The organism is Caulobacter sp. DWR1-3-2b1, assembly GCF_049895765.1.
Lineage (GTDB): Bacteria > Pseudomonadota > Alphaproteobacteria > Caulobacterales > Caulobacteraceae > Caulobacter.
In genome coordinates this window covers 113422-220368 of record NZ_JAFCSZ010000003.1, presented here as the reverse complement: position 1 = coordinate 220368, position 106947 = coordinate 113422, and the positions used below count along the sequence as shown (strand labels likewise).

The following is a 106947-nucleotide window of genomic DNA, read 5'->3' as shown; positions in this document are numbered from 1 at the left end:
TCGAAGCGGCCATCACGCCCGAGACGAAAATGATCTGGGTGGAGACCCCCACCAATCCGATGCTGCGGCTGGCCGATCTGGCCGCCATCGCGGGCCTCGCCAAAAGGCGCGGCCTGATCACCGTGGCCGACAACACCTTCGCCAGCCCCTATGTGCAGCGGCCGCTGGAGCTGGGCTTCGACATCGTCATGCACTCGGCGACCAAATATCTGAACGGGCACTCCGACGTGGTGGCCGGCGTCGCCGTGGTGGGCGAAAACGCCGAACTGGCCGCCCAGATGAAGTTCCTGCAAAACGCGGTCGGCGCAGTGCTGGGTCCCTTCGACAGCTTTCTGGCCCTGCGCGGGGTCAAGACCCTGGCCCTGCGCATGGAGCGGGCCTGCCAGAGCGCCCTGACCATCGCTAGGTGGCTGGAGGCCCGGCCCGACATCGAACGGGTGATCTATCCGGGCCTGGAAAGTCATCCGCAGCATGAACTGGCCAAGCGCCAGATGCTCAATGGCTTCGGCGGCATCATCTCGGTGGACGTCAAGGGCGGCCTCGCGCCAGCCCGTCGGATGCTGGAGCGCACGCGGCTGTTCACCCTGGCCGAGAGCCTGGGCGGGGTCGAAAGCCTGATCGAACACCCGGCCATCATGACCCACGCCTCGATCCCGGCCGAGCAACGCGCAGCCCTGGGGATTTCCGACGGGCTGGTCAGGCTTTCGGTGGGGATTGAGTCTTGCTCGGACCTGATTTCCGACCTCGAAGCGGCTTTGGCAGCTTGAAGAGGTGATGCTCGCCTTCGCCGGGCATGGCCGGCGAGGGATCCACCGCCTTGGTCGGGCGCGGCGGCGGCAGGTCGTCGCGCGCCGCGTTCTCTGACAGCAGATGGGCGGTGAGCATCAGGTCGGTCTTGACCGAGGCGTGATCCTCCCTGGCCGTCCAGGCGCGAATGGCGGCCTGGGCGAAGGCTTCCGACAGGTCGGTGACCTCGATCTGGACGGCCGGCTCCTTGCGGATGCGCGGATCGCCCTCGGCCCGCTCGCGCAGGCGTTTCAGCACCGCGACCAGATCGGTCTTCAACGGCACCTTAAACAGCACGTCGACCCGCCGGGTACGGTGGGCCGAATAGTTCAGGATCACATCGCCGAACACCTTGCTGTTGGGGATCATCACCTTGACGTTGTCGAAGGTGGCGATCTCGGTGAACAACAGGTCCAGCGACTTCACCGTGCCGATCCGGGTGACCGTCTCGATGGTGTCGCCCACCCGATAGGGCCGAAACAACAGGATCATCACGCCGGCCGCCACGTTGGACAGGGCCCCCTGCAGGGCCAGGCCGATGGCCAGCGAGGCCGCGCCCAGCACCGCGATGATCGAGGTCGCCTGTACGCCCAGCTGCTGCAGCACCGCCACCAGACCAACAACCACGATGGCGTAGCGGACCAGTGAGGCGCCGAAGGTTTCCAGGATCTGGTCGGGATTGTTGCGGTGGACGCGGCCCAGGGTGCGCCGCACCACGCTCGCCGCCCAGCCGGCGATCCAGAAGGTCAGGCCCAGGATCAGGGCGGCGACCACCAGATTGACCGCCACCTGGCCCAGCCAGTCGAGCCCGTGGGCCAGCATGGCCTCGTCGGCCTTCACATTGGCGAGGTCGGGCAGCTTGGGAGCGGGCGGAATCAGGCTCGGCTTGGTCATGGCGCTCTCGATGGCGCCCCCGCCGCGGGCGGTCAACGACAGGCTGGCGGAGCCGTTTCTTCATGCCCTGCTTCGCCCTTGCGAAACAGTCGGTTACATCAATTGGCTCGAACTTGAGCTGAACCGTCTCTAAGAGCCGCGCCCATGAGCATGCCCTTCATCGACCTCGCCGCGCAGCAGCGCCGGATCCGTGCCAAGATCGACGTCGCCATCGCCGCCGTGCTCGACAGCGGCGCCTATGTGATGGGTCCGCAGGTCCGCGAGTTCGAGGCCAAGCTCGCCGCCTTTAGCCAAGCCAAGCTCGCGCTCTCCTGCGCCAACGGCACCGACGCCATCGCCCTGCCGCTGATGGCCTGGGGCGTGGGCAAGGGCGACGCGGTGTTCTGCCCGTCCTTCACCTTCGCCGCGACGCCGGAAGTCGTGCCATGGGTCGACGCGACGCCGGTCTTCGTCGACGTCCTCCCGGACACCTTCAACCTCGATCCCGCCAAGCTGGAGGCCGCCATCGCCGGGGTAAAGGCCGAGGGCAAGCTGACGCCCAGGGTGGTGATCGCGGTGGATCTGTTCGGCCAGCCCGCCGACTATCCGGCCATCAAGGCGATCTGCGACCGCGAGGGGATGAAGCTGATCTCCGACAGCGCCCAGGGCTTTGGCTGCACGCTGAACGGACATCACCCGCTGCACTGGGCCGACGTGGCCACCACCAGCTTCTTCCCGGCCAAGCCTTTGGGCTGCTACGGCGACGGCGGGGCGGTGCTGACCAACGACCAGGACCTGTGGGACCTGATGGACAGCTTCCGCGTCCACGGCAAGGCGGTGGCCCCGGACTTGGTGGGCCGCACCTTCGACCACGACACCAAGTACCTGAACACCCGCATCGGCATGAACTCGCGACTCGACACCATCCAGGCCGCGATCCTGATCGAGAAACTGGCCATATTCCAGGAAGAGATCGACCTGCGTCAGGTGGTCGCCGACCGCTACGCCGAAGGCTTGGCCGGCGCCGTGCTTGCGACGCCCAAGGTCATAGACGGCGGCGTCTCGGTCTGGGCTCAATATGTGATCGAGCACGAGAACCGCGATGGCCTGGCCGCCCAACTGAAGACGCAAGGGATCCCGACGGCGGTCTATTACCCCGTGCCGATGCACATCCAGGCGCCCTATGCAGCCTTCCCGCGCGGCTCCGGCGGCCTGCCGGTGACCGAGGCCAAGGCCGAAACGGTGCTGGCCCTGCCGATGCATCCGTATCTGGGCGAGGCCGACCAGCAGAAGATCATCGACGCGATCCGCGCCTTCAACGGCTGACACTGGCCCCCTCCGCGCCTGCGGCGCTCCTCCCCCGGAGCGGAAAGATGAAACGCGCCGACCTCATCTTCCCCCTACGGGGGGAGCGCGACCGCAGGGCGGTCAGGGGGGGCGAGTAACGGGCAGACCTAGTCCAGCATCCGCTCCAGCGTCTGAAGTTCATCCGCCTCGCGCGACGGCTTGTCCCAGCGGATGCGGTTGATGCGCGGAAAGCGCATGGCCACGCCGGACTTGTGCCGGGTCGAGCGCTGCAGCCCCTCGAAGGCCACCTCGAACACCAGGCCAAACTCCAGGTCGGCCCGCACCGAACGCACCGGGCCGAACCGCTCGACGGTGTTGTCACGCACGAACCTGTCGATCTGCTTCAGCTCCTCGTCTGTGAAGCCGAAATAGGCCTTGCCCACCGGGGTCAGGGTCCGGGCGCCCAGATCGTCCTCGCGCCAGACGCCGAAGGTATAGTCGGAATAGAAGCTGGATCGCTTGCCATGGCCGCGCTGGGCGTACATCAGCACCGCGTCGATCAACCGGGGATCGCGCTTCCACTTGAACCACGGCCCCTTGGGCCTCCCAGGCTCATAGAGGCTGTCGCGGCGTTTCAGCATCAGGCCTTCCGATAGCCGCGCGTCGCCCTCCGGCGGCTCGGCGCGCAGGGCGGTCAGTTCTTCCCAGGTGTTGAAGGGCTGTAGCGGCGAAAGGTCGATGCGGGGGCTGGCGATACGGGCCACGAAGGCCTCCAGCCGCGCCCGGCGCTCGACGAAGGGCAGCGACCGCACGTCGGTCTCGCCGTCCAGCAGCAGATCATAGGCCCGGATCGCCGCCGGGAAGGCCACCAGTTGCTTGGCGTCCACGCTCTTGCGGTTCAGCCGCTGCTGCAGGTCGCCAAATGGCGCCAAGGCTCCATCGCGGATCACCAGCAGCTCGCCGTCCAGCGCCCCGTCGAAATCCAGCGCCGCCAGCACATCAGGGAAGGTCGCCGAGATGTCGTCGCCGGTGCGGGTATAGAGCCGCCGCTCGCCGCGCTCGCTGACCGCCTGCACCCGGATGCCGTCCCACTTCCATTCGGCGACATAGGCGGCCGGATCGAGCTTGGCGAAATCGACGGCCTCGTCGATGGCCTGGGCCAGCATCACCGGCCGGAAGCGTCCCGGGGCGTCGGGCGAGGGTCGTTCAGAGCGGCCTTCCAGCCAGGCAAAGAGGTCGCCGTAAGGCGGCTCAAGCGCGTGCCAGACCTCCTCAATCTCACCGATCTCGACCTTGCCGAGATTGGCGCAGGCCTGCTTGGCCAGCCGCGCCGACACCCCCACCCGCAGACCGCCAGTCATCAGTTTCAGGAGAGCCCAGCGCCCGTCGGCGTCGAGGGCGTCGAGCCAGCCCTCGATCAGCCGCTGGACCTCCGATCGCGAAGCGCCGCGCAGGGCCTCGATCACTTCGGAAAGTTCCGGCTCGCGGTTGGCGCCGGGCCGCGAAGGCCAGGCCAGGGCGACGGTCTCGGCCAGATCGCCGACATAGTCGTAGGACCAGGCGAACAGCTGGGCGTCCATCCGCGCCTCGATGGCCTTGCGGATGAAGGCGGGCTTGGCGGCGGAGAACGACAGCGCTCCAGTCAGGGCCGCGAGAGCGAAACCCCGGTCCGGGTCCGGCTGGCCTCGCAGGAAATCCTCGATCAGGGTCAGCTTGGCGTTGCGCGAGCTGGTCAGGGACAGCCGGTCCAACAGGTGGGCGAAGGCGCGCATGGACATCGAACGCCTCGCCCCCGCTTCCGGTTCAGCTGCCGCGGGCTTCGTCGAGCTGGCCCAGGATCATGATCTTCTGCCAGATCTTGCGGCCCAGGTCCGAGGTCAGGGTCTCGATGTCATTGACCGCGGCGACGATGACCGGGTCGTCGGTCTCGCCGGCATAGAGCGCCGCCAGCTTGGCGGTCAGGGCCAGCATCTCGGCGCAATAGTCCAGATAGCGGGCCAGCTGGAAGCGGTTCATCTCGCGCACCGGCGAGGACGGCGTGCGCGGCCCCAGCACCAGGGTCGGATCCTTGGTCAACTGGTGCATGTCGATGACGTGGGCGAAGGAGCGCAGCTCGTGCAGGGCCTTTTGCACCCGGCCGCGCTTCCAGCGGGTCTCCAGCGAGACCAGGAACCAGGCGGCCGCGCCCGACAGCAGGATTAGATTGACCGCCGGCTCCAGGCCCTGGGCCAGTTTCAGGGCGTCGGCGCCGCGCAGGGTCGACAGCCAGTCCAGCCGGGCGATCAGCGCGATCTCGGCGACGATGGCGACCAGCACCACGACCAACACCAGAGACCGCAGGCCCAGATAGGGCCGCGACAGTCGCCGGGCCCTCTGGGCTGTGGTTCGGGCCGTGACGGTGAGCTGATCGCAGACCTGGGCCAGACCCGCGTTCGGAAAGCGCTCGGCCACCCGGACCCGCAGATGGTCCAGCGTCTCGACCACCTTGGCGGCGTCGAGTTTGCGCGCCCCGTTGTCCCTGGCCATCGGCGTCCCCCGTCTCGCCCCACATTCCCCGGGGGCGACGCTAACACGGCCATGGCGCTTGCCGTCAATTCAAACAGATGTTTAGATCGAGCATCGGAGACCGGCCATGACCTTCCAGCCGCCAGAGCCCTTCACGCTTCACACCCGCCACAGCCCTCTGACCACACCGTGGGAGCCGATCTATGCGGCCATAGGCGACGACCGCTGGAGGCTTGGCGTCGAGATCCGCGAGCCCCACACCAATTCCCGCGGCGCCCCCCACGGCGGCCTGATCGCCGCCCTGGCCGACAACGCCATGGGGTTGTCGTGCGGGGTGCTGCTGAAGAGCCTAGACATCGCCTCCAGCGGACTGGTCACCGTCTCCCTGGCCGTCGACTATCTGGGCGCGGCCAAGCTTGGCCAGTGGCTGGAATTCGACACCGACTTCATCAAGCCCGGCAAGAGCCTGTGCTTTGCCGAAGCGACGGTGCGGGCCGACGGCAAGCCGGTGGCGCGGGCCCATGCGACGTTCAAGGTGGTGGGGGCTTAGGGCGGGGTTCAGCTTTCGACCTGTAGCGGACGCTGAAGCAGTCAGTTGGTGGGGCCGCTGATAACTCCGGAGCCCTTTTAGGAGACTGACACTCCGCCTATGGTGGAGCTGCCGCGGGTCGGCCATTTTGCGTGGGCATCTGGCAGCTTAGGGGAGCGCAATGAACCTTTCCGCCGGCACAATCGGACTTCTCGCTGCCGCCCTTCTTGCGGGAGCGATATCCGGAATGCTCCCCAACAGTCTAGCTAAGATGGCGCTGCAGTTAGTGTTGGCGATATGCGCGGCCATCGTCGGATGGAGATTGATTCAAACGGCTAGTCACCGGGACGGCAACGAGCAAGTCGCAAAGGAGCGCCTTGCCTGGGATTTTTACGCTGCCCTCTATGTTATCGGTGGTCTCATCGTAGCCGCAGGACTGTTCAACGTTACACGGCCCGTGCTGCGTCGCGGCGGAGTCGAAGATCCTGGTTTTTGGATCACCAGTGGCATCGTGTTGGTGGCAATCGGCCTACCCCTCGTTCTGATTGGATGGGTGCGCGGAAAGCGGTGATGTCCGCCACCCATAACGGACATCTGGCGCGCCCTTGCGCCGAGCCAGCCTTAGATCTCTTGGAGGCTACAGCTTGCTGGTCTGGAAAGGTCAGTCAAGGACGGCTTCGCCGCCGCGAAGCGGCCGCCCGGAGGGCGCTGTCGGCGGAGTGACCTTTCCAGACCAGCGATCGTCTCGCCATGAGATTTAAGGATGGCTCCCTCTCGCGGGCGAAGGTAGGCGGGGCGCCTGACTGAGACCTTCTCCCAGAGGGAGAAGGAGCGGCCCGCCGCGTAGCGGTGGGAGGATGAGGGGTTTGCGAAGCCCTTCCGGACAAGGCAGGGGCTTTGGGTGCGAGGGCGGCTGGCGGTGTAACCCCTCACCCTCCCACGCAAGCGTGGGTCCCTCCTCTGCCTCTGGGAGAGGGCTGAGAGTATGGGGATAGGCTGTGCTGTATCCCCGCTCTTCTCAGAAAAAATCCCAACCTCATCAGTGTCTTGTAAAAATCTTCATCGCCCCGATCCTCGGCGCTGAAACGTCCCTTATTCTCAGTGCTGTCCCCGTCGCAGGGGGAGGGCGCTTGGTACCGGCCTGATGCGGCGACGGGTGATGAAGCTGAGCGGGGCCGCGACGCCCTGGAAGGCGGGTCGAGGTGTGCGGGCTGTCTCAGAAGGACGGCGCAAACGCTGAGTGGCTTGTCGGCCGGGCGAGCGCGGGTTGAAGAGGGCGGGGGTCAGAAGCCGCCTATCGCACATCGTCGGCGTCGAGACGGATAGCCGATCGACGAGATGCGCGCCCGTCTGGGGGTTAATTGGGAATCAGAGCTGAAACTCACGCTCGTGTGCCCCGATCCTCACGGTCAAGAACAGCTTGGCGAAGCGGACAGGTCGAACCGCAACGCAAAAAACACATCACGGTCATCCGGGTTCGCCCCGGCCGCTTCGCGCCTCCCCAACCCACTTGCAGCCAGTTTGGCGCGAGGCCGAAAAGCCGTGTCCGCCAAAGATCCTCTCCCTGCGGGAGAGGTGTCGGCCCCCGGATCCGGCCACTGGCAGGTCCAAGGATAAACTCAGCCGACGGAGAGGGGCTGCCATGAACAGAACAGACTTCCCCTCCGGCGCTTCGCGCCACCTCCCCCGACAGGGGGGAGGATACCTACTCCCCCTCCTCCTCGTCATAGCCGACCAGCCGCAGCGCCCGCGCCGGCAAGCCTTCAAGCTCGCACCAGCGCAGCAGGGCCTCTTCCCGGCCATGGGTAATCCATACCTCGCCCGGGCGAAGCTCCGACAGCGTGTCGGTAAGCTCGTCCCAGTCGGCATGGTCCGACAGGATCAGCGGCAGCTCGACACCCCGCTGCCGGGCCCTTGCCCTCACCCGCATCCAGCCGGATGCGAAACAGTCGACCGGATCGGCGAAGCGGCGCGACCAGCGGTCGGCGATGGCCGAGGGCGGGGCGATGACGATCTGGCCGGCGAATTCCTTTTTCGCCTGACCGGTGGTGGCCGGCAGCAGAGGCCCCAGGTCGACGCCATGGTCGCGATAGAGCGCGTTCAGCCGCTCCAGCGCGCCATGCACATAGATCGGCTGATCCCAGCCGCCCTCGCGCAGCAGCCTGATCACCCGCTGGGCCTTGCCCAGGGCATAGGCGCCGACCAGGTGGGTGCGTTCGGGGAATTGGGCGACGCTGGCCAGCAGGCTGGCGATCTCGCCCGTGTCACTGGGATGGCGAAACACCGGCAGGCCGAAGGTGGCCTCGGTGATGAACACGTCGCACGGGACAGGCTCGAACCGCGCGCAGGTCGGGTCGCGGCGGCGCTTGTAGTCGCCGGACACCACCATGGTCAGGCCCTTCCACTTCACCACCGCCTGGGCCGAGCCGAGGACGTGTCCCGCCGGGACCAGAGTCACCTCGACGCCATTGTGGGTGAAGCTGGAGCCATAGGGCACGGCGTCGCGGCGACCGGCGAAATCCTCGCCATAGCGGACGGCCATGATCGCCAGGGTCTCGGGCGTGGCCGCCACGACGCCATGGCCGGCCCTGGCATGGTCGGCATGGCCATGGGTGATCACCGCCCGGTCCACAGGGCGGACAGGGTCGATATAGAAGTCCCCCGGCGGGCAATACAGGCCATCGGGCCGGGGACAGAGGAGGTCTTCAGGCTTGATCACGGTGGATATCACAATGCGCGGGCTGCTAATCCTATCCCATGATGGACGATGAAACCCTGCGCCTGATGGCGAAGACCATGAACGAGGCCAGCCCGCAGTCGCGCGCTCTGGGCTTCACCCTCGTGGAGATCGGCGGCGGCGCCGCGACTCTGAAGGCGCCCTATCGCCCCGAAATGGTCGGCGATCCCGAGACGGGCGTGATCGCCGGCGGGGTGATGACCACCCTGCTCGACCACACCTGCGGCCAGGCCGTGCACGCGGCGATGGAGACCTGGAGCCCGATCGCCACCCTGGACCTCCGCATCGACTATATGCGGCCCGCCGAACCGGGACGCGACGTGCTGGCTCGCGCCCATTGCTACAAGCTGACCCGCTCCATCGCCTTCGTCCGCGCCGTCGCCTATGAGGACGATCCCGAAAATCCGGTGGCCACCGCTCAGGCGACCTTCATGATCGACACCGGCGCCGGCCGGGAGCCGGGCGCCAATCTGAAGCCGTCTCGCGCCGCAGACCCGGGCGCCAAGACCGGGGGAGACGCCGCATGAGCGACGCTGATGACATCCCCCTGGTCGCCGTGCTCGGCGCCATCCCCTATGCCCGGTTCCTCGGGATCTCCGCCGAACTGGCCGGCGACGAGATGACCGCCATCCTGCCGTTCTCGGACCACATCGTCGGCAATCCGATGTTGCCGGCTATCCATGGCGGAGTGCTGGGCGCCTTCATGGAGATGACCGCTCTGGCCCAGCTGACGGTGGCTGCGCCGCTGAAGCGTCAGCCGCGCACGGTGGATGTCTCGATCGAGTATCTGCGCTCGGGCCGGCCGGTGACCACCTATGCACGGGCCAGCATCAAGAAGCTGGGCCGGCGGGTCGCCAATGTTCACGTCGAGGCCTGGCAGGATACCCGGGCCGCGCCGATCGCCACGCTGCGGGGCATCTTCCTCGTCGCGCCCAGCGAGGGCTGAAAATGGCACGGGTTTCGCGCGGCGGACGGGGCGGCGGGAAGGCGGTCCGCAAGGGTGATCTGCCGTCGAAGACCTGTCTGACTTGCGGGCGACCGTTCACTTGGCGCAAGAAGTGGGAAGCTGTCTGGGAAGAAGTGAAATATTGCTCGGATCGGTGCCGAAACCAGAAGATTACACCGCCGTAATCCAGGTTATCGATGGCAATGTTTCTTAAAAAGCCTTCATGAAGCAAAGGTAACGGGTGTTCACCAAGGGCCGCGCCTATACCCCTTTTCACCGGACGCGAACAACCGCGCCGGACACCAAAAGGGATCAAGACCATGACCACCAACAGCAATTCTTTCGCCGGCTTCGCCACCTTGGTTCTCGCGGTTCTGCCGCTAGTCGTTATCGTCGGTTCGCTCGCCACGAGCTTCTGAATGATCGCCGCGTAACTCCACCGGGTCTATCGCCCCGAGGCCTCGAAGGCCTTACGGGCCGCCCGGTGGAGAATGGCGTGACGCTGCGCCAAACGATCGATGTCGGCGTCGTATCCGCCGCCGATTACCCCCGCCACGGGGACGCTTCTCTCCAGACAACAGCCCAGGACAAACGCCTCGCGCCGCGCGAGCCCCTCGTCGCTCAGGGACAGACGCCCCAGCTTGTCGTCCGCGTGCGGATCGACACCAGCGTTGAAGAACACCAGATCCGGCCTTTCCCGCTCCAGCAGCGCCGGCAGGATCTCCGCCAGCTTTGCCAGATAATCCGCATCGCCCGTTCCGTCGGCCAGATCGATATCCAGATCGCTGACCGCCTTGCGGGCCGGGAAGTTCTTCTCAGCGTGCATCGAGAACGTGAAGACGCTGGGATCGCCTTCGAAAATCCGCGCGGTGCCGTCGCCCTGATGGACGTCGAGATCCACCACCAGCGCCTTGCCGATCGCGCCCTCGGCCAACAGGCGCCGGGCCGCCACAGCGGCGTCGTTGAACACGCAGAACCCCGCCCCGCTTTCGGACGAGGCGTGATGGCTGCCACCGGCTGTGTTGCAGGCGATCCCGTGCTCCAGGGCCAGCCGCGCGGTCAGCAGAGTCCCGCCCGTCGCCGCCCGGGCCCGAATGCCGACGGATTCGCTGTTGGGCATGCCGATCCTGCGGACGATGTCGGCCGGCAAGGACAACTCCAGCACGCCGCGCACATACTCTTCGGTATGGACCAGCCGCAGGGTCTCAACGTCGACCAGTTCCGGACGATGGAATCCGTCCGGCCCTGGAAGGCCCTCGGCCAACAACAGCGCCGCGAGCCGCGAGAACTTGTCCATCGGAAACCGGTGCCCCGCCGGCATCTCGGCGCGGAAGGCGGGGTGGTGCACGATGGGCGCTGACATCGGCAAACGATGGCGATCGCGACGGGTTGACGCAAGGTCGCGTCTTGCCCCCGCGTCGCTTGGGGAATAACCCATCGTCATGCAGACGCCCGACAACCTCGCCGACATCCTCGCCCTCGAAGCCATCGAGGTGAACCTGTTCCGCGGCACCAGCCCCAACGAAGGGATGCCGCGCATCTTCGGCGGCCTGGTCATCGCCCAGGCCCTGTTGGCCGCCTACAAGACCGTACCCGAGCGGATCTGCCACTCGCTGCACGCCTATTTCATCCGGCCCGGCGACGTGACGGCGCCGGTTCTCTACGAAGTCGAGCGGGCCCGCGACGGCGGCACCTTCACGACCCGGCGGGTGGCGGCGATCCAGCACGGCGAGCAGATCTTCAACCTGGCCTGCTCGTTCCAGACACCCGAAGAGGGCTTCGAGCACCAGTCGACCATGCCCCCGGCGCCCGCGCCGGACGCCGTGCCGACCGAGGGCGAGTTCCTGCGCAGCCTGGGCGACCAGGTCCATCCCAAACTTCTCGCCTTCCTCGCAAAGCCGCGTCCGATCGAGATCCGCTGGATCGATCCGCAGAACCCGATGAAGCCCGAGAAGAAGTCCGGCACAAAGGAAGTCTGGCTACGAGCTCGCGCCCCGCTGGGCGACGACGTCAAGATGCAGCAGGCGGCTCTCGCCTACGCCTCAGACATGGCCTTCATGGAAAGCGCCCTGCGTCCGCATGGCCTGGTCTGGACCAGCCCCGGCCTGCAGGCCGCCAGCCTCGACCACGCCATGTGGTTCCACCATCCGTTCAATTTCAACGACTGGACCCTGTTCGCCCAGGACAGCCCCAGCGCCTCGCAGGGTCGCGGCCTGGTGCGTGGGCAGATGTTCAGCCAGGACGGCAAGCTGCTGGCCTCGGTAGCTCAGGAATGCCTGATGCGGATCAAAAAGTAGCTATTTGGCGAAGCTGATCGTCGCCACGCCGGCCCGGGCCAGGCCTCGTAGCAACGAAGCGACCTGCATGCCCACGGTCAATTCGCCCGCCAGGGCCATGCGCAACGCCTCGGCGGCCGGGACCCAGATGCGTTCGATCCGTTCGGTCGGGTCGTCCTTGGGCTCGGCAACCTTGGTCACCTGGCGCGCCAGGACAATATGAGTGCGATTAGAATGGGTGCCGGCGTTCGGTCGCGTCTCACCGACCAGGGTGAGAACCCCGGCGCATCCGGTCTCCTCCAGCAACTCCCGCTTGGCGGCATCCAGAGCATCAGCGTCGGTCGGCTCCATGCCGCCGGCGGGCAATTCGATGGAGATACCGCCCAGGCCGTGGCGGTACTGCTTGACCAGCAGCACGTTGTCTTCGGCGTCCAGAGCGATGACCTCGACCCAGCCTGGATAGTCGAGCACATAGTAGGGAGCGATCACCACGCCTTCATCGGTGACGCAGTCGTCGGCGCGAACGCTGATCCAGCGATCCTTGTGAACATAGCGCGAGGCGGTGACCCGCCACTTCCCGTCGGATGCCATGTCCTCGAACTCCCAAGCTCGTCGTTCGCCAGAGCCCTTTCCGACCTGATGGCCTCATCAGGGTCGGGCGAAAAGGGCTCTAAATCAAAAGTTTAGAGCATTTTTCGATCCGATAACCGTTTCACACTTATCGGAAAATGCTCTAGTCGTAATTTCGCTCGACGCCGTCGGTGTCATCCGCCTCTTCGCTCGGCCCCTCCGGTTCGCCCACCAGCGCGGGCGGGTCGGCGAGGATCAGGCGCTCGGCGATCTTCACCTCGGGCACGGCCTCACGGGTGAAGGGCAGAAACCAGGTCTGGCCGCCGAGGGCAGGCTGAATCTCGAGCAGGTCGCCGGCTCCGAAATTCTGCACGCTCTTGACCGAGCCCAGCAGGGCGTTGTCGCCGATGTGCCGGACGGGCAAGCCGACGAGATCGGTCAGGTAGAATTCATTCTCATCCGGCTCCGGAAGCGATTCCCGGGGGACGTAGAGGCGCAGGCCGCGCAGGGCGTCGGCGGCGTCCTTGGTCTCAATCCCCTTGCAGCGGGTGACGAGACCTTCCTTGGCCACGCGGGCCGAGACGATGGACAGAGCCAGCGAGCCGTCCTGGCGCATCAGCGCCTTGAAACCGGCCAGGCTCTTGGGGTCTTCGGTATAGGTCGTGATCTTCACCTCGCCGCGCACGCCAAAGGCGCCGGCGACGCGGCCGACAAGGATCAGGTTGGCGGAGGGCGATGGGCTCATGGATAGCGACATCATCGCCCCGATCCGAAGACCGGGGCGACAACATCAAAGGCCTTAGCCTTCGGTCTTTGCTTCTTCAGCGACCGGGGCTTCTTCAGCGACCGGGGCTTCTTCAGCGACCGGGGCTTCTTCAGCAGCGGCTTCAGCGGCCGGAGCCTCTTCGGCGGCGACTTCCTCGGCAGGCGCTTCTTCAGCAACCGGCTCCGGAGCGGGAGCAGCGGCAGCCTCGGCAGCAGCGGCGGCGGCTTCAGCGGCAGCGGCAGCGGCGGCTTCAGCAGCGACCTTGGCGTCTTCCTTGGCCTGGATGGCGGCGGCGGCGGCTTCTTCAGCGGCCTTCACGTCGGCGGCCTTGCGGTCTTCGTCGCGTTGGGCGCGTTCGGTGATGCGTTCCTGGGCCTTCTTGCCCGGCGCGCCCTTCTCGGGGTTGTTGCCGTGGGTCCACGAGCCGATGCCCTCAGCGGCCAGGAACCGGGCGACGCGGTCGGTCGGCTGGGCGCCCTTTGCGATCCAGGCCTGGATCGACTCGACCTTCAGGGTGACGCGAGCGGCGTCGTCCTTCTTGAGGAGCGGGTTGTAGGTGCCGACCTTTTCGATGAAACGACCATCGCGCGGCGAGTGGCTGTCGGCGACGACGATCGAGTAGTACGGGCGCTTCTTGGCGCCGCCACGGGCGAGACGGATCTTCAGCATATCGGTAGTCCTTGAGTTCGAGTTCTATTTCTTGAACGGGTTGAAACTGGGCGGCAGACCGCCGCCCAGGCCGGAAAGGAGGTTCGGCTTGGCGTCGCCGCCACCGCCGAGACCGGGAAGACCCGGCAGGCCTCCCGCGGAATTCTGTTCGGGCTGAGCGGCCTTGCCGCCGCCCATGGCCTTGAGGCGGGACATGTCGCCGCCGCCCATCATGCCGGCCATGCGCGCCAGGCTCTTGCCGCCGTCCTTGGACATGGCCTTGAACATGTCGGCCATCTGACGATGCTGCTTGAGCAGCCGGTTGACCTCGGCCACATCCACCCCGGAGCCGGCCGCGATGCGGCGCTTGCGCGAGGCGGCCAGGATGTCGGGCTTCTTGCGCTCCAGCTTGGTCATCGAGCTGATGATCGCCTGCTGGCGGCGGAAGATGCTGTCGTCGATGCCGCTCTCGGCGATCTGCTTCTTGACCTTCTGGACGCCCGGCAGGAGGCCCATAATGCCCGCCATGCCGCCCATCTTCTGCATCTGCGACAGCTGGGACGACAGGTCGTTGAGGTCGAACTGGCCCTTGGCCAGCTTCTTGGCCATGCGCTCGGCTTCGGCGTGGTCCAGATCCTGGGCGGCGCGCTCGACCAGGGCGACGACGTCGCCCTGTCCCAGGATGCGGCCGGCCACGCGGCGGGCGTCGAATACGTCCAGCGCATCGATCTTCTCGCCGGCGCCGAGGAACTTGATCGGCAGGCCCGTGACATGACGCATCGACAGCGCAGCCCCGCCCCGGCCGTCGCCGTCGGCGCGGGTCAGGATCAGGCCGGTGAGCGGCAGGCGTTCGTGGAAGGCCTTGGCGGTACGGACGGCGTCCTGACCGGTCAGGCTGTCGGCGACCAGCAGGGTTTCGGTCGGTTGGGCGATGCGGGCGATTTCCGCCGCTTCGCTCATCATCGCTTCGTCCAGCGTGGTCCGGCCGGCGGTGTCGAGGATCAGGACGTCATAACCACCCAGGCGTGCGGCGCTCATGGCGCGCTTGGCGATGTCGATAGCGCTCTGGCCGGCGACGATCGGCAGGCTTTCGACCTCGACCTGTTTGGCCAGCATGGCCAGCTGTTCCATGGCGGCCGGGCGGCGGGTGTCGAGCGAGGCGACCAGCACCTTCTTGCGCTCGTTCTTGGACAGACGCAGGGCCAACTTGCCGGTCGTGGTGGTCTTGCCCGACCCCTGCAGGCCGGTCATCAGGATCACCGACGGCGGGTTCAGGGCCAGGTTCAGACCGGTCGGCTCTTCGCCGCCCAGCATGTCGACCAGACCGTCATAGACGATCTTGACCACCTGATCGGCCGGCTTGACCGAGCGGATGACTGCCTCGCCCGAGGCCAGCTCCTTGGCCTTGCTGATGAAGTCCTTAACCACCGGGAGGGCGACATCGGCTTCCAGCAGGGCGACACGGACCTCGCGCAGCGCTTCGTCGATGTCCTTGTCGGACAGCACGCCGCGACCGCCGAGGCGGTCGAATACGCCGGAGAGCCGCTCTGTAAGGTCGTCGAACATCTCGAACCCTGATCAAACACAAGACCAAACGCGATCAGCCCCCATGGACGATCACGTCGATGGGGGTCCTCACCGTCCTCGTCCAGATGGATCCCGCGCTAGCGGGCTGGGGTCGTGACGGTAGAGGCGCTGCTGATGAAGCGCCGGAAGGGCGCGCTTATGCACAGAAAATGGCGCGGAGTCAAAGGCGTGCCGTTCAGCGACAGGTCTGGACAAGCCGGCACTCCGTCGTCCAGGCTCGCGCCACGATCCCGAACACGATGCGAGGCGTATGAATGGCCCAGCCCACCCGGCCCTATTATTCCAGCAAGGGCGTCTCGGCGGTTTATTACGACCTGCTGACCGCCGCCGACAAGAAGTTGTTGGGTGATCTGGAGGTCTATGCCGGGCTGGCCAACGGCCCCAGCCAGATCCTGGAACTTGGCGCGGGAACCGGCCGGATAGCGGTGGATCTCGCCCAGCGCGGACATTCCGTCTTAGGCCTCGACATCGCACCCGCAATGCTCGATCAGGCCGAGGCCAAGCGAAAGGCGCTGGACCCTAAAACGGCGGCCCGCCTTCGGTTCAAGCTGGGCGACATGGCCTCGCTCGCCTTGGGTGAAACCTTCGATCTGGTGCTGTGCACCTATTTCACCCTGGCCCACGTTCCCGCCGGCGCGGCCTGGAAGAACACCTTCAAGGGCGTGGCCAAGCACCTCAGGCCCGGCGGGCTGGCTGCGTTTCATCTGCCTGTGGAAGAGCGGATGCGAGAATCACCGCCGCCATCGGACAAGCCGGTGTTCATGCACCCCCTTGATGGTGGCGGGGCCGTCGCACTTTACATCCTGGAGCACAGCTTCAACCCGAAGCTTGGGCGCATGGATCTGGTGATGGACTTCGTGACCAGGCCCGCTTCTGGCGCGGTGGCAGTCCATAGCCACGAGCGGCTGACCTATTATCTCGCAGACCCCGTTCCGTTCGCCGATGCGGCCGGGCTGGAAGTCGCAATGGCCCCGATCGATGTCGGCGGAGTCGGGGCCATCCACGTTTTCCGGAAGCCCTAGACTGGGCCGAGATAGTCGCGCTTGCCGACTTCGACGCCGTTCTTGCGCAGGATCGCGTAGGCCGTCGTCAGGTGGAAGAAGAAGTTTGGCTGAGCCTGGGTCTGGAAATAGGCCAGGCCCTTGACCACGCTGGTCTCACCGCGGCGGGTCAGGCTGATGTCACGGACCTCGGCGCCTTCAAACTTGCTCGCGTCCAGGCCTTCGACATAGGCGACGGCGCGATCAATGCGGGCGATCAGGTCGTCGAAGCCGATCTCGACATCATCCCAGGCCGGAACTTCCTCGCCGGCCAGACGCGCAGCGCAGCCCTTGGCGAAGTCGGTGGCGATCTGGACCTGGCGGATCAGCGGGAACATGTCGGGATAAAGCCGAGCCTTCAGCAAGGCTTCCGGATCCAGTTTCTTGGCCTCGACGTGAGCGGCCGCCTTGGTCAGCACACCCTTCAGGCCCTTCAGGCCCTGGACGAAGACGGGAACGCTGGCCTGATGGATGGAAATGGACATGAAAGCTCCGCTTGAACGTATGGCGCACAGATAGGGCGGCCATCAACGAAGCGAAAGCACGGAACGCGAGGGGATCGGCGAGGGTTTAGGAACCTTAACTTCAAACCACGAGGTCTCCCCATGAAAGTCAGCGACGCCATGACCGGCCAGGTCTCGACCGCCGCCCCCACCGATACGGTCCGAAAGGTGGCCCAGATGATGGCCCATGTCGAAACCGGCGCGGTGCCAATCGTCGATGAAGGCAAGGTGGTGGGCCTGGTCACCGACCGCGACATCGTTCTGCGGGTGGTCGCCGAAGGCCGCAGCTTCGACTCGCCGATCTCCGAGGCCATGACCGAGGGCGAGGTCCATAGCGTCAAGGAAGATGATGTCCTGGCCGACGCCACCGCCAAGATGGCCAGCTACCAGATCCGCCGCCTCGTCGTCCTGAACGACGCCGGCGCCCTGACCGGCATCCTGTCGCTGGGCGACGTGGCCAAAGACTACGGCGCCAAACAGGTCGGCAAGACGCTGGAAGAAATCTCGGCCGAGCCGAGCGACGCGGCCCACTAACTCCGGGGCAGGCGACCAAGAAAAAGGGCGGCTCCGCGAGGAGCCGCCCTTCGTCGTTTCAGGCTGTCGCGAGCCCTAGACCAGCGACGGGTCGATGGTCTTGCAGGCTTCCATCAGGCCCTTAACCGAGGCGACCGAGGCGGCGAACATCGCCTTCTCTTCGTCATTGGTCTCGAACTCGATGATCTTTTCCGCGCCGCCGGCGCCGATGACGACAGGCACGCCCACATAGAGGCCGTCCAGGCCGTACTGGCCGGTCAGGAAGGTGGCGCACGGCAGGACGCGCTTCTTGTCCTTCAGATAGCTGGTGGCCATAGCGATGGCGCTTTCGGCCGGGGCGTAGAAGGCCGAACCGGTCTTCAGCAGCCCGACGATCTCGCCGCCGCCGCCGCGGGTGCGCTTGACGATGCCGTCCAGCTCTTCCTGGGTCATCCAGCCTTGCTTGACCAGTTCCGGCAGCGGCAGGCCGCCAACCGTCGAATGACGAACCATCGGGACCATGTCGTCGCCGTGGCCGCCCAGGGTCCAGGCGTGGATGTCCTCGACCGACACGCCGGTCTTTTCGGCCAGGAAGTAGGCGAAGCGCGCCGAGTCCAGGACGCCGGCCATGCCGATGACCTTTTCCTTTGGCAGGCCCGAGAACTGCTGCAGCGCCCATACCATCGCGTCGAGCGGGTTGGTGATGCAGATGACAAAGGCGTTAGGAGCGTGCTGCTTGATGCCTTCGCCGACGGCCTTCATGACCTTCAGATTGATGCCCAGCAGATCATCGCGGCTCATGCCCGGCTTGCGCGGCACGCCGGCGGTGACGATGCAGACGTCGGCGCCCGCAATGTCGGCATAGTCGTTGGCGCCCTTCAGGACGATGTCCTTGCCGAACACGGCCGAGGCTTCGGCGATGTCAAGGGCCTTGCCCTGCGGCGTGCCTTCGCTGATGTCGAACAGAACGATGTCGCCCAGCTCTTCGCGAGCCGCGATGTGAGCCAGGGTGCCGCCGATCATGCCGGCGCCGATAAGGGCGATCTTCGCGCGAGCCATAGGGTCTCCGTCAGGACTGTGGATGGAATTTCTCGCGGCGGTCTAGACCCATGAGGCTTAAGCCTCAAGCCCTCTTCCCCGTTTCGCTGCACTGCGGCAAAACACTCTGAACAACGATAAGGACGCGCAGGGATGAGCAAGACCGATCCGGGAAACTATTTCGAGGACTTCAGGCTGGGCCAAGTGCTGGTTCACGCCACGCCGCGCACCGTCACGGCTGGGGATGTGGCGCTTTACACTGCCTTTTACGGTCCGCGCTTTTCCCTGTTCTCGTCGGACGAATTCGCCCGGGCGATAGGCCTGCCCGCCGCGCCGGTCGATCCGCTGGTCGCCTTCCACGTCGTGTTCGGCAAGACGGTGCCCGATATCAGCCTGAACGCCGTGGCCAATCTGGGCTATGCGGAGGGCCGGTTTCTGTCCCCGGTCTATCCGGGGGACACGCTTTGCGCGACGTCCGAGGTGATCGGGCTGAAGGAAAACTCCAATCGCAAGACCGGCGTCGTCTATGTGCGGACCACTGGGACCAACCAGCGCGGCGAGGCGGTGCTGAGCTATGTGCGTTGGGTGATGGTGCGCAAGCGGACCGCCGAGGCGCAGGTTCCCGAGCAATCGACGCCGAAACTGGCTGAGGCAGTGGCCGCCACCAACCTGGTCGTGCCCAAGGGCCTCGATTTCGCGAACTACGATTACGCCCTGGCTGGAGCGCCGCACGCGTTCGAGGATTACGAGATCGGCGAGCGGATCGACCATGTCGACGGCATGGCCATCGAGGAGGCCGAGCACGCCATGGCCACGCGGCTCTGGCAGAACACCGCCAAGGTCCATTTCAACCAGTTCGAGCGCGCCAAGGACCCATCTGGCCGACGGCTGGTCTATGGCGGGGTGGTGATCTCCACCGCCAAGGCCCTGTCGTTCAACGGCCTGCAGAACGCCGGACTGATCCTGGCGATCAATGGCGGCCGCCATGTCAGTCCCTATTTCGCCGGAGCCACGGTGTTCGCCTGGAGCGAGGTGCTGGATAAGGCCGACCTCGGAGGCGGCGTCGGCGCCCTGCGCCTGCGGCTGGTCGCCACCAGGGATCGACCCTGCGACGACTTCCCGGGCAAGGACGAGGCGGGGGTCTATAACGAGCACGTCATCCTTGATTTCGACTATTGGGCGGCGGTCCCCCAAAGGGGCTCGGCGCGTGACTGAGTTCGTTCTGGACCCGGCCTTCGTGGCGACCTCGGCGGCATTGGGCGACCTGCCGCTATGCGAGGCCCGCCTGCAACTGGACGCTCGTTATCCTTGGATCGTGCTGATCCCGCGCCGGCCGGGTCTTCGCGAGATCGAGGACCTGTCGCCCGCGGACCGGATCGCGCTGATGGACGAGGTCGTCCTGGCCGGCGCGGCCGTGCGAGCCCTGGGCTTCCAGATCGACAAGCTCAACGTTGGGGCGCTCGGCAATGTCACGCCGCAACTCCACGTCCACGTCATCGGCCGCCGGGTCGGCGATCCGGCTTGGCCGGGACCGGTCTGGGGCCACAGTGCCGCCGAGCCGTTTGAGCCGGCCGCTCTTGAGGCGGCGGTCGCGGCGGCCAGGGCGGCGCTGAGCCTCTAGCGCAGGTTCGGCTTCTTCTTCGCCGACGCCTTCTTCTTGCTCGTCGTCGCCTTGCCCTTGCGGGCCGGAGCTGCCTTGGCCTTGGAGCCCTTCTTGCCCTTGGCCACGGCCTTGCCTTTCGAGCCGCCCTTCTTGGCGAGGGCGGCGCACTTGGCCTTGGCGGCCTTCAGCGCCTTGCCGGTCTTGCCCCTGGTCGAGCAGGCGACGGCACGGACCGGAGTCGCGCGGGCCGGCGCGGCGCGGGGCTGGCCCCAGATCACCGGGCCACGGCTCTGGATCACGTAGCCCGGCGGCAGGCTGGGCGGCGCCTCGCGGTCGGCGATCACCGTCCGGCTGGCGCCTTCCTCGTACAGGCTGCCGCTCCAGCGGGTCGCGCCAACGGGGCTGAGGGTCAGCACAGCCGACTGGTCGGGCCTGGGGCTGAAGCGCACGACGAGGTTCTGGCCCGTCTGGTCGACCGTCTCGATCAGACCCGTCGAGCCCACCGAACCCGGGCGACGCACATCGCGCCAAGCGCCTTCCACCGGTCCATAGCCCCCGGCCGGATCGACGATCTGCAAGGTGTAGAGGGTCGAGCCATCCGGGCCGGTGACTTTCCAGCCGCCATCCAGCGGACCTTGCAGGCCCTGGGCGGCGACGATCGAGCCCTTGACTCGCATCTCGTAGATCTGTTCAGCGGGCATATAGCCGCCCTGCGGAACAAGATGCTCGCCCGCCGCGATGGAGGGCGCCGGCGACTCCGGGACCGGGATCGGCAGTAGGGTCGGCTTGTGGGCCGGGGGCCGCGAGGACGGCGCGGCGGCCTCTTCCTCATCGGTGGTCTGCGGCCCGGTCTGCGAGATCAGGTCGCCCAGCGGATCGATGGCCGGGGGCACATAGGGCTGCTCGACAGGCGTCGACGGCTGAGCGACCGGCGGCGCGGTCGACACCGGCGCCTCCTGGGCCAGACCAACGCCCGGGATTGGCACCGCGATCAGCGCGAAAAGAAGAGCCAGAGCCCGCATCGAAACGTCCTAACCGGCCTTGGCGGCGATGGCGGCGGCGACCTGGACCAGACGCTCGGCCTGGGTCAGGTGCAGGCGTTCGGCCATCTTGCCGTCCACCCGGAGAGCTCCCTTGCCAGCGTTTTCGGGCGCCTTGAAGGCGGCGATCACCGCCTGGCTCCAGGCGATCTCGGCGTCCGTGGGCGAGAATACCCGGTTGCAGATTTCGAGGTGCTTGGGATGGATCAGGGTCTTGCCGTCGAAGCCGAAGTCGACGCCCTGGACGCAGACCGCCTGCAGCGCCTCCAGATCCTCGATGTCGTTGTGCACGCCGTCGAGAATAGACAGGCCGTGCGCCCGGGCGGCGGCGACCGACAGGGTCAGCAGCGGCAGGAAGGGCTCGCGGCCCGGCGTCTGGCGAGCCCGCATTTCCTTGGCGAAGTCGTTGACGCCCATCACCCAGGTCGACAGCCGGGTGTTCTTGCTGGCGGCGGCGATCTCCCAGAGGTGGAAGGCGGCCTTGCCGGTCTCGATCATGGTCCAGAGTTTGGTATGGATCGGGGCGGCGTGCAGGGCCGCGTCATAGGCGTGGACGTCGGCGGCGTCATTGACCTTGGGAACCAGCACCGCGTCGGGGCCGGCTTCGGCGGCCGCCTTCAGGTCGGCGGCGCCCCAGGGGGTGTCGAGGCCATTGGTGCGAATGACGATTTCACGCGATCCGAACCCGCCGGCCTTCACGGCCGCGACGGCGGCCTCGCGCGCGGCGCCCTTCATTTCCGGAGCCACGGCGTCTTCGAGGTCGAGGATGATCACGTCGGCGTCCAGGGTGCGCGCCTTCTCGACCGCCTTGGCGTTCGAGGCGGGCATATAGAGAGCGCTGCGGCGCGGCCGGGCGACGTCGGACATTCAAGCTTCCCTGCGGTTCTTAATCTCATAGAGCGCATTCCGCCGAAGGGGTCCCGGTTCGGCGATAAGAATGCGCGTCAACTCTAGAGCCTTCTTAAGCATCCCGGCGCTTCCACAAAAGCCCGGTCGTTCTTCAGGCGAAGAACGACCCGCTTAAAAACTAGCGCATGGCGGACGCCGAAACCGGCCTCCACTTTCGGCTGCCATGCGCGAAACGCGTCTCGCGGCGTATTCTTGGTCAAGGATCGCGCGAAGCGGGTTAAGATCGCGGCATGACCACGCGCTATGACGAGAACGCCCGCAACGTTCTGGGCGGCGAGCTGATCCCTTGCTCCCTGAACCCGGTGACGGGCTTTTACCGCAACGGCTGCTGCGAGACGGGCCCGCACGATCTGGGCCTGCATACCGTGTGCGCGGTGATGACCGACGAATTCCTGGCCTTCTCCAAGGCCGCCGGCAACGATCTCTCCACGCCCCGTCCCGAGTTCGCCTTCCGCGGCCTGAAGGCCGGCGACCGCTGGTGCCTGTGCGCCGGCCGCTGGAAAGACGCCCTCGACGCCGGCATGGCCCCGCCGGTGGTGCTGGAGGCGTCGCACGAAGAGATGCTGGCGATTGTGACGCTCGGGGTGTTGAAGGACCACGCGGTGGTTTAGGGGTTACCGGCCAGCGCTGGACGCCCCCTCCGTCACGTCGCCTCCCATTCTTTGCTTGAGGGCCGCGCCACCTCCCCCGCTTTGCAGGGGAGGAGAAGACCCCCTCTCCTCCCTCGTAGCGAAGCGTGCGGGGGAGGTGGCGCGCTGCAAATATGCAGCGTGACGGAGGGGGAAGTCCTGCTGAATCAATGAGGTCTTCCCCCTCCGTCCTTCGGCCGCCTTCCCCGCCAGGGGGAGGATCTGGGGGCTCGATGCCCGTGCGCATCGGGGGACGGCGCGATCACTATCCCCGTGGTCTCAGCCCAGCGGATATTCCCGTTCCAGCCGATAGGCCGAGCCCTCGGCGCCCAACCAGCTGGAATAGAGGCCGAAACGCACCACCCGGAACGGCGGCGAGTGCAACAGGTTGTGGGCCTGGACCCAGGCGCCGACCTCGGGCACGGCGGGGCGCTTCAGATAGGCCAGGGTGACATGCGGGGTGTAGAGCCGCGCCTCGGGCTTGAGACCCACCTCGCGGGCGGCCCGCTCGTTGGCCTTGGCCAGGCGGCGCAGGTCCGGGTTCTCGCCGACCCCCGCCCAGACCGCGTGGATCTCGGCGCCTTCGCCGAAATGGCCGACGCCGGCCAGCTCCAGGTCGAAGGCCGGAGCCTGGATCGCCGCCAGGGCCTCATCCAGTTCCGCCGCCACCGGCTCCTGGACGTCGCCGATGAACTTCAGGGTGATGTGGAAGGCCTCCTGCGGCCGCCAGCGCGCGTGCTCGATCCCGTGCTGGCGGGGTAGCAGGCCCTGGCCGATTTCAGGCGGCACGGCGATGGCGGTGAACAGACGAAGCATCGGCTCAAGGACAGGGATTGGGCTGGGCCGCGTGCAGGGCGTCGACGGCTTTTTCCAGCTCGTCGGTCCAGACAATGTCGAAGGCGTCGATATTGGTCCTCAGCTGCTCCATCGAGGTGGCGCCGATGATCGTCGAGGTCACGAACTGACGCGTGTCGCAGAACTTCAGGGCCAGATGGGCCGGGTCGAGGCCATGCTGCGCGGCCAGATCGACATAGGCGCGGATCGCCGCCTCGGCCCCGGGGCCTTCATAGCGCGCCATGCGGTTATAGAGCGCCTTGCGCGAGCCCTCCGGCACGGCGCCGTCGAGATATTTGCCGGTCAGGGCGCCCTGGGCCAGCGGTGAATAGGCCAGCAGGCCGACCTGTTCTCGCATGGCGATCTCGGCCAGGCCGTATTCGAAGGTGCGGTTGGCCAGGTGATAGGCGTTCTGGATCGAGGCGATGCGCGGCAGGCCCCGGCCTTCGCTTTCTGCCAGGAAGCGCATCACGCCCCACGGAAACTCGTTGGAAACCCCGATCGCGCGGAGGGTCCCTTTCTTCACATGGGCGTCGAGGGCCTCGAGGATATCGACGAAGGTCTCGTAGTCCTGGGCGTAGTCCTTGAAGGTCTGGCCGCCGAACACCCGCACCGGCCGGTCGGGCCAGTGCAGCTGGTAGAGGTCCAGGTAGTCGGTGTTCAGGCGCTTCAGCGAACCCTCGACCGCCTCGTCGATCTGGGCGCGGTTCTGGCGAGTGGCCGAGCCGTCGGCGCGCATCCAGGTCAGGCCGCCAAAGGCGCTGCCGCGGCCGGCGACCTTGGAGGCCAGGACGATCTGATCGCGCTTGCCGGTCTTCTTCAGCCACGAGCCGATATGGCGCTCGGTATTGCCCTGGGTCTTGGGATCGGGCGGGCTGGAATACATCTCGGCCGTGTCCCAGAAATTGACGCCGCGCTCGAGCGCGTAGTCCATCTGGGCGTGGGCCTCCTCTTCGCTGTTCTGCGATCCCCAGGTCATGGTGCCCAGGCAGCAGCGCGAGACCATCACGCCGGTTCGTCCCAGTTCCGAATAGTTCATTCGCGCCCCGCCCGTTCTTCTTGTGATCGCCCTATTTAGGCGGTCTCGCGCCCGGCTCAACAGGCATGCCTTGCGCGAAGGCTCGCAGATGCCGATATTCGTCAGGCGTCCATGTCGGGCGCGATGCAAATCAAAGGGTTTTCCCTCGATGAACGACCTCAACCGCGGCTACGCGCGCTCGATCCCGGCGGATCGCGCCGACATGTCGGTTGACGCCGGCCTGCGCAGCTTCATGCTCGGCGTCTACAACAAGGTGGCCCTGGGCCTCCTGCTGTCCGCCGGCCTTGCCTTCCTGACCAGCGCCTACCAGCCGGTGGCCAGCCTGCTGTATGTGCTGACCCCGGACGGCCGCCTGGCCGGCTTCACCATGGCTGGCACCATCGTGCGCTTCGCCCCCCTGGCCATGATGCTGGTGGCGATGTTCGCGATGAAGAACCCCACTGCCAAGTCGTCTGGCGCTCTCTACTGGGCGTTGGTCGCCTCGATCGGCGCGGGCGCGGGCGTTTGGCTGCTGGTCTATACCGGCGCCTCGGTGGCCTCGACCTTCCTGATCACCGCCATCGCTTTTGGCGGCCTCAGCCTGTTCGGCTACACCACCAAGAAGGACCTGACCGGTTTCGGCAGCTTTCTGATCATGGGCCTGATCGGCTTGGTCTTGGCCTCGCTGGCCCAGATGTTCTTCAGGCTCCCGGGCCTGAGCTTCATCATCAGCATCCTGGGCGTGCTCATCTTCGCGGGCCTGACGGCCTACGACACCCAAAAGCTGAAGATGACCTATTACGAACTGGGCGGCGACCAACAGTCGATGGCGGTGGCCACCAACTACGGCGCGTTGAACCTCTATCTGAACTTCATCAACCTGTTCCAGTTCCTGCTCAGCCTCCTCGGCGCTCGCCGCTAGAGCCCTTTCCGACCTGATGGCTTCATCAGGGTCGGGCGAAAAGGGCTCTAGATCAAATGTTTAGAGCATTTTTCGATCCGATAACCGTTTCACACTTATCGGAAAATGCTCTAGGTCCTGACCGGATCCAGACTGCAGAAGCCCCGGCGGGAAACCGCCGGGGCTTTTTGCTGGGCGGCTCTCGACGGGCCGGGCGCGACAGGCCATCCTGCGGGCGGGGACCAGACAGACCGTTTCGAGGACTTCATGACCCGCGCCCTGCCTGCCTCCCTCATTGGCCTGATGCTGACCGGCGCGGGAGGCGCGCACGCCCAGACCACCGGTCTCAAGCCCTTTGCGCTCATGACCAAAGCCCCTGCGATGTCGCTGACGCGCGATGCACCGATCCAGAGCGCCAAGCCGGGCCTGTTCCTGCCCGTCCGCTACGCCAACGCCCCCGTGCAATTACCGCGCGGAATCGCCAGGACCTCGGTGGAGAGCCGGCTGGCGGGCGATGGCCCGGTCGCCTCGGCGGGCGTGTTGTGCGGCCTCAAGCCCAGCGCCGACTACAGCGGCATGGGCGCGGCGCGAGGCTATGACAATGACGGCCGGTTCGTGGGCGCCAAGCTGGCCTTCACGTTCTAGGGACTGTCCTCAATCGACGACCGAGAACTTGCCCTTCTCGAACACCTTCAGCACCTGGGCCAGCTCGTGGCCGCGCTTGAGGATCATCCCACCCTGGCCGATCACGGCCCAGGCGCCCTGTTTGCGAGCCAGGGCCGGTCGCTTCTCGACGCGATAGAGCGGGGCCTCAGCGGCGTGGCGGAAGATCGAGAACACCGCATGGTCGGCCAGGCCCGCTATGCCGTAGTCGCGCCATTCGCCGGCCGCGACCATGCGGCCATAGAGGCGCATGAGCTGGTCAAGCTCGCGCCGCTCGAAGAAGGTCACGCCGGACGAGGGGGCGGACGGAAACTGTTGATCCAACGCCATCGGACGAATCTAAGCCCAAATCGGTAGACTTGGCGAGCGTGGCGTCGCCGGCACGCCACGGAAGAATGCGACAAACCCGCCACATGACGCCGCGAAAGGACCTTATTTCGGTCGTTCGAGCGCCTGTTTGGGCCGCAATAAATTCAGTGTCGGCTGATCGGACATCTCGCGGTCCTGGACCCTGAACAGCCCCCCCAGCCCCCCTGATTGCGGGCCGGTCAGCCGACAGATACATATCCCCTCTCCAAATGAGCCCGCGCGGTCCTTCCCCCACAGCGCGGGTTTTTGCTGTCTGGGCGTCAGGAAGCTTGGCCGATCGCCACGAAACGACCTTAGTTTGGTCCCGGTCGCGCCCGTTTAGGCCGCGATAAACCAGGGGTCAGCCGAACGATCTCGGGATCGGGGTCCTGAATAGCCCCTAGCCCTCTCCGGTTTCGAAACGGCCCGCTGACTAGGAATAGCCCTGTCCAAAAAGACCCCGCGTGGCCCCTCCCCTCTGGCCACGCGGGTTTTTTGTGCGTGTGGCTCTGGAGGAGGCCTGGCAGCCGAAAGTGGGTGCCGGTTTCGGCGCCCGTCACGCGACGACCTGAAAACAGCGCCAGAGCCCTTTCCGACCTGATGGCTTCATCAGGGTCGGGCGAAAAGGGCTCTAAATCAAAAGTTTAGAGCATTTTTCGATCCGATAACCGTTTCACACTCATCGGAAAATGCTCTAGCGCTCGGCGGTTTCGAGCACGCCGATGATCCGGCCGCCCTTGGCGCCCTGGACGATGATCACCGTCTCGAGTTCGGCGTCCGTGGTCGCTGGCAGGCGATAGAGCTTGGGCCGGCCGGACCAGGGGCCCAGACGGACCAGTTCGCGGACCACATTGCGGTGGACCAGGGTCTGGCCCTTGTTGTCGCCACGTTTGACGGCGATCTCCTGCTCGCGCGGATCGAACCGCACCAGCCAAACCTCGCCGCCGCCACGCGGGGCCGGGCCAGAGCCGACCGCGACGCGGGTCTTGCCGATAAATTCCATGTCCGGCGGATTGGACGGGGCCTTGGCGGCGGTCTTGACCAGATCCTCGACGGCCTCGGCCTTCGCGCCCGACGCCTGGACGCGGCCAGCGACCACCATCTGGGGCGTGGGCACGTCGCGCAGGGCGAATTTCTTGACATAGGCCCGCTGGCGCTCGGCGAAGCCGGGCTTGGCGAAGGTGTCCTTCCAGCCCAGATAGTCCCAGTAGTCGACCGAATAGGTCAGGGCTAGGACGCCGTCGCGCTGGGCCAGATCGGCGGCCAGCTGGTTGGCCTTGCCGCAGGACGAGCAGCCCTGGGCGGTGAACAGCTCCACGACCACCGGGGGCTTGGCGGCCCAGGCGGAGGTGGAGGCAAGGCCCGAGAGAGCCAGACAGAACAGGGAAAGGGCGGCCTTACGCATTGCGCGTCACTTAAGCCAAGATCGTGGGTCTAGGCCGTTCACGAGGCCGTGAAGCCAAGGTTCTTTTGCGAAAGTTCGCGCCGCAAACGAAAACGGCCCGCCGGATCGCTCCGGCGGGCCGTCTCCTTAACGCTGGATCGCTGCCTAGTCGGCGCGCGCCAGGTTGCGCAGCACGTAGTTCAGCACGCCGCCGTTCTTGAAATATTCAAGCTCGGTGGGCGTATCGATGCGGCAGCGGACCGGGAAGCGGGCGATGCGGCCGTCCGACGGGCGGTAGAGCTCGACGATCAGCTGCTTGCGCGGAGCCAGGTCCTGAAGGCCGCGGATCGAGACGATCTCCTCGCCGGTCAGTTCAAGCTTCTGCCAGCCGTCCTGGATGAACTGCAGCGGCAGAACGCCCATGCCGACTAGGTTGGAGCGGTGGATGCGCTCGAAGGTTTCGGTGATCACCGCGCGGACGCCCAGGAGCTTGGTGCCCTTTGCAGCCCAGTCGCGCGACGAGCCGGTGCCGTATTCCTTGCCCGCGAAGACCACCGAGGGGCGACCCTCTTGCTGATACTTCATGGCCGCGTCGTAGATCGACATCACCTGGCCCGACGGGAAGTGCTTGGTCACGCCCCCTTCGATTTCCGGCGTGATGCGGTTGCGGATGCGGATATTGGCGAAGGTGCCGCGCATCATGACCTGGTGGTTGCCGCGACGCGCGCCGTAACCATTGAAGTCGATGGGCTGCACGCCCTGGTCGACCAGGTACTGGCCGGCCGGGCTGGAGGTCTTGATCGAACCGGCCGGGCTGATGTGGTCGGTGGTGATCGAGTCGCCGAACACAGCCAGGACACGCGCCTCGATGATGTCGGTGACCGGCGTGGGGGTCATCGACATGTTCGGGAAGTAGGGCGGGTTCTGGACGTAGGTCGAGTCGCCTTCCCACGCGTAGGTTTGGCCGCCCGTGATCTTGATGCCTTGCCAGTTCTTGTCGCCCTTGAAGACGTCGCCATAGCGGGCGGCGAACATCTTCTCGGTGACCGACTTGCGCTGCAGGACGGCAATTTCTTCGTTCGAAGGCCAGATGTCCTTCAGGAAGACGTCATTGCCCTTCTTGTCCTGTCCCAGCGGCTGGGTGACGAGATCGATCTTCATCGAACCGGCCAAAGCATAGGCGACCACCAGCGGCGGCGAGGCTAGGTAGTTGGCGCGAACGTCGGGATTCACCCGGCCTTCGAAGTTGCGGTTGCCCGACAGCACCGAGCAGGCGACCAGGTCGTTGTCGTTGATCGTCTTGCTGATGGCTTCCGGCAGCGGGCCCGAATTGCCGATGCAGGTCGTGCAGCCATAACCCACCAGGTTGAAGCCCAAGGCGTCGAGGTGCTTGGTCAGGCCGGCCTTGGCCAGATAGTCGGTGACGACCTGCGAGCCGGGGGCCAGCGAGGTCTTCACCCACGGCTTGACCTTCAGACCCTTGGCGACCGCGTTCTTGGCCAGCAGGCCAGCGGCGATCAGCACCGAGGGGTTGGAGGTATTGGTGCACGAGGTGATGGCCGCGATGACCACGTCGCCGTGACCGACGTCGAAGTTTTCGCCTTCGACCGGAGCGCGCAGGCCGGGGTTTTCGGCCTTGCCGAATTCACCGGTCAGCGACTCGGCGAACTTGACTGCCGATTCCGACAGCAGCACGCGGTCCTGCGGACGCTTGGGGCCGGCCAGCGACGGCAGAACCGTCGACAGGTCCAGTTCCAGGCCGTCCGTGAAGGTCGGCTCGGGCACGCCGGGCTCCCACCACATGCCCTGTTCCTTGGCATAGGCTTCGACCAGGGCGACACGCGCCGCGTCGCGGCCGGTGCCCTTCAGATAGGCGATGGTCGCGGCGCTGACCGGGAAAAAGCCGCAGGTTGCGCCATATTCCGGGGCCATGTTGGCGATGGTCGCCTGGTCTTCCAGGGTCAGGGTGGCCAGGGCCTCGCCGTAGAACTCGACGAACTTGCCGACCACGCCCTTCTTGCGCAGCATCTGGGTGACGGTGAGCACCAGGTCGGTGGCCGTCGCGCCTTCCGGCATGACGCCGTTCAGCTTGAAGCCAATGACCTCGGGGATCAGCATTGGGATCGGCTGGCCCAGCATGGCGGCCTCGGCCTCGATGCCGCCCACGCCCCAGCCCAGCACGGCCATGCCGTTGACCATGGTGGTGTGGCTGTCGGTGCCGACCACGGTGTCGGGATAGGCGGTGGTCTCGCCGTCGACCTCGTTGGTCCAGACAGTCTGGGCCAGATATTCCAGGTTCACCTGGTGGCAGATGCCGGTGCCGGGGGGCACGACGCGGAAGTTGTTGAAGGCCGACGAGCCCCAGCGCAGGAAGCGATAGCGCTCGATATTGCGCTCGTACTCGCGCTTGACGTTGTCCTCATAGGCTTTCGGATTGCCGAAATTGTCGACCATCACCGAGTGATCGATCACCAGATCGACGGGGTTCAGCGGGTTGATCTTGGCCGGATCGGCGCCCAGGGCGACCATAGCGTCGCGCATGGCGGCCAGGTCGACGACGGCAGGAACGCCGGTGAAGTCCTGCATCAGCACCCGCGCCGGGCGGAAGCTGATTTCGTGCTCGACGGCGCCCTTGTTTTGCAGCCAGGCGGCGACGGCCTTCAGGTCCGGTTCGTCGACCGACACGCCGTCTTCGTTGCGCAGCAGGTTCTCGAGGAGCACCTTCATCGACACCGGCAACGACGAAACACCGGTCAGACCGGCTTCCTCGGCGGCGCGAAGGCTGTAATAGACGTAGGTCTTGCCGCCGACGACAAGCTCGCGGCGGGCTTTAAGGCTGTCCACAGACGCCATTCGGGAGATCCCTTCTCTGTCCACGGCCGCCCGAAAACCACTCCCGGGATCGCGCGATCGAGGCGGACCCACAGCGTCCATCCTCGCGCCGCGTCCCCTGACAAGCTGGAGGGGGACGGCCGAGGGCTTCTTAGCCTTGGTCGTGGCCAACGTCCATGCGCGGGGCAGGGTCTTGGAATGTTGAGAACTGTTCTCATTCAGGATTTGGCGATCTCTCGCGGAGAGCGTCGGCTGTTCTCTGACCTCTCGATGGCGCTGCGGGCCGGCGAGGCCGTGGCCCTGACCGGGCGAAACGGGGCCGGCAAGACCAGCCTTCTGCGCGCCGTGGCGGGGCTGCTGCGACCCGAGGCGGGCCAGATCGTCTTCCAGGATATGGAAGCCGACACCGCCCGCGCCGAGCATCTGCACATGGTCGGCCACCATGACGGCCTGAAATCCACCCGCACCGCCTGGGAGGAACTGCGCTTCCAGACCCTATGGAGCGGCGGGTCTCCGGCCACGGCGCGTCAGGCGGCCGAGCGCCTGGACCTGGTGCGCCTGCTCGATCTTGAGGTTCGCCGGCTCTCGGCCGGTCAACGTCGGCGTCTGGCCCTGGCGCGGCTGGTGGCCAGCCCGCGCACCCTGTGGCTGCTGGACGAGCCGATGGCTCCGCTGGACGCGATCCACCGGCAGGGCTTTGGCGAGCTGATGGCCGAGCATCTGGTCGGCGGAGGCATGATCCTGGCGGCCGTTCACGACCCCCTGCCCATCCCTACGCGCGTGGCCCAGATCGGTGGGGAGATCGGCGGATGAATGCGTTCCTGATCCTGCTGCGCCGCGAACTCTCCCTGGCTTGGGGCAAAGGCGGCGGGCCGCTGCTGGCCCTGGCCTTCTATGCCGGCGTTGTCACCCTGCTGCCGATGGCGACCGGCCGGGCGCCGGAAAAGCTGGCCGCCGTGGCGCCGGGCATCGCCTGGCTGGCCCTGGCCCTGGCGGCCCTGCTCTCGTTGGAGCGCCTGTTCGAACGCGACTTCGAGGATGGAGCCCTAGACCTGCTGGCTCTCGGCCCCGCCTCGCTGGAGGCCGTGGCAGTCGCCAAGTGCCTGGCCCAGTGGCTGGCCTCCGGCGCACCCCTGGCCTTGGCGGCGCCTGTCGCAGCCCTGGCTCTGGGCGCTGATCCGAAGATCATTCCGCTGCTAGTGGTGTGCGGCCTGTTCGGAGGTCTCGCCTTCGCCTTCCTTGGAGGTCTTGGCGCGAGCCTTGCCCTGGGCAGCCGGCGCGGCGGCCTGCTGGTGGCGGTGATCGTGCTGCCGCTCTATGTGCCGCCGGTGATCTTCGGGGCCGGGGCCCTCGACGCCCTGGCCAGCGGACTGCCCTGGACGCCGGGCCTCTATCTGATGCTGGCCTATTGCGCGGCGGCCGTGGCGCTCAGCCCGCTGGCCATGGCGGCGGCGTGCCGGAACGCGCTGGACTGAGGTCCCGCCCATCGACTTGTCATTCCGGAAGCCTCGCAGAGGCTATCCGGGACCGCGGCACGCTCTGAGCTTCCGGCGGCCCGGCTCTTCGCTTCGCTGCGGCCGGGATGACATGGTGTGAGCTGGGGGCCGCCCTCCACGAAAAACATGTAACATTGTTCATCCAACCTGACATTTTCGCGCCATAAGCTAATGGCCAAGCTCTCGCCAGATCTGGTTCTGAGGGAGAAAACATCATGCAAAGCACCACACGTCGCTTGGCCCTGGCTGCCAGCGCCGTTCTCGCCATCGCCAGCGGCGGGGCCGCCATGGCCCAGACGCCGCCGCCTCCGCCGCCGCCACCCGCGCCGCCGCTTCCCCCTCTTCCGCCGCTGCCACCCCTGCCGCCGATGGAAGCCATGATGATGGGCGGCCACGACATGTCGACGATGCACCATGGCAAGCACGGCGACCCCGAGGCCCACGCCGGGCATCTGCGCGACGTGCTGCAACTGCGCCCCGACCAGGACGGCGCCCTAAAAGCCTATCTCGACGCCGCCGCGCACAAGAAGATGGCCGAGGGCATGAAGTGGGAAAGCAAGGACGACGGCGACGACAAGCCGCTGACGACGCCCGAGCGCCTCGACAAGCAGGCCGCCCACATGACGAAAATGGCCGAGACCTTCCAGAAGCGCGCCTCGGCGACCAAGGCCTTCTATGCGGCCCTGTCGCCCAGCCAGCAGAAGGCCTTCGACGCCATCGGCCCACACGGCGGCGGCCCCCGCATGTTCGTCAAGCACATCGAGACCCGCCACGAGGGTCCGCCGATGGGCGAGGGCAAGGACGAGCGCAAGATCATCATGAAGCGCAAGGCCGGCTGATACAGGCTGATACGCATTGCGGGCGTTCGTGGACGGCTCTAATCAGCAATCCATGGACGCCCGACACCCGTTTGATTTCCTGACCAACCCCGAGCGGTTCATGGCCTTCTCGCGGTGGGCCGCGCCGATGTTCGGCGTCATCGCCGCCGTGCTGGCCTTGGTCGGGTTGTACCTGACCTTCACGGTCCCCGAGGACTATCAGCAGGGCGACACAGTACGGATGATGTTCATTCACGTGCCGGCGGCGATCATGAGCATGGTCGTCTATCTGTTCCTTGGTGTTTCCAGTCTGCTGGCTTTGATCTTCCGCCACGCCCTGGCCGACGCCGCCGCCCGCGCCTGCGCACCGCTGGGCGCGGTGTTCACCGCCCTGGCCCTGATCACCGGCTCGCTGTGGGGCAAGCCGATGTGGGGTACGTGGTGGCAGTGGGACGCGCGGATGACCTCCGTGCTGGTGCTGTTCCTGTTCTATCTCGGCTATCTGGCCCTGCGCGGCGCGCTGGAAGACGAGCAGAAGGCCGCCCGCGCCGCCGCCATCCTGGCCTTGGTCGGGTTGATCAACCTGCCGGTGATCAAGTTCTCGGTCGACTGGTGGAACACCCTGCATCAGGGCAGCTCGACCCTGTTCGCCCAGCCAGAAGACCGGCTGCCGGCCGTCTATCTGTGGCCTTGGGCCCTGATGACCCTGGCCTATCTGTCGGTGTTTGGTTCGCTGTGGCTGGTGCGTATCCGCGCCCTGGTCTGGCGGCGCAAGGCGCGCGCCCTGGCTTTGCGCATGGCGGAAGGTTGAGATGGATTTCGACGCTGGAAAATACGCGATCTATATCTGGCCGGCCTTCGGGATCACCATCAGCGCTTTCGCCTGGATGATCGTCGACAGCCTGGCCCAGGCCCGCCGCTGGAGGGCTGAGCTGGAGCGGCTGCAGGCCGAGCTGGACGCAAATCGGTGAAGCGTTGGCTGGCCTTTGCGCCGCTGATTGTGCTGGCGCTGCTGGGAGTGCTGTTCGCCGGCTACGCCCTGAAGCGCGACCCCAATGTTCAGCCCCAGGCCATGGTCGGCAAGCCGATGCCGGCCCTGACCCTGCCCGAGCTCTCGACCGGAGCGGCGACCTCGCTGGCGAGCGTTGCGCGCGGCGGCCCCGTGCTGGTTAATTTCTTCGCCTCCTGGTGCGCCCCCTGCGAGATCGAGCACCCGCAGCTGATGGCGCTGAACGCCCAGGGCATGAAGGTTATCGGCGTCGCTTACAAGGACGCCCCGCCCAACACCCAGGCCTTCCTGACCCGCCTGGGCGACCCCTTCGCGGCGCGGCTGGTGGATCGCGATGGGGCTGCGGGGCTGGAGTTCGGCGTCACGGGCGTTCCGGAGACCTATCTGGTCGGCTCGGACGGCGTGATCCTGGCCAAGCACACCGGTCCGCTGACGCCCGACGCGGCCGAGAATCTGTTGGCCAAGGCCCGCTAGGCCGCTACCTGCGCTGACACGTCGCGGCGCTTTCGCGTTAACCCGACGTTGACCATGCTCGCAGACTTTCAGTTAACCATGTTAGACTTCGAGTCATGAGCACCGTCCGTCCCGCCGGCTGGCCTTCAGCCCCCGCGCAAGCCGCCTCGACGTCACCGTCGGGCGGCGCAGCGACGCGTTCGGCTTTCTTTCAGGCGGCGATTGGCGACGCCGCGCCGACGCGACCGACTCAAGCTGCCGCAGCCGCGCAGATGCAGGCTCAAGCCCAGGCCCAGCCGCAACGTCAGGCCCCTGCCCGGCCGTTCGTGCAGCCGGAAACCCAGCCGCAGAAGGTTCTGCGCCCAGGCTCACTGCTGAACATCGTGGTTTAGAGAGCCGTCAAGCCGCCCTCTTGGTGGTCTTGTCCTTCTTGGGCTTCTTGTCTTTCTTCGGCTTGTCGGCCTTGAGCTTCTTGATCTTCGGCTCGGCCTCGGCCGACGGATGCAGATCCGCGCCGGCCATGTCGGCCAGCAGATCCAGGAAGCCTTCGCGCTTGCCGGGCTTCAGCAGGGCCATGATCCGCGCGTCGGCCATGGCGACCATGGGCGCGATCTCTTCCAGCATGGCTCGGCCGCTGACCGACAGGCGCACGCTGTTGGCGCGAGCGTCCTGGTCAGAACGCTGCCGCTCCAGGTGGCCCTTGGCGATCATCCGGGCGACCATGTCGGCCAGGGTCGAGCGATCGATGCCGGTGGCCTTGACCAAGGCAGTCTGGGTGACGCCCTCATTCTGGGCCACCGCCGACAGCACCGCGAACTGGCGTTGGGTGACCCCGGCCGCGCCGCACTCCTCAGCATAGATGTCCAAGGCCAGCTGCAGCACCCGGTGCAGCAGATGGCTCGGTGACCGCTCCAGCAGGCCGCCGCTTTTATCGCCCTTGGTCTTGGACATGATTTCGCTCTCGTCTTTTCAGCCGACGGACAACGAATATCATCGTTACACGTCGATTTGACGACAGGTGATCCGTGGACGGCGAATGCCGTCAAGTCCGCAGAAATCTCTGACGGCTGACGCTAGAAACCGGCGTCTGGCGGCTCGGGAGCGGACGGCTCTTCGCCCTTGGCCATGTGCTTCATCATGAAGGGCACCTGGGTCAGAGAGAAGATGATCGCCAGGGGCAACAGAGCGATGCGGAACTTCACCCAGTTATCCGTATCTTGGGTCAGGCGAACGATTTCATTGAGGATGGCGGCGGAGGCGAAATAGGCTCCGTAGCGCAGGGTCAGGGTGCGCCAGGCCGTGTCGGGCAACTGCATGGCCTCGCCCATCAGGGCCTTCAGCGGCGCGCGGTTCATCAGGGCGCCGCCGATCATGAAGGCGGCGAGCGCTCCGTTCACGACGGTCACCTTGATCTTCACGAACACATCGCTGTGGAAGACCAGGCCCAGGGCCCCGAAGATCAGGGCCATGACGCCGGAAAACAGCGGCAGCAGGGCCACGCGGCGCTCGACGGCGTAGCCGACGATCAGGGCGACAGCCGAGGCGGCGACCAGCACCCAGGTGGCGGTCTGGAAGTTCTTGGTCGTGAAATAGGCGATCGCAAAGGCGATCGGCGCGCCGTAGTCGACGGCGGTCCGCACCCAGGCAGCGGCTTTCTTCTTCTTTTGCGGCGCTTGATCGCTCACGGCCTAGTCCTCCAGCCCGACCAGCGAGCGCGAAAAGGCACGGGCGTCGAAGGGTTGCAGGTCCTCGACCCCCTCGCCCACGCCGATCAGCTTGATCGGACTGTCGCTGGCCCGGGCCACCGGCACCAGCACCCCGCCGCGCGCGGTGCCGTCCAGCTTGGTCATCACAATCCCCGACACGCCGACCTGGTTGCCAAAGATCTTCTCCTGAGCCAGGGCGTTACGGCCCACGGTGGCGTCCAACACCAGCAGCGTCTCGTGCGGATAGTCGGGATCGACCTTCTTGACCACGCGGATGACCTTCAGCAGCTCATCCATCAGGCCCTGCTTGTTCTGCAGCCGGCCGGCGGTGTCGATCAGCACCACGTCATAGTGCTCGGCCTTGGCGCGCTCGACGGCCTCGTAGGCCAGGGCGGCGGCGTCGGAGCCCGTGGGCTTGGACATGAAGTCGGCCCCGGCCCGGTCGGCCCAGACCTTGAGCTGCTCGACGGCTGCGGCGCGGAAGGTGTCGCCGGCGGCGATCAGGACGCGGGCGCCCTTCTCGGTCAGGTCGGCGGCGATCTTGCCCAGGGTGGTGGTCTTGCCCGAGCCGTTGACGCCAATGAACAGCACCACATAGGGGCGCGGCCCCGACAGCGGATCAAACCGGCCCTCGCGGTCGGCCAGCTCGGCGGCGACCAGCTCGGCCAGGGCTTCCTTGACCTCGATATCGGTCGACGACTTGCCAAATCGGGCCTTGCCGAAGGCGTCGGCGATACGCGCGGCGATCTGCGGGCCCAGATCGGCCTCGATCAGCATCTCTTCCAGGGCGTCCAGTTGTTCCTGATCGAGGGGCTTCTTGGTGAAGCTCCCCGTCACCTGCTCGGTCATCGCCTGGGACGACCGCGCCAGGCCGGTGGCCAGACGCTGAAACCAGCCTGTTTTCTGCTCGGGCTTGTCGTTCATCTTCGCTCCTTTAGGGGAACGGGCGAAAGTGTAAATCAGATATTACCCGGCAGCGGTTTCCGCCGCCGGCTTGGCCGTGGCATGAAACGCCATGGATCTACTGCCCGACCCAACGATCAACCCGCTGTCCGCCGCCCTGTTCTGGCTGGACTATGCCGCCGTCGCCGTGTTCGGGGCGACCGGGGCGCTGGCGGCCGCGCGGCGCAAGCACGACATCATCACCTTCGGCTTCTTTGCGGCCATCACCGGCGTGGGCGGCGGCACCCTGCGCGACCTGTTGATCGGCGCGCCGGTGTTCTGGGTGCAGCGACCCGGCTACATCCTGGCCTGCCTGGCTGCGGCCACGGTGGTCTGGCTGCTGGGCAAGCGCGGCTGGCGGTTCCGGGCTCTCCTGTGGCTGGACGCCCTGGGCATGGCCGCCTACGCAGTGGTCGGCACGGCCAAGGCTTTGAGCCTCGGCGTGCATCCGTTCACCGCCGTGGTCATGGGCGTGCTGACCACCGCCTTTGGCGGCGTGATCCGCGACGTGCTGGCCGAGGAACCCAACCTGCTGCTGCGCCGGGAGATCTACATCACGGCGGCGCTGCTGGGGGCGTCGGTCTTCGCGGCGCTGCAACTGATGGGCCTGGGGTTCTGGCCGGCAGGCATAGCGGGGTTTGCAGCGGCGTTCGGGCTAAGGGCGGCGGCGATCAAGCTAGGCTGGAGCCTGCCGGGGTTCGCGGGCGGCGAGGAACGGGCCCCTTCTCCCCCTGCGGGAGAAGGTGGCGACCGCAGGTCGACGGATGAGGGGTCGCGCTGAAACGCCACCGCATCCGTCGACCCCTCATCCGACCCGCGTCGCGGGCCAGCTTCTCCCGCAAGGGGGAGAAGGATCACTATCGTGATCCGGATGCTGCCGAGACGCGATCTCGCTCGGCGGTCCGGTCGAGGTCCGCGCGGGCAGATCGGCCACATGATCGATCCAAAGCGCGCGGCTTTCCCGCGCTAGCTGAACCACAGGCGCCACCGCCGACGGATCGTCGAAGGCGAAGACCGTCAGGTCGATGACCGTATCGCTGTAGTCGAAGGTCAGCGGCGTGCCGCAGGCGGCGCAAAAGCCGCGCTTGACCTGATCCGAGCTTTGGAAATTGGTCGGGGCGCCGCACGTCCAGGTCAGGTCGGCGAGGTTCACCGTCACCAGCGCCCCGAACGGTCCGGCGAAGGCCTTCTGGCACATGCGGCAATGGCAGATCGAGGCGCGGCCGGGTTCTCCTTCGACGCGGAAGCGGACGGCGCCGCACTGGCAGCCGCCGCTCAGGCTCATGCGGCGAACTCGGCGATCACCCGCGCGCCGTCATGGCCGGTAACGCGGAAGCCAAGGATCTGGCCGGAAGACGCTTCGCCCGCGAAGGCGATCTCGGTGAAGTCCTCGGCGCGGGCCACCCCGTCGCGCTCGACCAGGCCGGAGAGAACGCGGCCGACCTGGCGCTGCAGATGGCGTTCGAGACCCGCTTGGCCCGCCTCACGCAGACGACGCGCGCGATCCTTGATCACGGGACCCTTCACCGGCGGCATCCGCGCGGCAGGCGTGCCGGGGCGCGCGCTGTAGGGGAAGACGTGCAGGAAGGCCAGGCCCGCCTCCTCGACCAGCTTCAGGGTGTTTTCAAACGCCTCGTCGCTCTCGGTCGGGAAGCCGGCGATCAGGTCGGCGCCGAAGGCGGTGTCGGGGCGCACGGCGCGGACGCTGGCCACCAAATTGAGGGCGTCGGAGCGATTGTGCCGGCGCTTCATCCGCTTGAGGATCATGTCGTCGCCGGCCTGCAGGCTCAGATGCAGATAGGGCATCAGGCGCGGCTCAGTCTCGAGCAGCTTGAACAGGTCAGGATCGATCTCGGCCGCGTCGATCGACGACAGCCGCAGACGCGGCAGGTCCGGGACCAGCTTGAGGATCCGGCCCACCAGCTGGCCAAGTGTCGGCTGGCCCGGCAGGTCGGTTCCCCACGAGGTGACGTCGACGCCGGTCAGCACCACCTCATTATAGCCCTCGGCCGACAGGCGGCGGACCTGCTCGACAACATCGCCGGCCGGAGCCGAACGCGAATTGCCCCGTCCGAACGGGATGATGCAGAAGGTGCAGCGGTGGTCGCAGCCGTTCTGGACCTCGACATAGGCCCGGGCTCGGTCCTTGAGGCCGGCGATCAGATGACCGGCGGTCTCCTTGATCGACATGATGTCATTGACCCGCACGCGGGTTGAGGTGTCGAGCAACGCCCCCGGCGCGGCCTTTTCGGCGTTGCCGAGCACCAAGTCCACTTCGGGCATGGCGGCAAAGGCGGCGGGGTCGATCTGGGCGGCGCAACCGGTGACGATCAGTCGGGCGTCGGGCCGCTCGCGACGCGCCTTGCGGATCGCCTGACGGGCCTGGCGCACGGCCTCGTTGGTGACGGCGCAGGTGTTGAACACCACCGCGTCCTGCAAGCCGTCCGCCGAGGCGCGCGCCCGGATGGCTTCGGACTCATAGGCATTCAGCCGGCAGCCGAAGGTGACGACATCGACGCCGTTGGGACCCGACGACACCACCGCCGGTCCGCCTTCTTCGCCGATCGCCGGGGTGGGCTTTGGCCTTGACGCAATGACGGTGTAGGTGGTCACGGCTTTTCGACGAACGCCGCGAAGGCGTCCTTCCAATCGTCGTGCCAGCGCGACAGGGCCGGGCGGTTGTCGATGATGTCGCCCATGGCCCAGGCCATGCGCTTCTCGTCGACGGCTCGCGAGACGTCATTGTCGGGGCACAGGATGTAGAAGTCGCCGGCCATGATGCGGGCCAGCATGAAGTTGACCACCTGCTCGGGCGTCCAGGCCGCGTCGGGCTTGCCGCCCGGACCGCGCCGGGTCATGCCGGTGAAGGTGTAGCCGGGTATCAGCAGATGGGCGCTGACCTGGCAGGCCTCGGTCTGGCGCAGGGTGTGGGCCAGGCCCTCGGTCAAGGCCTTCACCGCCGACTTGGAGACATTATAGGCCGTGTCGCCCGGCGGCTGGGTGACACCCTGCTTGGAGCCGGTATTGATGATCAGACCGGGACGACCGGACAGGGCCATGTCCTCGCCGAACACCTGCACGCCGTTGATCACGCCCCACAGATTGACGTCGAGGATACGCTTCCAGGCGTCGTCGCCGGCAAAGGCGTCGCCGCCGCCGCCGACCCCGGCATTGTTCATCAGCACATCGACCGGACCGAAGGTCTCGATGGCGACAGCCTTCAGGGCCTCGACGGCGCTCCGATCGGCGACATCGGTCGGCACGGCGATCGCGCCGATGGCCTCAGCCTCCTGCTTCAGCTTGCGGCCGGTGATGTCGGCCATCACCACATTGAGACCAAGCTCACGGAAGGTTTTGGCGGCGGCCAGGCCGATGCCGTCGGCGGCGCCGGTGATGACGGCGGTCTTGCCGGGCGCCAATGCCGGATGGGAGAGGGCGGGATGCAGGCTCATGCGGCGACCCTCTCCGGCAGCTTGCCGGTATATTCCAGGGTGATGGGGCCGGTCATGATCACGTGGCCGTCGGCCTCGCGCCATTCGATGACCAGCGCGCCGCTCTCGAATTCGACGGTGGCCACGCGGTCGGTCAGGCCCCGGCGCACGGCGGCCACCTGGGCGGCGCAGGCGCCCGTGCCGCAGGCGAGCGTGAGGCCCGCGCCGCGTTCCCAGACCTTCAGATTGATGTGGTCTCGCGCCGCGATGTGGGCGAAGCCGACATTGACGCCCTGCGGAAACAGCGGGTGATGCTCGACCAGCGACCCGGTTCCCTTGGCGAAGGCGTCGGTCACCGGGGCCTCGACGAAGAACACCACATGCGGATTGCCCATCGAGACGCAGACCGGCGTGTGGACCAGCGGCGCGTCGATGGGGCCGACCTGCAGCTCGACCCGCTCGGTGTTGATCTCTTCGGACAGAGGGATCTGGGTCCAGTCCAGACCCGGTTGGCCCATATCGACCGTGACGCGCTTGTCGCCGGCCATCTTGCCCGACAGACGGCCGCCGTCGGTGTCAAAAGCCACGAAGTCCTTGCCGGCCGACTGCATCAGCAGCCACGCCACGCAGCGCGTGCCGTTGCCGCAGGCGCCGACAGCCTCGCCGTCAGAGTTCCAGAACCGCACATAGGCGCTGGCGCCCTCGGCCCGAGGCGGATCAATGGCGATCACCTGGTCGCAGCCGATACCGCCCTCGCCCCGTTTGGCGATGGCGCGAATGTCCTCCGCCGACGGGTCGAAGGGCTGGCTAGCGGTCTCGATCACGACGAAGTCGTTGCCGAGGCCGTTCATCTTGAGGAAGGTGCGGCTCATGGTGGGGGCTTTATAGTGGAAAACCGCCGCCAAGTCAGAGCCTGGCATGCGCCGCGATCATTTGACCCTCAGGGTGTGACCAGAAAGGGCTAAGCTTGAAGACCAAGGACCACGCCGGCCTGCGCCTGCGCGCGATCACGGCCTGACCTTCTATGTTCTGGACTATGGCGTGGCGGCGTTCCTGGCGCTGGACATGGCCGGCCGCGCCATCGCCCATGGCGACCTGAAGGCCTGGCTGAAAAAGCCCATCGTCTGGGTCGACCTGTTCGTTCTGGCCACCCTCCTGGCCCCGACCTGGCTGCTGAACCTGGGCTTCCTGCGGGTTGTGCGCCTATGGACCCTGGTTCACAGCGAGTTCTTCTGGCGCACGGTGGGACGGCGCTATGACGACACCCGGTTCGAGGAGATCGCCAAGGCCGCCGCCTCGCTGCTGACCTTCATCTTCGTGGTCACAGGCTTTGTCTATTCCAGCTTTACCGGGCGGCATGACGGCGTGGCCGGCTACGTGGACGCCCTTTATTTCACCGTCACCAGCCTGACCACCACCGGCTATGGCGACGTCACCCTGCCGGGCGTGTGGGGCAAGCTGTTGTCGATCGCCACCATGCTGGGCGGGGTCTCGCTGTTCATCGGCCTGATCCAGTCGATCCTGCGACCGCAGAAGGTGACCTATCAGTGCCACGACTGCGGCCTGCGGCGGCATGATCCGGACGCCGTTCACTGCAAGGCCTGCGGCAAGCTGCTGAACATTCCCGACGACGGGATGTGACTTCGCCGGAGAAGCTCTGGCGCGCATAAAATTTTTCGATACCGTCCCGGCCCATGATGTTGCTTCGCACCTGTTCCGCCGGGGCTCTGGCCCTCGCCCTGCTCTCCTCCGGCGCGGCGCTGGCCGCCCAGCAGAGTGACCCTCATCTGGCCCTGGAAGCGGTGGAAAGCCCCGACTCCCTGGTCTGGGTGAACAGGGAGAACGACAAGACCTTGCCGGTCCTGTCGGGCGATCCGCGCTATGCCGGCCTGCAGGCGCACGCGCTGACGATCCTGTCGGCCAAGGACCGCATCGCCGCGCCCAGCTTCATCGGACAGAGCGTCTTCAACTTCTGGCAGGACGCCGCCCATGTGCGCGGCGTCTGGCGGCGCACGACGCTTGCCTCCTACAAGACCGCGGCCCCGCTGTGGGAAACAGTCCTTGATATCGACGCCCTGGCCAAGGCCGAGGGCAAGAACTGGATCTGGAAGGGCGCGGACTGCCGGCCCAAGACCCATGACCGGTGCCTGGTAAACCTGTCGAACGGCGGCAAGGACGCCGTCGAGGTCCGCGAGTTCGACCTGACCACCAGGGCCTTCGTCAATCCCGCCAATGGAGGCGGTTTCCTGCTGCCCGAGGGCAAGCAGAGCGCCGAGTGGCTGGACGCCGACAGCCTGATCCTGACGCGGAACTGGGGCGAGGGCACGACCACCGACAGCGGCTACGGCATGGTCATCAAGACCCTGAAGCGCGGCCAGGCGCTGGCCGATGCGGTCGAGGTATATCGCGGCCAGAAGAGCGATGTGTCGGCCCGTCCCAATGTGCTGCGCGACGCGGCCGGCAACCGGGTGGTGCTGATCGATCGCGCCACCGACTTCTTCCACACCGAGCGCAATGTCTGGACGGGCGGCAAGGTCGTTCCCTTGGCCATCCCGCAGAAGGCCAATATCGCCGGCCTGCTGAACGGCAAGCTGATCGTCGAGCTCAGCGAGGACGGCTTGGGCGCCAAGGCCGGCTCAATTGTCGCCGTGACGCCGGACGCCAGCCTCGCCACCAGCGTGGTCTTCGCGCCCTCGTCCGTGCAGGCGGTGGATCAGGTGACAGTCACAGACCACGCCGTGGTCGCGGCGATTTACGACAATGTGCGCGGCGGGGTTTTCGCCTTCCGGCCGCCCAATAGCGAGAAGGTTGGCGCGAGTTGGACCAAGGCCGCCCTGCCCGGCCTGCCCAACGCCTCGGTGTCGCTGGGCTCGACCTCGGACGAGGGCGACCAGATCTTCTACAGTGTCGAGGGCTTCACCACGCCGACCCAGCTGAAACTGGCCGACGCGGTCAGCGGCGCCTCGGAGACCGTCAAGGCCCTGCCGGCCCAGTTCGAGGGCGGCAATCTGGAGGTCGAGCAGAAGCTCGCCACGTCCAAGGACGGCACCAGGGTCCCCTATTTTCTGATCCATCCCAAGGGCCACAGGCACGACGGCATGAACCCGACGCTGCTGCATGCTTACGGCGGCTTCAACCTGTCGAAACTGCCGGTCTATGACCCGCTGATCGGCAAGCTATGGCTGGAGAGGGGCGGCTCCTACGCGGTCGCCAATATCCGCGGCGGCGGCGAATTTGGTCCCGGCTGGCATGACGCGGCTCTGAAGGCCAACCGCCAGCGGGCCTTCGACGACTATTACGCCGTGGCCGAGGACATGATCAGCAAGAAGATCACCTCTCCCCGTCACCTGGGCGCCTATGGTCGCAGCAACGGCGGCCTGCTGATGGGCGTGGCCATGACCCAGCGGCCCGACCTGTGGAACGCGGTGGTGGTCGAAAGCCCGTTGCTGGACATGATCCGCTACACGGTGCTGCCGGCCGGCGCCTCGTGGATCGGTGAGTATGGCGACCCGGCCATCGCGGCCGAGCGGGCCTGGATCGAGGCCTATTCGCCCTATCAGAACCTGAAGCCCGGGGTGAAATATCCGCTGGCCTATATCACCACCTCGACCAAGGACGACCGGGTCCATCCCGGCCACGCCCGCAAGTTCGCCGCGCGGCTGGATGACCTTAAGGTCGACCACCTCTATTTCGAGAACACCGACGGCGGTCACGCCAACGGGGCCGACCCCAAATCCAACGCCCGCCGGTGGGCGCTGCACTACACCTACCTGTCGCGCCAGCTGATGGATCACTAGATGCGTTGTCTTGTTCTTGCTCTCCTAGCGTCCACGAGCCTTATGACCGCATCAAACGCCGCCGAACCTACCGCTCCAGCCAAGACGGAGGCGCTCACGCCGCTGAGCGAACTGGGCAAGAACGATCCCTATCTGTGGATGGAGGAGATCGAGGGAACGCGAGCCATGGACTGGGCCAGGGCCCAGAACGCCAAGACCCTGCCGGTGCTGCAGGGCGACGCCCGCTATGGCGACCTCGAGGCCAAGGCCCTGGCGATCCTCAACGCCAAGGACCGCGTGCCGGGCGTGTCGTTCGCAGGAGACGGGACGCTGCGCAACTTCTGGCAGGACGCGATCCACGTGCGCGGTCTGTGGCGCAAGACCACCCTGGACAGCTACCGCACGGCGGATCCCGTCTGGGAGACCATCCTCGACATCGACGCCCTGTCGAAATCCGAGAACGCCAACTGGGTCTATAAGGGCGCCGGTTGCCTGCCGCCCGAAGACACCCGCTGCATGGTCACCCTGTCGAACGGCGGCAAGGACGCGGTGACGGTTCGCGAGTTTGACACGACGACGAAGAGCTTCGTGGCTGGCGGTTTCGAGCTGCCCGAGGGCAAGCAGGACTATGCCTGGCTCGACCGCGACACCCTGCTGGTCGGCCGCGAATGGGAACCCGGTCAGGTCACCAAGTCGGGCTATGCCTATGTCCTGAAAACCGTGAAGCGCGGCCAACCGCTGTCGGCGGCCAAGGAAGTCTATCGTGGGACGAAAGCCGACGTTTCGGTCAGCCCGTTTGTGCTGCGCGACAGTGACGGCAAGGTTCAGGCGGTGATCGCCTACCGCGGCGTGACCTTCTTCGAGAGCGAAAAGCACCTGCTGACCGACGCCGGTTCGGTGAAACTGGACTTGCCTCTGAAAAGCTCGATCCAGGCCTATGTCGTCGGCCAGATGGTGGTGCTGCTGGAGCAGGACTGGGCCGAAAAGGGCTTCAAGACCGGCGACCTGGTCAGCTTTGACTTGGCCGCCCTGAAGGCAGCTCCGACCACCGCCAAGGCGACCCTGGTTCTGCGCCCGACCGCCAAACAGTCGGCGGAACAGGTCACCACCACCCGCACCAAGCTGGTCGTGGCCATGCTGGATAACGTCAAGGGCGCGGCCAAGGTGTTCAGCCATGGCCCCAAGGGCTGGAGCTCGCAGGATCTGGCGCTGCCCGCCAACAGCGCCATCGGCCTGGGCTCCAGCGCCGAGAAGGACGAGCGGCTGTTCGTCACCGTCACCGGCTATCTGGCCCCCTCGACCTTCTGGCTCGCCGACGCCGGCTCGCTGAAGCTCGAACAGGTGAAAGCCTCGCCGGCCCGCTTCGACGCCTCGACCCATGTGGTGGAGCAGTTCGAGGCCACCAGCACTGACGGGACCAAGATTCCCTACTTCGTCGTACGGCCCAAGGGCGTGAAGTACGACGGCTCTGCCCCTACCCTGCTCTACGCCTATGGCGGTTTCCAGGTGTCGATGACCCCCGGCTATTCGGGCGTGATGGGCAAGCTGTGGCTGGAGCGCGGCGGCACATACGTGGTCGCCAATATCCGCGGCGGCGGCGAGTTTGGTCCGGCCTGGCACACGGCGGGCCTCAAGGAGAACCGCCAGAAGGTCTATGACGACTTCTTCGCCGTCTCCCAGGACCTGATCGACCGCAGGATCACCTCGCCGCGCCGGCTGGGGATCATGGGCGGTTCGAACGGCGGCCTGCTGATGGGCGTGGCCCTGACCCAGAAGCCGCAGCTTTATAACGCCATCGTCGTGCAGGTGCCGCTGTTCGACATGATCCGCTACAGCCAGATCGGGGCCGGCGCCTCGTGGGTGGGCGAATATGGCGACCCGGCGATCCCGTCCGAAAACGCGGTGATCGCTAAATATGACCCCTATTCCAACCTGAAAGCCGGCCAGAAATATCCCGAGGTCTTCATCGAAACCTCGACCAAGGACGACCGCGTCCATCCTGCCCACGCCCGCAAGGCGGCGGCGCGGCTGGAGGAGCTGGGCTATCCGGTGCTCTATTACGAGAACATCGACGGCGGCCACGCCGCTAGCGCCAACCTCGCCGAAACTGCGCGGCAGCAAGCGCTGGAATATGTCTATCTGTCACGCAAACTGATGGATTGATCTGGCAAACCGCCGTTACCGGAAGTTGTCGTCTCGTCAATGATGGAGAAAGCTATCTGGGGCTAGGCTGAGCGCCGAGAGCCCGTCGTGGTCCGCCAGAGAGCCAACCCGTCTTGAACATCGACGTCGTCCCCGCGCTGGATCTGCACGCTGCAGACATCGACCGCTGGTCGAGCCTGCAGGTCGGACAGGTGCGCCTGGACTCGCCCTTCCTGTCACCCCGCTGGGCCCAGGCCGTGGCGCGATCGCTCGGCGCAACGGGCAAGAAGGCCAGCGATATCAAGGTGGCGATCCTGCGGGATGAAGGCGGCCAAGCGATCGGCTTCCTGCCCGCTCGCGTTCGGGCCGATGTCGGCATGCCGGTCGGGGCGCCGATGTGCGACTATCAGGCCCTGGTCTCGGCCCCCGGCGTCGCGGTCGATCCGCGCAAGCTGCTGGCAGCGCTGCACGTCCACCGGCTCGATTTCTGCCACATGCAGGCCGACGACGAGACCCTGTCCCGCCACGGCCGCGGCCAGACCGAATCCTGGATCGTCGAGACGCCGGACGGCTACGAAGCCTACGAAGCCCAGCGCAAGGCCGCCGGCTCTGGCGTGCTCAAGGACATCGACAAGAAGCGGCGCAAGGCCGAGCGCGAGGTCGGACCCGCCGTCTTCGCAGCCATGTCGACCTCGCGCGCCGATTTCGACCAGCTGATCGTCTGGAAGCGCGACCAGCTGGTCGCCACGGGCCAGACCGATTATTTCAAGACGCCGTGGGTCCAGGCCCTGGTCGAAGACCTGTTCGAAACCCGCGACGAAACCTTTGGCGGCGGCCTCTATACCCTGCATCTGGATGGCAAGCTGGCCGCCGTGCACCTGCATCTGCGCGGCGCCCACACCATCCATGGCTGGCTGATCGCCCACAATCCCGAGTTTGAACGCTATTCGCCCGGCCTGATGCTGTTTCAGGACATACTGAAGAGCATGGACGGCGGACCCTATGACCGGCTCGACCTCGGCGCCGGCGACTACCGCTTCAAGCGCGAGCTCTCCAACGCCCGGCAGACGGTGGTGTTCGGCTTCCTTGGCGCGCCTTCTCCGGCCGCCTTCGTGCGCAGCGCGGCCTATGGCGTCCGCCAGATGGTCGAGGCCCTGCCCTTGGGCCGGATGTCGAAACTGCCTGGCAAGGCGATGCGGCGGCTCGATCTGCTGCGCGGGCTACACTAACCCACGCCCGGCAATGTCGCCCAGGCGACGAGTCCTTAAAGCAAAAAGGCGCGTACCCAAGCAACTTTCAGTTGGCTGGCCTATGGCATGGTCGATAGACGGCGTAGTCGCAAATCTTCACCTCGACCATTTCTGGCCGGATCGGGAGATTGCGATAGGAGAGATTGCAACGTGCGTGATCGGACAGTTGAGCAAGATGCTGTCTGCGCCCTGAGTTCTCCTGCCGTTGGGGAGATGGCCCGGCGTATCGCCGCACACGACTGGTCGGACACATCGCTTGGCGCCGCGTCGGTCTGGTCGGAGACCCTGAACGCCCCCGTGCGTTTGATGCTTTCGTCCCAACAGCCGATGTTCATAGCCTGGGGACCGGACAAGACCTGGCTCTACAATGACGCCTTGGTGCCGATCATGGGGCTTAAGCATCCAACCTAGCTAGGACGGCACGCGCTGGATGAGGTCTGGCGCGAGGCGCAGGACGATCTGACGCCCCTGTTCGACAGGGTGTTCGCCGGGAGCGCGGTGCAGATGGACGATATCAGCTTGATGCTTGATCGCGCCGGTGTCGCCCAGAAAAGCCATTTCACCTTTTCCTACACGCCGATCCATGACGGCCAGGGCGGCGTGTCGGGCCTCTATGGCGTTTGCGCCGAGACCACGGCCCTGGTCAAAAGCCGGGCGCGACAGGTCTCTGCTGAGCATGACCTGAGCCTGGCCATGGACGAGGTGCTCTGCGAGATCAACGCGCCTGTCTCGATCGGCGCCGAACCTTAGGCGCCGACGCCCAGATCGCCTGTCACGTCCGACTTGCCCACCCGCAAGGCTGGCGGGTCGCTGCGGCCAGCTTCCCGGGCTCGGGTCCAGGCCAGTGTCTCGACGCCTTCGCGGAAAGCAAAGCGCAGCAGGTGGTCGGCGACCACATCTTCCATCCGAGCCAAGCCTACGAGATCTGCGGCCTCGACGGTGATGTCGAGGCCCGTCTCGTCGGCGATCATCCGGCAATCGCCTATCGGCAATGGAATACGGGCGGTGGTCGCATCGAAGCTGACGACGAACTTGTGGCTCCAGTGCCTGGCCAGCTGGGTCATGTAGCGGGCGGCCTTGTCGGTTGTCAGGCGGGCATGGCTTTGCATGTCGCGTTCCCTCAAATGCGTTCGATGACACCGGCCGCGTCGTCCATGGCCTTGGCGATGGCGTCGACCTGCTGCGCCGACAGCTGACCGGCCGTGAGCTTCAGGCGCAGGGCGGTCTTCAGATTCTCGCGGGCTCGCATGATCTGCGGCGAGAAGGCCGCGCTGCGGGCAGCGGCCTCGGCCATGCGCTCGAACAGGCTCTTCACCGGCTGGGCGTTGGACTCAAGGAAGGCTTCGCCCAAGGGGGTGATGGTGTGCAGCTTCTTGCCGCCGCCAGCTTCGACGACGGTGATGTAGCCCAGCTCTTCCAGCAGGGTCAGGGTGGGATAGATCACGCCGGGGCTGGGGCTATAGGCCCCGCCGGCCGCGGTCTCGACGGCCCTGATCAGTTCGTAGCCATGGCTGGGCTTCTCGGCGATCAGCTTGAGGACCACGAAGCGCAGGTCGCCGTGGTCGAAGAACCGGCCCATGCGCCCGCCGCCGCGCCCGCCGCGGCCTTGGGGACCGTGGTCATGGCCATGGAAGCCGAAGGGGTGACGGCTGTGGTGGCTGCCCGAATGACCGCCTGAGCGGCCGTGATGGTGATGGTGTCGTCCAAACATTTCGTTTCGATCCTATTTCGTTATATCGAAACGATAGATATATCGATTTAGGGAAAGCGCAAGAGCCATTTAGATATATCTGATTATTTCGCTTTCGGCGGATCAAAGGCCTTGGCGCACAGCTCCTCGCCGAAGGCGTCGCTCATCTGCTCCTCGGCCTCGCCCATCTTGATGACTGCCAGACGCGAGCCGACGATGGTCCTGCCGATGGCGTAGTCGGCGACGACCTTGCCCGTCGCAACATCCACCAGCCGGGCCTCGCCGCGCAGCACATTGGCCCCGGCGACCAGCATGGTCAGGGCCGGATTGGCCTTGTCGAAACGGGTCAGGCTGGCCTCGACCCGAACCTCGCGCCCGCCCTTTGCGCAGGCGTCGAGCTTGGCCTGCACATGACTTTTGAACAGGGCGTCGAAGCCTTCGGTGACCTTAAGGTCGGGATCACGGGTCAGCCGCACCTCGTTCACCCGGACATTGCCGCGCCATTCAGCGCCCAGGTCGGACACTGTCTCGCTGCGCGAAAGGCTGACGCAGCCGCCGAGGCTGATCGCCGCCAAGCCCATTATTGCCAACATCGTCGTGCGGTTCATGTCGCGCTCCTTCGTTCGACAGGAACAACGCGCCGAATAAGGCCAAGCCTCAAGCCTGATCGCGCCAACCTTGAGCTGAAACCGCCCCGGGTCAGGCGGCCTGCAGTGTTTCGGCCAGCAGGCGCCCTTCGGCCGCGCGAGTCGAGCCTGCTCGCCAGGCGACGACGATCTCGCGGCTGGTGTGGGCGTGATCAAGCGGGCGCACGGTGACGGCGGCGTTGTCGGTCAGGCCCGCCTGCACCGCCATGGCCGGCAGGAACGATATGCCCAGGCCCGAGCCGATCATCTGCACCAGGGTTGGCAGGGAGGTGGCCGCAAAGCTTTCCTCGTCGCCAAAGCCCTTGGGCGCCTCCAGCCCGCAGGCGGCCAAGGCGTGATCGCGCAGGCAGTGACCGTCTTCCAGCAGGATCAGGTCGTCACCGGCAAGGCTGGCGGGATCCACCCGGACCGAAGCCGCCATCGGATGGTTGGCCGGCGCGGCGGCCAGCAGCTCATCGTCCTCGACATGGGCCCAGTCCAGGCCGGACATGTCGTAGGGCAGAGCAATCAGCGCTGCGTCCAGAGCGCCGGCCTTCAGGCTGGCGATCAGCCGTTGGGTCAGGTCCTCGCGCAGAAACAGCCGCAGCTTTGGAAAGCGGTCGCGCAGCAGGGGCAGGGCGCGCGGCAGCAGATAGGGGGCGACAGTGGGGATCACGCCCAGCCGGAACCGGCCCGCCAGCGGTAGGCCCGCCCCGCGCGCCGCCTGCACCAGATCCTCGGTGCGGGTCAGAATATCCTGCGCCCGGCGCACAGCTTCCTGGCCGGCGGCGGTGAGGATCACGCCCGAACGCGCCCGATCAACCACCGCCGCACCCAGGATCTTCTCCAGTTCCTGGATGCCCGCCGACAGGGTCGGCTGAGTGACGTGAGCGCTCTCGGCGGCGCGGCTGAACGAGCCGTGCTCCGACAGAAGCTTGAGATATTGCAGCTGGCGCAGGGTGGGGAGCATGGATCCGATATAGGCGCGGCAGGCCGCTCCGCATAGAGCTGTCCTATCCACAGGAATGATTTAATCGATTGGACCTATCGACCGGCGCTCAGTACATGGGCTCCACCATTTACGGGAGCACTCCATGTCCTTGATCAACACCGCCATCAAACCCTTCACGGCCGAAGCCCTCAAGAACGGCAAATTCATCACCGTCAGCGACGCCGACCTGAAGGGCAAGTGGTCGGTCGTGTTCTTCTATCCGGCCGACTTCACCTTCGTCTGCCCGACCGAACTCGAGGACCTGGCCGACAATTACGCCGAATTCCAGAAGCTGGGCGTGGAGATCTATTCGGTCTCGACCGACACCCACTTCGCCCACAAGGCGTGGCATGACACCTCGGAAGCCGTCGGCAAGATCAACTACACCATGGTCGGCGACCCGACCGGCACGATCACCCGCAACTTCGATGTGATGATCGAGGAAGTCGGGCTGGCCGACCGTGGCACCTTCGTCGTCGACCCGGACGGCAAGATCCAGATCGTCGAGATCACCGCCGGCGGTATCGGCCGTGACGCCCTGGAACTGCTCCGCAAGGTCAAGGCCGCCCAGTATGTCGCCGCGCACCCGGGCGAAGTCTGCCCGGCCAAGTGGGAAGAAGGCGAAAAGACCCTGAAGCCTTCGCTCGACCTCGTCGGCAAGATCTAAAGCCTACTCGACCACGCGACCCTCTGAGGTCGCGATCGGCGTCGTCGCCCGCTTCGTCTCTCCGCGGAGCCGGCGGCGGCGCCACCCTTCTCAAAAATTCCACGCGATCCCCCTGACGGGAGAATTGCGCCTCGAATCCGGAGCCCCGCCATGTTGCCCGCAATGCTGGACGAAGGTCTGAAGACCCAGCTGAAAGCCTATCTGCAGAACCTGCGCCAGCCGATCGAGCTGGTCGCCTCGCTGGGCGAAGACGCGGGCTCCAAGGAGATGCTTGCGCTGCTTGAGGAGATTTCCTCGACCTCCGACAAGGTTAGCCTGAACTTGGCCGGCGACGACGCCCGCAAGCCGTCCTTCGCCATTACCCGCGAAGCCGGGGACGCTTCTGTCCGCTTCGCCGGCTTGCCGCTGGGTCACGAGTTCACATCCTTGGTGCTGGCCCTGCTGCACGTGGGCGGCCACCCGCCCAAGGTCGACGCCGAGGTGCTGGATCAGGCCCGCGCCTTGGAGGGTCCATTCCACTTCGAGACCTACTTCTCACAAAGCTGCCAGAACTGCCCGGACGTCGTCCAGGCCCTCAACACCATGGCCGCGCTAAACCCCAACATCGCCCACGTGGCCATCGACGGCGCCCTGTTCCAGGCCGAGGTCGAGCAGCGCCAGGTCATGGCCGTGCCGACCATCCTGCTAAACGGCCAACCCTTCGGCCAGGGCCGCATGGATCTGGAACAGATCCTGGCCAAGCTGGACACCGGCGCGGCCGGCCGCATGGCCGAGAAAATCAAGACCAAGGACGCCTTCGACGTCTTGGTGATCGGTGGCGGCCCGGCCGGCGCGGCGGCGGCAATCTATGCCGCCCGCAAGGGCATCCGCACGGGCGTCGCCGCCGAGCGCTTTGGCGGTCAGGTGCTGGACACCATGGCCATCGAGAACTTCATCTCGGTCTCCCACACCGAAGGCCCCAAGCTGGCCTCGGCGCTGGAACAGCACGTCAAGGACTACGAAGTCGACATCATGAACCTGCAGAAGGCCGTGGGTCTTGTGCCGGCCAAGGTTCCGGGCGGCCTGATCGAGATCAAGCTCGAAAATGGCGTCAGCCTGAAGTCGCGTAGCGTGATCCTGTCCACCGGCGCCCGCTGGCGGAACGTCAATGTGCCCGGCGAAAAGGAGTACAAGAACAGGGGCGTAGCCTATTGCCCGCACTGCGACGGCCCCCTGTACAAGGGCAAGCGCGTGGCGGTGATCGGCGGCGGCAACAGCGGCGTCGAGGCGGCCATCGACCTGGCCGGCATCGTCGCCCACGTCACCCTGATCGAGTTCGACAGCCAGCTGCGGGCCGACGCGGTTCTGCAACGCAAGCTGGCCAGCCTACCCAATGTCAGGATCGCCACCTCGGCCATGACCACCGAGATTCACGGTGACGGCGCACGAGTGAACGGCCTGACCTACAAGGATCGCAACAGCGACGAGACCCACCGCGTCGATCTGGAAGGCGTGTTCGTGCAGATCGGCCTGGTGCCCAACACCGAGTGGTTGAAGGACAGCGGCGTAGCCCTCTCCAATCGCGGCGAGATCGAGGTCGATTATCGCGGCGAAACCTCGATCCCCGGCGTGTTCGGGGCGGGGGATGCGACCACCACGCCCTACAAGCAGATCATCATCGCCATGGGAGAGGGCTCCAAGGCCTCGCTGTCGGCCTTCGACTACCTGATCCGCCTGGATCCAGCCCGGCCGGCGGAGCAGGCCGCCGCCTAAACTCTACCGTCGACGCTTCAGAAGCCGTCGCGTCAGACCCGAAAGGTCGACGCGGCGGTTTTCGCGTTTTAGGCGACCCGCCAGGGCGGGGTGCGACCTCTGCGCCCTCGACATTCGACTTGACCTTCGACTATTTTGTTAACCTCTGGGCAAGGGATTCGGGGTCTGGCCGGCGATCACGCCGCCATCCCGCTGGGACAAGGTGGGCAAGATGAGGCTGCTGTCGAAGAACGTGCGCGACACGAAGACGGTGAAGCCGGCGATGCTGGTCGAGGACGCGGGTCGGCCGGAATTTTCCGAGCGCCTGATCGAGTCCACCCAGGCCATCGGCGTCCGCTACGAGACCATCCACGGCGGCCTCGACAGCATCAGCCGTGTGGTCGAGCACCTGCGGGCGATCGAGCCCCTGCTCGCCGAAATCCGGTCGCCGGTCGCTGAAGAGTTCGAAGCGCGCCGCGCCGAGCACGCCGAACTGATCGCCCTGCGCGCCAATTACGAACAGGCTTTGCGCCAAGTCGCCTTCTCCCAGACCGAAGAGCGCGAACTAACCGCCAGGCTGGCCTCGACCGAGACCGCCCTGGGCGAGTCCGACGCCCGCATCCAGGCCCAGGACTCCACCCTCGAAGACAACGCTCTCGAGATCGACCGCCTGCGCAACGGCCTGCAGCAGTCGGACCTGAAGGTGGGCAACCTCGACGCCTCGCTGCGCGACGCAAGCGCACGCATCGAGCACCTGGTTCAGGACGTTGACACCTTGCGCACCCAGAGCCAGGACATCGACACCCGTCGCGGCGAAGCCGAAGCCTTGCTGGCCCGCGTCAATCAGGAGAACGCCCTCTTCGTCGAGGAAATCGTCACCCTGAAGAAGCGCATCGATCAGGCCGGGATCGACGTGGCCCGCCTGTCGCGCATCGAAACCGACCTCGAAGCCCAGATCGCCGCCGAGCGGGCGCGCATCCAGGCCGCCGAAAACGCCCTGGCCGTTCACCAGGCGGACTCGGGCCGCACCATCCGCGGCCTGGAAAGCCAGGTCGAAGCCGGCCGCGCCGAGATTTCGGCCCTGCAGACCCGCCTGGAAACCGCCAGCGGCCGCGCCGACAAGCTTGAGGAAATGAACGGCCAGATCTCGCAGCGCCTGGCCGAATCCAGCGCCCAGCAGCAGGCCGTCGAACGCCGAGCCGGCGATCTGAACGTCGCCCTCGAGCGCGCACTGGACCGTATCCGCTCGCTGGAAGACGAGAGCGAAACACTGCGTCAGCGCCATGCCGGCGTGGACACCGCTCGCGCCGCCGCCATCGAACGCGCCGACCAGCTGGCCAAGGGCTCGGTTGCGCACGACAAAACCCTGCAACGGGCCGAGGAGCGCGCCAATCAGCTGCGCATCCGTCTCGAAGCGATGCAGGAAGCCCAGGACACCGCCCGCCGTCAGCACGAGGAAAAGATCGGCGAGCTGCAAACCCAGATCGACCGCCTCACCTCGGAAGCGGCTCTCTCCGAGGGCGCACTGGAAGCGGCCCGCCGCGACCGCTCGCGCCTGCAGATGGCTCTGCTCGGCGCTACCGACAGCGATATCGCCGAAGCCAGCTGATCGAAGCGATCTTCAATTGAGAACGGGGCGGCTCTCGCGGGCCGCCCTTTTCCTTGCGCCTCAGCCCGGCTTGCCGGTTTCCACCGCACGCTTCAGGCGGGCCACCTGCTGGCCGATCACGCCATCGACCGGGGCAGCGATCCTGTCGAGACCGCCCTTCATATAGCCGCCGACGTCATAGGTGACGGTCAGGGTGGTCGTGCCTTCCTTCTCCGCCAGCCCGAAGCTCATATGGCCGGCCGCGCCACTGTTCTGCAGCGGACCCAGAGCCCCGAACAGGGTCAGCTTCTGGCCGGGCTGGGCGTAGACGGTGCTCATGTGCAGGACCGAGCCGCCGCCCGGCAGCCTTTCGCAGAAGCAGCCGCCCGACGCCGCCGCCAGCGACAGGTTGGCCGCCGAACCCGACCAGGTATGGGAGGAGTCCCACCAGGTCGCCGGCTGGACAAGCGAGGCCCAGACCTTGGCGGCCGGCGCGGCAATCTCGACCGCATGCTTGACCTGGAAACCGCCGGGTGTGGCGTCCGCGACTTCTGCGCGGGCGGCGGTGGCGGCAAGGGCCAGAGCCGCCACGGAAATCCAAAGCTTCATGCGGTGTCCCCCTAGTGATCGGTGCAGGGTTCCCGCCCCGCGGCCGTGACGTCAAGCTTCAGGAGTTTCCTTGACGGAATGATCGCGCTAGGCTTGCGCCATGAACACGACCCAAGGCGGTCGCCGGGGTTTCGTGCTCCGTCGCTCGCAAGACCTTATCCGCTCCGTATGAAGCCCCTGAACTGATCAGGCGAGATGCCGCGCGTGCGGCTCAGGGACGGCCATGCCGTCAGCGAAACATGCGGAAATTCACCGATATGACGACCAACACTCCCGACTGGGCCGCACGTTTCAGCGAGCGCATGACCCGCGTCCGCGCGAGCGAGATCCGCGAACTTCTGAAGCTTCTGGACCAGCCCGACATCCTGTCGTTCGCGGGCGGCATCCCCAATCCCGGCCTGTTCCCGGCCGAGCGGATCCAGGCCAGCTATGACGCGATCCTGGCCGATCCGAAATCGGCCGGTCAGGCCCTGCAGTACTCCGTCAGCGAGGGCTATCTGCCTCTGCGCGAATGGATCGCTGAGCGCATGACCCGCGATGGCATGCCGTGCGAGCCCGACAACGTATGCTGACCGCCGGGTCGCAGCAGGCCCTGGATCTGCTGGGCAAGCTGTTCCTGACGCGCGGCGATACGGTGATGGTGGCGCGGCCAACCTATCTGGGCGCCCTGCAGGCCTTCAACGGCTATGAGCCGGCCTATCTCGATATGCCGGAAAACGGTCTGACCGAGGGGCTCGATGCGGGGACGCGGGAGCGGGCGGCCGGGTCCCTGGGCTACTTCGTCCCCGACTTCGCCAACCCCACCGGTCAGAGCCTGACATTGGCGGAACGCGAGGCCCTGCTGGATCTCGCCAGCGATCTTGACATGACCCTGATCGAGGACGCCGCCTATCGCGAGCTACGGTTCTCGGGCGAACCCCTGGCGACCTTGTTGTCGCTCGACATTGTCCGCTCCGGCTCCATCGAGGCGGCCCGGACGCTATTTTGCGGCACCTTCTCCAAGACCGTCTCGCCGGCCCTGCGTATCGGCTGGGTCTGCGGGCCGCGCGCGGTGATCGAGAAGCTCGTTTTGCTCAAACAGGGCGCCGACCTGCATGTCTCGACCATCAACCAGATGGTCGCCCACCGCGCTGTATCCGAGGGCTACGACCAGCACCTGGGCATGCTGCGGGGGGCTTACGGCTCAAACGCCCGGGTGATGCTGGCGGCGCTGGAACGCCACATGCCTGCAGCTGTCACCTGGTCGAGACCCCACGGCGGCATGTTTGTCTGGGTCTGGCTGCCCGAGGGCATGGACGGCAAGGTGGTGCTGGAGCGGGCTCTCGCCGAGGAGCGCGTCGCCTTCGTGCCGGGCGAGCCGTTCTTCGCGGAGGTGCCGACGGCCAATGCGCTGCGGCTGAGCTACTCGCTGCCGACCGACGCGCAGATCGAGGACGGCGTGGCGCGGCTGGCGTGGTTGATCGGGCGGATGGGATAGGGGCCACACCATAAACGTTGTCATCCCGGACAAGCCCGCAGCGCGTAGATCCGGGAGCGACGCCTGAACTCCGCGCTTCTGGCGGTCCCGGCTCTACCCCCGGCCTTCGCCGAGGCACGGCCGGGATGAAAAGGATTTTTAATCCGGCGGCGAGGTCACCGTCGCCCCGCTGGCCTTCAGCCGGTCCAGCACCCCGTTGGCCGGCAACAGAAACGCCAGATCGACCACCGCCACCGTGACGCCCGGCCGGTTCAACACGTCCGACAGCGCCGAGGCCGACTGGCCGATCTGCTGCTCCAGAAGTTTGGCCCCGGCCGGCGAGCGGGCCAGGCAGCGCTGGGCGGCGCTAGCGGAATAGCGCGAACGGACACTGGCCAAATCGCCCCGCGCCCAGTCCAAACCTATGGTTTTCGGCCGGCCACCGTCATATTCGAGCTCGTCCAGGGCGTCGCGCAGGCAGGCCAGCTGAGCGTCCTTGGACAGCTTGCCAGCGCTGGAGACCACCGCGCTCATCCGGTACTGGCCCATGGCCTTGATTTTGACCTTCCGGGCCTTGGCCATGCGCTCGATGGTGCTCACCGGCTTGGCTTCCGAAAGCCCGGCGGCCTGGCGGAAATCCGACAGCAGCAGGAAACCCGCCATGGCCGGCTGCCAGTTCTTGTACTCGCTGGCGCTTTTCCTGGCCCGGGTGCGGCCCGAGACGAAGCGCGCCTTCAGGTCGGGCGGCAGTTCGTCTTCCAGCTTGTCACCCATCCCCTGGCGCAGACCCGCGCCGCCCTTCAGCACGAACCCGGCGATCTGGGCTGGACCGACCGAGGCTTTGGGCGGTGTCAACAGCAGGTCGGCCTGATCGAGAGCGCGTTCGAGACGCGGGCTCTTCCAGGCCATCTGGTGGGGCAGGGGCGCGGCCGAGCCGACGACGTAGAGTTTCGAGCCGCCCTTTTCGACCAGCCAGATGGCCGGACCGGGCGCGCGGGCCACGACCAGCAGCTCTTCGACCACCGCGCTGCCGGGACCTTCGGAGGCAAGGCCGAGATTGATGGTTTGGGCGTTGGCGGCAGTGGCGGAGAGCAGGGCGGCGACCGTCAGCGCGGCCAAGCTGGATTTTACGATTGCCATGTCACCTTCGGAGTAAGCCAAGGTCTTTGCGCTATCATTCACTCTTGTCATCCCGGCCGCAGCGCAGCGGAGAGCCGGGACCCAGGGGCCAATGCCGTGCGGTTGCCCCCGGGTCCCGGAGAGCCTTTGCAAGGCTTTCGGGATGACAACCTTTAGAGCGCGGAGCTGCAACTAGGCCCCCGGCGGAACCGGGAAGCCGCGGTTGCGCATCAGGGCGCCGATCTTCACGTCCCGGCCCCGGAAGGCGCGGAACTGCTCGACCGGATCGACCGAATTGCCCTTCGACATGATGGTGTTGATCAGGCGCTGGCCGGTTGGCTTGTCATAGAAGCCGCCGGGCGCCTCCTTGAAGGCCTCGGCCACATCAGCGGTCAGGGTGTCGGACCAAAGATAGCTGTAATAGCCGGCCGAATAGCCGTCGCTGGAGAACACGTGACCAAACTGCGGCGTGCGGTGCCGCATCACGATCTCCTTGGCCATGCCAAGCCTGGTCAGCTCTTCGCGCTCGAACCTGTCGGGATCGATATCGACGTCGCCGGCCAGGTGCAGCTTCATGTCGATCAGGGCGCTGGCCAGATATTCGGTGGTGTCGAAGCCCTGGTTGAACTTGTCCGCCGCTTTGATCTTATCGACCAGGGCCTGAGGGATCGGTTCGCCGGTCTTGTAGTGAACGCAGAACTTGGAGAGCACCTGCGGGGTCGGCAGCCAGTGCTCGTTCAGCTGGCTGGGGAACTCCACATAGTCGCGCGCCACGGCCGTGCCCGACACCGACGGATAGGTCGCATTGGCGTTCAGGCCGTGGATGGCGTGACCGAATTCGTGGAACAGGGTGGTGGCGTCGTCCCACGAGATCAGCACCGGCTCGCCAGGCGCGCCCTTGATGAAGTTGGAATTGTTGGAGACGAGCGTGGTGATCTCGCGCTTAAAACGCTCTTGCGTCCGATAGGCGTTCATCCACGCGCCCGAGCGCTTGCCCTCGCGGGCATAGGGATCGAAGTACCACAGGCCGACATGCTTGCCGGCTCGGGTCACCTCATAGACCGTGATGTCCTCGTGATAGACGGGAAGGCCTTCGACCTTCTTGTACTGGAAGCCATAGACCTCGCCCGAGGCCCAGAACATCGCCTCGCGCAGCTTGTCCAGCTGCATGTACGGCTTCACCTCGTTCATATCGAGGTCGTACTGCGCCTTGCGGACCTTCTCGGCATAGAAGCGATAGTCCCAGGGCTCGATCTTGAAGCCGCCCTTTTCAGCGTCGACGATGGCCTGCATGGCCGCCACGTCGATGGCCACCTGGGCGATGGCCGGGGTCCACACCGCTTCCATCAGCTGCATGGCGTTTTCGGGGTTCTTGGCCATGGCGTTCTCAAGACGCCAATGGGCGTGGGTCTTGTAGCCCAGCAGCTTGGCGCGCTCGACGCGCAGCTTGAGGACTTTGGCGATCAGGGCGTTGTTGTCGGTAGCCCCGCCGCCGTCGCCGCGATTGACGAAGGCCTTCCAGACCTTTTCGCGGGTGGCGCGCACCGGCGAATAGGTGAGGTAAGGATCGACGCTGGAGCGGGTGTTGACGATGATGTGCTTGCCCGCAAGCTTGCGCTGGGTCGCGTTGGAGGCCGCGTTGCCCTTCAGCGAGTCGGGCAGGCCGACCAGATCGGCCTCGGTCAGCTCGATATAGGTGTTCTCGTCGGCCAGCAGGTTCTGGCTGAACTTGGTGAAAAGGCCGGCCATTTCGGTGTTGATCGCCGCGACCCGCGCCTTGGCGGCGGTGTCCAGCTTGGCGCCGGCTCGCACGAAGTTGGTGTAGTAGATCCACAGAACGCGCTGCTGCTCGGAGGTCAGTTTGGTCTTGGTCGGCGAGGTGTAGACCGCCTCAATACGCTTAAAGAGCGCCGCGTTCTGGGTGATCTTGTCGCCAAAGCTGGCGAGTTTGGGGTCCATCTCGGCCTCGACCAGCTGGAACTCCGGCGAGCTCATGTTCGAGCCCCAGATGCCATAGTAGCAGTAGAGGTCCGACAGGCTGCGGCCGCTGTTTTCCAGGGCGGCGATGGTGTTGTCGAAGGTCGGGGCGGCCTTGTTGGCGGTGATCACATCGATCTCGGCCAGGTTTTTGGCCATGGCCGTTTCCAGGGCCGGCTTGAAGTCGGCGACCTTGACCTTATCGAAGGCCGGCACGCCGCCATAGGGACCCGTCCACTTGGCGAGCATGGGATTGGCGTCGGCGGCCATGGCGAAACTCGGATTGAGGGTCGCGGCGGCGCCGGTGGCGGCGGCTGATGCGAGGAAAGTACGACGTTGCACGGATGATCTCCGGTGGATGTGTTGGCGGAGACCCTAGGCCAGCCCCGGGTCTGCGTCACATGACAGGACCGTAACGTTTGACTCGGGCGGTAAGTGGGCGCGTGGACGAACCGTTCGAGCAAGGCTAAACCTTGGGCATGTCCATCGGCGTCTTTGACTCAGGGGTTGGCGGTCTGTCCGTCCACCGCGCTCTCGTGCAACGCCTCCCGCAGGCGGATTTCACCTATCTGGCCGATCAGGCCAATGCGCCCTATGGCGGTAGGCCCGGCGAGGAAATCGTCGATCTGACCCGCGCGGGCTGCGAGCGATTGTTCGAGGCGGGCGCCAGTCTGGTGGTGCTGGCCTGCAACACGGCGTCGGCCATAGCCCTGCGCCGCCTGCAGCAGACCTGGCTTCCGGCTTATCGCAGGTCGCTGGGCCGGCCGATCAACATCCTGGGCATCATCGTGCCGACCATCGAGGCGGCCACGGGCCTGCCCTGGGAGCACGAGGCCGAGCGGCGCGGCGACAAGGTCGAACAGCTGGACGTGCTGGGCGTCTTCTCGACTCCCGGCACGGCGAAATCGCGGGTCTATGAGATCGAAATCGACAAGCGCAAGCAGGACCTGGCGGTGTTTTCAGAGCCCTGTCCGAACCTCGCCCGGATGATCGAGGCCGACACCGGGGCGGTGGAGCTGGCCAAGGAAATCGACGGCCACGTCCAGGCGCTGAAGACCCGCATCGGTCGCTATCCCGACCGCGTGGTGCTGGGCTGCACGCATTACGAGATCGTCGCCGACATCTTCCGCGCCGCCCTGCCGGCGGGCACGCCGCTGATCCAGCAGCCCGCCGCGACCGCCGATGCGCTCGAACTCTATCTGGAGCGCCATCCGGACCTGAACCCTGGAACCGGCGGCAGCCGGGTGTTCCTGACCACCGGCGCGCCGGGTCCGCAGAACGGTCTGGTCGAAAGCTTCTGGGGCGGTCCGCTGCGGTTCGAAGCGGCTTAGGGTCTTTGCTGGAGAAGGCCGGCCCTTGATCGCCGGCCGAAAAGCTAGAGCCCTTTCCGACCTGATGGCTTCATCAGGGTCGGGCGAAAAGGGCTCTAAATCAAAAGTTTAGAGCATTTTTCGATCCGATAACCGTTTCACACTTATCGGAAAATGCTCTAGCGACCTGACGCCCGACCGGCGTCCTCGGCGAAGGCGCCGAACATCGGGTCTCAGGCCAGGATCGTCAGCTCATCGATCAGGCCCTCGATCGCGAAGGGGTCTTGGGCAATCAATTGCTCGACCTCGTCGCGACTGTCCGCCGTCATGATGATGAACCCGGCGCGCTTGCCGAGACCCGTCACGGGGCCCGACGCCTTGATCTTCCCCGCTTCAATCAGAGACTGGAGAAAGGTGACGTGGGGAATGACGTGCCGCCCCCAGCCCTCGCCGTCGGCGGTGGGTCATCGTCACCGAAAAGAACGCCATGCGAGATACTCCGGTCTGCGGATGAAACCCTGCCACTCGCGCGCGGGATACGCCATCTCGGCATGTCCATTGACGGCTACGGCCCCCAGAACCCCGCGACTCTATGAATCAGCCACAAACGAACGCCGTAAACGCCCCTTAACTCTCTTCAGGCACAACATGGCGGTTCGATAGTTCGATACCCGGTGTTTTCGGAGAGTTTCATGGCGCGAGCGGCGCGGCGTACAACGGTGGAGCTCTTCTGGGATGCGGTCCGCTATGGCTGGGCGCAGCCCTGGTCGGCGCGGTTCCGCGGCGGTCTGGTCACCGTGCTCGGCGCCAGCCTGCTGCTGGCCGTCGCGACCTATAATTACGACGATCCCAGCCTGAACGCCGCCACCGGGGTGGGGGCCACCAACGCCTTGGGCGGAGCCGGAGCGGCGGTCGCCGACATCCTCATGCAGTCGCTGGGTCTGGTGGGTTGGCTCGCCGCCCTGCTGATGCTGGTGTTCGGCCTGACCCGTGTCTCTCAGGCTGACCCGGCCGCCGCGCGCGCCGACCTTCGCCTGCGCGCCCTCGTCGGCGTGGCCGGTCTGCTGGCCTTGGCTGGTATGCTCGCCGCCTTGCCAACGCCCGCAATCTGGCAATCCGCGAAGGGCCTCGGTGGGTTCTGGGGCGATGGTCTGCTGCACCTGATCGCCGCCATATTCGCCTTCGCCCGCGTGCCCGCCGCCGAGATGATCGCCGCCACCCTGCTGGCCATCGGCGCCGCCATCGCCCTTGGCTACGCCATCGGCTTCCGCCGCTTCGATCCCGAGGCCATCGCCTACGCCGTCGGCGGCGCCCTGCAACCGCGCGAGCGGGCTGAGCCTGAACCTGTCGCTCAGGCCCCCAAGGCGCCGCGCGCCCGCAAGGCTGTCGAAACGCCGGTCCCGCCACGTCGTCCGGCCCGGCCCGAGGTCGAAGCGCCTGAACAGGCCTATACACCGCCACCCGCCGCCTCTGATGACCAAGAGGACGAGCCCGTCGCGGCCCGTCCCTTGGCCATCGCCAAGCCCAAGAACTTGCCCAAGGACAGCGGCCGCGAGCAACGCGAACAGCAAAAAGCTTTCAATTTCAACGATGAGGGCGGCTTCCAGCTGCCCGAGCTAGCCATGCTGGCCAAGGCCAAGCCGCGCTCGTCCGACGTCGATGCCGCCGCCCTACGCCAGAACGCCCGCCTGCTGGAAAGCGTGCTGGCCGAGTTCGGCGTCAAGGGCCAGATCGACCAGATCCGCCCAGGCCCCGTGGTCACCATGTACGAGCTGGTGCCGGCCCCGGGCGTCAAGACCGCCCGTGTCGTGGCCCTGGCCGATGACATAGCCCGCTCGATGAGCGTGATCTCGTGCCGCGTGGCCGTGGCCCAGGGCCGCAACGCCATCGGCATCGAAATGCCCAATTCACGCCGCGAGACCGTCTATCTGCGCGACCTGCTGTCCAGCAACGACTACGACAAGACCAACTCGATCCTGCCCATGGCCCTGGGCGAGACCATCGGCGGCGAGCCCTATATCGCCGACCTGGCCAAGATGCCCCACCTGCTGATCGCCGGCACCACCGGCTCGGGCAAGTCGGTCGGCGTCAACGCCATCATCCTGTCGATCCTCTACAAGCTGCCGCCCGAGAAGTGCCGCTTCATCATGATCGACCCGAAGATGCTGGAACTCAGCGTCTATGACGGCATCCCGCACCTGCTGGCCCCTGTCGTCACCGATCCTAAGAAGGCCATCGTCGCCCTGAAATGGACCGTGCGCGAGATGGAGGACCGCTATCGGCGGATGTCCAAGATCGGCGTGCGCAACATCGCCGGCTTCAACGAGAAGGCCAATGAGGCCCTCGAACGCGGCGAGCACTTCGAGCGCACCGTCCAGACCGGCTTCGACGACGCCGGCCGTCCGATCTATGAGACCGAGCAGATCCGTCCCGAAGCCATGCCCTATCTGGTGGTGGTGATCGACGAGGTCGCCGACCTGATGATGGTGGCCGGCAAGGACATCGAAGGCGCCGTCCAGCGCCTGGCCCAGATGGCTCGCGCCGCCGGTATCCACCTGATCATGGCCACGCAGCGCCCGTCGGTCGACGTGATCACCGGCACCATCAAGGCCAATTTCCCCACCCGCATCAGCTTCCAGGTGACCAGCAAGATCGACGCCCGCACCATCCTGGGCGAGCAGGGCGCCGAGCAGCTGCTGGGCCAGGGCGACATGCTCTACATGGCCGGCGGCGGGCGGGTCACCCGTCTGCACGGACCGTTCGTCAGCGATGGCGAGGTCGAGGCCGTGGCCAAGTTCCTGCGCGACCAGGGCACGCCCAACTATCTGGAAGAGGTCACCGCCGGCGGCGAAGAGGAACAGGAAGAAGCCATCGAGGGCGCCTTCGGCGGCGAGGGCGGGGCCAACGACCTCTACGACCACGCGGTGGCCGTGGTCACCCGCGACCGCAAGGCCTCGACCAGCTACATTCAGCGCCGCCTGCAGATCGGCTATAACCGGGCGGCATCCTTGATGGAGCGGATGGAGAAGGAAGGCGTGGTCGGCGCCGCCAATCACGCCGGCAAACGCGAGATCCTGGCCCCGCCGCCGCCGGGGCTTTGATCCCATTAAATCCGCTCTCCCCGGCAAAGGCCGGGGCCCAGATCGAACGCAGAAAGATTGGTGGTCTGCCACCGCCGCATCCCGGATCATCCCCAAACGCTCAGGCTGAATCTGGCCCCGGCCTTCGCCGGGGAGAGCGGAAGTGGGGTGATAGGCGCGAACAATAACTGTGCGCTCGTCCGATTTGTCCCCCCGCGATGGAGCCATCGTAGCGGCTCAAACCCGGCTATCGCCTGTAGATGACCAATGTCTCGGCCTGCTCGATCTTCCATTCATCTTCCCGCGCGGAAAGCGCCTTGATCGTGTGACCCGCTTTCAGCGTCCATTGACGGCACAGTTCGGGGTCAGAATCGAAGACGCTAACCTTTCCTCGCTGCCCCAAGGTTAGAGCTACCCAGTGGTCGCTCGGCTTCCGAATTCCCTGGACAACGACCTGCGCACCTTCACTTTTGAAGCAGGCTTTCAGGCGTAACCAGAACTCATCCTCGGTCTTCGCAAGCGTAGCGCCGTGAAAGGGTCGCTTCACCGAGAGAGCCCTCGCATACAGTGCAAGACAATCTTGGAGCATCCGCTCCTCTGTCTCAAGACCCATTCCATTAATCAGTTCACATGTCATGTTGCTGGCGATCAACGAGCGAACGGCGGTGTCGTATATCTTCTTAGGCGGCTGCTTGATGCCGCAGCGGGAAAAAGCGTTGATGATGGCGTAGATGCCGCACAGAGCGTCGTGTTCACCTTGCCTGTAAACTTTCAAAGTACGCCCCTCTTGCCTCTACCCATCGGCCAAGCCGTTAGGTCATACTAGGCACACCAAAGGCCAAACATGGAAGATCAAAGTCTGCTTCCACCCATCGCGGACATCTGTAGCGCCCTGCCCCGCTTCGCTTCCCGCAACCCTCACTCCAGCTTCCGCGTTCTCCCAGCCCCAACCTGAACGGCGCTTCATCGGAGCGCCGGAAAATGGCCTTGCGACGGCCTTTCGCTCGTCGTCTGGGCAGGGCAAAGGTTGACGCCTAAGGAGACCGCATGACCGAGACCCCGACCACCCGTCGCGCCCTGATCGCCGCCGCCGGCGCCAGCCTGGCCGCCGCTTCGTTCGGCGGATCGGCCCTGGCTCAATCCGCTTCAAGGGGCGCGCCGAAGGCTGCCGTCCTGACGCCGGAGCAGAAGGCGCTGGTCGAGAAGGCCACTAGCTATATCCAGGGCCTGTCCTCGGCCAAGGGCCGGTTCATCCAGACCGACCAGCGTGGCACGGTCACACAAGGCACGCTTTATCTGCAACGTCCCGGCAAGGCGCGGTTTGCCTATGATGGCCCGTCCGGCCTGCTGGTTGTCAGCAACGGCAATAACGTCAACATCTTCGACAGCCGCCTGAAGACCTTCGAGAGCTATCCGTTGAGCCGCACGCCGCTGGCCCTGTTGCTGGCCCGCGAGGTGCGCCTGGATCGCGGCGTGGTCGTCACCGACGTGCGCAGGCTGGCCGATGGCTTCACCATCGTGGCCCAGGACGCCAGGCGCCAGACGCTGGGCCGCATCAGTCTCGATTTCAGCGACGGCCCCGTTTCGCTGATCGGCTGGACGGTCAGCGACGTGAAGGGCAGCCAGATCCGCGTGCGGCTGGTCGATTTCGAGAAGACCGCAGGCCTGGATCCCAAGCTGTTCGTGCTCACCGACCCTCGACCGCGACGCGCTGGGGCGAAATCGTAATTGTGACATTCGCACAACATGCAAGAATCAACAGACTCGCCTCTTGACTATTAATCTCGCAGTGGCATATTTAACACGCATGGCGACGAGAGCCCGACCCTCTCCTCGCAAACCGTGCCGGATACTATCCCCTCCCGGTGGCGGCATGAGAGACCCGACTTTCGCCCAAGCACCCTAGATGGCGCTTGGGCGTTTTTCGTTTTGGCCGGCAGTGGCCGTGCGGGCGAAGCGCCCTAGATGGCGCTCGGGAGTTTTTCGTTTGGCAGGCAGTGGCCGGCCGGGCGAATCGCCCGGATGGGCTTGGGCGTTTTTCGTTTCCGGGTGCGCCCAAACGATCTAGAGCCAGACCATGCGCCTCCGTATCGCCACCTGGAATGTCAACTCCGTCCGCCTGCGCGCCGAGCAGATCGCCCGTTTCGTCGATGAACAGGCCCCCGATGTCCTGTGCCTGCAGGAGATCAAGTGCCAGGAGGCCGAGTTTCCCCGCGAGGCCTTTGAGGCCGCAGGCCTCAAGCACCTGAAGATCGCCGGCCAGAAGGGCTGGCACGGCGTGGCTATTGCCTCGCGCCTGCCGTTCGAGGACGTACCGACCCTGATGAACTGCCGCGAGGGCCATGCTCGCTGCGTTGCGGTGAAGGTGGCCGGCGTCGATATCCAGAACTTCTACATCCCGGCCGGCGGCGATGTGCCCGATCGCGAGACCAACAAGAAGTTCGACCACAAGCTCGATTTCTACGAGACCCTGACCGCCGCCTTGAAGCGCCGCGATCCTAAGGCGCCGCTGATCGTGACCGGCGACCTCAACATCGCCCCGGGCGACAACGACGTCTGGAGCCACCGCCAGATGTCGCGCGTGGTCAGCCACACGCCCGTCGAGCTGGAAGCCTTCGCCGCTCTAGTGGGCTCGATGGACTTTCTCGACTTGCCGCGCCTGGCGACGCCGGAACCGGAAAAGCTCTATTCCTGGTGGAGCTATCGCGCCGCCGACTTCCGCAAGTCCAATCGCGGCCTGCGCCTGGACCACATCCTGGCCAGCCCCGGCCTGCGCGACGCGACTATAATCGATGGCAAGGTGTCATCGAAAGTACACGACACCGTGCGCGAGTGGGAACGTCCGAGCGACCACGCGCCAGTGACGGCGGATTTGAAGGTTTAGGCGGCCGACGCAGGTTTTGACCGGCGCAGCGGCGAGGCGGCCTAGCTGGCGATCTGGACCAAGCCCAGCTTCACCCAGACGGCCTTGTCCTTCAGCGTCGACTGGATCCACTCGACATGGACCGCGCGTTCGGCCTCGGTGGAGCGGGCGGCCAGGGGGCGGGGGCGGGCGCCGTAAGCGCCGGCCTGCAGTTGGGCGGTCATGGCGGCGGTGACCACCGCCGTCAGTTCCAGGGCGCGTTCCTTGCCGCCCTGCAGTTCCAGATAGACCTCGGCCAGCAGGTGGGCGTCGATCAGGGCGCCGTGCTTGTCGCGGCTGTCGAGGCTGATCTTGAAGCGTTTGCACAGCGCGTCGAGCGAGTTGTACATGCCCGGAAAGCGCTTCTTGGCCATGGCGAGAGTGTCGACCCAGCGAGGCTCGGGCAGGGCGGCGCGACCGCACTTTTCCAGCTCGAAATTGACGAAGCTGCGGTCGAACGCGGCGTTGTGGGCGATCAACGGACTGTCGCCGACGAACTCGATGAAGCGGTCGGCGATCTCATGAAACTTGGGCTTGCCGGTCAGGAATTCCGACGACAGGCCGTGAACCTTCTGCGCCTCGGCCGGCATGTCGCGCAGCGGGTCGCAATATTCGTGGAACGAGCGCCCGGTCGGCATGAAGTCGACCACCTCGATGCAGCCGATTTCGACTAGGCGGTCGCCCGTCTTCGGATCGAAGCCGGTGGTTTCAGTGTCGAGGATGATTTCCCGGGCCATGCCGATTCAATGGAGCCGTTCGGAGCCAGCTTCAAGCCGTGGCGCGCAAGCGAGTCAGGATGTCGCGGACTTGTCCACGGGCGTGTTCGAGACCCCGGCCGGTGTCGATGATGAAGTCGGCCCGGGCCCTCTTTTCGGCGTCGGGCAGCTGGCGGGCGAGGATGGCTGCGAACTTGGCCTCGTCCATGCCGGGCCGGGCCAGTACCCTCTGTCGCTGAACCTCGGGAGGAGCCGAGACGACTGCCACCTTGTGGACATGCTTGTCGCCGCCGGTTTCGTAGAGCAGGGGCACGTCGAGCACGATGATGTCGTGGCCAGCGGCCTCAGCGTCTTCGAAGAAGCCGATGCGATGGCCTCCGACCAGCGGATGGACGATAGCTTCCAGCTTCTGAAGCGCCTCGGGATCGCCAACCACCGCCGCGCTCAGCCGCGTGCGGTCGATGGCGCCGTCCACGACCACGCCGGGGAAGGCGGCCTCGACCGGAGCGACCGCCGCGCCGCCGACCGCGTAAAGCGCATGCACCGCCGCGTCGGAATCGTAAACCGGCACGCCCTGCGCCTCGAACATCGCCGAGGTCGTCGACTTGCCCATGCCGATGGAGCCGGTCAGGCCCAGAATGACCATGGCTCAGGCCTCGCCAAGATGGCGAAGAGCCAAGGCCCGGACATCCACCGAAGCCGGAGGCGCCTGGCCATAGAAGGCCTCGAATGACGGGACGGCCTGTCGAAGCAGCATTTCGAGGCCATCGACCGTGCGGCGGCCCAAGGCTTCGGCGCGACGCAGGAACTCGGGGCGCAGCGGCCTATAGACCATGTCCATCACCACGGCGCCGGCGGGTGTCAGTTCCAGCGGCGCGGCAGGGCCGGCGCCGCCGCCAAGGCCCAGGGATGTCGCGTTGATCACCAGACCGGTGTCGGAGAGCAGGCCGGGCAAGGCGGCCTCATCGGCGGCGACAACCCTGGCCCCGAACGCCGCAGCCAGTTCTTCGGCGCGCGCTGGGGTGCGGTTGACGATCCGCACCTGGGGCGCGCCGGCCAGCAGCAGGGCCGCGACTGCGCCCCGGGCCGCGCCGCCAGCCCCGAGGATCGTCACGGGCGCGGCGGCGATGTCGAAGCCTGAAGCCTGGGCGGCGAGGGCGCCCAGCAGGCCCGGGCCGTCAGTGTTGTCGGCGCGGATCGTGCCGTCGGCCTCGAAGATCAGCAGATTTGCGGCGCCGGCCATCCGGGCCAGGTCGCTGGCGGTGTCTGCGGCGGCTAGGGCGCGTTCCTTGAAGGGGATGGTGACGTTGAGGCCGCGAATGGCTCCGCCACGCAGACCATCGACAAAAGCTTCGAAGCGATCTTCAGCCGGCGCGAAAGGCACGTAGGCCGCGTCGAGGCCGGCGGCGGCGATCCAGGCATCGTGGATCAGCGGGCTCATCGAATGCTTGATCGGCGCGCCACAGACGCCCGCGATGATTGCCGCGCCGGTGATGGTCGAGCTCATGCCTCGAGCGCTCCATGCAGGCGCAGGAAATCCAGCAGGCCCACCAGCGGCAAACCGAGGATGGTGAAATAGTCGCCGTCGATGGCGTCGAACAGCTGCACGCCTTCGCTCTCCAGCTCGTAGCAGCCCACGCAGTGCAGGATGTGCTCGCCCCGGCGCTCCAGATAGCCATCGAGCCAGGCGTCGCTGAACGGCCGCACCGACAGCTTGGCGGTTTCGACCACCCGCCAGATCGGCTTGCCATCTCGGGCGACGACCACCGCCGAATGCAGCTTGTGGGTCTTGCCGCGCAACTCCTGCAGCAGGGCGAGGGCCTGATCGAGGGTCTCGACCTTGTCGATCAGCCGGCCAGCGAAATCCAGGGTCTGGTCGGCGCCGATCACCAGGCCGGGCCGCTTGGTCGAGACCTTGACCGCCTTCAGCTCGGCGAGTGCGTCGGCCACTTCGCGCGGGTTTGCGCCCTCGGCCAGCAGCCCGGCCTTGGTCGCGTCTTCATCCACGCCCGCGACAACCGCCTCGAACGCAAGCCCGGCATTGCGCAGGATCGCCTGACGGGCCGAGCTCTTCGACGCCAGGGTGACCGGCGTGCGGCTCATCCCAGAACCTCGACCTGGCCGCGACCGCCCGACAGCAGGTTGATGATCGCGGCGGCCGTCTCTTCCACCGAGCGGCGCGTGACGTCGATGATCGGCCAGCCCATCTTCTCGAACAGCCGGCGGGCGGCGATGATCTCGCTGCGCACCGCGTCGGTGTCTATATAATCGCTCTCGCGGTTCTCTTTCAGGGAGAGCAGCCGGTTTCGACGGATCTGGATCAGCCGGTCGGGCGAGGTCATAAGCCCGACGATCAGGGTGTTCTTTAGCTCGAACAGCTCGGTGGGGGGCGGCCTTCCCGGCACCAGAGGCACATTGGCGGCCCGCACGCCGCGATGAGCCAGATAGATGCAGGTCGGGGTCTTGGACGTCCGCGAGACGCCCACCAGAATTACGTCGGCCTGGGTCAGGTCCTGGCCGCCCTGGCCGTCATCGTGGGCGATGGCGTAGTCCAGGGCCTCGATGCGGTCGAAATAGTCGTTGTTCAGCGCATGCTGGGCGCCCACCCGCGTGGAAATCCGAGCGCCCAGATAGCGCGACATGGCGCTGACCACAGGGTCCAGAGCGGCGATGCAGGGCATCTCCAGTCGCCGGCAGCCTTCCTCGAGCGCCGAGCGCAGGCCAGCGTCGATAATGGTGTGCATGACCACGCCCGGCGCGCCGGCGATTTCCTCCAGCGCCCGGTCAAGCTGCCGGGTGGAACGGACCAGAGCGTAGATGTGCTCGATCGGCAGGATGTCGGTGAACCGCGCGCAGACTGCCCGGGCCATCGCGTTCAACGTCTCTCCGGTCGAATCCGACACCAGATGGATATGGAAATAGGTCGCGAAACGCGGCGCCGGACGGTCGTCGCCCAGCCCACCGCTCGAACCTTCCTGTGAATCATCCGTTAACGGTTGCTTAACCACTTGGCCTGCCTCTGGGGACGCGCGGGCGCCAAAGCCGTCCCAAAGCGTCGTGTCATGTCGCCGCTGTGATCAACGGCCGCATTGACCGCGTAACATCCCCAAGCCGAATCTGCATCCCTGGATCTTGGATCATCGCTGTCCCATGGTCGGGAACAAATGGTTAATGAGGCGTTAAGCAAGGTGACGCTCGTTAAGAGTTCATTAATAAACGCAAGGTCCTAGCCATCCATCCCCATGATTAACAGGGCGATGTCCCCATGTGGGGGATCGTGGGCATAAGCCCTGATGGCATGTGGGAGTCAGCGGTGGTGAGACGGTTTTCCCCAGTTCCCACTTGCCCTTCTCCTCCTACTGTCAAACTTAAGATCTTATTAATAAATGAAGATAGGCCTTCGGGCTTGAGCCCAAGGGCGGGACGGGATTTAAGGCCCCTATGACGCTCGTGACGCCCAAACTGCTTTCGGTCCTGTCGGGACAAACCGCTGACCGCCCTCCCGTATGGTTCATGCGCCAGGCCGGTCGATACCTTCCGGAGTACCGCGCGGTTCGCGCCACGACGCCGGATTTCATCAGCTTCTGCTTCGATCCTGAAAAGGCCGCCGAGGTGACGCTGCAGCCGATGCGGCGCTTTCCCTATGACGCGGCCATCGTGTTCGCCGACATCCTGCTGATCCCCGGCGCCCTGGGGCAGAAGGTCTGGTTCGAGGCGGGCGAGGGTCCCAAGCTTGGCGAAATGCCCTCCATCGAATCCATGGCCGAACTGGCCGGCAGTGCGGGCGCCAAGCTGTCGAACATCGGCGAGACGCTCCGCCGTGTGCGCTCCGCCCTCGATCCCGAAAAGGCGCTGATCGGCTTTGCCGGCGCGCCCTGGACGGTGGCGACCTACATGATCGAGGGCGGGTCCAGCGATCGGACCGCCGCGCGGACCTACGCCTATCAATACCCTGAAAAGCTGGACCAGCTGATCGCGGTGCTGGTCGAGGCGACCATCGACTATCTGGTCATGCAGGTAAACGCTGGGGCTCAGGCGCTGAAGCTGTTCGAAAGCTGGGCCGAGGGCCTGTCCGAGCCGCAGTTCGAACGGCTGGTGATCAAGCCGCATGTCGCCATCATTCAGGGTCTGCGGGATCGTGGCGTCACGGTTCCGATCATCGGTTTCCCGCGCGGCGCGGGCGCTCTGGCCGAGACCTATGCCTCCGTCGTGCCGGTGCAGGGCATGGCGCTCGACACCCAGGTCAGCGCGGTCATGGGTCAGCGCATTCAGAAGATCAAGCCGATCCAGGGCGCGTTGGACCCGCTGCTGTTGCGGGCCGGCGGCGACCAGCTGCTGCGCCGGGTCGATCAGTTGATCGAGCAGTGGGGGCAGGGTCCCTATATCTTTAATCTGGGCCATGGGATCCTGCCCGATACGCCCATCGCTCATGTCGAGCAGGTACTGGCTAGGGTGACCGGCAAATGAGCCCGCGTAGGAAGGTCGCAGTTGTTCTGTTCAACCTCGGCGGGCCCGATGGTCCGGACGCGGTGCGGCCATTTCTGTTCAATCTCTTTCGCGACCCGGCGATCATCGGCGCGCCGGCCATTATCCGCTATCCGTTGGCGGCGCTGATCTCGACGACCCGCGCCAAGAGCGCCAAGGCCAATTACGCGATGATGGGCGGCGGCTCGCCCTTGTTGCCGGAAACCGAGAAGCAGGCGCTGGCGCTGGAAGCGTCTTTGGCCGAGGCCATGCCCGACGCCGAGACCAAGTGCTTCATCGCCATGCGCTACTGGAAGCCGCTGACCGAAGAGACCGCGAAGGCCGTGAAAGCCTGGGCGCCCGACGAGGTGGTGCTTCTGCCGCTCTATCCGCAGTTTTCCACCACCACCACCGGCTCGTCCGTGAAGGCGTGGAACAAGGCCTACCGCGGTCCAGGCAAGGTTCGCGCCGTCTGTTGCTATCCGACCGACGACGCCCTGATCGAGGCCCATGCCCGACTGATCCGCGAGACCTACGAAAAGGCCGGAAGCCCAGGGCCCGCGCGTCTGCTGTTCTCGGCGCACGGCCTGCCGGAAAAGGTCATCCTGGCCGGCGACCCCTACCAGAAGCAGATCGAGGCCACGGCCGCTGCGGTGGCCGCCAGACTGGGTGATGGCTGGGACTGGAAGGTCACTTATCAGAGCCGTGTCGGCCCGCTGAAGTGGATCGGCCCCTCCACCGACGACGAAATCGTCGCCGCCAGCGAAGAGGGCCTGGCCCTGGTGGTGACGCCGATCGCCTTCGTCTCCGAGCACATCGAGACCCTGGTCGAACTGGATCACGAATATCGCGAGCTGGCGGTCGAAGCGGGCTGTCCAGCCTACATCCGCGTTGCCGCCCTGGGTATAGAGCCGGTCTTTATAGACGGTCTGGCCAAGGCGGTGGTCGAAGCCCTGCCGCGTGACGGTGTCGCTCCGGCTTGCGCCTGGCGTTGCGGCGGCGACCTGAGCCAATGTCCCCGGACGCGAGAGGTCGCGGCGTGATCGATTTCCTGGTCCAGAACTTCCACGTCTTTCGCGGCCTGCACATTCTGGCCGCGATCGCGTTCATGGCCGGGATGCTCTATCTGCCGCGTCTCTACGTCTATCATACCAAGGCCACACCCGGCTCGGAGATGGACGAGACCTTCAAGGTGATGGAGCGCAGACTGTTGCGCGGCATCATCAATCCCGCTTCGATCCTGACCTTCGTCTTCGGCGTCGCCCTGATCCTGGCCGACAGCCAGATCCGGGGCTGGAGCTTCCTGGCTCAGCCCTGGATGCTGACTAAGCTCACAGCCCTTGCTGGCCTGTATGGCTGGCACGGCTTCCTGTCGGCCTCGCGTCGTAAGTTCGAGCGCGGCGAAAATACCCGCTCGGAAAAGTTCTGGCGGATCACTAACGAGATACCGTTCGTGCTGGCGATCGTCATCGTCATGGCTGTGACGACCAAGTTCCTGGATCACTGAAGCTCGCCAGCGAACGGGCGAGGCGCTTGACCGGCCCCCTTGCATGTGGTTCCCATCCCATCAGGCTTGACGCGCTGCGTTAAGCTCGGTCTCTTTTCACGGACTGGCGCCCGTCCTGGCGCGCCCCCTGGAGCCTGGCTCCGAAGGTCCGTTCCCCAATCGATCCGCGTCGTCGTCATGGCGCGCTCGCCGCTTTCTTCTTGCGGCGTGAGAACTGAAATCCTTTCCGGCCGGATCGCTCTTGCGGTCCGCGTCCCCGTTTGAGTCAAAACATGACCGAAGACACCGAAAACAACGAAGCTTCCGCCGAGGAAGCCATCATCGACACCACCACCCCCGCCGAGGTTCCCGGCGCCGAGTCCGAAGAGGATGGCGGCGACGACAACTCCGAGATCAGCGCCGCCGTCGCGGCCCTGGGCCTGAAGACCATGTCCCTGCAGGAGCTGAAGGAAAAATCCCCGGCCGACCTGCTGGCCTTCGCCGAGACCTTCGAGGTCGAGAACGCCAACTCCATGCGCAAGCAGGACATGATGTTCGCGATCTTGAAGACCCTCGCCGAGGAAGGCGTGGAAATCTCGGGCTCGGGCACCATGGAAGTGCTGCAGGACGGCTTTGGCTTCCTGCGCTCGCCGGAAGCCAACTATTTGCCCGGCCCGGACGACATCTATGTCTCGCCCTCGCAGATCCGCAAGTATGGCCTGCGCACCGGCGACACGGTCGACGGCGCCATCCGCTCACCGCGCGAAGGCGAGCGCTACTTTGCCCTGACCGGTGTGGCCAAGATCAATTTCGAGGCCCCCGACAACGTCAAGCACAAGATCCACTTCGACAACCTGACGCCGCTCTATCCCGAAGAGCGCCTGAACATGGAACTGCCCGATCCGACCGTGAAGGATCGCTCGGGCCGGATCATCGACATCGTCGCGCCGCTCGGCAAAGGCCAGCGCTGCCTGATCGTCGCCCCGCCGCGCGTGGGTAAGACCGTCATGCTGCAGAACATCGCCAAGTCGATCGAGACCAACCACCCGGAAATCTATCTGATCGTCCTGCTGATCGACGAGCGTCCGGAAGAAGTCACCGATATGCAGCGCACCGTGAAGGGCGAGGTCATCGCCTCGACCTTCGACGAACCAGCAACCCGCCACGTGCAGGTGGCCGAGATGGTCATCGAAAAGGCCAAGCGCCTGGTCGAGCACAAGCGCGACGTCGTCATCCTGCTGGACTCGGTCACCCGTCTGGGCCGCGCCTACAACACCACCGTCCCGTCGTCGGGCAAGGTGCTGACCGGCGGCGTCGACGCCAACGCCCTGCAGCGTCCCAAGCGCTTCTTCGGCGCGGCGCGGAACGTGGAAGAGGGTGGCTCTCTGACCATCATCGCCACGGCCCTGATCGATACCGGCAGCCGCATGGACGAAGTGATCTTCGAAGAGTTCAAGGGCACCGGTAACTCGGAAATCATCCTGGACCGCAAGGTCGCCGACAAGCGCATCTTCCCGGCTATCGACGTGCTGAAGTCCGGCACCCGCAAGGAAGAGCTGATCACCCCGCGCGACCAGCTGCAGAAGACCTATGTGCTGCGCCGTATCCTCAACCCAATGGGCGCCTCGGACGCCATCGAGTTCCTGCTGGAAAAGATGCGCCAGTCCAAGACTAACGGCGACTTCTTCCAGTCGATGAACACCTGAGTCCAGCCGGACTCACCGCCATAAGGAAAAGCCCCGGGGATGACCCGGGGCTTTTTGTTGGTCCCCGGCCGGGACTACCCGGTAGTCGGTCTACGGTAGCAGCAGGGTAGCGCCAGTCGTACGCCGGCCTTCCAGGGCCTCGTGCGCCGCCCGGGCTTCCGAAAGCGGAAAGGTCTGGCCGATGTCGATCTTGACCGCGCCGGAAGCCAGGACCTCGAACAAGGCTTCGGCGCTCTCGTCCAGTTCTTCGGTCGTGACGATGTAGTCGAACAGGCGAGGGCGGGTGACGAACAGCGACTTGCCCGACAGTTCCAGCGGGGAGAAGGGTGGCACGGGACCCGAAGCGTTGCCGAAAGTCGCCAGGACGCCGCGCCTGGACAAGCTCTTGAGGCTGGCCTCGAAGGTGTCCATGCCGACGCCGTCATAGACGACGGCTACGCCCTTGCCGCCGGTGAACTCTGTGACACGAGCGGCGACGTCTTCCTCGCGATAGAGGATCACCTGGTCGGCGCCGAGATCGCGGGCGATGATGGCCTTGGCCTGCGACCCCACGGTGGCGATCACGGTCGCGCCCAGAGTTTTGCACCATTGCACGAGGATCGAGCCCACGCCGCCGGCCGCAGCGTGGACCAGAACCACGTCGCCGGGTTTCACGTGAAAACATCGACGGACGAGGAACTCGGCGGTCATGCCTTTGAGCAGGACGGCCGCAGCGACTTCGAGGCTGACGCTGTCTGGGACCTTAACGGCCCGATCTGCGGGGACAGCAGCCGCCTCGGTGTAGGCGCCGAGCGAGCCGTTATAGGCGACTCGGTCACCGACGCCGAAGCGGGTGACGCCCTCGCCCAACGCCTCAACGACACCAGCCGCCTCCAGCCCCAGCACCGCCGGCATCTTCATCGGATACAGGCCGGACCGTTGATAGGTGTCGATGAAGTTTAGGCCCACCGCGTGGTGACGGACCAGGATCTGGCCTGGCCGCGGCGGCGGGACGGGCAGGTCGATGGCCTCGAGAACTTCGGGTCCGCCGGCCTTGGTCGCTTGGATCGCCAGCATCGATCAGGCCAGGTGAGTGTTGAAGAAGGTCAAGCTGCGGCCGTTGGCCTTGGCCGCGTCGGCGGCATCATAGTGCGCGCCACCCTCGCGCGCGAAGGCGTGGTCGCGACCTTCATAGGTATGGATCGTAATCTGCGGATGATCCTTCAACGCGGCGAGGATGACTTGCTGCGCCTCGGACGGCACGAACTGGTCCTTCTCGGCGATGTGCATCAGCAGGGGCCGGGCCAGCTTGTCGGCCTCGCCCACGTGCTTTTCCAAGCCTACGCCGTAGTAGGAGATCGAGGCGTCGGCGTCCGTTCGCGTGGCGGTCAGGAAGGCCAGCAACCCGCCCAGGCAATAGCCAACCGCGCCGACCTTGCCAGACGCGCCGGGCAGGGCGCGGGCGGCGGCGATGGTCGCGGCGATGTCGGTCACACCGGAGTCCACATCAAAGGCGTTGAACAGCTCGAAGGCCCGCTTCCACTCGGCCTCCGACTGGTCGGTGATGTCGATGCCGGGCTCGATCCGCCAGAATAGGTCGGGGCAGATGGCGACGAAGCCCTGGGCGGCCAGGCCGTCGCAGATGTCGCGCATCACCGTATTGACGCCGAAGATCTCCTGGATCACGACGACGGCGGGTGCATCAGTTGCCTGAGGCCGCGCCACATAGGCCGAAAAAACGCCGTCCGGCGTGGTGATGGTGAGGGTCTCGCTCATCGGGCTCTCCGTCGCATGGGGTCGATGTGACTTTCGACCAAAGCGCTCTAACGTGACGCGTCGGGCGTGGCCCATAACAATATCGTGCCCTGACCTGAGGGAACCGCCATGAAGATGACCATCGAGATCGACTGCACGCCGGTGGAGGCGCGCACCTTCCTGGGGCTGCCCGACGTGAGCGCCCTCAACGACCATCTGGTGAAGGAGATGCAGACCCGCATGGACGCCAATATGGCCATGCTGGCGCCCGAGGAGCTGATGAAGAACTGGATGGCCTTCGGGGCCGGCGCCCAGGACCAGTTCCGCAAGCTGATGACCGCGGCGGCGAGCGCGGCCGTGAGCAAGCGCGACTGATGACGGACACGATCTTCGCCCTGGCCACAGCGGCCGGGCGGGCGGCGGTGGCCGTGGTGCGCGTGTCCGGCCCCGCCACGCGAAACGTTGTGGCGGCGCTGGCGGGCAAGGTTCCGCCGCCGCGTCAGGCTGGCCTTCGCCGCTTGAAGCATGACGGTGTCGCGCTCGACGAAGCCCTCGTCCTCTTCTTCCAGGGACCCGCCAGCTATACCGGCGAGGACGCCGCCGAGTTTCATGTGCACGGGGGGAGGGCGGTCGTTGAGGCTCTATTGGAAGCCTTGGTCGCTCTGGGCCTGCGACTGGCCGAGCCCGGCGAGTTCACTCGACGCGCCTTCGAGAACGGCAAGCTCGACCTGGCCCAAGCCGAGGGCGTGGCCGACTTGATCGACGCCGAGACGGAGGGTCAGCGCAAACAGGCGCTCAGCCAGATCGGCGGGGCCTTGAGTCAGCGCTATGATCGTTGGCGCGAACTGCTGGTCCACGCCTTGGCGATGCTGGAAGCGGCGGTCGACTTTCCCGACGAGGATCTGCCGGAGGAAGTCGCGGCGCGCGCGCGTCCAGGGCTTGAGACGCTCGCGGCCGAGATCGACACCGCCTTGTCCGATGTTTCCCGTGGCAGACGCGTCCGCGACGGCTATCGCATCGCCCTGGTCGGCGCGCCCAACGCTGGCAAGAGCACAGTCCTCAACGGTCTGGCCGAGCGCGACGCCGCCATCGTCACAGAGATCGCCGGCACCACGCGGGACATCATCGAGGTTCCGCTGGTTCTGGGTGGTTATCGCGTCTTGCTGGCCGATACGGCGGGCCTGCGCGAGACCGTCGATGTCGTGGAAGCCGAGGGGGTGCGTCGCGCCCGCGCCTGGGCGCACAGCGCCGACCTGCGGATCTGGGTTGTCGACGGGTTTCACGTGGAACATCTGGAGAAAGAGGAAAGCAATCTTTTGACACCCGGCGACTGGGCGTTGATCAACAAGATGGATATCGCCGACGTCAAAGCGGTCGCCGCCGCTACCACTGCCTTGGCTAAGCGAGGCCTGACGGTTCAAACTGTCGCCGCCCTTACTGGAGGTGCGGTCGACCGGCTGCGGGGAGACCTGACCGTTCACGTGACGGCCGCTTTGTCGGGCGCGGAGTTTCCCGCTGCCACTCGCCTTCGTCACGCCGAACGCCTGCGAGAGGCCCGGGCCTATCTTGGCCGCGCCCTGTCCGAGGCCGGGCTGGAAGTAGAGCTGGCTGCAGAGGACGTCCGCTTGGCTGCCCGCGCCCTAGCCAAGATCACGGGTCGCATCGACGCCGAGGATATTTTGGACCGCGTCTTCTCCAGCTTTTGTATCGGCAAATAGTGTTCCACGTGAAACATCGACAGGTTGTCCACAGGCTGACCACAGCTGTGCCATGAGTGTTTCACGTGAAACGTCAGGGAGTCACATCGACCTCTTCGCCCCAAGAGCGTATATGGAACTCTAGCGCCCCCGCCGAACCCGGGGGCGTTCGCATTGAGGCGCGTACCTTTGTCCAACACCTGGGATGTTATTGTCATCGGCGGCGGCCACGCCGGCTGCGAGGCGGCCAGCGCCGCCGCGCGCACGGGCGCTCGCACTCTGCTGCTGACCCACAAGCTTGAGACCATCGGCGAAATGTCCTGCAACCCGGCCATCGGCGGCCTAGGCAAGGGCCATCTGGTTCGCGAAATCGACGCCCTCGACGGCGTCATGGGTCGCATGGCCGACAAGGCCGGCATTCAGTTCAGGATGCTGAACCGCTCCAAGGGCCCCGCTGTGCGCGGCCCGCGCTCGCAGATCGACCGTAAGCTCTATCGCGAGGCCATGCAGGCCGAGCTGAATGCCACGTGTAACCTCGACATCATCGCAGCGGCCGCCGAGGACCTGGTCGTTGAGCACGGCAAGGTCGTTGGCGTGATCGACGGGGCGGGGGCTTCGTACCTCGCGCCGCGCGTGGTGCTGACCACCGGCACTTTCCTGAAGGGCCTGATCCATCTGGGCGAGACCAGGACCCCAGCTGGGCGAGTGGGCGATGCGCCATCCATCGGCCTGTCGGATCGGCTTTACGGCCTCGACTTCCACATGGGACGCTTGAAGACCGGCACCCCCGCCCGTCTCGACGGCTCCACCATCGCCTGGCGCCGCTTGGATATGCAGGCGGCCGATGAAGAGCCCGTGCCCTTCTCGTTCCTGACCGACAAGATCACCGTCCCGCAGATCCAGTGCGGGGTCACTTGGACGACCGCCGAGACCCACCAGATCATTGCCGACCGTCTGGGCGAATCCGCCGTCTATGGCGGTCGCGCCACGGGGATCGGCCCGCGCTATTGCCCGTCCATCGAGGACAAGGTCGTCCGTTTCGCCGACAAGACCAGCCACCAGATCTTCCTTGAGCCGGAAGGTCTGGACGACACGACGGTCTATCCGAACGGGATCTCGACCTCGGTCTCGGAAGAGACCCAGCTGATGTTCCTGCGTACGATCCCGGGCCTTGAGCAGGTCGAGGTCAAGCGCTACGGCTACGCGATCGAATACGACTACGTGGATCCGCGCGAGCTGTTCCCGACCCTGGAGACCAAGCGCCTCTCGGGCCTCTATCTGGCCGGCCAGATCAACGGCACCACGGGCTATGAGGAGGCGGGGGCTCAAGGCCTGGTCGCCGGCCTCAACGCCGCCTTGGCCGTGCAGGGCAGGGAGCCCGCCATCTTCGCGCGGGATGAGGCCTATATAGGCGTGATGATCGATGACCTCGTCACCCGTGGCGTCACCGAACCCTATCGCATGTTCACCAGCCGGGCAGAGTTCCGCCTGACCCTGCGCGCCGACAATGCCGATCAGCGCCTGACCGACCGGGGCATCGCCCTGGGCATCGTTGGGCCGGTCCGCGCCGAAGCCTGGACCGATAAGAAAGCTAAACTGCAAGCGGCCCGCACCTTTGCGCGCTCGGTCAGTCTGACCCCGCCCGAGGCGCTCAAAGCCGGCTTCCTGGTCAAGGAAGACGGAGAGCGCCGAAATGTCTTCGCCATGCTGGCCTATCCCGAGGTTACCCTGGACCGTCTCGCCGAGGTGTGGCCAGAGGTTTCCACGTGGAACATGGCGGTGCGCGAGCAGATCGAGATCGAGTCCGCCTATGCCGGCTATCTCGACCGCCAGCGCGCCGACGCCGAGTCTTTCCGCAAGGAAGAGGATTTGCGCCTGCCGGCCGATCTCGACTATCGCGCCGTGGGCAGCCTTTCCAACGAGGTTCGTGAGAAGCTGACGCGCGTGAAGCCACTGACCCTGGGCCAGGCGGCCCGTATCGAAGGCGTGACGCCGGGCGCCTTGACCGCGCTGTTGGCCCACGTGCGCCGCCATGCAGCCTGAGACCGCTCCCGCTCCCGAAGTCGTAGCCGAGCCCGTGCTGGACGCGGCCGGCTACCAGGCCTTGACCGGCGTCACCGACAGCCAACTGGCGGACCTGGCCCGCTATCAGGAGCTGCTGGCCGAATGGAACGCGGTGATGAACCTCGTCGGCCCGGCCACCATCGCCACCTATTGGACCCGCCATGCGCTGGACAGTTCGCAGCTGCTTGCGATGGCTCCAGACGCCAGGACCTGGGCTGACCTGGGCGCCGGCGCCGGTCTGCCGGGCGTCGTACTGGCCATACTGCTGAAAGACACACCGGGCGCGAAGGTCCACCTCGTCGAGAGCATGGCCAAACGTTGTCGGTTCCTGACCGAGGTCGTCTCGGCCCTGGATCTGCCGGCGCAAGTGCACGTCGCCCGGGCCGAAGAGCTGAATCTCACGGTCGATGTCGTGACTGCCCGCGCCTGCGCGCCGATGACCAAGCTGCTGGGCTTTTCCTGGCCCTATCTGCACCGGGGCGCGCTGGGCCTGTTCCTCAAGGGACAGGATGTTGCAAGCGAGCTTTCCGAAGCGCAGAAGGCTTGGAAATTCGAGGCCGAGTTGCGACCTAGCCAAAGCGACCCTCGCGGTCGGATTGTTCAAGTAAAGAGGCTTTCCCGTGTCCGCTAAGCCACTCCAAGCCCTTCGCGTCCTCGCCATCGCCAACCAGAAGGGCGGGGTGGGGAAGACCACGACCGCCATTAACCTGGGCACCGCCCTGGCGGCCTGCGGCGAGCGCGTGCTGCTGATCGACGCCGATCCGCAGGGCAACTGTTCGACAGGACTGGGTATTACCCGCCAGCAGCGTCGCACCACCCTCTATGACGTGCTGATGGGCGAGTCTCCGGTGATCGACGCCGCCGTGGCGACCAGCCTCCCGGGTCTGGACGTCGTACCGGCCGACGCCGACCTGTCAGGCGTAGAGCTGGAATTGGGTCAGGCCGCCCGCCGCTCCTACCGTCTGCGCGACGCCCTTGAGCCTCTGCGGGCCAATGGCCCCTATACCTATGTGCTGATCGATTGTCCGCCGTCGCTGAACGTTCTGACCGTCAACGCCATGACCGCCGCCGACGCGGTGTTCGTGCCCCTGCAGTGCGAGTTCTTCGCGCTGGAAGGCCTTACCCAGCTGGTCCGCACCATCGAGCGGGTGCGCGGCAGTCTCAATCCGCACCTGGAGATCCAAGGGGTGGTGCTGACCATGTACGACAAGCGCAACAGCCTGTCGGAGCAGGTGGCCAAGGACGTCCGCGCCCACTTTGGCGACAAGGTCTATGACGCGGTCATCCCGCGCAATGTGCGGGTTTCCGAGGCGCCGTCGTTCGGCAAGCCTGTTCTGCTTTACGATCTGAAATGCGCGGGCAGTCAGGCTTATCTGAAACTTGCCCGCGAAGTGATCAGCCGCGAACGCGCCCGTCTGTCCCACGCCGCCTAGAACCAAATATCAGTCGATACGAGCTTAGAATGGAGTCCGCCGTGGTGGGAGAGCCGGGTATGGCCGAAGGGCGTAGGGGTTTGGGTCGCGGTCTGTCCGCCTTGCTGGGCGAGATCGACTCCGCGCCAGCCCAGGCGCCGGGCGAACGGCTGGGCGGAGCCAACGAGGCGCCCATCGAGCTGCTGCGCCGCAATCCGGATCAACCGCGCCGGAGCTTCCGCGAGGAAGACCTAGTCGAGCTGTCCAATTCGATCCGCGAGAAGGGCATCCTGCAGCCGATCCTGGTGCGACCCGCGCCAGGCGCGGCCGGCGAATACCAGATCGTCGCTGGCGAGCGCCGCTGGCGTGCGGCCCAGCGGGCCGGCCTGCGCACCGTGCCGATCATGGTCCGCGAGCTGGACGATCTGGCGGTGCTGGAAATCGGCATCATCGAGAACGTTCAACGGGCCGACCTCAACATTTTGGAAGAAGCGCTGTCCTACCGCGTGTTGATGGACAAGTTCGACCGCACCCAGGAAAATATCGCCCAGACCATCGGCAAGAGCCGCAGCCATGTCGCCAACACCCTGCGACTGCTGGCCCTACCGGACGAGGTGCAGCAACACCTGGTCAGCGGCGAACTGAGCGCCGGTCATGCCCGCGCCATCGCCGCCGCCGAGGATCCCGCCGCCCTGGCGCGCGAGATTATCGGCAAGGGTCTCTCGGTGCGCGACACCGAAGCCCTGGCTCGCAAGACGCCCGACGCCCGTCCGTCGAAGAACAAGGGCGGTCGCCCGCCGCGGGTGAAGGACACCGACACCCAAGCGTTGGAATCCGACCTGTCGTCGGTGCTCGGCCTCGACGTGGTCATCGACCATCGCGACGGCGCTGGTCAGCTGACCATCAGCTACGCGACGCTCGAGCAGCTGGACGACCTTTGCAACCGCCTGACGCGCGGAGCCTGATCGGACGCACGCTTCGCAGTTTCGAAGGGTGTAGTCTCACGCTTTTTCGACAGCCTCTGTCGCGCACAGAACGGCGCCTTTCCGTACTCCTGGAGGCGCGTTTTTATGAGACGAGGGCGGATCTGACGATAATCCGTGTAAGGCCCTGTTTGGTATGGCTTTCCTGAAAGCCATCCACAGAGGCGCAAACGCCCCGTTTTCGGGGATTTTCGGCTTAAAGCCCCAACCGCCGCGCTCGCCCGGCGATCATCAACGCCAGGCGCTCGGAAATCAGCTGGTCAGGCGAGCCGGATGTCTTGCATGCCCGATCGGCGTTGAGGATTTCGCCTTGGATGTCGAGCAGCAGCTCCAGGGTCCAGGCGCGGGCCTGGCGGAGAAACTCGCGCTCCTGCTTCCAGAACACACCGGAAGCCTTGGCCGCCGCCGTCAGGTCGATGCCGTTCTTGTGAAGGGTCAGGGTGCGGCGCAGGCGGCCCAAGTGGTAGCCCATCGCCCGCACGGCCGCGGGTCCGCCTTCGCCCTCGGCCGCCGCGCGACGCAGGCCAGCCTGGGCGGCGCCAAGGCGGCCGCCGAATGCGTCGATGGCGGCGTCGCTCAGGGAGGCTTCGGGCTCGACCCCCAGGAAGTCCGTCAGATCGGCCGCCGTGGCGTTAACGCCGCTGCCTGGACCAAGGAACAGGACCAGGCGCTCGATCTCCATCCGCGCCACGCCGCGTTCCTTGGGCAAGCGTGAAACGAACAGATCGAGGGCTTCGCTATTGAGGCTGACCTTGTCCCTAGCCAGGGTCTCGCGGGCCAGACGGGCCATGTCGCCCGCTTCATCCTCGTAGCAAGGGATGACGGCGCAGCCGCTAGCCTTCTCGCCGACCTTGCGCAGGGTCGAGTCACGGCCCAGAGCGCCAGCCTCGACAATGAACAGGGCGTCGGGATTGAGTTGGCCCTCGACGTGGCGGGTCAGGGCTTCGGCCGTGGCCTTGTCGGGACCGGCCTTCTCGCCGTTCAGGCGCAGGCGCACCAGGCGTCGGCCGCCCATCATCGACAGGGCCGAAAGCTCTTCCTCAAGCTTGCCGGGATGGGATTCGACGTCGCTTTCGGTCAGCTGGGCGGTGTCGAAGGGATCGTCTGGCCGTGCGAACAGGCGCTTGGCCAGTTGGTCGGCGCGATCGCGCACGACGCCGCGATCCTTGCCGTAGATCACCACGGCGCGGATGTCCTGAGCCGGATCCTTCAGGAAGCGTTCGACGTCCGGCCGCTTGGACAGGATCATGGCGTCAGGCCTTCAGGAGGGGCGTCAGGCCTTGGCCTTGCGGCCGCCGGCCATCCAGGCGGCGAGGTCAAGCTGGATGTTGCGCGCCACCTCGGTGGCGGCGCGTTCCTGGCCATCGTTCTGAGCGGCGATGGCCGAATACGGCTGGTCGGCCGAGTCGTAGGTCACGGTGGCCTCGCTCCGGCCCTTGCGGACCTCGGCGCCGGTCCTGGAGTCCAGCAGGCGCCAGTTGACCACCATCCGCAGCTCGTAGCGGTTGGCGACGTTGTCGACCCGTACGCCGCGCGCATAGCGCTGCTCGTTGATCGCCAGGGTCAGACGGTAGGCGGACGGCGCGCCGACGCTATGCACGAAGGCGTCGTCCAGCTGTTCGCGCAGAAGGAAGCCCGCACGGCCGTCCGGCGCCACGGTCTCGATGGAGGCGAGGCCCGGCGTGACGCCCGGTGTCGCATACAGCGGCGTGAACCCGCAAGCCGAGAGGCCGAGAGTGGAGACGGCGAGCGCGCCAACCAGGAAAATGCGTTTCATCGGTCAGTTGGCCACGATGTTGACGATACGGTCCTTGACCACGATTACCTTGCGGACCGTGACACCCTCAAGGTGGGCCAGAACGGCCGGATCGGCCAGCGCGATCTTCTCGACCTCGCTCTCCGACAGACCGGCCTTGACCTTGATCTCGCCGCGGCGCTTGCCGTTGATCTGGATGGGTAGCACGCGCTCGTCGTCGGCGGCCAGGGTCGGGTCGGCCTTGGGCCAGGGCGCATTGACCACCAGGCCTTCACCGCCGAGGGACGCCCAGGCTTCTTCGGCCAGATGAGGCGTGAACGGCGAGACCAGGCGGGCCAGGATGTTCAGGGCCTCTTTGCGGGCCGCGAGGACACCCTGGGACGCACCTTCCGCCGGAGCAGCCTTCAGGGCGTTCAGGAACTCGTACAGGCGCGCCACGCCGCTATTGAAGCGGAAGCCTTCGATGCTGTCGGTGACGAAGCCGATCAGTTTATGGGCCGACTTGCGCAGGGCGACGGCGGCCTCTTCCGAGGCGTCATGGGCGAGATCACCGACCGGCTGGCTGTCGAACTCGTTCCACAGCCGGTGTGTGAAACGCCACGAGCCTTCGACGCCGCTATTGGTCCATTGCACGTCGCGCTCGGGGGGGCTGTCGCTCATCACGAACAGGCGCGCGGCGTCGACGCCGTAGGCCTCGAAGATGTCCTCGGGAGCGACCACGTTCTTCTTGGACTTGGACATCTTTTCGATGTCGCCGATCTTGATGGGCAGGCCCGATCCGATGCGGTGGGCCTGACGCGCGCCGTTGATGACCTGGAACTCGACCTCGGCCGGCTCGACCCATTCGCCTTGCGCGCCGGTGTAGGTTTCGTGGGTGACCATGCCTTGGGTGAACAGGCCCGCGAACGGCTCTTCTACGGACAGCAGGCCCTCGTCCTTCAGGGCGCGGGTGATGAAGCGGGCATAGAGCAGGTGCAGGATCGCGTGCTCGACGCCGCCGATATATTGGTCGACCGGCATCCAGTGGTCGGCAGAGGCCTTGTCGATGCACTCGGCCGCGTCTGGATTGGCGAAGCGCGCGAAGTACCACGAGCTGTCCATGAAGGTGTCCAGCGTGTCGGTTTCGCGCTGGGCCGGAGCCCCGCACGACGGACACGTCGTGTGCTTCCAGGTCGGGTGACGCACCAGGGGATTGCCGGGCTTGTCCTTTTCGAAGGTGACGTCGTCAGGCAGCACCACCGGCAGCTGGTCTTCCGGCACGGGCACGGGACCGCAGGTCTCGCAGTGGATGATCGGGATTGGGCAACCCCAGTAGCGCTGACGGCTGACGCCCCAGTCGCGCAGGCGATAGACCGTCGCGCCCTGGCCCTGGTCCAAGGCCTCGATGCGGGCCACCACCTCGGACTTGGCGGCCTCGATATCCATCCCGTCCAGGAACTCTGAATTGAAGATCGAGCCGGGGCCGACATAGGCCTCCTTTGCGACCGTATAGGTCGCCGGATCCTCGCCGGGCGGCAGGACCACCGGCAGCACCGGCAGGTCGTACTTGCGGGCGAAATCCAGGTCGCGCTGGTCGTGGGCCGGGCAGGCGAAGATCGCGCCCGTGCCGTAGTCCATCAGGATGAAGTTGGCGATCCAGACGGGCAGGACGATCGACGGGTCCAGCGGATGGACCACGCGCAGGCCGGTGTCGCGGCCCAGCTTCTCGGCGCCCTCGATATCGGCCTCTGAGGTGCCGCCCTTGCGGCATTCGGCGATGAAGGCCTGCAGGTCGGGGTTCTCGATCGCCAGTTGCTCGGCCAGCGGATGCTCCGGAGCGATGCCTACGAAGCTGGCGCCGAACAGGGTGTCGGGACGGGTGGTGTAGACCTCCAGCCCGGGGGCGTGGCCGTCCGGGGCCTCGCCCCCGATGGACTCGGAAGAGAACTTGAAAGTGAAGCGCAGGCCCTTGGACCGGCCGATCCAGTTCTCCTGCATGACACGGACCTTTTCGGGCCAGCGATCCAGGGTCTTCAGGCCATCAATCAGGGCGTCTGCATAGTCGGTGATACGCAGGAACCACTGAGTCAGCTTGCGCTTCTCGACCGGGGCGCCCGAGCGCCAGCCCTTGCCGTCGATGACCTGCTCATTGGCCAGGACGGTCATGTCGATCGGATCCCAATTGACCGAGGCTTCCTTGCGATAGACCAGGCCGCGCTTCAGCAGCTTCAGGAACCAGGCCTGCTGCTTGCCGTAATATTCCGGGTCGCAGGTGGCGAACTCGCGCGACCAGTCAATCGACAGGCCCAGGGCCTTGAGCTGCTCGCGCATCGCGGCGATGTTGTCGTAGGTCCAGCCCTTGGGATGGACGCCGCGCTCCATGGCGGCGTTCTCGGCCGGCATGCCAAAGGCGTCCCAGCCCATAGGGTGCAGCACCGAGAAACCCTGGGCGCGCTTGTAGCGGGCCACGACGTCGCCCATGGCATAGTTGCGGACGTGCCCCATATGGATGCGGCCCGACGGATACGGGAACATCTCGAGCACATAGTATTTCGGCCGCCCGTCCGAGATCTCCGCCGTCTTGAAGACGTCGGCTTTGGCCCAGGCGTCACGCCATTTGGGCTCGGTGTCTTTGGGATTGTAGCGGGCCATGCAAACCGAATGTCTAGAATAGGCGGAAAGGCGCTCCAAGGCGCGTGATAGCCGAAAGTGTAAGCGGTTTCGCGGCCGGAGCGCGCTGAAAGTGCGGTGGTTTGGGTCTTCGTCTGCGACAACGAAGACCCGCCGGGGCCTTAGCCCCTGATGTTCGAAAGTCGAAGCTGACGCGCGCGGGTCAGGATCGCGTTCTCGATGTCCGTGGCCGTCTGATCGGCCGCCGCGGCGTCGGTCCAGCCGCCCGAAGCATCCTTGGCCTGCTTGAACACGTTGACGTTCAGGCCGTCGGCGCGCAGGCGGGTGTCGAGAATGTAGACGGTCGCCTTGAAGCGCTCGTCGGACTTCTCCGGGTTCACGTACCAGTCGGTGACGATCACGCCGCCGTAAGGATCGGCTGAGGCCAGGGGCATGAACGCCAGGGTGTCGAGCGTCGCGCGCCACAGATAGCCGTTTACGCCTATCGAGCCCTCGCTGGCCTGAGCCTTGCCGCCCTTGCCGAAATTAAAGGGGCTGAAACCGCCGCCGTCATCCGAGACGGTGGAGAAAACCTTGGGACCCTTGGTGCTGCCGCAGGCGGATACGCCCACAATCGACAGCGCCAACACGCCAGCGGCGACGCCGCGCAACATCGACCCACGCTCAAACGCCATAGTACCTCGCTCCAATATCTCGCCGGCGCGATCGCGCACTGTGGCGCGCCCCCGCAGCCGGAGGCCGGTCTATAGCATGGCCGCGCCGGCTCAAAACAGGAATCGCGTGACCGGTCCGCCACAGGCGCCGTCTGAATCGCGATAATACCGACATCATGCGACCAAACGCCGGTTGACCGCGTTCAAGCCAAGCCTTTAATCGATAATCAGGGCGCGACCTCCTATATGTGGGAGGACGCGGGGTTTGGGACAGGTAACGAGTAGCGATGACCGCGACGCGTTTTTTTACGGCAGGCGCCGCCGCGCTGATCCTTACGGGATCGGCGACGGTCGCTCATGCTCAGGTCAAGACCCGCTCCGCCACGCCTGATTTCACGGTCAAGAACGACTTCACCAGCAACCCCAAGGGCGTGTTCAGCCCGCAGGACTCCAAGAAGACCCTGCAGTGGGACGCCAAGAAGAGCAAATGGGGCCTCAAGCTGGGCCTCGACCAGCCCCTCGGCCGCGAGATGGAGCTGAAGGACGTCGAAGCCGGCGCCTATTTCAAGCTTACCCCGTCGATCCGCGTCGGCGGCGCCGTCGCCTTGGGCGACAACAACCCGGCCTTGGCCGCCCGCAAGGCCGAACCGGTCGAGCCCGCGCCCCGCGTTCGTCTCGAAACAGCGTTCAAGTTCTAGGCTAGGAACGCCTCGACGGCCGCAAGGCCGACGATCCCCGTATTTTTCAGGCCCTCCACGGTTCCCGTCCCGATTCCGCCTAGCGCGTAGACGGGCGTGACGGTCGCCGAGATCAGTTTCGTCAAGCCTTGGACACCTAGCGCCGGTCCCGCTGACGGGCTGTTGCTCTGGAAGATCGGCGAAACGACCAGAGCGTCCGCGCCGAGAGCGCTGGCGGCGATGACGGCGGCATGGTCGTGCGCGGTGATGGTGATCAGCCAGTCCGGCCGTCTGGCCCTCAAGTCTGGCGCCAAATCCCTCGACCTTTCAGGCAGATGCACGCCATCCGCCCCGATCGCCTCGGCCAGGGTTTCGTCCGCGCCGACAAGCAGAACGAGGCCGCGTTGATCGGCAATGGCGCGCAATCTCAGGCCCCGGACCGCCGCATCCGCCGCGCCGAAGGCCCGAAACACTATGCCCGCGCCGCGCGGGAGGCGTTGTGCGACGGCCTCGGGGTCTGGAACCCGAGCCGGATCGGTGAAGAAAAGCAGGTTTGGCAGGGCGATCCCGCGCGCCGTCCTTGGCGCGAAGGTCATGGCCGTCCTAGACAGGGCTTCCAGTTCGTCCATCGGCTTCAAGCGATCCCCTGCATGTCCGACGCCCCCCAGGTAAGCCCATTGGCCTCCATCCGCTCCCGGATCGCCGCCGCCGAGACCGCGGCGGGTCGACCGCCGGGCTCGGTCGCGCTTGTGGCGGTGTCCAAGACGCAAGTCTGGGACCATATCGCCCCGGTTCTGGCCGCTGACCAGCGGGTGTTCGGTGAAAATCGCGTCCAGGAGGCCATGGAGCGCTGGACGCCGCATCGGGGCGACGTCGAGCTTCACCTGATCGGGCCGCTGCAGACCAACAAGGTGCGCGACGCGGTGAGATTTTTCGACGTCATCGAGACCCTGGACCGCGAGAAACTGGCGCGGGCGCTGGCTGACGAAATCCGCAAGCAGCGCAAGGCTTTGCGCCTCTATGTGCAGGTCAATATCGGCCAAGAGCCGCAAAAGGCCGGGGTTTCGCCGGCTGAGGCCGACGGGTTCATCGCCCTTTGCCTAGAACTGGGCCTCAAGATCGAAGGCCTGATGTGCATTCCGCCCGCCGAGGGCGATCCGGCCCCGCATTTTGCGGCCTTGCGGGATATTGCGAGGCGCAACCGCCTCGAAAAACTGTCGATGGGCATGAGCGACGACTTCGAAGCCGCCATCGCCCAGGGGGCCACCTCTGTGCGGGTCGGATCGGCGATCTTCGGATCGCGGAGCTATCCCCCGGCCTGATCTGCGGCGATCTCTATTGCATCGCCCGGCTTGGCCACCGCCAGCAAGGCCTCCAGATCCGCGCACGCCAGGGCCACGCAACCCTCGGTGCCGGAATAATCCTCCCGCGCTAGGTGCAGGAAAATCGCCGAGCCCATCCCCGGGACCGGCGGATCGTCATTGTGGGCCAGGATTCCGACCAGATCGTAGACGGAGTCGTCGCGCCACATCCGCTCGGCGCTGGCGGGGTAGGGCAGTTTCACCGGGCGGTTATAGGCCGGGTCCTGCGGGGCGTCGCACCAACCGTCGGCGGGGGCCATCGCCTTGACCGGCAGGGCGGTGGTGGGGCCGTCCGGATAGACGTCAGGGCGGTACAGCACCTCGCGGATCGCCCACACCCCCACGGGGCTCTTGTTGTCGCCCTCGCGCTTGTCTGCGGCGGCGACGACGCCGGCCTTGCCCAGGGCGCATCGAACCGTGCGCCCGTTGACGTCAATCTGGCCGTCGGGACGGGCCTTGAAGATCATTGTCGGCTTCTCCACTCCCAAGGGTTGTCGCCGGGGGGCGCACCGGTGCATGTTCCGGCATATGGCGCAACGCAAGACCCTTCTGCTCATCGACGACGACGACGACCTGCGCGGCGCGCTGGCCGAACAGCTCGCCCTGCATGAGGAATTCGCGGTGGCCGAGGCCGCCACGGCCGGCGAGGGCGTGCGCATGGCGCGCGAAATCAAGCCGGACCTCGTCCTGCTCGACGTCGACCTGCCCGACATGGACGGCCGGGAGGCCTGCCGGCTGATGCGTAAGAACGGGGTCATGGCTCCGGTGATCATGCTGACGGCGGCGGCGAGCGACAGCGACACCATCCTGGGCCTGGAATCCGGCGCCAACGATTACGTGACCAAGCCCTTCCGCTTCGGGGTGCTGCTGGCCCGCATCCGCGCCCAGTTGCGCAGCTACGAGGCCTCGGAAGACGCCCTGTTCCGCATCGGCCCCTACGAATTCCGCCCGTCGGCCAAGCTGCTGATCGACGAGAAGCAGAAAAAGGTGCGGCTGACCGAGAAGGAAACCAACATCCTGAAATACCTCTACCGCGCCGGGTCCAAGCCGGTGTCGCGCGAGGAACTGCTGACCGAGGTCTGGGGCTACAACGCCGGGGTCACCACCCACACGCTGGAAACCCACGTCTATCGCCTGCGCCAGAAGATCGAGCCCGACCCGGCCATGGCCAAGATCCTGATCACCGAGATGGGTGGCTATCGGCTACAGCCGTAATCCACAAAAAAACCCCGGCCGCATCGCTGCGCCGGGGTTTTTCAATTCCACCGGATCGTAGAACGCCTAGGCGTTGCCGATCACCACGCCTTCGGCTTGGGCCTTGCGCGCGGCGTAGACGCCGGCGAAGTCGATGGGATCGATCAGGAAGGGAGGGAAGCCGCCTTCGCTGGTGATGTCGGCGATCACCCGGCGGGCGAACGGGAACAGGAAGCGCGGGCACTCGATCAGCAGCACTTCCTCCAGAGCCGCTTCCGGCACGCCGGCGATGTGGAACAGGCCGCCATAGACGACCTCGACGTGGAAAACCGACTGCTCTTCGCGCGTGGCGCGGGCCGAGAGCTTCAGGTCCACTTCGAAAAGGCCGTCGGTGCGACCGCGGGCGTTCATTTCAACGCCCATGTCGATGGCCGGCTGGGCGGCGCCCGAACGCAGGCTATCGGGGGCATGCGGGCTCTCGAACGAGAAGTCGCGAACGAACTGGGCCATGATGCGGATGCCCGATTGAGCGGCCACGTTGTCGTCTGCGGGGCCTTCGGGGGCGGCGGTCGTATCGGTCATTAGGAATAAATCCGTACTCGGCGTCTTAAAAGACCGCTAGGAGAGAGCGGCGCTGCTAACACGCGGGCGGGCCTGGCGCAACGCTAGGCGCCTGACGGGAGAGCTCGTCATGCCTATATAGGCATGACACCCAGCGTGTCGAACCAGCCGCGGATACCCAAGTGCTTATTCAGATTCTCGTTCTCGCGGTCATCGCCGCCGTCGTCCTCTACCAGCTCTATGCGACGCTAGGCCGTCGAGTAGGGCGTCAGCCGGAGGATGCGCCAGCGACCGCCAAGGGGATTCCGGCCCCCGCTGGCCCGGTCGTAGCCGTGGCCGCCGGCCCGCTGGAAGGCGTCGCCGCCCTGCGCGCGCGCCAGCCCGACTTCGACGCCGGCCGCTTCCTGAACGGCGCTCGCTCGGCCCACGAGATGATCGTCACGGCCTTCGCCGCCGGGGATCGTGAGACCCTCAAGCCGCTGCTCGCCGACGATGTCATGGCCAATTTCGAAACCGCCATGGTCGCTCGCGAAACCGAGGGCCGGTCGGAAAAGGTCGAGATGATCACCCCGCCGCGCGTCGATCTCGACACTGTGTCCGTCGTCGGCGACACCGCCCGGGCGGTGGTCCGCATCCTGGCCGAGGTCCGCGCCCGTTCGACCGGCCCGGAGGGCGACGCGGTCGACGACCGCCGCACCGCCGAGCTCTGGACCTTCGAGCGCGATCTGAACTCGGCCAATCCCAACTGGACCCTGGTCCACGTTGCGGCCGCCGAAGCCTGATGTCCCGCCTTGGCCTGATCGTCGTCCTGGCGTCGCTGACCCTGGCGGCCTGTACGACCACCATGCCGCCGCCCATCGCGACGGGTCCCGTCGCGCCGCCGGTCACGCCCTATATCCCTCCCGCGATCCCCGGCGGGCCGGTTCTTGCTTTCAACACCCTCGCAGGCTGGCAGGAAGAAGATCACCTCGCCGCCCTGGACGCCTTCCGCGCCGGCTGCGGCGTTGCCCGCGACCAGGACATGGCGCGGGTCTGCCGCCTGGCCCGCACCGATGGTCCTCGTGACGAATGGGGCGCGCGCCTGTTCCTCGAAGCCAATTTCCGGCCCCAGGCCGTGGGCGATCAGGGCCTGCTAACCGCCTATTTCGCGCCCAAGTACGACGGCCGGATGTCGCGCTCGGACGAGTTCAGCGCCCCGGTGCGTGGCGTTCCGGCCGATCTGGTGATCCTCGACCTCGGCGCCTTCGAGCCGAGCTTCGCCGGCAAGAAGGTCACTGGCCGGGTCAAGGGCGGCAAGTTCGAGCCTTATCCCGACCGCAAGACCATCGAAGCCTCGCCCGTCGACAAGCCCCTGGCCTGGATGCGGCCCGAAGAGCTGTTCTTCCTGCAGATTCAGGGCTCCGGCGTGCTGGTCATGCCTGACGGCCGCCGCATGCGGGCCGCCTTCGCCGGCGGCAACGGCAAGCCCTTCGTCGGGATCGCCAACGCCATGCGCGACCGGGGCCTGCTGCCCGATAACAACACCTCGGGCGATGCGATCCGCACCTGGCTGGCCGATAATCGCGGCCCCAAGGCCGACGAGATCATGCAACTGAACCCGCGCTATATTTTCTTCAAGCTGTCGGAAGACGACGGCAAGGAGCCCGTGGGTTCGGCCGGCGTGCCTCTGCCGGCGGGCCGCGCCATCGCCGTCGATCCCAGCCGCCACGCCATGGGCGGTCTGTTCTGGATCGACGCCGCCGCGCCTAAGCTGGCCGGCGCCTTCCCCGTCTATCGTCGGCTTGCGGTGGCGCTGGACGTCGGCGGGGCCATCAAGGGGGAGGTCCGAGCCGATCTTTATACGGGCACCGGCGCCACCGCCGGCGCAGAGGCCGGGCGCGTGCGCCATGACCTGCGCATGTACCGCCTGGTTCCCGTCCCGAAGTCATAGGCCATGAAACGGCCGCCGCGACCGGAAGAACTGCGTCTCTGGGGCATGGTCGCCGACACGGTGCATGCGCGGCTCGGCGACAAGCCGTTGAAGCTGCGGGCCAAGGTCAAGATCAAGCCGGTCAAGGCGGCCAAGGCCGAGAAGACGCAGCCGACCTATCTTGCCTCCATCGCGCCGCTGCGCATCGATCCGGCGGAGATCAAGGCCACTCCGGCCAAGAGGCCGAAGTCGGCGCCCGGCCACATCGAACCCAATCGCCGCAAGCGCCTGATCAAGGAGCACGATCCCATCGGCGCGCGGCTGGACATGCACGGCTTCGACCAGGATCAGGCCAGGCCCGCCCTGGAGGCCTTTATTCGTCGCGCCTACGAGGATCGCCATCGGGCTGTGCTGGTGATCACCGGCAAGGGCAAGATCGGCCACGGCGTGTTGAAGAAGCGGACGCCGGAGTGGCTGGCGTCACCGGGCTTGCGGGAAATGATTGCGGGGGTGTCGCAGGCCGATCAGCGGCACGGCGGCGAGGGTGCGTTGTACGTGGCGCTGAAGCGGCGGAGCTAACCGCTCAAACTGTCACCCCTGCCAAGCGCGAAGCGCGCCGAGCCGGGACCGCCGGGTGTGCCGTGGTCCCGGGTTTTCGCTGCGCTACGCCCGGGATGACAGCGTCATTGAGGCCGCGAAGCCTTCTCGGCGATGCCGGAGGCGCCCTCGCGCGCCGCCAGCTTTTCGGCTACCGCGTCGAGCGAGACGCCCGAGGCCGCGAGCAGCACCAGCCAGTGATATAGCAGGTCGGCGCTCTCGCTCGCGAGCGCATCAGGCCCCTGAGCCACTGCGGCGATCACGGTCTCGACGGCTTCCTCGCCCAGCTTCTTGGCGGCCAGTGAGGGATCGGCGAGCAGCTTGGCGGTGTAGGAGGCGGCCGGATCGCCGCCCCTGCGGCTCTCGATGGTGGCGGCCAGGCGCTCGAGGGTTTCGAACAATCGGCTCATGCCGCGCCTCGCACGTCGTCCAGGCGCACGGCGATGCCCGCGTCGGCCATGGCCCGCTTGGCCTCGCCGATACTGATTTCGCCGAAGTGGAAGATTGAGGCGGCCAGCACGGCGGCGGCGTGGCCGTCGCGGGCGGCTTCGACCAGGTGTTCGGTCCTGCCGGCCCCGCCCGAGGCGATCACGGGCACGGAGACCGCGCCGGTTACGGCCTTCAGCAGGGGAATATCGTAACCGATCTTGGCGCCGTCACGGTCCATCGAGGTTAGCAGGATCTCGCCCGCCCCGCGCTCGACCACCTTGGCGGCCCAGTCGACGACGTCGAGGCCAGTGTCCTTGCGACCGCCATAGGTCCAGACGTTCCAGCCAGAACCGTCCTCGCGCAGCTTGGCGTCGATGGCCACGACGATGCACTGCGCGCCGAAGGCGTCGGCCCCGGCGGCGATCAGGTCGGGATTTTCGACGGCGGCGGTGTTGGTCGAGACCTTGTCGGCGCCGGCCAGCAGCAGGCGGCGCATATCGGCCACCTCTCGCACGCCGCCACCGACCGAGACCGGCATGAAACAGACCTCGGCGGTGCGGGAAATCACGTCCAGGATCAGGCCGCGACCTTCGCTGGAGGCGGTGATGTCCAGGAACATCAGCTCGTCGGCCCCGGCCGCGTCATAGGCGCGGGCCTGTTCGACCGGATCGCCAGCGTCGCGCAGGGCCACGAAATTGACGCCCTTGACCACCCGCCCGTCCTTCACGTCGAGGCAGGGAATGATCCGGGTCTTCAGCATCAGGCCGCCGCCACCACGAGAGCTTCGGCCGGCTTGATCGTGCCGGCATAGAGCGATCTGCCCAGGATGGCGCCCGCGATCTTGACACCCGGGCGGGCCTTCAGCCGCTCGATATCGGCCACGGCGGCGACGCCGCCCGAGGCGATGACCGGGATCGAGACGGCGTCGGCCAGTTCGCCCACGCCCTCGACGTTGACGCCGGTCAGGGCGCCGTCGCGGCTGATGTCGGTGATGATCAGGGCGGCCACACCGGCGTCCTCGAAGCGGCGCGACAGGTCGATGGCGCTCAGCTCCGACAGACCGGTCCAGCCGTCGACCGCCACCTTGCCGTCGCGCACATCGACGGCGACGGCGATCTGTTCAGGCCACAGGCGGGCGGCCTTTTTGACCAGTTCGGGGTCGTGCACGGCGACGGTGCCCAGGATCACGCGGCTGACGCCGGCCTCGATCCAGGACTCGATGCCTTCCAGGGTGCGGATGCCGCCGCCCAGCTGCACGGGGATCGAGATCGACTCCAGGATCGATTGCACGGCGGTCGTATTGACCGACTTGCCCTCGATGGCGCCGTTCAGGTCGACGACGTGCAGCCAGGAGAAGCCGTCCTTGACGAAGCGTTCGGCCTGATTGACGGGCGAAGTGTTGAAGACCGTGGCCTTCTCCATGTCGCCGTGCAGCAGGCGCACGCACTGGCCGTCCTTCAGGTCGATGGCGGGATAGAGGATCATGGGCGCCATTCCAGGAAGTTGGCGAGCAGGGATAGCCCTGCGGCTTGTGATTTCTCGGGGTGGAACTGTACCCCTGCGACATTGTCCTTGACCACCGCCGCCGTGAACGGGCCGCCGTGGTCAGTCGTCGCCAGGACGTCGGCCGGATCGGTCGGCGTCAGGGCGAAGGAGTTGGCGTAGTACATGTGAGCGCCGTTTTCGACGCCCGAAAACAGGGGGTGCTCGCGCGTCAGCTTGATCGCGTTCCAGCCCATGTGCGGAATCGTGAGGCTGCAGTCGCTGGGCGCCAGTTTCCTGACCTCCCCGGCGATCCAGTCCAGGCCCGGCGTGACGCCGAACTCGAGCCCCTGGGTGGCCAGCAGTTGATGGCCGACGCAGATGCCCAGGAACGGCGCGCCCTTGGCGTGCACGGCCTCGTTCATCGCGTCATAGACGGCCGAGGCGTCGAGGCCGGCGCGGCACGAGGCAAACGCCCCGACGCCGGGCAACACCACCCGGTCGGCTTTGGCCACGATGGCGGGATCCGCCGTGACAACAATGTCAGCGGCGATCCCCCGGCGACGGGCCGCCTCACGCAGGGCCTTTTCGGCCGAACGCAGGTTGCCCGACCCGTAATCGATCAGGGCGACGGTCTGCATGAAATCAGTGTCCTACAGAACGCCCTTGGTGGAGGGGGCCAGACCGCCGGTCTTGGGATCGATCTCGACCGCCTGACGCAGCGCCCGGGCCAGGGCCTTGAACCCGCTCTCGGCGACGTGGTGAGTGTTGTCCCCGTACAGGGTTTCCAGATGGACGCAGGCCCCGACGTTCATGGCGAACGCGTGGTGGAACTCCTTGAAGAGCTCAGTGTCCATCTCGCCGACCTTGGGTCGCTTGAAGTCGACCTTCCAGATCAGATAGGGCCGGTTGGACAGATCGATGGCGCAGCGTGTCAGGGCTTCGTCCATCGGGATATAGGCGTGGCCAAAGCGCCGGATGCCCTTGAAGCCGTCCAGCGCCTTGTTGATCGCCAGGCCGAGTACAATGCCGGTGTCTTCCACCGTGTGGTGCATGTCGATGTGCAGGTCGCCCTTGGTCTCGACCTTCAGGTCGAAGCCGCCGTGGCGGGCGAAGCTCTCCAGCATATGGTCGTAGAAACCAATGCCGGTGGAGATCGTCGAGGCGCCGGTCCCGTCGAGATCGATCCAGACCCGGATCTGGGTCTCTTTGGTCTCGCGGACCACTTCAGCGGTGCGGGCCATGCCGTATCCTTCAGAGTCCGTTTTGGGCCGCGAGATCCCGCAGATTGACCTGCGGACGCGGACCGTAGTGGGCGATCACCTCGGCGGCGGCCAGGGAGCCCAACTGGCCGCAGACCGGCAGAGGGCGGCCCTGGGAGAGGCCATAGAGGAAACCAGCGGCGTATTGGTCGCCCGCGCCCGTCGTGTCCACGACTTTTTCCACGGGGCAGGCCGAGATTTCGTGAACCTGACCGCCAGCGACCACCACCGAGCCGTGCTCGCTGCGGGTGATGGCGGCGATGGCGACGCGCTCCGATAGAGCCTTCACGGCCGCGTCGAAATCGTCGGTCTCGAACATGGCGCAGACTTCGGAGGCATTGGCGAAGACGATGTCGCACTGCGTCTCGACGAAGCCCAGCAGGGCGGCGCGATGGCGTTCGACCACGAAGCTGTCGGAAAGGGTGATAGCGATCTGGCGACCGGCGCCGTGGGCCAAGGCGGCGGCCTTGGCGAAGGCGCGGCGGGCTTCGGGCGGATCGAACAGATAGCCTTCCAGATAGGAATATTTGGCGGCTTCGATGATCGCGGGGTCAACGTCGGCGCTGGTCAGCTCCACGCAGGCGCCCAGATAGGTGCTCATGGTGCGCTGGGCGTCAGGGGTGACATTGATCAGGCTCTGGGCCGTGGCCGGGCCTTCGGCCAGCGAGGGCGTGGTGAAGACGCAGCCGATGGCCTTCATGTCGTGGCGGAAGACAGCGCCAAGCTGATCGTCAGTCACCTTGCCGATGAAGGCGCCCTTGCCGCCGAAGCTGGCGACGCCGGCCACGGTGTTGGCGGCGCTGCCGCCCGAGGTCTCGATAGCCGCGGCCATCACGTCGTACAGGCTCGAAGCACGCGCCGGATCGATCAGGGCCATCGAGCCCTTCACCAGGCCCTCGCGCTCGAGGAAGGCGTCGTCGCACTGGGCGATGACGTCGACGATGGCGTTGCCGATGGCGGCGACGTCGTAGAGAGCGGTCATGGAGATCGGCAAGCCTTTGAAAGAGCAGGGCGCTGAAAGCGTCTAAGGGGCGGCAAATAAAGGAAGCGTGCGGTCAAGGCAACGCGAGGCTTGCTCGCTGAACCGCGACATTCTAACCGCAAGGGTATGACTTCGACGACCGCTGATATCCTGATCCTTGCGCCGTCCTCGGAAGGCGCGGCCTATGCCGCCGCCGCCGTGCGGCTATTCGAGCGCCTGGCCGCGCCGCTGCGCGCCCACGGGCTGACCGTGGCAAGCCAGCCCTGGACCGATCCGGTCGACCCGGAGGCCGCCCGGCTGGTGCTGCCGTTGCTGGCCTGGGGTTATCACCTGCGCCAGGCCGATTGGTTCGCCCGGCTGGACGCCATGGAAGCGGCCGGCGTTCCTGTGATCAATCCCGTCCCCACCCTGCGCTGGAACACCACCAAGACCTATCTGATCGAGCTAGAGGGTCGCGGCGCCCCGGTCGTGCCGACCCACGCCCATGATCGCCTGACGCCCGAGGCCCTGGCCGCCGCCTTCGACGCGTTCGGCGTCGACGAGGTGGTGGTCAAGCCGCAGATCTCTGGCGGCTCTCAGGATACCGTGCGCGTCAGGCGTCATGGCGCGCTGGAAGGCGGTCCGCCCGGCGCGGCCCTGATCCAGCCCTTTCTGCCGGCCGTGGGAGAAGAGGGCGAGCTGTCGCTGTTCTATTTCGACGGCGTCTTCAGCCATGCCGTCACCAAGGTGGCGGCCAGCGGGGATTTCCGGGTGCAGCCGCAGTTCGGCGGCCAGATCTCCGGCGTCGCGCCCGAGCCCGAGGCCCTGCGCGCGGCGCAGATGGTGCTGGAGGCGGCCGACTTGCCCCTGACCTATGCGCGCATCGACCTGATCCGGGGGCTGGAACACACGCCGCAGCTGATGGAACTGGAGGTCATCGAGCCCGACCTCTTCCTAGAGCACGCCCACGATGGCGGCGCGGCATTCGCGGCGGCGGTGATGGCCAGACTCTGAGCGGGGAGGTTCTGGCGGATCGCGCAAGCGGCCCCATCTAGGTCGTAACCGCAGGAGTTGCTGATGTCCGACCTTTCCGACTTCCCGATCACGACCCGCTGTCCCGCCAGGCATCCTGACCGCCTGCAGCTCTATTCGTTCCCCACGCCCAACGGCGTGAAGGTGTCGATTATGCTGGAAGAGATCGGCCTGCCGTACGAGCCCCACACGATCAATATCGGCGCAAACGAGACCTGGGGTCCGGAGTTCCTGTCGTTGAATCCCAACGGCAAGATTCCGGCGGTCCTCGATCCCGACGGGCCGGGCGGCAAGCCGCTGGCGCTGTGGGAATCCGGGGCGATCCTGATCTATCTGGCCGAGAAGTCCGGCAAGCTGCTGCCGACCGACCCCGTCGCCCGCATCGAGACCATCCAGTGGGTGTTCTTCCAGATAGCCGCCGTCGGCCCGATGTTTGGCCAGCTGGGCTTTTTCCACAAGTTCGCCGGCCGCGAATATGAGGACAAGCGCCCCCGCGACCGCTACGTCGCCGAGAGCAAGCGCCTGCTGGGTGTGCTGGAAAGCCGCTTGGCCGACCGCCAGTTCATCATGGGCGACGGCTACACCATCGCCGACATCGCCCTGCTGGGCTGGGTGCACAACCTGATCGGCTTCTACGAGGCCGGCGAGCTGGTCGACTATGCCAGCCTCAAGCACGTACCGCCCTGGCTGGACCGCTGCCTGGCGCGGCCGGCCGTGCAGCGCGGTCTGGAGATCCCGGCGCGGCCTTAACGGCGCCAAACCCCGTCATCCCGGGCGAAGCGCAGCAAAGACCCGGGACCGAGGCAAGCTCATGCGTTTCCGGCGGTCCCGGCTCCGCGCGCTGTGCGTTTGGCCGGGATGACAAGATTTTTCGGCTTTACGCCCCCAGGAACAGCTCCCGCGAGGGGCATAGATCGCTGATCTTGCAGATCTCGCACCGGGGCTTCCTCGCCACGCACACATAGCGGCCGTGCAGGATCAGCCAGTGATGCGCCCGGGTCTGATAGGGTCCGGGCACGATCCGCATCAGATCGTCCTCGACGGCGTCTGGCGTCTTGCCGGCCGACAGCTTCAGGCGGTGCGAGACGCGGAAAACATGGGTGTCGACGGCGATGGCCGGCTCGATGTCCAGCTCGTTGAGCACCACGCTGGCGGTCTTGCGACCCACGCCGGGCAGGCTTTCAAGGTCAGCGCGGTTCAGGGGCACCTGGCCGCCGTGGCGGTCCATCAGGATATGGGCCGAGGCGATGACGTTCTTGGCCTTGGTGCGGAAGAGACCGATCGAGGCGATGTATCTGATGAGCCCCGCTTCCCCGAGTTCGAGCATGGCTTCGGGGCTGTTGGCGACCTGAAACAGCGGCCCGGTGGCCTTGTTGACCTGGACGTCGGTGGCCTGGGCCGACAGGGCGACGGCGGTGACCAGCTCATAGGGATTGTTGTAGTTCAGCTCGGTCTTGGGCCGCAGTTCCAGGCTCTCGAAACGGTCGAACAGCACAGCGACCCGCTCGCGCTCGGCCGGCGAGACCCGCTTGGCGGCGGGACGCTTTTTAGGGACGGTTTTCTTGAGCAGGGCCATGGCCGGGAACCATGCCGTGATGCGCCGATCTCGCCAAGGCGAGCCGGGCGATCCCTGAGCAAGAACCGGGCGGACGCGGCGTTTCCACCGGTTTAGTCTCTCCCCATGGCCCTCGATATGCACCCCTCAGAAACCTTCGCCCGATTGGCCGAGCGTTCCGCCGACTATCACCGCATGGCGGTAACCCTCGACTGGTTGGCCGAGCGCTGGCAGGAGCGTCCCTCGCTGGACGAGGCGGCGGAGGCCGTCGGTCTGTCGCCATTCCACTTCCAGCGGATCTTCACCCGCTGGGCGGGGGTCAGCCCCAAGACCTTCGTCTCGGCCATAGCCCATGCCGAGGCGCGGCGGTCGCTGGAAGCCGGCGCCAGCGTGCTGGACGCGGCCTATGACGCCGGCCTTTCAGGCCCCTCGCGCCTGCACGACCTGTTCATCGCCCAGGAAGCCGCCACGCCCGGCGAAGTGCGCCGTCGCGGGGCCGGTATGACCCTGAACTATGGTTGGGCGCCCACGCCGTTCGGCAAGGGCCTGTTCGTCATGGCCGAGCGAGGCCTTGCGGGCCTGGCCTTCTCGGATGGCGACGACGAGGCGGTCTTCGCTGACATGTATCGCCGCTTCCCGGCCGCCGATTGGGTCCGGGACGACGAGGCGGCCGGCGCGACCGCGATCCACGCCTTCGCAGGCGGGCAGGGGCCGTTGCGGGTGGTGCTGATCGGCTCGCCGTTCCACATCCAGGTCTGGAAGGCCCTGCTGCGCATCCCGGTGGGCGCGACCGGCACCTATGGACAGGTCGCGGAGTGGGCGGGCAAACCCCGGGCCTACCAGGCTACCGGGGGGGCCATCGGGGCCAATCCGATCTCGCTTCTGATCCCGTGCCACCGCGCCATCGCCAAGGATGGGCGGTTGACGGGCTATCACTGGGGCTTGGCCCGCAAGGCGGCGATGCTGGGGATGGAGGCGGTGTCAGCAGGCGATAGGTCCTCCCCCTGAAGGGGGAGGCGGCCCGTGGGGCCGGAGGGGGACGTCGGCCACCGGTCATGGCATCCCCTCTCCGTCTGCTTCGCAGACCCCTCGCCCACAAGGAGAGGATCTACAGGATAAACCGGCTCAAATCCGCATTGGCCGCCAAGGCCCCGACCTTGTCGGCGACATAGGCCGCGTCAATGGTCACCGTCTCGCCGCTACGATCCGCCGCCGAGAAGCTGATCTCCTCGACCACCTTCTCCAGGATCGTCTGTAGCCGCCGCGCGCCGATGTTCTCGACCGAGCCGTTCACCGCCACGGCCGCGTCGGCCAGGGCGTCGATGGCGTCGGCGGTGAAGACCACGGTCACGCCCTCGGTCAGCAGCAAAGCCTGGTGCTGCCGTATAAGATTGGCTTCTGGTTCGGTGAGGATGCGGCGCAGGTCATCGCGGGTCAGGCCTTTCAGCTCCACCCGGATCGGCAGGCGGCCCTGAAGCTCTGGCAGCAGATCCGACGGCTTGGCGACATGGAAGGCGCCCGAGGCGATGAACAGGATATGGTCGGTTTTCACCGGGCCATACTTGGTCGACACCGTCGTGCCCTCGATCAGCGGCAGCAGGTCGCGCTGCACCCCTTCGCGGGACACATCCGCGCCGCCGCGCTGCGATGAAGAGGCGACCTTGTCGATCTCGTCGAGGAAGACGATGCCGTGGTTCTCGGTCAGCTCGACAGCCTCCTGGGTCAGGGCTTCCTGGTCCAGCAGCTTGTCGCTTTCCTCGGCGATCAGCGGCGCGTGAGCCGCAGCCACCGTCGTCCGGTGAACCTTGGTGCGACCACCGCCCAGGTTCTTCATCATCTCCGTCAGGTTGAGCATCGAAGCCCCGGGCTGGCCGGGAATCTCGAACATGCCGCCGCCGCCGGTATCGGCCAGCTGCAGCTCGACTTCCTTGTCGTCCAGCTCGCCGGCCCGCAGTTTCTTGCGGAAGCTTTCACGGGCGGCGGTCGAGCCGGGGCCGGTCAGGGCGTCGAGGATGCGCTCCTCGGCGGCGGCCTCGGCCTTGGCGCGGACGCCGGCCCGGCGCTTGTCGCGAACCATGCCCAGGGCGCTTTCCACCAGGTCGCGGACGATCTGATCGACGTCGCGGCCGACATAGCCGACCTCGGTGAATTTGGTGGCTTCCACCTTCAGGAACGGAGCCTGAGCCAGCTTGGCCAGGCGCCGGGCGATCTCGGTCTTGCCGACGCCGGTGGGTCCGATCAGCAGGATGTTCTTGGGCGTCACCTCGTCGCGCAGGTCGGCGGGCACGCGACGGCGGCGCCAGCGATTGCGCAGGGCCACGGCGACAGCCTTCTTGGCATCGGTGTGGCCGACGATGAAGCGGTCGAGCTCGGAGACGATTTCGCGGGGGGAAAACTCGGTCATCTAGAGGCTTTCAACCGTCAGGTTACCATTGGTGTAGACGCAGATCTCCGCAGCTATGGCCATGGCGCGTCTGGCGATTTCTTCGGCCGAAAGATCCTGATCGATCAGGGCCTTGGCGGCTGCGAGGGCGTAGTTGCCGCCCGAGCCGATGGCCGCCACCGAGCCGCCGCCGGCGCTTTCGCCGGGCTCCAGCACGTCGCCCACGCCGGTGACGGTGTAGATGGCGGTGGCGTCGGCCACGAGCAGCATGGCCTCCAGCCGGCGCAGATAGCGATCGGTGCGCCAGTCCTTGGCGAGGTCCACGCAGGCGCGGGCCAGCTGGTCGGGATATTGTTCCAGCTTGGCTTCCAGCCGCTCGATCAGGGTGAAGGCGTCGGCCGTGGCCCCGGCGAAACCGGCCACCACCTTGCCGCTGGCCAGGCGCCGGACCTTGCGGGCATTGCCCTTGACGACGGTTGGCCCCATGGAGACCTGGCCGTCTCCGGCGATCACGGTCTGTCCGTTCTTGCGCACCGCCAGAATGGTTGTGCCATGCCAGTCCGGGAAGGAATTGCTGTTTTGCATGTCTCGCATGTGGCGAGGCTGGCTGCGGAGATCAAGCGCGATGAGCTTTTCGGATGGCGAGGTCGAACGCTATGCCCGCCATCTGGTGCTGCGCGAGGTCGGCGGATCGGGCCAGCAGAAACTGAAGACGGCCCGGGTCCTGCTGGTCGGGGCGGGCGGGCTGGGCGCGCCGGCCGCGCTGTACCTGGCCGCCGCAGGGATCGGAACCCTGGGTCTGGCCGATCCAGATATGGTTTCCCTCTCGAACCTGCAGCGTCAGGTACTCTACCAAACCGCCGACCTTGGCCGGCTCAAGGTCGAGGTCGCCGCCGAGCGTCTGATCGCCATCAATCCGCATGTTGCTGTTGAAACCCATCCGGTATGGCTGGACGCGGACAATGCTCGCGACCTCGTCTCACGGTATGACCTGGTGCTGGACGGCACCGACGATTTCGCCACCCGCTTCGCCGCGAGCGACGCCTGCCTCGCCGAGGGCAAGACTCTGGTCAGCGGCGCTCTGGGCCGCTGGACGGGTCAGGTCGGGGTATTTCAGGGCGCGCCCTGTTATCGCTGCCTGGTCCCGGAAGTACCGCCGGACGCCGAAACCTGCGCCCTGGTCGGGGTCGTCGGCGCTCTGGCCGGCGTGATCGGGTCGATGATGGCGCTTGAAGCGATCAAGCTGATTGCCGGCGCTGGCGACTCGCTGACCGGCCGTTTGCTGATCTACGACGCCCTGGCGGCCGAAACCCGCACGGTGCGGATCGGGGCCGATCCGGCGTGTCCAGTTTGCAAAGCTTGACTGCGGGTCAAGGCGGGTCCTCTCTGATCCCATAAAAACAAGACTTTGGGGGAGTGGGCGCTTGAAGACGCTGTTTGGCGGTCTGTTGACCGCCGTGGTCCTGATCGTTGTGCTGGCGGCCTTCGGCTGGCTGGCCCTGCAACGCAAGGACATCCCCTACGACAGCCTGGAAGCCAAGTACGACAGTCCGACCTCGCGCTACATGGAGCTCCCTGGCGGCGTCCGCGCTCATTATCGCGACGAGGGTCGACGCGAGGGCCCGACCCTGGTGCTGGTGCACGGCTATTCGGCCTCGTTGCATGCCTGGGAGCCGTGGGTCCGCTCGCTGTCCAGCGACTATCGCATCATCAGCCTGGATCTGCCGGGCCACGGCCTGACCCGGGCAGACCAGGGCTTTCCCGCCGGACGCCAGGGCTATGGCGCGGTGATCGACGAATTGACCCGCAGGCTGGGGGTCGAGCGCTTCACCCTGGCCGGTAATTCGATGGGCGGCGGCGTGGCCTGGGAGTACGCCCTCGACCATCCCGAGCGGGTTGAAGGTCTGGTTCTGGTCGATGCGGCAGGCTGGCCGCGGAACGGTGGCGACTCCGCAGTGATCTTCAAGGTCCTGCGCCAGCCCTGGGGCCGCGCGCTGCTGAGGAATATCGACACCCGTCCCCTGGTTCGTCAGGGCCTGAGGTCGGCCTATCTGGACCTGAATCTGGTGACACCGGAGCTGGTCGACCGTTATGTCGAGCTGGCCCGTGCGCCTGGTCACCGCGACATCCTGTTAGGCCTGCAGTCGGACCCGCGCCGCGAGGCCACACCCGGCCTGCTATCGAGGATCAGGGCTCCGACGCTCGTGATGTTCGGCCAGAAGGACAAGCTGATCCCCGCCGCCGACGGCGCCCGCTTCGTCAGCGCCATTCCGGGCTCGACCCTGATCGTCTATCCCGATGTCGGTCACGTGCCGATGGAACAGATCCCCGACCGCTCAGCCTCGGACCTGAAGGCGTGGCTGAAGGCGAAGGTCTATCCGGTGGCGCCTTGAGCGCTATCTGATCCTTACAGCATCGACGGAATGACGCGGTCCGGGGGCCTGTGGCCGTCCATGAAGGTCTTGACGTTGACGATGACCTTTTCTCCCATGTCGATGCGGCCCTCGACCGTGGCCGAGCCCATGTGGGGCAGCAGCACGACATTGGGCAGCTTCAGGAGCTTGGGATTGATCGCCGGCTCGTGCTCGTAGACGTCCAGGCCCGCGCCGGCCAGGTCGCCGCGCGCCAGCATGTTGGCCAGGGCGCCTTCGTCGATGACCTCGCCGCGGGCGGTGTTGACGACGATGGCGTGCGGCCGCAGCAGTTTGAGTCGGCGGGCGGATAGCAAA

Annotated in this window: 114 protein-coding genes and 3 pseudogenes (2 of these 117 cut by a window edge); 59 read left to right on the top strand and 58 right to left on the bottom strand. The window is 66.1% G+C overall.

Annotated elements, in window-relative coordinates; genetic code table 11:
• Window positions 1-767 carry the 3' portion of a trans-sulfuration enzyme family protein gene (locus tag ACP69S_RS04890; RefSeq protein ID WP_425995410.1) on the top strand. It extends 409 nt beyond the left edge of the window, so 767 of the gene's 1176 nt are visible here — the last part of the coding sequence; the start codon falls outside the window, past its left edge; it ends in the stop codon at window positions 765-767.
• Here ACP69S_RS04890 and ACP69S_RS04885 read toward each other — a convergent pair.
• On the bottom strand, window positions 697-1680 hold the full coding sequence (locus tag ACP69S_RS04885) for a mechanosensitive ion channel family protein (RefSeq protein ID WP_425995408.1): 984 nt from the start codon (window positions 1678-1680) through the stop codon (window positions 697-699). The two genes, ACP69S_RS04890 and ACP69S_RS04885, sit on opposite strands and share 71 nt — an antisense overlap.
• Before the next feature lie 144 nt (window positions 1681-1824).
• On the opposite strand from ACP69S_RS04885, the gene ACP69S_RS04880 reads away from it, so the two are divergent.
• Entirely contained in the window at window positions 1825-2985 is a 1161-nt protein-coding gene (locus ACP69S_RS04880; protein ID WP_425995406.1) for a DegT/DnrJ/EryC1/StrS family aminotransferase, read from the top strand.
• Window positions 2986-3113: 128 nt separating this feature from the next.
• Here the strand turns inward: ACP69S_RS04880 and ACP69S_RS04875 are convergent, their stop codons facing one another.
• Together ACP69S_RS04875 and ACP69S_RS04870 are read right to left on the bottom strand one after the other, a co-directional pair.
• Complete coding sequence (locus ACP69S_RS04875; RefSeq protein WP_425995404.1) at window positions 3114-4724, bottom strand: cisplatin damage response ATP-dependent DNA ligase; 1611 nt, start codon at window positions 4722-4724, stop codon at window positions 3114-3116.
• Between the two features lie 25 nt (window positions 4725-4749).
• Window positions 4750-5472, bottom strand: a complete 723-nt coding sequence (locus ACP69S_RS04870; protein WP_425995402.1) for a hypothetical protein — start codon at window positions 5470-5472, stop codon at window positions 4750-4752.
• A 106-nt stretch (window positions 5473-5578) separates the two neighbouring features.
• Between ACP69S_RS04870 and ACP69S_RS04865 the strand changes: the two genes are divergently transcribed.
• Together ACP69S_RS04865 and ACP69S_RS04860 are read left to right on the top strand one after the other, a co-directional pair.
• Complete coding sequence (locus ACP69S_RS04865; protein ID WP_425995400.1) at window positions 5579-6001, top strand: PaaI family thioesterase; 423 nt, start codon at window positions 5579-5581, stop codon at window positions 5999-6001.
• 160 nt (window positions 6002-6161) lie between these two features.
• Window positions 6162-6551: a hypothetical protein gene (locus ACP69S_RS04860; RefSeq protein ID WP_425995398.1), complete on the top strand. Its 390-nt coding sequence runs from the start codon at window positions 6162-6164 to the stop codon at window positions 6549-6551.
• 1134 nt (window positions 6552-7685) lie between these two features.
• Here the strand turns inward: ACP69S_RS04860 and ACP69S_RS04855 are convergent.
• Window positions 7686-8714, bottom strand: coding sequence for a ligase-associated DNA damage response exonuclease (locus tag ACP69S_RS04855; protein ID WP_425995496.1), 1029 nt, complete (start codon window positions 8712-8714; stop codon window positions 7686-7688).
• Window positions 8715-8737: 23 nt separating this feature from the next.
• Between ACP69S_RS04855 and ACP69S_RS04850 the strand changes: the two genes are divergently transcribed.
• From ACP69S_RS04850 to ACP69S_RS04835, 4 genes are all read left to right on the top strand, one after another.
• Window positions 8738-9244 carry a PaaI family thioesterase gene (locus tag ACP69S_RS04850; protein ID WP_425995396.1) on the top strand — a complete coding sequence of 169 codons (507 nt, stop codon included), beginning with the start codon at window positions 8738-8740 and terminating at the stop codon, window positions 9242-9244.
• A complete protein-coding gene (locus ACP69S_RS04845) occupies window positions 9241-9663 on the top strand; it encodes a PaaI family thioesterase (RefSeq protein WP_425995394.1) in 423 nt (140 codons plus the stop codon). Before ACP69S_RS04850 ends, ACP69S_RS04845 begins: the two co-directional genes overlap by 4 nt.
• Before the next feature lie 2 nt (window positions 9664-9665).
• A complete protein-coding gene (locus ACP69S_RS04840) occupies window positions 9666-9848 on the top strand; it encodes a DUF2256 domain-containing protein (RefSeq protein ID WP_425995392.1) in 183 nt (60 codons plus the stop codon).
• Window positions 9849-9983: 135 nt separating this feature from the next.
• Window positions 9984-10082: a hypothetical protein gene (locus ACP69S_RS04835; RefSeq protein WP_425995390.1), complete on the top strand. Its 99-nt coding sequence runs from the start codon at window positions 9984-9986 to the stop codon at window positions 10080-10082.
• A 26-nt stretch (window positions 10083-10108) separates the two neighbouring features.
• Here ACP69S_RS04835 and ACP69S_RS04830 read toward each other — a convergent pair whose 3' ends face one another.
• On the bottom strand, window positions 10109-11026 hold the full coding sequence (locus ACP69S_RS04830; protein WP_425995388.1) for a histone deacetylase family protein: 918 nt from the start codon (window positions 11024-11026) through the stop codon (window positions 10109-10111).
• A gap of 79 nt (window positions 11027-11105) precedes the next feature.
• Between ACP69S_RS04830 and ACP69S_RS04825 the strand changes: the two genes are divergently transcribed.
• Window positions 11106-11960, top strand: a complete 855-nt coding sequence (locus ACP69S_RS04825) for an acyl-CoA thioesterase (RefSeq protein WP_425995386.1) — start codon at window positions 11106-11108, stop codon at window positions 11958-11960.
• Here ACP69S_RS04825 and ACP69S_RS04820 read toward each other — a convergent pair whose 3' ends face one another.
• From ACP69S_RS04820 to ffh, 4 genes are all read right to left on the bottom strand, one after another.
• Window positions 11961-12530 (bottom strand): NUDIX hydrolase, encoded by a 570-nt coding sequence (locus tag ACP69S_RS04820; protein ID WP_425995384.1) that lies wholly within the window; start codon window positions 12528-12530, stop codon window positions 11961-11963.
• Window positions 12531-12672: 142 nt separating this feature from the next.
• Window positions 12673-13254 carry a ribosome maturation factor RimM gene (rimM, locus tag ACP69S_RS04815; protein WP_425995382.1) on the bottom strand — a complete coding sequence of 194 codons (582 nt, stop codon included), beginning with the start codon at window positions 13252-13254 and terminating at the stop codon, window positions 12673-12675.
• A gap of 54 nt (window positions 13255-13308) precedes the next feature.
• Window positions 13309-13944, bottom strand: a complete 636-nt coding sequence (gene rpsP, locus ACP69S_RS04810; protein WP_425995380.1) for a 30S ribosomal protein S16 — start codon at window positions 13942-13944, stop codon at window positions 13309-13311.
• A gap of 24 nt (window positions 13945-13968) precedes the next feature.
• A complete protein-coding gene (ffh, locus tag ACP69S_RS04805; RefSeq protein WP_425995378.1) occupies window positions 13969-15489 on the bottom strand; it encodes a signal recognition particle protein in 1521 nt (506 codons plus the stop codon).
• Window positions 15490-15764: 275 nt separating this feature from the next.
• On the opposite strand from ffh, the gene ACP69S_RS04800 reads away from it, so the two are divergent.
• Window positions 15765-16532 carry a class I SAM-dependent methyltransferase gene (locus ACP69S_RS04800; RefSeq protein ID WP_425995376.1) on the top strand — a complete coding sequence of 256 codons (768 nt, stop codon included), beginning with the start codon at window positions 15765-15767 and terminating at the stop codon, window positions 16530-16532.
• On the opposite strand, the gene ACP69S_RS04795 is transcribed toward ACP69S_RS04800, so the two are convergent.
• A complete protein-coding gene (locus ACP69S_RS04795; protein ID WP_425995374.1) occupies window positions 16529-17035 on the bottom strand; it encodes a DUF1993 domain-containing protein in 507 nt (168 codons plus the stop codon). The genes ACP69S_RS04800 and ACP69S_RS04795 overlap by 4 nt on opposite strands.
• A gap of 120 nt (window positions 17036-17155) precedes the next feature.
• On the opposite strand from ACP69S_RS04795, the gene ACP69S_RS04790 reads away from it, so the two are divergent.
• Window positions 17156-17587, top strand: a complete 432-nt coding sequence (locus tag ACP69S_RS04790) for a CBS domain-containing protein (RefSeq protein ID WP_425995372.1) — start codon at window positions 17156-17158, stop codon at window positions 17585-17587.
• Between the two features lie 75 nt (window positions 17588-17662).
• On the opposite strand, the gene mdh is transcribed toward ACP69S_RS04790, so the two are convergent.
• Window positions 17663-18625, bottom strand: a complete 963-nt coding sequence (gene mdh / locus ACP69S_RS04785; protein ID WP_425995370.1) for a malate dehydrogenase — start codon at window positions 18623-18625, stop codon at window positions 17663-17665.
• A gap of 132 nt (window positions 18626-18757) precedes the next feature.
• On the opposite strand from mdh, the gene ACP69S_RS04780 reads away from it, so the two are divergent.
• Together ACP69S_RS04780 and ACP69S_RS04775 are read left to right on the top strand one after the other, a co-directional pair.
• The gene (locus ACP69S_RS04780; protein ID WP_425995368.1) at window positions 18758-19819 is read left to right on the top strand and encodes a MaoC family dehydratase; all 1062 of its coding nucleotides are present in this window, start codon (window positions 18758-18760) and stop codon (window positions 19817-19819) included.
• Complete coding sequence (locus ACP69S_RS04775) at window positions 19812-20225, top strand: HIT domain-containing protein (protein ID WP_425995366.1); 414 nt, start codon at window positions 19812-19814, stop codon at window positions 20223-20225. The genes ACP69S_RS04780 and ACP69S_RS04775 overlap by 8 nt, the downstream gene beginning before the upstream one ends.
• Here the strand turns inward: ACP69S_RS04775 and ACP69S_RS04770 are convergent.
• Complete coding sequence (locus ACP69S_RS04770) at window positions 20222-21229, bottom strand: hypothetical protein (RefSeq protein ID WP_425995364.1); 1008 nt, start codon at window positions 21227-21229, stop codon at window positions 20222-20224. The two genes, ACP69S_RS04775 and ACP69S_RS04770, sit on opposite strands and share 4 nt — an antisense overlap.
• Before the next feature lie 9 nt (window positions 21230-21238).
• On the bottom strand, window positions 21239-22114 hold the full coding sequence (locus tag ACP69S_RS04765) for an HpcH/HpaI aldolase/citrate lyase family protein (protein WP_425995362.1): 876 nt from the start codon (window positions 22112-22114) through the stop codon (window positions 21239-21241).
• A 272-nt stretch (window positions 22115-22386) separates the two neighbouring features.
• Between ACP69S_RS04765 and ACP69S_RS04760 the strand changes: the two genes are divergently transcribed.
• A complete protein-coding gene (locus ACP69S_RS04760; protein ID WP_425995360.1) occupies window positions 22387-22767 on the top strand; it encodes a DUF2237 family protein in 381 nt (126 codons plus the stop codon).
• 297 nt (window positions 22768-23064) lie between these two features.
• On the opposite strand, the gene thpR is transcribed toward ACP69S_RS04760, so the two are convergent.
• Window positions 23065-23601 (bottom strand): RNA 2',3'-cyclic phosphodiesterase, encoded by a 537-nt coding sequence (gene thpR / locus ACP69S_RS04755; protein WP_425995358.1) that lies wholly within the window; start codon window positions 23599-23601, stop codon window positions 23065-23067.
• 4 nt (window positions 23602-23605) lie between these two features.
• Window positions 23606-24658, bottom strand: a complete 1053-nt coding sequence (locus tag ACP69S_RS04750) for an aldo/keto reductase (protein WP_425995356.1) — start codon at window positions 24656-24658, stop codon at window positions 23606-23608.
• Between the two features lie 148 nt (window positions 24659-24806).
• Here ACP69S_RS04750 and ACP69S_RS04745 point away from each other — a divergent pair, with 148 nt between their 5' ends.
• Window positions 24807-25559: a Bax inhibitor-1/YccA family protein gene (locus ACP69S_RS04745; RefSeq protein ID WP_425995354.1), complete on the top strand. Its 753-nt coding sequence runs from the start codon at window positions 24807-24809 to the stop codon at window positions 25557-25559.
• Between the two features lie 246 nt (window positions 25560-25805).
• Window positions 25806-26183, top strand: coding sequence for a hypothetical protein (locus ACP69S_RS04740; protein WP_425995352.1), 378 nt, complete (start codon window positions 25806-25808; stop codon window positions 26181-26183).
• A 9-nt stretch (window positions 26184-26192) separates the two neighbouring features.
• Here ACP69S_RS04740 and ACP69S_RS04735 read toward each other — a convergent pair whose 3' ends face one another.
• From ACP69S_RS04735 to acnA, 3 genes are all read right to left on the bottom strand, one after another.
• A complete protein-coding gene (locus ACP69S_RS04735; protein WP_425995350.1) occupies window positions 26193-26531 on the bottom strand; it encodes a DUF2794 domain-containing protein in 339 nt (112 codons plus the stop codon).
• Window positions 26532-27243: 712 nt separating this feature from the next.
• Entirely contained in the window at window positions 27244-27954 is a 711-nt protein-coding gene (locus ACP69S_RS04730; protein ID WP_425995348.1) for a DUF1223 domain-containing protein, read from the bottom strand.
• Window positions 27955-28098: 144 nt separating this feature from the next.
• Window positions 28099-30786 carry an aconitate hydratase AcnA gene (gene acnA, locus ACP69S_RS04725; RefSeq protein ID WP_425995346.1) on the bottom strand — a complete coding sequence of 896 codons (2688 nt, stop codon included), beginning with the start codon at window positions 30784-30786 and terminating at the stop codon, window positions 28099-28101.
• 177 nt (window positions 30787-30963) lie between these two features.
• Between acnA and ccmA the strand changes: the two genes are divergently transcribed.
• The 7 genes from ccmA to ACP69S_RS04690 all read left to right on the top strand — a co-directional run bounded on the left by ccmA (window position 30964) and on the right by ACP69S_RS04690 (window position 34933).
• Window positions 30964-31578, top strand: a complete 615-nt coding sequence (gene ccmA, locus ACP69S_RS04720; protein WP_425995344.1) for a heme ABC exporter ATP-binding protein CcmA — start codon at window positions 30964-30966, stop codon at window positions 31576-31578.
• Window positions 31575-32240 carry a heme exporter protein CcmB gene (ccmB, locus tag ACP69S_RS04715; RefSeq protein WP_425995342.1) on the top strand — a complete coding sequence of 222 codons (666 nt, stop codon included), beginning with the start codon at window positions 31575-31577 and terminating at the stop codon, window positions 32238-32240. Before ccmA ends, ccmB begins: the two co-directional genes overlap by 4 nt.
• Before the next feature lie 236 nt (window positions 32241-32476).
• Window positions 32477-33100 carry a Spy/CpxP family protein refolding chaperone gene (locus ACP69S_RS04710; RefSeq protein WP_425995340.1) on the top strand — a complete coding sequence of 208 codons (624 nt, stop codon included), beginning with the start codon at window positions 32477-32479 and terminating at the stop codon, window positions 33098-33100.
• 52 nt (window positions 33101-33152) lie between these two features.
• Complete coding sequence (ccmC, locus tag ACP69S_RS04705; protein ID WP_425995338.1) at window positions 33153-33890, top strand: heme ABC transporter permease CcmC; 738 nt, start codon at window positions 33153-33155, stop codon at window positions 33888-33890.
• A gap of 1 nt (window position 33891) precedes the next feature.
• Window positions 33892-34050, top strand: coding sequence for a heme exporter protein CcmD (ccmD, locus tag ACP69S_RS04700; RefSeq protein ID WP_425995336.1), 159 nt, complete (start codon window positions 33892-33894; stop codon window positions 34048-34050).
• Window positions 34047-34562, top strand: coding sequence for a DsbE family thiol:disulfide interchange protein (locus ACP69S_RS04695; RefSeq protein WP_425995334.1), 516 nt, complete (start codon window positions 34047-34049; stop codon window positions 34560-34562). The genes ccmD and ACP69S_RS04695 overlap by 4 nt, the downstream gene beginning before the upstream one ends.
• Before the next feature lie 95 nt (window positions 34563-34657).
• Window positions 34658-34933, top strand: a complete 276-nt coding sequence (locus ACP69S_RS04690; protein WP_425995332.1) for a hypothetical protein — start codon at window positions 34658-34660, stop codon at window positions 34931-34933.
• 7 nt (window positions 34934-34940) lie between these two features.
• Here ACP69S_RS04690 and ACP69S_RS04685 read toward each other — a convergent pair whose 3' ends face one another.
• The 3 genes from ACP69S_RS04685 to ftsY form a co-directional block, all read right to left on the bottom strand.
• On the bottom strand, window positions 34941-35492 hold the full coding sequence (locus ACP69S_RS04685; RefSeq protein WP_425995330.1) for a MarR family winged helix-turn-helix transcriptional regulator: 552 nt from the start codon (window positions 35490-35492) through the stop codon (window positions 34941-34943).
• A gap of 122 nt (window positions 35493-35614) precedes the next feature.
• Window positions 35615-36226, bottom strand: coding sequence for an inner membrane-spanning protein YciB (locus ACP69S_RS04680; RefSeq protein ID WP_425995328.1), 612 nt, complete (start codon window positions 36224-36226; stop codon window positions 35615-35617).
• A gap of 3 nt (window positions 36227-36229) precedes the next feature.
• Window positions 36230-37171, bottom strand: coding sequence for a signal recognition particle-docking protein FtsY (gene ftsY, locus ACP69S_RS04675; protein WP_425995326.1), 942 nt, complete (start codon window positions 37169-37171; stop codon window positions 36230-36232).
• A 91-nt stretch (window positions 37172-37262) separates the two neighbouring features.
• On the opposite strand from ftsY, the gene ACP69S_RS04670 reads away from it, so the two are divergent.
• Window positions 37263-37970, top strand: coding sequence for a trimeric intracellular cation channel family protein (locus ACP69S_RS04670; protein WP_425995324.1), 708 nt, complete (start codon window positions 37263-37265; stop codon window positions 37968-37970).
• Between the two features lie 24 nt (window positions 37971-37994).
• On the opposite strand, the gene ACP69S_RS04665 is transcribed toward ACP69S_RS04670, so the two are convergent.
• From ACP69S_RS04665 to dapF, 4 genes are read right to left on the bottom strand one after another with little or no spacing between them, the layout of a single operon-like run.
• Window positions 37995-38474, bottom strand: coding sequence for a GFA family protein (locus ACP69S_RS04665; RefSeq protein WP_425995322.1), 480 nt, complete (start codon window positions 38472-38474; stop codon window positions 37995-37997).
• On the bottom strand, window positions 38471-39802 hold the full coding sequence (gene mtaB, locus ACP69S_RS04660; RefSeq protein WP_425995320.1) for a tRNA (N(6)-L-threonylcarbamoyladenosine(37)-C(2))-methylthiotransferase MtaB: 1332 nt from the start codon (window positions 39800-39802) through the stop codon (window positions 38471-38473). Before mtaB ends, ACP69S_RS04665 begins: the two co-directional genes overlap by 4 nt.
• On the bottom strand, window positions 39799-40725 hold the full coding sequence (locus ACP69S_RS04655; protein ID WP_425995318.1) for an SDR family NAD(P)-dependent oxidoreductase: 927 nt from the start codon (window positions 40723-40725) through the stop codon (window positions 39799-39801). The genes mtaB and ACP69S_RS04655 overlap by 4 nt, the downstream gene beginning before the upstream one ends.
• Entirely contained in the window at window positions 40638-41492 is an 855-nt protein-coding gene (gene dapF, locus ACP69S_RS04650) for a diaminopimelate epimerase (protein ID WP_425995316.1), read from the bottom strand. Before dapF ends, ACP69S_RS04655 begins: the two co-directional genes overlap by 88 nt.
• 130 nt (window positions 41493-41622) lie before the next feature.
• On the opposite strand from dapF, the pseudogene ACP69S_RS04645 reads away from it, so the two are divergent.
• The 6 genes and pseudogenes from ACP69S_RS04645 to ACP69S_RS04620 all read left to right on the top strand — a co-directional run.
• Window positions 41623-42261 (top strand): annotated as a pseudogene (locus ACP69S_RS04645) (potassium channel family protein); the annotation flags it as partial.
• Between the two features lie 53 nt (window positions 42262-42314).
• Window positions 42315-44417, top strand: coding sequence for a prolyl oligopeptidase family serine peptidase (locus tag ACP69S_RS04640; RefSeq protein ID WP_425995314.1), 2103 nt, complete (start codon window positions 42315-42317; stop codon window positions 44415-44417).
• On the top strand, window positions 44418-46559 hold the full coding sequence (locus ACP69S_RS04635; RefSeq protein WP_425995312.1) for a prolyl oligopeptidase family serine peptidase: 2142 nt from the start codon (window positions 44418-44420) through the stop codon (window positions 46557-46559).
• Window positions 46560-46672: 113 nt separating this feature from the next.
• A complete protein-coding gene (locus tag ACP69S_RS04630; RefSeq protein WP_425995310.1) occupies window positions 46673-47767 on the top strand; it encodes a GNAT family N-acetyltransferase in 1095 nt (364 codons plus the stop codon).
• Between the two features lie 234 nt (window positions 47768-48001).
• Window positions 48002-48199: a hypothetical protein gene (locus ACP69S_RS04625; RefSeq protein WP_425995308.1), complete on the top strand. Its 198-nt coding sequence runs from the start codon at window positions 48002-48004 to the stop codon at window positions 48197-48199.
• A 15-nt stretch (window positions 48200-48214) separates the two neighbouring features.
• On the top strand, window positions 48215-48538 hold the full coding sequence (locus ACP69S_RS04620) for a PAS domain-containing protein (RefSeq protein WP_425995495.1): 324 nt from the start codon (window positions 48215-48217) through the stop codon (window positions 48536-48538).
• On the opposite strand, the gene ACP69S_RS04615 is transcribed toward ACP69S_RS04620, so the two are convergent.
• The 4 genes from ACP69S_RS04615 to ACP69S_RS04600 form a co-directional block, all read right to left on the bottom strand.
• Window positions 48535-48897: a DUF2218 domain-containing protein gene (locus tag ACP69S_RS04615; protein WP_425995306.1), complete on the bottom strand. Its 363-nt coding sequence runs from the start codon at window positions 48895-48897 to the stop codon at window positions 48535-48537. The genes ACP69S_RS04620 and ACP69S_RS04615 overlap by 4 nt on opposite strands.
• Before the next feature lie 11 nt (window positions 48898-48908).
• Window positions 48909-49499 carry a PadR family transcriptional regulator gene (locus ACP69S_RS04610; RefSeq protein WP_425995304.1) on the bottom strand — a complete coding sequence of 197 codons (591 nt, stop codon included), beginning with the start codon at window positions 49497-49499 and terminating at the stop codon, window positions 48909-48911.
• An 83-nt stretch (window positions 49500-49582) separates the two neighbouring features.
• Window positions 49583-50086 carry a hypothetical protein gene (locus ACP69S_RS04605; RefSeq protein ID WP_425995302.1) on the bottom strand — a complete coding sequence of 168 codons (504 nt, stop codon included), beginning with the start codon at window positions 50084-50086 and terminating at the stop codon, window positions 49583-49585.
• A gap of 91 nt (window positions 50087-50177) precedes the next feature.
• A complete protein-coding gene (locus ACP69S_RS04600; RefSeq protein WP_425995301.1) occupies window positions 50178-51074 on the bottom strand; it encodes a hydrogen peroxide-inducible genes activator in 897 nt (298 codons plus the stop codon).
• Window positions 51075-51198: 124 nt separating this feature from the next.
• On the opposite strand from ACP69S_RS04600, the gene ahpC reads away from it, so the two are divergent.
• The 3 genes from ahpC (at window position 51199) to ACP69S_RS04585 (ending at window position 55102) form a co-directional block, all read left to right on the top strand.
• The gene (gene ahpC / locus ACP69S_RS04595) at window positions 51199-51762 is read left to right on the top strand and encodes an alkyl hydroperoxide reductase subunit C (protein ID WP_035048705.1); all 564 of its coding nucleotides are present in this window, start codon (window positions 51199-51201) and stop codon (window positions 51760-51762) included.
• A gap of 162 nt (window positions 51763-51924) precedes the next feature.
• The gene (ahpF, locus tag ACP69S_RS04590) at window positions 51925-53514 is read left to right on the top strand and encodes an alkyl hydroperoxide reductase subunit F (RefSeq protein ID WP_425995494.1); all 1590 of its coding nucleotides are present in this window, start codon (window positions 51925-51927) and stop codon (window positions 53512-53514) included.
• A 211-nt stretch (window positions 53515-53725) separates the two neighbouring features.
• On the top strand, window positions 53726-55102 hold the full coding sequence (locus ACP69S_RS04585; RefSeq protein WP_425995298.1) for an intermediate filament-like cell shape determinant CreS: 1377 nt from the start codon (window positions 53726-53728) through the stop codon (window positions 55100-55102).
• A 60-nt stretch (window positions 55103-55162) separates the two neighbouring features.
• Here ACP69S_RS04585 and ACP69S_RS04580 read toward each other — a convergent pair whose 3' ends face one another.
• Window positions 55163-55690, bottom strand: a complete 528-nt coding sequence (locus tag ACP69S_RS04580; RefSeq protein ID WP_425995296.1) for an SRPBCC family protein — start codon at window positions 55688-55690, stop codon at window positions 55163-55165.
• A gap of 239 nt (window positions 55691-55929) precedes the next feature.
• Between ACP69S_RS04580 and ACP69S_RS04575 the strand changes: the two are divergent.
• Window positions 55930-57167, top strand: a pseudogene (locus ACP69S_RS04575) (PLP-dependent aminotransferase family protein).
• Between the two features lie 138 nt (window positions 57168-57305).
• On the opposite strand, the gene ACP69S_RS04570 reads toward ACP69S_RS04575, so the two are convergent.
• Entirely contained in the window at window positions 57306-58286 is a 981-nt protein-coding gene (locus ACP69S_RS04570) for a TraB/GumN family protein (RefSeq protein WP_425995294.1), read from the bottom strand.
• Between the two features lie 171 nt (window positions 58287-58457).
• Window positions 58458-60584 carry a M3 family metallopeptidase gene (locus ACP69S_RS04565; protein WP_425995292.1) on the bottom strand — a complete coding sequence of 709 codons (2127 nt, stop codon included), beginning with the start codon at window positions 60582-60584 and terminating at the stop codon, window positions 58458-58460.
• 137 nt (window positions 60585-60721) lie between these two features.
• Between ACP69S_RS04565 and ACP69S_RS04560 the strand changes: the two genes are divergently transcribed.
• The gene (locus tag ACP69S_RS04560) at window positions 60722-61573 is read left to right on the top strand and encodes a glutamate racemase (RefSeq protein ID WP_425995290.1); all 852 of its coding nucleotides are present in this window, start codon (window positions 60722-60724) and stop codon (window positions 61571-61573) included.
• A gap of 212 nt (window positions 61574-61785) precedes the next feature.
• On the opposite strand, the gene ACP69S_RS04555 is transcribed toward ACP69S_RS04560, so the two are convergent.
• Complete coding sequence (locus ACP69S_RS04555; RefSeq protein ID WP_425995493.1) at window positions 61786-61980, bottom strand: YciI family protein; 195 nt, start codon at window positions 61978-61980, stop codon at window positions 61786-61788.
• 246 nt (window positions 61981-62226) lie between these two features.
• Here ACP69S_RS04555 and ACP69S_RS04550 point away from each other — a divergent pair, with 246 nt between their 5' ends.
• A complete protein-coding gene (locus tag ACP69S_RS04550; protein WP_425995288.1) occupies window positions 62227-64653 on the top strand; it encodes a DNA translocase FtsK 4TM domain-containing protein in 2427 nt (808 codons plus the stop codon).
• 226 nt (window positions 64654-64879) lie between these two features.
• Here the strand turns inward: ACP69S_RS04550 and ACP69S_RS04545 are convergent, their stop codons facing one another.
• Window positions 64880-65407 (bottom strand): hypothetical protein, encoded by a 528-nt coding sequence (locus ACP69S_RS04545; RefSeq protein ID WP_425995286.1) that lies wholly within the window; start codon window positions 65405-65407, stop codon window positions 64880-64882.
• A 272-nt stretch (window positions 65408-65679) separates the two neighbouring features.
• On the opposite strand from ACP69S_RS04545, the gene ACP69S_RS04540 reads away from it, so the two are divergent.
• Window positions 65680-66360: an outer-membrane lipoprotein carrier protein LolA gene (locus ACP69S_RS04540; protein WP_425995284.1), complete on the top strand. Its 681-nt coding sequence runs from the start codon at window positions 65680-65682 to the stop codon at window positions 66358-66360.
• 349 nt (window positions 66361-66709) lie between these two features.
• Window positions 66710-67516 (top strand): exodeoxyribonuclease III, encoded by an 807-nt coding sequence (locus ACP69S_RS04535; protein ID WP_425995282.1) that lies wholly within the window; start codon window positions 66710-66712, stop codon window positions 67514-67516.
• Window positions 67517-67557: 41 nt separating this feature from the next.
• Here ACP69S_RS04535 and dnaQ read toward each other — a convergent pair whose 3' ends face one another.
• From dnaQ to ACP69S_RS04510, 5 genes are read right to left on the bottom strand one after another with little or no spacing between them, the layout of a single operon-like run.
• Window positions 67558-68271, bottom strand: a complete 714-nt coding sequence (dnaQ, locus tag ACP69S_RS04530) for a DNA polymerase III subunit epsilon (protein WP_425995280.1) — start codon at window positions 68269-68271, stop codon at window positions 67558-67560.
• A 31-nt stretch (window positions 68272-68302) separates the two neighbouring features.
• A complete protein-coding gene (gene coaE / locus ACP69S_RS04525) occupies window positions 68303-68896 on the bottom strand; it encodes a dephospho-CoA kinase (RefSeq protein ID WP_425995278.1) in 594 nt (197 codons plus the stop codon).
• Window positions 68897-68899: 3 nt separating this feature from the next.
• Entirely contained in the window at window positions 68900-69757 is an 858-nt protein-coding gene (gene aroE, locus ACP69S_RS04520) for a shikimate dehydrogenase (protein ID WP_425995276.1), read from the bottom strand.
• Complete coding sequence (locus ACP69S_RS04515; RefSeq protein ID WP_425995274.1) at window positions 69754-70353, bottom strand: Maf family protein; 600 nt, start codon at window positions 70351-70353, stop codon at window positions 69754-69756. Before ACP69S_RS04515 ends, aroE begins: the two co-directional genes overlap by 4 nt.
• On the bottom strand, window positions 70350-71258 hold the full coding sequence (locus tag ACP69S_RS04510; RefSeq protein WP_425995272.1) for a pyruvate, water dikinase regulatory protein: 909 nt from the start codon (window positions 71256-71258) through the stop codon (window positions 70350-70352). Before ACP69S_RS04510 ends, ACP69S_RS04515 begins: the two co-directional genes overlap by 4 nt.
• A 433-nt stretch (window positions 71259-71691) precedes the next feature.
• Between ACP69S_RS04510 and hemE the strand changes: the two genes are divergently transcribed.
• From hemE to rho, 4 genes are all read left to right on the top strand, one after another.
• Window positions 71692-72717, top strand: coding sequence for a uroporphyrinogen decarboxylase (gene hemE / locus ACP69S_RS04505; protein ID WP_425995270.1), 1026 nt, complete (start codon window positions 71692-71694; stop codon window positions 72715-72717).
• On the top strand, window positions 72714-73757 hold the full coding sequence (gene hemH, locus ACP69S_RS04500) for a ferrochelatase (protein ID WP_425995268.1): 1044 nt from the start codon (window positions 72714-72716) through the stop codon (window positions 73755-73757). Before hemE ends, hemH begins: the two co-directional genes overlap by 4 nt.
• The gene (locus ACP69S_RS04495) at window positions 73727-74221 is read left to right on the top strand and encodes a CopD family protein (protein ID WP_425995266.1); all 495 of its coding nucleotides are present in this window, start codon (window positions 73727-73729) and stop codon (window positions 74219-74221) included. The genes hemH and ACP69S_RS04495 overlap by 31 nt, the downstream gene beginning before the upstream one ends.
• 272 nt (window positions 74222-74493) lie before the next feature.
• Window positions 74494-75906, top strand: a complete 1413-nt coding sequence (rho, locus tag ACP69S_RS04490; RefSeq protein WP_425995264.1) for a transcription termination factor Rho — start codon at window positions 74494-74496, stop codon at window positions 75904-75906.
• A gap of 90 nt (window positions 75907-75996) precedes the next feature.
• Here rho and ACP69S_RS04485 read toward each other — a convergent pair whose 3' ends face one another.
• Window positions 75997-76962 carry a quinone oxidoreductase family protein gene (locus ACP69S_RS04485; RefSeq protein ID WP_425995262.1) on the bottom strand — a complete coding sequence of 322 codons (966 nt, stop codon included), beginning with the start codon at window positions 76960-76962 and terminating at the stop codon, window positions 75997-75999.
• A 3-nt stretch (window positions 76963-76965) separates the two neighbouring features.
• A complete protein-coding gene (locus tag ACP69S_RS04480) occupies window positions 76966-77661 on the bottom strand; it encodes a dienelactone hydrolase family protein (protein ID WP_425995260.1) in 696 nt (231 codons plus the stop codon).
• 108 nt (window positions 77662-77769) lie between these two features.
• Between ACP69S_RS04480 and ACP69S_RS04475 the strand changes: the two genes are divergently transcribed.
• The 6 genes from ACP69S_RS04475 (at window position 77770) to ACP69S_RS04450 (ending at window position 83778) form a co-directional block, all read left to right on the top strand.
• A complete protein-coding gene (locus tag ACP69S_RS04475) occupies window positions 77770-78015 on the top strand; it encodes a DUF6489 family protein (protein ID WP_425995259.1) in 246 nt (81 codons plus the stop codon).
• Complete coding sequence (mnmE, locus tag ACP69S_RS04470; protein ID WP_425995257.1) at window positions 78015-79358, top strand: tRNA uridine-5-carboxymethylaminomethyl(34) synthesis GTPase MnmE; 1344 nt, start codon at window positions 78015-78017, stop codon at window positions 79356-79358. Before ACP69S_RS04475 ends, mnmE begins: the two co-directional genes overlap by 1 nt.
• A gap of 168 nt (window positions 79359-79526) precedes the next feature.
• On the top strand, window positions 79527-81380 hold the full coding sequence (gene mnmG, locus ACP69S_RS04465; RefSeq protein WP_425995255.1) for a tRNA uridine-5-carboxymethylaminomethyl(34) synthesis enzyme MnmG: 1854 nt from the start codon (window positions 79527-79529) through the stop codon (window positions 81378-81380).
• On the top strand, window positions 81370-82032 hold the full coding sequence (gene rsmG, locus ACP69S_RS04460) for a 16S rRNA (guanine(527)-N(7))-methyltransferase RsmG (protein WP_425995253.1): 663 nt from the start codon (window positions 81370-81372) through the stop codon (window positions 82030-82032). The genes mnmG and rsmG overlap by 11 nt, the downstream gene beginning before the upstream one ends.
• Complete coding sequence (locus ACP69S_RS04455; RefSeq protein ID WP_425995251.1) at window positions 82022-82834, top strand: ParA family protein; 813 nt, start codon at window positions 82022-82024, stop codon at window positions 82832-82834. The genes rsmG and ACP69S_RS04455 overlap by 11 nt, the downstream gene beginning before the upstream one ends.
• A 29-nt stretch (window positions 82835-82863) precedes the next feature.
• Window positions 82864-83778 (top strand): ParB/RepB/Spo0J family partition protein, encoded by a 915-nt coding sequence (locus ACP69S_RS04450; RefSeq protein WP_425995249.1) that lies wholly within the window; start codon window positions 82864-82866, stop codon window positions 83776-83778.
• Window positions 83779-83992: 214 nt separating this feature from the next.
• Here ACP69S_RS04450 and holA read toward each other — a convergent pair whose 3' ends face one another.
• The 4 genes from holA to ACP69S_RS04430 all read right to left on the bottom strand — a co-directional run bounded on the left by holA (window position 83993) and on the right by ACP69S_RS04430 (window position 88851).
• On the bottom strand, window positions 83993-85045 hold the full coding sequence (gene holA, locus ACP69S_RS04445; RefSeq protein ID WP_425995247.1) for a DNA polymerase III subunit delta: 1053 nt from the start codon (window positions 85043-85045) through the stop codon (window positions 83993-83995).
• Window positions 85046-85069: 24 nt separating this feature from the next.
• Window positions 85070-85573: an LPS assembly lipoprotein LptE gene (lptE, locus tag ACP69S_RS04440; RefSeq protein WP_425995245.1), complete on the bottom strand. Its 504-nt coding sequence runs from the start codon at window positions 85571-85573 to the stop codon at window positions 85070-85072.
• 3 nt (window positions 85574-85576) lie between these two features.
• Window positions 85577-88183 carry a leucine--tRNA ligase gene (gene leuS / locus ACP69S_RS04435; protein ID WP_425995243.1) on the bottom strand — a complete coding sequence of 869 codons (2607 nt, stop codon included), beginning with the start codon at window positions 88181-88183 and terminating at the stop codon, window positions 85577-85579.
• 140 nt (window positions 88184-88323) lie between these two features.
• Window positions 88324-88851, bottom strand: coding sequence for a DUF3576 domain-containing protein (locus tag ACP69S_RS04430; RefSeq protein WP_425995492.1), 528 nt, complete (start codon window positions 88849-88851; stop codon window positions 88324-88326).
• A 251-nt stretch (window positions 88852-89102) separates the two neighbouring features.
• On the opposite strand from ACP69S_RS04430, the gene ACP69S_RS04425 reads away from it, so the two are divergent.
• Entirely contained in the window at window positions 89103-89513 is a 411-nt protein-coding gene (locus tag ACP69S_RS04425; protein WP_425995241.1) for an NtrZ family periplasmic regulatory protein, read from the top strand.
• Here ACP69S_RS04425 and ACP69S_RS04420 read toward each other — a convergent pair.
• On the bottom strand, window positions 89510-90121 hold the full coding sequence (locus ACP69S_RS04420; RefSeq protein WP_425995491.1) for a thiamine phosphate synthase: 612 nt from the start codon (window positions 90119-90121) through the stop codon (window positions 89510-89512). The two genes, ACP69S_RS04425 and ACP69S_RS04420, sit on opposite strands and share 4 nt — an antisense overlap.
• 21 nt (window positions 90122-90142) lie before the next feature.
• On the opposite strand from ACP69S_RS04420, the gene ACP69S_RS04415 reads away from it, so the two are divergent.
• Window positions 90143-90814 (top strand): YggS family pyridoxal phosphate-dependent enzyme, encoded by a 672-nt coding sequence (locus ACP69S_RS04415; protein WP_425995239.1) that lies wholly within the window; start codon window positions 90143-90145, stop codon window positions 90812-90814.
• Here ACP69S_RS04415 and ACP69S_RS04410 read toward each other — a convergent pair.
• On the bottom strand, window positions 90799-91320 hold the full coding sequence (locus tag ACP69S_RS04410) for a L,D-transpeptidase family protein (protein ID WP_425995237.1): 522 nt from the start codon (window positions 91318-91320) through the stop codon (window positions 90799-90801). The genes ACP69S_RS04415 and ACP69S_RS04410 overlap by 16 nt on opposite strands.
• A 61-nt stretch (window positions 91321-91381) precedes the next feature.
• Between ACP69S_RS04410 and ACP69S_RS04405 the strand changes: the two genes are divergently transcribed.
• The gene (locus ACP69S_RS04405; RefSeq protein WP_425995490.1) at window positions 91382-92068 is read left to right on the top strand and encodes a response regulator transcription factor; all 687 of its coding nucleotides are present in this window, start codon (window positions 91382-91384) and stop codon (window positions 92066-92068) included.
• 66 nt (window positions 92069-92134) lie between these two features.
• Here ACP69S_RS04405 and secB read toward each other — a convergent pair whose 3' ends face one another.
• Window positions 92135-92629 (bottom strand): protein-export chaperone SecB, encoded by a 495-nt coding sequence (gene secB, locus ACP69S_RS04400; RefSeq protein ID WP_425995235.1) that lies wholly within the window; start codon window positions 92627-92629, stop codon window positions 92135-92137.
• Between the two features lie 161 nt (window positions 92630-92790).
• Between secB and timA the strand changes: the two genes are divergently transcribed.
• Genes timA through ACP69S_RS04385 form a run of 3 tightly spaced genes read left to right on the top strand, consistent with a single transcriptional unit; the run spans window position 92791 to window position 95096 of the window.
• Complete coding sequence (timA, locus tag ACP69S_RS04395; protein ID WP_425995233.1) at window positions 92791-93390, top strand: TIM44-related membrane protein TimA; 600 nt, start codon at window positions 92791-92793, stop codon at window positions 93388-93390.
• The gene (gene mltA, locus ACP69S_RS04390; protein ID WP_425995231.1) at window positions 93390-94538 is read left to right on the top strand and encodes a murein transglycosylase A; all 1149 of its coding nucleotides are present in this window, start codon (window positions 93390-93392) and stop codon (window positions 94536-94538) included. Before timA ends, mltA begins: the two co-directional genes overlap by 1 nt.
• 3 nt (window positions 94539-94541) lie before the next feature.
• Complete coding sequence (locus ACP69S_RS04385) at window positions 94542-95096, top strand: Smr/MutS family protein (protein ID WP_425995229.1); 555 nt, start codon at window positions 94542-94544, stop codon at window positions 95094-95096.
• Window positions 95097-95200: 104 nt separating this feature from the next.
• On the opposite strand, the gene ACP69S_RS04380 is transcribed toward ACP69S_RS04385, so the two are convergent.
• From ACP69S_RS04380 to ACP69S_RS04355, 6 genes are read right to left on the bottom strand one after another with little or no spacing between them, the layout of a single operon-like run.
• Window positions 95201-95524 (bottom strand): phosphoribosyl-ATP diphosphatase, encoded by a 324-nt coding sequence (locus tag ACP69S_RS04380; RefSeq protein ID WP_425995227.1) that lies wholly within the window; start codon window positions 95522-95524, stop codon window positions 95201-95203.
• On the bottom strand, window positions 95521-96303 hold the full coding sequence (gene hisF / locus ACP69S_RS04375; RefSeq protein WP_425995226.1) for an imidazole glycerol phosphate synthase subunit HisF: 783 nt from the start codon (window positions 96301-96303) through the stop codon (window positions 95521-95523). Before hisF ends, ACP69S_RS04380 begins: the two co-directional genes overlap by 4 nt.
• On the bottom strand, window positions 96303-97037 hold the full coding sequence (hisA, locus tag ACP69S_RS04370; RefSeq protein ID WP_425995224.1) for a 1-(5-phosphoribosyl)-5-[(5-phosphoribosylamino)methylideneamino]imidazole-4-carboxamide isomerase: 735 nt from the start codon (window positions 97035-97037) through the stop codon (window positions 96303-96305). The genes hisF and hisA overlap by 1 nt, the downstream gene beginning before the upstream one ends.
• Window positions 97025-97666, bottom strand: a complete 642-nt coding sequence (gene hisH, locus ACP69S_RS04365) for an imidazole glycerol phosphate synthase subunit HisH (protein ID WP_425995222.1) — start codon at window positions 97664-97666, stop codon at window positions 97025-97027. The genes hisA and hisH overlap by 13 nt, the downstream gene beginning before the upstream one ends.
• A gap of 12 nt (window positions 97667-97678) precedes the next feature.
• Window positions 97679-98269 (bottom strand): imidazoleglycerol-phosphate dehydratase HisB, encoded by a 591-nt coding sequence (gene hisB, locus ACP69S_RS04360; RefSeq protein WP_425995220.1) that lies wholly within the window; start codon window positions 98267-98269, stop codon window positions 97679-97681.
• Window positions 98270-98279: 10 nt separating this feature from the next.
• Window positions 98280-99269, bottom strand: coding sequence for an adenosine kinase (locus ACP69S_RS04355; RefSeq protein WP_425995218.1), 990 nt, complete (start codon window positions 99267-99269; stop codon window positions 98280-98282).
• A 126-nt stretch (window positions 99270-99395) separates the two neighbouring features.
• Between ACP69S_RS04355 and ACP69S_RS04350 the strand changes: the two genes are divergently transcribed.
• Both ACP69S_RS04350 and ACP69S_RS04345 read left to right on the top strand, forming a co-directional pair.
• On the top strand, window positions 99396-100262 hold the full coding sequence (locus tag ACP69S_RS04350) for an ATP-grasp domain-containing protein (RefSeq protein ID WP_425995216.1): 867 nt from the start codon (window positions 99396-99398) through the stop codon (window positions 100260-100262).
• A gap of 63 nt (window positions 100263-100325) precedes the next feature.
• Window positions 100326-101030, top strand: coding sequence for a glutathione S-transferase N-terminal domain-containing protein (locus ACP69S_RS04345; protein WP_425995214.1), 705 nt, complete (start codon window positions 100326-100328; stop codon window positions 101028-101030).
• A gap of 127 nt (window positions 101031-101157) precedes the next feature.
• Here the strand turns inward: ACP69S_RS04345 and nth are convergent, their stop codons facing one another.
• The gene (gene nth, locus ACP69S_RS04340; protein ID WP_425995212.1) at window positions 101158-101856 is read right to left on the bottom strand and encodes an endonuclease III; all 699 of its coding nucleotides are present in this window, start codon (window positions 101854-101856) and stop codon (window positions 101158-101160) included.
• Between the two features lie 105 nt (window positions 101857-101961).
• On the opposite strand from nth, the gene ACP69S_RS04335 reads away from it, so the two are divergent.
• On the top strand, window positions 101962-102843 hold the full coding sequence (locus tag ACP69S_RS04335; RefSeq protein ID WP_425995210.1) for a methylated-DNA--[protein]-cysteine S-methyltransferase: 882 nt from the start codon (window positions 101962-101964) through the stop codon (window positions 102841-102843).
• A gap of 100 nt (window positions 102844-102943) precedes the next feature.
• On the opposite strand, the gene hslU is transcribed toward ACP69S_RS04335, so the two are convergent.
• Together hslU and hslV are read right to left on the bottom strand one after the other, a co-directional pair.
• The gene (gene hslU / locus ACP69S_RS04330; protein WP_425995208.1) at window positions 102944-104239 is read right to left on the bottom strand and encodes an ATP-dependent protease ATPase subunit HslU; all 1296 of its coding nucleotides are present in this window, start codon (window positions 104237-104239) and stop codon (window positions 102944-102946) included.
• A pseudogene (hslV, locus tag ACP69S_RS04325) lies at window positions 104240-104838 on the bottom strand (ATP-dependent protease subunit HslV). It lies immediately after the preceding gene.
• Between the two features lie 5 nt (window positions 104839-104843).
• Between hslV and ACP69S_RS04320 the strand changes: the two are divergent.
• Entirely contained in the window at window positions 104844-105581 is a 738-nt protein-coding gene (locus tag ACP69S_RS04320; RefSeq protein ID WP_425995206.1) for a HesA/MoeB/ThiF family protein, read from the top strand.
• A gap of 61 nt (window positions 105582-105642) precedes the next feature.
• Window positions 105643-106611 carry an alpha/beta fold hydrolase gene (locus tag ACP69S_RS04315; RefSeq protein WP_425995204.1) on the top strand — a complete coding sequence of 323 codons (969 nt, stop codon included), beginning with the start codon at window positions 105643-105645 and terminating at the stop codon, window positions 106609-106611.
• Between the two features lie 14 nt (window positions 106612-106625).
• On the opposite strand, the gene ACP69S_RS04310 is transcribed toward ACP69S_RS04315, so the two are convergent.
• Window positions 106626-106947, bottom strand: the 3' portion of a protein-coding gene (locus ACP69S_RS04310) for a 2-hydroxyacid dehydrogenase (protein WP_425995202.1). Its footprint extends 665 nt past the window's final position; the window shows 322 of its 987 coding nt (coding positions 666-987); its start codon lies beyond the right edge, outside the window — the gene reads right to left on this strand; its stop codon occupies window positions 106626-106628.

What these genes read in the sequence shown, in the direction of transcription:
- ACP69S_RS04765 (WP_425995362.1), bottom strand. Translation starts at nt 22,114, where the DNA reads ATGTCCGACGTCGCCCGGCCGCGCCGCAGCGCTCTCTATATGCCCGCC.
- hemH (WP_425995268.1), top strand. Translation starts at nt 72,714, where the DNA reads ATGAGCCCGCGTAGGAAGGTCGCAGTTGTTCTGTTCAACCTCGGCGGG.
- ACP69S_RS04380 (WP_425995227.1), bottom strand. Translation starts at nt 95,524, where the DNA reads ATGAGCCGATTGTTCGAAACCCTCGAGCGCCTGGCCGCCACCATCGAG.
- ACP69S_RS04750 (WP_425995356.1), bottom strand. Translation starts at nt 24,658, where the DNA reads ATGAACTATTCGGAACTGGGACGAACCGGCGTGATGGTCTCGCGCTGC.
- ccmB (WP_425995342.1), top strand. Translation starts at nt 31,575, where the DNA reads ATGAATGCGTTCCTGATCCTGCTGCGCCGCGAACTCTCCCTGGCTTGG.
- rsmG (WP_425995253.1), top strand. Translation starts at nt 81,370, where the DNA reads ATGCAGCCTGAGACCGCTCCCGCTCCCGAAGTCGTAGCCGAGCCCGTG.
- ACP69S_RS04605 (WP_425995302.1), bottom strand. Translation starts at nt 50,086, where the DNA reads ATGAACCGCACGACGATGTTGGCAATAATGGGCTTGGCGGCGATCAGC.
- ACP69S_RS04865 (WP_425995400.1), top strand. Translation starts at nt 5,579, where the DNA reads ATGACCTTCCAGCCGCCAGAGCCCTTCACGCTTCACACCCGCCACAGC.
- ACP69S_RS04350 (WP_425995216.1), top strand. Translation starts at nt 99,396, where the DNA reads ATGACTTCGACGACCGCTGATATCCTGATCCTTGCGCCGTCCTCGGAA.
- ACP69S_RS04345 (WP_425995214.1), top strand. Translation starts at nt 100,326, where the DNA reads ATGTCCGACCTTTCCGACTTCCCGATCACGACCCGCTGTCCCGCCAGG.
- hisA (WP_425995224.1), bottom strand. Translation starts at nt 97,037, where the DNA reads ATGGCGCCCATGATCCTCTATCCCGCCATCGACCTGAAGGACGGCCAG.
- ACP69S_RS04335 (WP_425995210.1), top strand. Translation starts at nt 101,962, where the DNA reads ATGGCCCTCGATATGCACCCCTCAGAAACCTTCGCCCGATTGGCCGAG.
- dapF (WP_425995316.1), bottom strand. Translation starts at nt 41,492, where the DNA reads ATGAGCCGCACCTTCCTCAAGATGAACGGCCTCGGCAACGACTTCGTC.
- ACP69S_RS04415 (WP_425995239.1), top strand. Translation starts at nt 90,143, where the DNA reads ATGTCCGACGCCCCCCAGGTAAGCCCATTGGCCTCCATCCGCTCCCGG.
- ahpF (WP_425995494.1), top strand. Translation starts at nt 51,925, where the DNA reads ATGCTGGACGAAGGTCTGAAGACCCAGCTGAAAGCCTATCTGCAGAAC.
- mltA (WP_425995231.1), top strand. Translation starts at nt 93,390, where the DNA reads ATGTCCCGCCTTGGCCTGATCGTCGTCCTGGCGTCGCTGACCCTGGCG.
- leuS (WP_425995243.1), bottom strand. Translation starts at nt 88,183, where the DNA reads ATGGCCCGCTACAATCCCAAAGACACCGAGCCCAAATGGCGTGACGCC.
- ACP69S_RS04875 (WP_425995404.1), bottom strand. Translation starts at nt 4,724, where the DNA reads ATGTCCATGCGCGCCTTCGCCCACCTGTTGGACCGGCTGTCCCTGACC.
- ACP69S_RS04800 (WP_425995376.1), top strand. Translation starts at nt 15,765, where the DNA reads ATGGCCCAGCCCACCCGGCCCTATTATTCCAGCAAGGGCGTCTCGGCG.
- ACP69S_RS04320 (WP_425995206.1), top strand. Translation starts at nt 104,844, where the DNA reads ATGAGCTTTTCGGATGGCGAGGTCGAACGCTATGCCCGCCATCTGGTG.
- hemE (WP_425995270.1), top strand. Translation starts at nt 71,692, where the DNA reads ATGACGCTCGTGACGCCCAAACTGCTTTCGGTCCTGTCGGGACAAACC.
- ahpC (WP_035048705.1), top strand. Translation starts at nt 51,199, where the DNA reads ATGTCCTTGATCAACACCGCCATCAAACCCTTCACGGCCGAAGCCCTC.
- ACP69S_RS04835 (WP_425995390.1), top strand. Translation starts at nt 9,984, where the DNA reads ATGACCACCAACAGCAATTCTTTCGCCGGCTTCGCCACCTTGGTTCTC.
- ACP69S_RS04450 (WP_425995249.1), top strand. Translation starts at nt 82,864, where the DNA reads ATGGAGTCCGCCGTGGTGGGAGAGCCGGGTATGGCCGAAGGGCGTAGG.
- ACP69S_RS04600 (WP_425995301.1), bottom strand. Translation starts at nt 51,074, where the DNA reads ATGCTCCCCACCCTGCGCCAGCTGCAATATCTCAAGCTTCTGTCGGAG.
- mnmE (WP_425995257.1), top strand. Translation starts at nt 78,015, where the DNA reads ATGACGGACACGATCTTCGCCCTGGCCACAGCGGCCGGGCGGGCGGCG.
- ACP69S_RS04685 (WP_425995330.1), bottom strand. Translation starts at nt 35,492, where the DNA reads ATGTCCAAGACCAAGGGCGATAAAAGCGGCGGCCTGCTGGAGCGGTCA.
- ACP69S_RS04580 (WP_425995296.1), bottom strand. Translation starts at nt 55,690, where the DNA reads ATGAAGCTTTGGATTTCCGTGGCGGCTCTGGCCCTTGCCGCCACCGCC.
- ACP69S_RS04670 (WP_425995324.1), top strand. Translation starts at nt 37,263, where the DNA reads ATGGATCTACTGCCCGACCCAACGATCAACCCGCTGTCCGCCGCCCTG.
- ACP69S_RS04825 (WP_425995386.1), top strand. Translation starts at nt 11,106, where the DNA reads ATGCAGACGCCCGACAACCTCGCCGACATCCTCGCCCTCGAAGCCATC.
- lptE (WP_425995245.1), bottom strand. Translation starts at nt 85,573, where the DNA reads ATGAAACGCATTTTCCTGGTTGGCGCGCTCGCCGTCTCCACTCTCGGC.
- aroE (WP_425995276.1), bottom strand. Translation starts at nt 69,757, where the DNA reads ATGAGCTCGACCATCACCGGCGCGGCAATCATCGCGGGCGTCTGTGGC.
- ACP69S_RS04795 (WP_425995374.1), bottom strand. Translation starts at nt 17,035, where the DNA reads ATGTCCATTTCCATCCATCAGGCCAGCGTTCCCGTCTTCGTCCAGGGC.
- ACP69S_RS04410 (WP_425995237.1), bottom strand. Translation starts at nt 91,320, where the DNA reads ATGATCTTCAAGGCCCGTCCCGACGGCCAGATTGACGTCAACGGGCGC.
- ACP69S_RS04355 (WP_425995218.1), bottom strand. Translation starts at nt 99,269, where the DNA reads ATGACCGCTCTCTACGACGTCGCCGCCATCGGCAACGCCATCGTCGAC.
- rpsP (WP_425995380.1), bottom strand. Translation starts at nt 13,944, where the DNA reads ATGCTGAAGATCCGTCTCGCCCGTGGCGGCGCCAAGAAGCGCCCGTAC.
- ACP69S_RS04745 (WP_425995354.1), top strand. Translation starts at nt 24,807, where the DNA reads ATGAACGACCTCAACCGCGGCTACGCGCGCTCGATCCCGGCGGATCGC.
- ACP69S_RS04845 (WP_425995394.1), top strand. Translation starts at nt 9,241, where the DNA reads ATGAGCGACGCTGATGACATCCCCCTGGTCGCCGTGCTCGGCGCCATC.
- ACP69S_RS04820 (WP_425995384.1), bottom strand. Translation starts at nt 12,530, where the DNA reads ATGGCATCCGACGGGAAGTGGCGGGTCACCGCCTCGCGCTATGTTCAC.
- acnA (WP_425995346.1), bottom strand. Translation starts at nt 30,786, where the DNA reads ATGGCGTCTGTGGACAGCCTTAAAGCCCGCCGCGAGCTTGTCGTCGGC.
- hisB (WP_425995220.1), bottom strand. Translation starts at nt 98,269, where the DNA reads ATGGCCCGCACCGCTGAAGTGGTCCGCGAGACCAAAGAGACCCAGATC.
- ACP69S_RS04735 (WP_425995350.1), bottom strand. Translation starts at nt 26,531, where the DNA reads ATGGCGTTGGATCAACAGTTTCCGTCCGCCCCCTCGTCCGGCGTGACC.
- ACP69S_RS04615 (WP_425995306.1), bottom strand. Translation starts at nt 48,897, where the DNA reads ATGCAAAGCCATGCCCGCCTGACAACCGACAAGGCCGCCCGCTACATG.
- ACP69S_RS04840 (WP_425995392.1), top strand. Translation starts at nt 9,666, where the DNA reads ATGGCACGGGTTTCGCGCGGCGGACGGGGCGGCGGGAAGGCGGTCCGC.
- ACP69S_RS04425 (WP_425995241.1), top strand. Translation starts at nt 89,103, where the DNA reads ATGACCGCGACGCGTTTTTTTACGGCAGGCGCCGCCGCGCTGATCCTT.
- secB (WP_425995235.1), bottom strand. Translation starts at nt 92,629, where the DNA reads ATGACCGATACGACCGCCGCCCCCGAAGGCCCCGCAGACGACAACGTG.
- ACP69S_RS04665 (WP_425995322.1), bottom strand. Translation starts at nt 38,474, where the DNA reads ATGAGCCTGAGCGGCGGCTGCCAGTGCGGCGCCGTCCGCTTCCGCGTC.
- ffh (WP_425995378.1), bottom strand. Translation starts at nt 15,489, where the DNA reads ATGTTCGACGACCTTACAGAGCGGCTCTCCGGCGTATTCGACCGCCTC.
- ACP69S_RS04420 (WP_425995491.1), bottom strand. Translation starts at nt 90,121, where the DNA reads ATGGACGAACTGGAAGCCCTGTCTAGGACGGCCATGACCTTCGCGCCA.
- ACP69S_RS04885 (WP_425995408.1), bottom strand. Translation starts at nt 1,680, where the DNA reads ATGACCAAGCCGAGCCTGATTCCGCCCGCTCCCAAGCTGCCCGACCTC.
- ACP69S_RS04740 (WP_425995352.1), top strand. Translation starts at nt 25,806, where the DNA reads ATGACCCGCGCCCTGCCTGCCTCCCTCATTGGCCTGATGCTGACCGGC.
- ACP69S_RS04515 (WP_425995274.1), bottom strand. Translation starts at nt 70,353, where the DNA reads ATGAGCCGCACGCCGGTCACCCTGGCGTCGAAGAGCTCGGCCCGTCAG.
- ACP69S_RS04480 (WP_425995260.1), bottom strand. Translation starts at nt 77,661, where the DNA reads ATGAGCGAGACCCTCACCATCACCACGCCGGACGGCGTTTTTTCGGCC.
- ACP69S_RS04610 (WP_425995304.1), bottom strand. Translation starts at nt 49,499, where the DNA reads ATGTTTGGACGACACCATCACCATCACGGCCGCTCAGGCGGTCATTCG.
- ACP69S_RS04870 (WP_425995402.1), bottom strand. Translation starts at nt 5,472, where the DNA reads ATGGCCAGGGACAACGGGGCGCGCAAACTCGACGCCGCCAAGGTGGTC.
- rho (WP_425995264.1), top strand. Translation starts at nt 74,494, where the DNA reads ATGACCGAAGACACCGAAAACAACGAAGCTTCCGCCGAGGAAGCCATC.
- ACP69S_RS04850 (WP_425995396.1), top strand. Translation starts at nt 8,738, where the DNA reads ATGATGGACGATGAAACCCTGCGCCTGATGGCGAAGACCATGAACGAG.
- ACP69S_RS04790 (WP_425995372.1), top strand. Translation starts at nt 17,156, where the DNA reads ATGAAAGTCAGCGACGCCATGACCGGCCAGGTCTCGACCGCCGCCCCC.
- ACP69S_RS04640 (WP_425995314.1), top strand. Translation starts at nt 42,315, where the DNA reads ATGATGTTGCTTCGCACCTGTTCCGCCGGGGCTCTGGCCCTCGCCCTG.
- ACP69S_RS04760 (WP_425995360.1), top strand. Translation starts at nt 22,387, where the DNA reads ATGACCACGCGCTATGACGAGAACGCCCGCAACGTTCTGGGCGGCGAG.
- ACP69S_RS04635 (WP_425995312.1), top strand. Translation starts at nt 44,418, where the DNA reads ATGCGTTGTCTTGTTCTTGCTCTCCTAGCGTCCACGAGCCTTATGACC.
- ccmA (WP_425995344.1), top strand. Translation starts at nt 30,964, where the DNA reads ATGTTGAGAACTGTTCTCATTCAGGATTTGGCGATCTCTCGCGGAGAG.
- ACP69S_RS04730 (WP_425995348.1), bottom strand. Translation starts at nt 27,954, where the DNA reads ATGCGTAAGGCCGCCCTTTCCCTGTTCTGTCTGGCTCTCTCGGGCCTT.
- thpR (WP_425995358.1), bottom strand. Translation starts at nt 23,601, where the DNA reads ATGCTTCGTCTGTTCACCGCCATCGCCGTGCCGCCTGAAATCGGCCAG.
- hslU (WP_425995208.1), bottom strand. Translation starts at nt 104,239, where the DNA reads ATGACCGAGTTTTCCCCCCGCGAAATCGTCTCCGAGCTCGACCGCTTC.
- nth (WP_425995212.1), bottom strand. Translation starts at nt 101,856, where the DNA reads ATGGCCCTGCTCAAGAAAACCGTCCCTAAAAAGCGTCCCGCCGCCAAG.
- ACP69S_RS04690 (WP_425995332.1), top strand. Translation starts at nt 34,658, where the DNA reads ATGAGCACCGTCCGTCCCGCCGGCTGGCCTTCAGCCCCCGCGCAAGCC.
- hisH (WP_425995222.1), bottom strand. Translation starts at nt 97,666, where the DNA reads ATGCAGACCGTCGCCCTGATCGATTACGGGTCGGGCAACCTGCGTTCG.
- ACP69S_RS04830 (WP_425995388.1), bottom strand. Translation starts at nt 11,026, where the DNA reads ATGTCAGCGCCCATCGTGCACCACCCCGCCTTCCGCGCCGAGATGCCG.
- ACP69S_RS04485 (WP_425995262.1), bottom strand. Translation starts at nt 76,962, where the DNA reads ATGCTGGCGATCCAAGCGACCAAGGCCGGCGGACCCGAAGTTCTCGAG.
- ACP69S_RS04495 (WP_425995266.1), top strand. Translation starts at nt 73,727, where the DNA reads ATGTCCCCGGACGCGAGAGGTCGCGGCGTGATCGATTTCCTGGTCCAG.
- ACP69S_RS04625 (WP_425995308.1), top strand. Translation starts at nt 48,002, where the DNA reads ATGGCCCGGCGTATCGCCGCACACGACTGGTCGGACACATCGCTTGGC.
- ACP69S_RS04860 (WP_425995398.1), top strand. Translation starts at nt 6,162, where the DNA reads ATGAACCTTTCCGCCGGCACAATCGGACTTCTCGCTGCCGCCCTTCTT.
- ACP69S_RS04585 (WP_425995298.1), top strand. Translation starts at nt 53,726, where the DNA reads ATGAGGCTGCTGTCGAAGAACGTGCGCGACACGAAGACGGTGAAGCCG.
- ACP69S_RS04710 (WP_425995340.1), top strand. Translation starts at nt 32,477, where the DNA reads ATGCAAAGCACCACACGTCGCTTGGCCCTGGCTGCCAGCGCCGTTCTC.
- ACP69S_RS04405 (WP_425995490.1), top strand. Translation starts at nt 91,382, where the DNA reads ATGGCGCAACGCAAGACCCTTCTGCTCATCGACGACGACGACGACCTG.
- ACP69S_RS04560 (WP_425995290.1), top strand. Translation starts at nt 60,722, where the DNA reads ATGTCCATCGGCGTCTTTGACTCAGGGGTTGGCGGTCTGTCCGTCCAC.
- ftsY (WP_425995326.1), bottom strand. Translation starts at nt 37,171, where the DNA reads ATGAACGACAAGCCCGAGCAGAAAACAGGCTGGTTTCAGCGTCTGGCC.
- ACP69S_RS04780 (WP_425995368.1), top strand. Translation starts at nt 18,758, where the DNA reads ATGAGCAAGACCGATCCGGGAAACTATTTCGAGGACTTCAGGCTGGGC.
- rimM (WP_425995382.1), bottom strand. Translation starts at nt 13,254, where the DNA reads ATGAGCCCATCGCCCTCCGCCAACCTGATCCTTGTCGGCCGCGTCGCC.
- ACP69S_RS04540 (WP_425995284.1), top strand. Translation starts at nt 65,680, where the DNA reads ATGACCGAGACCCCGACCACCCGTCGCGCCCTGATCGCCGCCGCCGGC.
- ACP69S_RS04655 (WP_425995318.1), bottom strand. Translation starts at nt 40,725, where the DNA reads ATGGCGCGAGGCCGACGGCCACGTGATCATGACCGGCCCCATCACCCT.
- ACP69S_RS04570 (WP_425995294.1), bottom strand. Translation starts at nt 58,286, where the DNA reads ATGGCAATCGTAAAATCCAGCTTGGCCGCGCTGACGGTCGCCGCCCTG.
- ACP69S_RS04475 (WP_425995259.1), top strand. Translation starts at nt 77,770, where the DNA reads ATGAAGATGACCATCGAGATCGACTGCACGCCGGTGGAGGCGCGCACC.
- ACP69S_RS04770 (WP_425995364.1), bottom strand. Translation starts at nt 21,229, where the DNA reads ATGCGGGCTCTGGCTCTTCTTTTCGCGCTGATCGCGGTGCCAATCCCG.
- dnaQ (WP_425995280.1), bottom strand. Translation starts at nt 68,271, where the DNA reads ATGGCCCGGGAAATCATCCTCGACACTGAAACCACCGGCTTCGATCCG.
- coaE (WP_425995278.1), bottom strand. Translation starts at nt 68,896, where the DNA reads ATGGTCATTCTGGGCCTGACCGGCTCCATCGGCATGGGCAAGTCGACG.
- ccmD (WP_425995336.1), top strand. Translation starts at nt 33,892, where the DNA reads ATGGATTTCGACGCTGGAAAATACGCGATCTATATCTGGCCGGCCTTC.
- holA (WP_425995247.1), bottom strand. Translation starts at nt 85,045, where the DNA reads ATGATCCTGTCCAAGCGGCCGGACGTCGAACGCTTCCTGAAGGATCCG.
- hisF (WP_425995226.1), bottom strand. Translation starts at nt 96,303, where the DNA reads ATGCTGAAGACCCGGATCATTCCCTGCCTCGACGTGAAGGACGGGCGG.
- ACP69S_RS04535 (WP_425995282.1), top strand. Translation starts at nt 66,710, where the DNA reads ATGCGCCTCCGTATCGCCACCTGGAATGTCAACTCCGTCCGCCTGCGC.
- mdh (WP_425995370.1), bottom strand. Translation starts at nt 18,625, where the DNA reads ATGGCTCGCGCGAAGATCGCCCTTATCGGCGCCGGCATGATCGGCGGC.
- ACP69S_RS04880 (WP_425995406.1), top strand. Translation starts at nt 1,825, where the DNA reads ATGAGCATGCCCTTCATCGACCTCGCCGCGCAGCAGCGCCGGATCCGT.
- ccmC (WP_425995338.1), top strand. Translation starts at nt 33,153, where the DNA reads ATGGACGCCCGACACCCGTTTGATTTCCTGACCAACCCCGAGCGGTTC.
- ACP69S_RS04385 (WP_425995229.1), top strand. Translation starts at nt 94,542, where the DNA reads ATGAAACGGCCGCCGCGACCGGAAGAACTGCGTCTCTGGGGCATGGTC.